The sequence below is a fragment of the Blautia massiliensis (ex Durand et al. 2017) genome, assembly GCF_001487165.1.
Taxonomy (GTDB): domain Bacteria; phylum Bacillota; class Clostridia; order Lachnospirales; family Lachnospiraceae; genus Blautia_A; species Blautia_A fusiformis.
The window spans coordinates 2,736,624-2,851,966 of record NZ_LN913006.1 but is presented as its reverse complement, the minus strand read 5'-3'; the positions used below and the strand labels follow the sequence as shown (position 1 = coordinate 2,851,966).

Sequence of the window (115,343 nt, the reverse complement as noted above, 5' to 3'; positions counted from 1 at the left end):
TCACAGAAACCATATCCATTCCTGTGGTAGGCTCATCCAGGATCAGGATCTTCGGTTTTCCTGCCAGTGCACGTGCCAGCATGACCCTCTGCTGCTGTCCTCCGGAAAGATCTCCGATCCTTCTTTTCCAGAACTCTTCCATTTCCATCTCCGCAAGTGCGGCTTTCAAACGCGGGATCTCTTTTTTTGCCCGGAAACGTGCCTTCCAGGAAGAGGAATACACACCTGTCATCATGATTTCTTCCACAGTCGCCGGAAAATTCTGGTTTCTGCTGATACTGTTCTGTGGAACATATCCCAGATCTCCTTTTCCGAATGTGGCAGAAATATCTTTTCCATTTACGGTGATACTTCCCTCCTGCGCCTTCAGTTCGCCCAGAAGAAGCTTCAGAAATGTACTTTTTCCACTTCCGTTTTCACCGGTAAGGATGGCATAATCGCCATCCTTCACCTCCAGATTCACCTGATCCAGCACAGGTGTCCCTGTATAGTGAAACGAAAGATTTTCTATCAAAATTCCCATAATTTCTCCTTTTTTGTTACAGCTGCTGTCCTGCACCTTCAGTTCAATGCCTTCCTGAGCGCCTCCAGATTCTTCCTCATCACAGAAAAATAATCCTCTCCGGCCTCGATATCCTCCTCACTTAATCCCTCGATCGGATTCAGCACAGCCGTCACCGCATCCACTTCCTTCGCCACTGTCTTCGCCACCTTGGGACTTGCCAGCTCCTCAAAAAATATGGTATGGATGTCGTATTTTTTCGCATACTCGATCACTTCCTGCATCTTGGCAGGATCAGGCTCTGAATCCGGTGTCAGCCCTTCGATAGCCAGCTGCTTCAGATCATAGGCATTGCACAGATATCCAAAAGCCTCATGCGCCACTATGATATCCCGGCTCTTCGTACCTTTCAGACCATCTCTGAACTCCTGATCCAGCTCATCGAATTCACCGGCATATTTCTCATAATTTGCTTCATAATAATCACCGTTCCCAGGATCAGCCTTCACAAAAGCATCTCTGATATTTTTCATTTCCTGCTTTGCACGCATAGGATCAAGCCAGACATGCGGATCTTTTCCTTCATCACCATGAGCATGATCATGTCCTCCATCCAGAAGCTCCACACCATCCGATGCCTCAGACACAACCAGATCCTGATTCTCCAGAGTATCCAGTACATCCTCCGCCCAGTGCTCCAGATCCGCACCATTATAGACAAACACATCTGCATCCTCAAGATTCCGGATATCCGTTGCCGCCGGCTCCCAGTCATGAGGCTCCGTTCCCGCCGGAACCATATCCTTCACCTGAATCCTGTCGCCCCCTACCTTCCGGGCAAAATCATACATTGGATAAAAGCTGGCCATCACCTTCAGTCGGCCATCCTCCACAAATGGCTGTCCCACCGTTCCGGCCCTGTGCAAACCATATCCGGTCACACCGCCCACAACAAGAAGCGTCACTGCCAGAACTGCTACCGCTGTCATCTTCCCTCTGTTAACATTCATTTTTTAAGCCTCCTGCAGCTGTCACAATATCCATAAAAGATCGTCCGGCTCTGATCAATCTCAAATCCGTGTTCATCCAGCACATGTCCCACAAAATGATCGATACATCCACACTGCAGAGGAATCGTATGCCCACATTCCAGACACACAAGCTTACCGTAATTCTTCCGCTCCTCATCACGTATAAAACGATACTGGGCAGGCGCTCCCTCCACAGACGGAACCTTCAGCACCGCTCCCTCCTTCTGCAGCCGCTCCAGTCCTCTGTATACCGTTGTCCTTCCGATCCGGATCTCTTTTCCACGAAGGAGCTCCATAAACTGATCTATGGTATAAAATGTATCTCCATATTCCTGCAGGCATTCCAGAATTATTTTCTGCTGCCTGGTGCTGTATTTCATTTTTTCTTCCATTATATTTCCTACTCTCTTCTATCAACTGCACCTTACATGGCAGATTTGAATTTGAAAACCGTTTTCATATTACATTCAAATAAGAATTTCGTCAAGATATTTTTGAAGGGAAATAATTTTTGGTATGTTCTTATAAAAGCACTTTATCTCTACCTTCTTTTATGATAAAATATAACCAAGACTTAACCAATAGAAAGAAGGTAGACCTCTATGAAATCACAGCGACTGGACATGATCGAAGAATATGTGCTGGAGCATAAGAACGCTTCTCTCGATACATTATGTGAGAAATTCAACGTATCCAAAAACACCATCAGAAGAGATGTCGATATCCTTCTGAAACGTGGCAGTATCATGAAAGTATATGGCGGTGTCGCAGCACTCGAAACTCCACAGACTCTTCCCCTTCTGTCTTACGAAGAGCGTGGCGGACGTTTTCCTGACGAAAAGAAAGAAATCTGCCGCCGTGCCGCAGAGCTTGTGGCAGAAGACGATACCATCTATATCGATACAGGTACAACCTGCCTGAACCTGGTTGATTTTATTGCAGATAAGCACTGTACGATCCTGACCAACAGCCTGCTTATCTTCAACAAGGCAGCATCCTATCCGAACCTGGATATCATTTCCGTTCCCGGAAAGCTGAACCGCAAGACCCTGTCCTTCACAGGACCGGATATCAATGATTATCTGCAGACCTACAACATTTCCATGGCTTTTATGGCCTGCACAGGTGTAACCATGAAGAGCGGACTTACCAATGCCAGCGCCGAGGAATACATCACCAAAAAAGCCATCGCAGAGAATGCCAACAGCATAATCCTTCTTGCAGACCATTCCAAATTCGGCCGGATCTCTCTTATGACCTATTCTTCCATGGAAAAGCTTGACGCCATCGTAACCGACCAGCCACTTCCTGAAGAATACGACAGCTTCTGCCAGGAGCACGGCATCCGTGTTATGACGATCGATTAAATCGGATATTGTCCCTAAAAAACGGTGCATCTGCCGGAAATCCAGCAGATGCACCGTTTTTGAATATGCTCATTTCATTAGAGGATTTTATCTGAAAAGCAGATCTTACCCGATCTACCTTACAGTGTCATAAATTTATTTATGAAGCTTTCTTAAGCCTCAGTACTTCCTTCCCATGTGCCGACCTTTCTCTTTCCGGCAGCTTCATCGAACCAGTGTGTTGTAACTGTTTTTGCTCTTGTGAAGAAACGATAGCCGTCTTTTCCGAGAACGTGCAGATCGCCGAAGAAGGAATCCTTGTTTCCGGAGAATGGGAAGTATGCTGTCGGAACCGGGATACCAACGTTGATTCCTACCATACCGCCATCTGTCTCCATAGCGAATTTACGGCTGTAATATCCGCTCTGTGTAAAGATACAGGAACCATTTGCAAATGGATTGGCATTCATGACTGCGATGCCTTCCTCGTAATCCTTTACTCGTTTGATACAGGTTACCGGTCCGAAGATCTCACGGTTTCCAACTGTCATCTCCGGTGTTACATGATCAAGAATTGTCGGTCCTACGAAGAATCCGTTCTCATATCCCGGAACTACTACATTACGTCCGTCAAGTACAAGCTCCGCACCCTCATCGATACCCTTCTGGATCCAGTTGCAGATCTTCTCCTTATGGCCTGCATTTACAACCGGGCCGAGATCGGTATCTTCATCATATGCACAGCCAAGCTTCATAGCCTCTGCTTTTTTCTTAAGAAGTGAAACAAATTCGTCTGCGATACTATCCTGTACGCATACAACCGGAAGAGCCATACATCTCATACCTGCGCATCCGTATGTAGAGTTGATGATCGCATTAACAGTAGCCTCAAGGTTGCAGTCCTCAAGTACAAGTGCATGGTTCTTTGCCTCACACTGTGCCTGAACTCGTTTGCCATGAGCTGCTGCCTTGGAATATACCTGTTTACCAACACCTGTTGTTCCTACGAATGTAACAGCCTTTACTCTCTCATCTGTAAGAAGGATATCAGCCTCTACACGGCTGCAGGTCACAAGGTTTACAACACCCTTCGGGAATCCGCCCTCTGTATAGAAGAGCTCCATGATCCTCATAGCTGTAAGTGGTGTCTGGGAGCTTGCTTTCAGTACTACTGTATTTCCACATGCAATAGAAAGTGGAACCATCCAGCCCCATGGGATCATTGCCGGGAAGTTCATCGGAACAATACCAGCAGTTACTCCAAGTGGTTTGCGATATGTAGCTGTATCATATCCTGTAGTTACCTGCATTGCAGCATCGCCCTGGATCATTGTCGGAAGTGCACATGCCTCTTCTGTAGGCTCAATTGCTTTCTGAACATCTCCTCTTGCCTCTTTGATGTTCTTTCCGAGCTCTTTTGCACAAAGTACGGAAAGCTCTTCCTTATGAGCATAAAGAACATCTCTCCATCTGAACATATACTGCTGTCTCTTTGCAAGAGAAAGTGAGGACCATTCCGGGAATGCAGCCTGTGCGGAAGCGATCGCCTCTTCTACCTCATCCGGTGTACAGCAGGGAACCTGCGCGATCACCTCACCTGTACTGGAATCTGTAACATCCATGTATTTCTCTGCCTTTGACTCTTTCCACTCACCGTTTACACAGTAACCCATTTTTTTGATCTCGGCCATTTTAAGATACTCCTTTCGTGCTTACCTTTTTATTCTTAACTTCATAAAAATTTTAGTCATTCTCGTTTTGTTCTGGTCACAGATTATCATTTATTTTTAATTTTGTCAATATAGTATGGTTATATTTTGAGTATATTTTTTCAAAATTATGTGTTAATTTATTCACATTTCATGGTATTCCATGTTCCCTGTATAAACTCTTGAAACGCATGCATTTACAGCCATAAAGCCGCATAGTGTCTTGTCGTTTTTTATTCCATTGCGAGAACAAAAGTTACTCATTTTTGTTATTTTCATAACACACCATTCCACACACACTATTTATTGCTTCCAGCTACGCTGAGACTTTTAGAACTGTGCAATCGGATTCACAGACAAGTAAGGGGTATCGTTGTTCTGTTACAATTACAGATTCCTCTGATCCCGGCATATTTCCTCTGTATTTTCCAGGAACAAGTAAATACATCTGTGCGTCCCTTGCGGACGCGCTCATTTTCGCGACCGCTCGCTTCTTTTCACGGCTTATTGCACCTTTACATACAATCCTGTGCCTGCTTGTCTGATCTACAGCATTTTCATAAATTACTGCAGCAATCAAAAAACAGGATACGGTTATCGTATCCTGCCTTAACTTTTCATTTTCTGTTTTTCGCATATTTCTGACTAACCAAATATGGTCTGCACCAGCACCATATAAAACACCGTTCCCCCTCCTATGCTGAGCAATGTACTCTTCTTCCATTTATGTAATACCACAATGAACAGTATTGCGATCAGCTCCGGCAGTCCGTAATGCGTACTTTCCGGCACATCCTTCAGGCAAAATACCACCAGCAATCCGATCACTGCACAGGGCAGCACTTTTCCCAGATAGGTGATCACAGCCGGCGGTTCCTTTCCTTCCGGGAATATGATAAACGGCAAAAATCGCGTTGTCATAGTCCCCAGGACCACTACCACAACCGTTATGATCTGCTGTGTTATTGTCATAGTCATTCCTTATCCCTCCTGTCCGGCTATATCCCAACTGTCATGCCTGATATTCTCCTGACTTCTGTATACGTTCTTTTTTTCTCTTCTCCTCATGCTTCTTCATTCCCAGGAAGCATAAAACGATCGATGCCATTGACGGAAGGATAAACTTCCCGCTTCCAAAGATCACCAGGCAGATCACAGAGCATACAATTCCGACCAGCGCCGGCTTATGATCTTGTGCATCTTCCCACTGATCAACAAACATAACCACAAACAGTGCGGTCATGACAAAATCAATCCCCTTTGTATTAAAATGGATCACATACCCCAAAAGTGCACCTGAGGTAGCACCTGCCACCCAGTAAAACTGATTCAGCGCATTGACAAAAAACATAAACCATCCACGATCCACGCCTTCCGGTGGCTCTACCGTGCAGTTCACGGTAAATGACTCATCACACATTCCAAAAATAAGATAAAACTTTTTCCATCCGGTATTTTTATATTTCTCCAGCATGGAAAGCCCATAGAATAAATGTCTCGCATTTACCATCAGTGTCAGGAAAAATGCATACACCGGATCAAAGGCTGACAGCAGCAGATTCGCTGTAACAAACTCCATAGAGCCCGCATAAATGAAAAAGCTCATACATAACGGATATACAAAAGAAAATCCTTTACTGCGCATCATAAATCCATAGGACATCCCCAGAAAAAGAAATCCTACACAGATAGGCAAGGTATACGGAAACGCTGCTTTAAATGCTTTTTTCTTCAATGATGTACGTCCCTTCTGTTTTACAATTTCCACAGCTGATGCTGCCCGTCCATGGTAACAAGATCTCCCTCATTGATATCTCTTTCGTACAGGAGACCGTCATCATGTCGCAGACTTGTTTCATTTCCATTTTCATCTTCCATCAGCACTACTGACATAAGTGCTTCACCCGGCTGCCGCTCTTCACAGCCGAAATCCATGTCTTCTTCTATCTTCAGAACCTTATACTGCATGATCAGATTTCCTCAAGCAGCACATCGTTAACAGCCTCATAAGCGTCCTCAAGCGCATCCAGTGCCTCTGTCAGCGTGTCCATCTTCCGGCTGTCCGCATTTTCTTCCTCATAGGCCTCTATCACTTCAGCCATTACATCCTTCAGCTCTTCCAGTGAATTTGCAATGTCCTGCAGCTTCTGATCTTTATCCTCTTTTGATGTGATATTTACGATCTTACTCATGATCCTTCCTCCTGTCGCTTTACTCTCATTCTTTATTCTGATCCTTTATCCTGCATATATCATGCTTTACATGTCATACTCCACATTTACCCATTGTACCATATCCTGCGCGCAGATGCATCGGATATGTTTTCTATCCGCTTTATATAATACCACCGAATTCATAAAAAATTTGGTAAAATCTTACCAAATTACCCGTCTTAGTCTGTTTATACTGATTTTTCCACTCCGGTCTGGTATAATCGATCTAAAGGAGTTTTTCAATTTACAAACCACTCCTTTCCCATTACAAGGAGGCATATTGCCATGAAAGAAAAAACCGAAACCTTTAACCAGGGAAAAAGATATTTCTTTTATATTCTGATGTTCGCCATCCTTGGCTGGTTCATTTTTATGCAGATCTTTGGTGCGGATGAACGTTCTTCCGACACCTCAGCAGCCTCTGTGATCTATTCCGGTACCGTTACCTGGCAGAAACCGGATGGAACCACCCAGGAAATCTCCGTTCCGGGCACCTACAAGGTTCCCGTCGGTGACACGATGGTCCTCACCATCCAGCTTCCCGATGATCTTACAGATACCTGCTTTGCCATCCGTTCTTCCCTGCAGGATGTGGATTTTTATGTAGGGGACAACCTCAGGACCAGCTACTCCACGCATAAAACAAGGCTTGTGGGCAAAAACTCCGCCAGCCGTTATGTTTTCTGCCCGGTTTATGCTTCCGATGCCGGCAAAGAGCTCCGTATTGAACTGACCACCTACACCTCCAATTACACCGGAGTTGTCAATCCTGTTTACTGCGGAAACAAGGCAGATATCTGGATATATATTTTCAGCAGATACGGACTGGAAACCTACATTGCTTTTTTTATCCTGTTTGCCGGAATCGTCACGATCCTGTTCAGTTTCGCTCTGGGATTGGTCTATCATACACGATTTGACACGGAATATCTTGGATGGTGCATGGTTATGGGCGCCGTCTGGATGCTGGGTGAATCCAAGCTCCGTCAGTTCCTAGTCCCCAACGCTTCCGCTCTCGGATCTCTGTGCTTCGTTATGATCCTTTTGTGTCCGCTCCCGATCCTGTTTTTTGCGGACAGTCTCCAGAAAGGGCTGCATCACAGATTTTATGTCTGTCTTGGAAGCATCGCAATGATAAACTTTGCAGTCTGTACGATCCTCACTGCTGCAGGTATCGCAGATTATATCGAAACCATGCCTGTAAGTCACGGAATCCTGGCGATCACCGTTGCCACAATATTTGTACACCTTTTCCAATATATACGCACCGAAAAAAACAAGGCCGACCGGCTTTTGCTCATTGGTCTGCTGGCAGCGATCCTGTGTATTGCCGTTGAAGCAACCTCCGTATACTTTGTCACATTGATGTCCGGACTGTTTGTGGGCGCCGGCATGCTGATCCTGCTCTTTGTCAATATTGTAAGAGCCATCAAAAATGTCCAGGATATAGAACTGAAACGCCAGCAAAGCGAAATCCGCAAAAACCAGGAACAGAATGAAAAAATGTCTCTGCAGATGATACAGACCCTTTCCACCACCATTGAGGCAAAGGATGCGTACACCCGCGGTCATTCCTACCGGGTTGCACAATATGCGGCCCTGATCGCAGAGGAGCTGGGCTGGACACAGGAGGACATCCTGAATCTGAAACGGGCTACTCACCTTCACGACATCGGAAAGATCGGTATCCCGGATCCGTTCCTGAACAAACCGGCACAGCTGACCGATGATGAATACAACCTTATAAAAAAACACACCGTCATCGGTGCCGAGATCCTAAAGGATATAACCCTGATCCCGCATGCGGCAGAAATCGCAAGAAGTCACCATGAGCGTTATGACGGAAAAGGCTATCCGGATGGGCTGGCCGGAACAGAAATCCCCATCCATGCCCGGATCGTGGCTGTTGCCGACTGCTACGATGCCATGAACTCCCGCCGAATATACCGTAATGCGCTTCCACCGGAGGTTGTTTACGAAGAATTCCGCAAAAACCGTGGTACACAGTTCGATCCGGAGATCACAGACATTTTTCTGAAACTGTTAAAGGAAAAGCGGCTGCCTCAGTGGGATCCTTCCCAGGAAGAACCGGACACCTATAACCTTCCGGATATGCAGCTTACCGTCAGCAAATTCATCTCGGACATAATGGCCACCATAAAAAGTCAGGAAGACGCAAAAAGCTATGATTTCCTTACCGGTCTTCCCATGCGTAACCTGGGCGAACGTCTTACCGCGGAATTTATGCAGACACATGATGGATGTCTGGTATTCCTTGATATGGACAACCTGAAAAAGATCAACGACATCTATGGCCACAAAGCCGGCGACCGTGCACTGAAATGTCTTGGAAAGCTGCTTCAGAAACGGGCAGATCAGGGAATTTCCTGCAGACTTGGCGGAGATGAATTCCTGATGTTCCTTCCGGACACAGATCCTGATTCCCTGTCTCTGCAGATGGACGATCTGTTCCAGAAATTTCACAACATCACTACCGATGATCCGGAACTCCGGTTTGCCACACTGTCCGCAGGCCTGTGTCTGTGCAGCACCGATGATTCCTTTGAGGACTGCTATTCCAAAGCAGATAAAGCTCTGTATTACGTAAAACAAAACGGCAAAAACCAGTTCTTTTTCTACCAGCAGATCGACCGCAGCACTCTTGCAGCATCCGGTTCCGGAAAGGATTTGGAGCTTGTGGCAGAGTCCCTTCAGAAAAGCGGCATCTATGTAGGTGCTCTTGATCTGAATTACCGGGATTTCGCACGCCAGTATGAATACATGAGTCAGCTTGTCACACGCAGCCAGTGCAGATGTTATCTGGCGATGATCACCATCGAGACACTTGTGGATACAGTTCCTGATATCGAATCCATTGAGCAGGCTCTGAAATATATGGAACAGGCCATCCGGCAGAATATCCGCCGTGTGGATATCTGTACACGCTACAGTTCCCTGCAGTATCTCATCATACTGTTTGAGCCTGATGAAACGCATATTCCTGATATCATAGAACGTATTTTTACCCAATATTACCGTCAATGTGACAGCCATGATTTCCAGCCATCCTATGAATACCTGGAAATATCTCCACAGAAGTTATAAATACTCCCATGACATGATAAAGCCATAACAAAAAAGAGGTCGTACTTGACGGCCTCTTTTTTGTTAAAGTTTTGCAAAATATCATTAAGACGTGGCTCTGGAATTTTCCTGCATGAAACTTTTTCCGTATGTTCGATACAGATAAACCGCCATGAAAATAGTCACGGCTTCTGCCAGCGGCATCGTCATCCAGATGCCTGCAACCCCTATAAGCTTTGGCAGGATCAATATGAACACAGCCACCAGGATCAAAGAACGCATTGATGAGATCAATGCCGAAATAAAACCTTTTCCCAGGGCAGTAAAATATCCGGAAAGAAATACATTTAAACCAATAAACAGGAAAACCGGACTAAACAGCTTCAGGCCATCCCATGTCAATGTAAATACATTTCCCTCCCCAACGAATAAATGGATGATCTGTTTTCCAAATACAAGTGATACCGTGAGGATCAATACTGAACTGATGGCAATCGTAATAAAACTATATCGTGTTATTTCTCTGATCTTGTCATGATTTTCAGAGCCGTAATTATAGCTTATGATCGGAGCCGCTGCAACGGCAATTCCCATATAAAAAGCGATGAAAAAATAGTAAATATACATAATGATCGTCACAGCCGCAACTCCATCTTCACCAAAATATTGCATGATAATAAGATTAAATAAAAATGTAGTGATCCCGGTAGACATCTCCGTCAGCATTTCACTGCTTCCATTGGTGCAGGATTTCAGAAGAACACTCATGTCGGTCTTCGGTCTGCAAAACCTTATATGGCTGTATTTCAGAAAATAGATAAAGCCGATCAACATGCTTACTGTAATGGAGAGAAATGTTCCCCATGCAGCTCCAAGCGTTCCCAGTCTGAATACAGCCACAAAAATATAGTCGAAAACAATATTAAAAGCCAGACCTGTCAGAGACATGATCATTCCGATGTACGATCTCCCATCCGTCCTCACAAGATATTCAAAAAATAGCTTGAATGACATCGAAACCGATCCTAAAAATATGACAAATGCGTATGGCACCACATGCTCCATCAGGCGCTCACTGCTTCCTAAAAAAATACAGATCGGTTTCAGAAAAAGGATTCCCACAGCTGTAAAAGCAACTGAAAGTACGAACAGCACGATCGTGATAAAAGTAAATATCTCATTTGCTTCCTGTTCTCTTTTTTGTCCCATCCTCTCTCCTATGATGGCACCTGATCCCGTTGCAAGCATGACAGATGTTCCGAAAATAACACAGGTGATCGGAATAACAATATTAATTCCTGCAAGCGCGTCAGAGCCTGCATACCGTGATACAAAAAATCCATCTATCGTTGTATAAAATGATAAAAAGATCATGGTCAGCACTGATGGAACCAGATATTTTAAAAATTGAGGATAAGACATTTTTGCCTCAAAGTATTTCATTTCTATAAAAGCCTCCTGCTTAGTTACATAATCAGTCAAAATCTCTGGTAATGTTCGTAAGCCATTTATTTCTGAAATAATGGATGAACACCACAGGCATTTTTTCGAACTCATCCAGGGTCATTATAAAATATACCCAGACAGGCGGCAGTTTTAAAACATATGCTGCAAGGAAGGTGAGAGGAACTGCAACAAGCCACATAAATATGGAATCTACGATCATTCCGAACCTGGAATCGCCACCTCCTCTGAAGCATCCGCATATAAGACAGGTATTGATACCCTCTCCTACAAGACGCCAGGTTGTCATGATTATAAAAATACCAAGATAATAAATGGCTGTCTCTGTCAGTTTATCCCGGTAGAAGTCCAGTATCATAGGGCGGACTGCCAGAATAATGGCACATCCGATGAGACTTACGATAATTGTTATTCTCAGCATACGTTTTCCATATTCTCTGGCTGTATCCTTGTGATCTTTACCAAGCTCCTGGCTGATAATGATGGTAGTAGCGTTGGCAAAACCGCGACAGGCGATGGCACCAATATTTACCACCATAACAGCAACGGCATTTGCGGCAACCATATCATCGCCAATGTGGCCAAGGATCGCTGCGAACGCTGAACTGGCAAAGCTCCAGACAACATCATTTATCACAGCCGGAGAAGCAATTTTCATAAAGTCCCTGAACAGAATACCGGATTTCGCACAGAAATATTTTATCCGAAATCTGACATCGGAGCTGTTTAATGAATAGATGAGACAGATCAATACCTCTGCGATCCTGGCAATAACAGTACCAAGGGCAACACCGGTAACACCAAGCTTTGGAAGTCCAAACAGGCCAAAGATAAAGGTGGCATTACAAAATACATTGACACAAAGCGATACAATGTATGTAACAGAAGGCAGCATTATTTTTCCGACACTTCGAAGGGCACTCATGAAAACCTGAGAGAATCCCATAAACATAAAGGAAAACGAGATCACCTTCAAATACTCGCTGCCGGCAGCAATCGTATCCGGACTGTTTGTAAAAATCTTCATGATCGTAGTCGGCATGGAAAAGGAGATAACGAAAAATACAAGAGAAACGATCAGTGAGATCCGCTCCGCCAGGCCGAGAATCTTTTCTACTGTCTTTTTATCACCCTTTCCCCAGTACTGGGCACATAAAACCGAAGTACCTGTAGCCATGCCATAATACAAACAGAAAAGAATAAATGTGTACTGGTTGGCAAGAGATGAAGCTGACATGGCAGTCTGGCTTACATATCCCAGCATTACAGTATCCGCAACATTTACTAATGTTCCGATCAGATTTTGGATCATGATCGGAAATGCTAATTTTGATGCATATTTTAAAAAATCTTTTTTATTCAGCATCGGTCAGATCCTCCGTGAATTCCGATAAGATATTTACTTATGAAGAATAGTATATCATATACCCTACAAAACCGCGAGGTTTTTTCAGTACTCTTTCCAATATAATCCTCAATTGTATACTATATTTCACCCTCTGGTCATATTTCCATTGTACATAAAAAAAACAATATCACTTTAACGCAAAAAATCATTCTATTTTTTCACTTCTATGATATAATATTTTATTGTGAAACTAATAAAACGAGGTGAACCAGGTGAAGAAAAAAACAATTGTACCTCTTATCGTTTTTTTACTGGGCATATGCCTTGTTGGTTTAATTGTATACAAAATAGACTCACATGAAACTGAACAACAACACATAAAAGCACAATTAAATGCAACAACCTACGGCGAACGTATAAAAAATGAGATTACAAATGGAATTGCGATCACAGATACGCTAAAGCAGGTCCTGATCAGTGAAAACGGAAAGATCAGTCAGTTTGACACAATTGCGGAAAATATTATGTCTGACGTTATTGAAAGCATACAGCTTGCTCCGGATGGTAATGTAACAGATATTTATCCTTCTGAGGGAACGGAAGCGAGTAAGATCGATCTGCTCCAGGATAAAGATTGCAGCAAAATTTCCTGTTACGCAAGAGACAATCACGTGATCATTACACAAGGTCCTTTCGATTTAAAACGGGGCGGCTGTGGAATTGCTGTCCGCAATCCAGTCTACCTGAAAGATGAAAACAACCAGGAATATTTCTGGGGATTTACCATTGTTATCCTGCGTGTTCCTGACATTTTTTCAGATGCGATCAGTGCACTTTCGGATTTCGGATATGAATACAGACTCTCAAAAACCGACGTTCCCTGGAGCGATACTTATAAAGTTGTTTATCAGTCAGACGACCAATTAACTCATACTGTTTCTTATGGTTTTACGATAGGGGAAGAGAACTGGAAATTAGAAGTAGCTCCTGAAAGCGGATGGAGAGACCTTAGATTACTGATAATCGTCGGCGGAATGTTTACTACTGTCGTTTTACTTTTCTCAGGTCTTACCCGGGTATGGTTAGTATCGAAAGAAAATAAAAACAAATTTCAAATACTGGCACACACAGATTCTCTCACCGATATTTACAACCGCTATGGATTTGATGAATTAGCCGAAAGGATGATCACTAAAAATCCAAAAACGCATTTTGTGGCCGCACTCCTTGATATTGATGACTTTAAGTTTATTAATGATATTTACGGACATGTCTATGGAGACAGGGCACTAAAGAGTCTTACAGATAGCATGAAGGCTTTTTTCCCAAAAAACACATTACTGGGAAGAAACGGTGGCGATGAGTTCTGCATTCTTCTGCCGGATCATACCTATAAAGAAGCGGGAGAACTGCTGCTGCAATTTACCAAGCTTCCAAAGACATTTTCATGTAAGGGAAAAGAATATCCGTTTTTTATTTCTCTCGGATATGCAGAATATCCAACCTTTGCATCCAGCCGTTCACAGCTTATGCGCTGTGCAGATGCAGCACTTTATGAAATAAAGCTTCACGGAAAAAACGGATGTATGGCTTACAGGGAGGGGCTCCGGTCAGGAGTCCGCAAACAGCTCGGATTTGCATTCAAGGATATCTCTGAACACCTTCCGGGTGCATTTATCATATACAGAGCGGACAAAGATGATGATGAACTCCTGTATGCAAACCATGAGTTCCTTCAAATGACCGGATATAAAAATATAGATGAACTCTTCAGCCTTACAAGGAAAAGCTTCCACAACCTGATCAGGGAAGATGAACAACAGCAGATAGAAACAAGCATCTGGAAACAGATCGATGCCGGCAATAACAATGACTATATCCACTTTCATCTTCGAAAAGCAGACGGCACTTACCTTTCTGTTCTTGATCACGGAAGGATTGTGGACAGCCAGCAATACGGAAGAGTATTTTATGTATTGTTTATGGACTGGGAAGCTATGCATGTTCATTACAGTGATAAATTTTCCGGCTAAGGTACAGACATCTCAGTCTGTATCTTAGCCGGCTGTTTTTTTTCCTGAACAATTCAACATCTTATAATATGTATTCCATCTGCCTTTCTTTTGTCCGCATTCCCATTTTTTCATAAAATTTTTCTGCTGAAGTATTTCCTGCCCACACATTCAATGTCACTTCATAGCATCCCAGCTGCTTTGCTTCTTTTTTTACATATTCAAACAGACTTTCCCCAATATGCTGTCCTCGTGTCTCCTGATCGACACACAGGTCATCTATAAAAAGAGATTTAAACGGTACCATATTGTTTGAAAAAGGCTGCTCCTTTAATTGACAAAATGCATACCCCACACAAACATCAGCCTCATCCGCTGCAACATATACTGGCTTTTCTTCATTTTTCAAAAGCTCTGTCAATTCGTCTGTCGTATATTTTGTTGTGCCCGGAATAAAAATATCAGGCCTTATATCTGCATGGATCTGCAGCACCTGTCCTAACAATTCCAGAATCCTCGGAATATCTTTTTCTTCTGCTTTTCTGATGAGCATTTTTTTCCTCCTGTTTTTCAATAACTGGTTTCACAGATTCTTTATACATACACCATAATACCATCGTGTGAACGCTTATAACAATAAAATCTCTTTAAGCAGTCTCACTTTCCTTTTGCATTATAATGAAAAAGTTTATCGTTTTCCGTGATGTATATCACATTTTTATTCCTGAATCCGTATCATTACAGACAGTCAGCTCAAAATGGTTTCTGTTTGTTTTTATAAGCCCTTCTTTTTGCAGCTTTGATATCTCCGAAGACATTGCCGCACGGTCAATGCAAAGATAATCTGCCAGCTGCTGCCGGTCAAAAGGAATATCAAAGGATAACGATGCCTGTCTGATAGATACCGACGACAGATAGGACAACAGCTTATCCCTTGTCGTTCGCTTGCCCACATGTGTGATCTTATCGTTGAGGATCAGGATCTTATTTGCCAAGACACCGACCAGGTTACGGATCAGCTTCTGATGATGCTCACATACTATTGGGCAGGAAACCAGAAGCCTTTGAACATTTAATAAAATAATCTCACAATCTTCGTCTGCTACCACACTGACATTCAGAACAGCTCCCGGACTTGCTGCATATGGTTCACCAAAAAAATCTCCCGCATGACATTTTGACAGAATATTCCGATGTCCCCACAGGTCTTCCTGAATAACAAGAACACAGCCTGCCACCACAAGTCCCATTACTTCGGTAGAGTCTCCGGCTCTGAAAATATAAGAATCCCGTTTTCTGGAGATCGTTGCTGCATTTACACAATGCAGTATGGATAATATCTCATTATCAGTAAGACCTTTAAAGAAAGGGCTCGTTCTTAGAATGGGTAAATATTTTTTCAAAATTAATCCTCCTGTTGGAAATCAAACATACACGTTGTAATTATTATACTATACTCCTAACAGAAACCAAGGATAAATACTACTAGTCGAGGATAAAATAATAAGAAAGATCCTTCGAAAAAATCACAGGATAAAAGGAGAATACAATAATGGATAAAAAAATGTTTTGTTTTCAGTGTGAACAGACAGTCGGATGTACCGGCTGTACCGGAAATGCCGGTGTCTGTGGAAAAAAAGCAGATACAGCGAAATTACAGGACGAACTGACAGGTGCGTTGATCAGTCTGGCTAAAGCTGCCGACAGCACGGAAACTATTTCAAAAAGAACCGGACAGATCATAATCGAAGGACTGTTTACTACAGTTACAAATGTAAGTTTTGACAATGCAGCAATCGAAAATATGATACAAAAAGTCAGAGCTGAAAAAGAAAGACTGGCTCCTGACTGCAGAACAAAGGAATATGATCTTCAGCAGCTGTGGAATGCCAATGAAGATATCCGCTCCTTGAAATCTCTTATTCTCTTTGGTATCCGCGGAATGGCTGCCTATGCCTATCATGCAAATGTTCTGAATTATGAAGATGCCGAAGTGAATCAGTTCTTCTGCGAGGCATTATCTAAGATCGGTTATGAAGAAAGCACAGAAGCACTGCTTTCCACAGTACTCAAAACAGGAGAGATCAATCTGAAGTGCATGGCACTTCTTGATAAGGCAAATACAGAAACCTATGGAACACCAGAGCCAACTGATGTTACACTTACGGTAGAAAAAGGGCCTTTTATTGTCGTGACCGGACATGATCTGAAAGATCTGCAGCTTTTGCTTGAACAGACTGAGGGAAAAGGAATCAATATCTATACACATGGTGAAATGCTCCCTGCCCATGCCTATCCATTCTTAAAGAAATACTCTCACCTGAAAGGCAATTTCGGAACTGCATGGCAGAATCAGCAGAAAGAATTTGACCATCTTCCGGCCCCTATCCTCTACACTACCAACTGTCTGATGCCTCCAAAAAGCAGCTACGCTGACAGAGTATTTACAACAGAAGTGGTTGCCTTCCCGGGAGCTGTTCATATTGACGAGAAGAAAGACTTCACACCAGTTATTGAAAAAGCACTGGAGCTGGGCGGTTACAAAGAAGATCAGATGTTCTCCGGTATCAACGGCGGAAAAAAAGTGACAACCGGTTTTGGTCATGCAGCCATCCTGTCCCATGCAGGTACTGTAGTAGAAGCCGTAAAATCAGGCGCGATCCGCCATTTCTTCCTGGTTGCCGGCTGTGATGGTGCCAAGCCAGGTCGAAACTATTATACGGAATTTGTGAAGCAGACACCTTCTGACAGTATTGTCCTCACCCTGGCATGTGGAAAATTCCGTTTCAATGATCTCGATCTGGGAGAGATCGGTGGTCTGCCACGACTGATGGATATGGGACAGTGTAATGATGCTTATGGTGCAATCCAGGTTGCTGTGGCACTTGCAGATGCATTTGGATGTTCTGTAAATGAGCTTCCGCTTTCCTTCGTTCTCTCCTGGTATGAACAGAAAGCAGTCTGCATCCTGTTAACCCTCCTGCACCTGGGTATCAAAAATATCCGTCTTGGTCCTTCTCTTCCGGCATTCCTTTCTCCTAATATTCTGAACTTTCTGGTTGAAAATTATGGTATTGCACCTATTACCACACCGGAAGAAGATATCAAAGCACTGATGAACCAGTAAAAGTAAATTTTTCAAAGCCTTTACAAAATCAACAAAGCCGATACAGGATTCCAAAAGTCCTGCATCGGCTTTATTTACAGGTCTAAAGACTCGGATCAGCCGACAACACTTTTAAACATGTGCAGCGATATTCTGATGGAGTTAAATGATAACGTTTTTTAAACAATCTGCAAAAATAATCAACGTTATGAAATCCGCTTTCATAGGCGATCGTTTTTACTTTTTTATTTGTATTTTTCAATAACCAGGAAGCTGCCTGAAGTCGATATCCTATCAGATAATTAACCGGTGTAGTATGTAAAAAACGGTGGAACAAATTAAGTGCAGTACTTTTGCTGATTCCTATATGCGAAGCAATTTCATCCAGAGACAAATTGCGATTATAGTTTTCATGTATATATTGCATGATCAACTGCACTCTTTTCTGTGCAACTTCATCCACTGTCTGTACATCTCCTTTATCAGATAACTTTACATTTTCATAAAAAGTCAGCCATAAATCCTGCAGCAATGCCAAAGTAGCAAGTTCTTTTATTTTGTCATTCCTCTGTATTTCCATTATTTTTATCATAGTTTGTATGATCTTTGTTTGCCATAATTCATCAGTCTGAAAACGCTGGAAATATATATTCGATGAAATGATTGGCAAGATATATTTCTTATAGATCAGGCTGTTCTCCGGCGCAATAAATTCCGGCATACATACAAAGTTAGGAATGATACCACCTGATGATGCGTAAAAGCGGTGCAATATTTTAGAATTAATAAAAATTGCTTCTCCTTCTGACAATATAATCTGTTTTTCTCCTATTCCGCATGTAACTTGTCCGGACTCGACATATAAAAACTCAAATTCTCTGTGCCAGTGCCACTCAATACAATGAAAATCAAACAATTCCAGATTATCATAATAATACTGGAACGGATAATCACTGCTTCCATGCTGTTTAATTTCCATGAACTCCTCGTCTGTAAGTATTTTATTATAATCCATCCCATATCACGTTCTTTCTTTTTTACGATATTATACAGTATTTCTATAATTTAATTCAATGTATATATCTGATATTTGCTATATAATCAAGTAAAAAAAGAAAAGAGGTATTCTTATGATTTTTAAATGGATGAATGAAAGTGAGATCAACATTGAGGGCGACAAAATTGAAATAACCGCACCACCCAGAACAGACTTTTTTGTAGAAGTATTGATGAATGTGAAGATTGAACATAAGACTGTTAAAAACATTCGGAGAGGAAAATAAAAAATGAATGCTGTAAAAAAAAACTAACTACCATAAGACAAAAATAGCCTGTTATATGGGATTTATCACACAGGCTATTGCGGCAAACTTCGCACCGCTTCTTTTTTTGAAATTTCACAGTGACTACCATATTTCTCTCGGTAACATTGCTCTGATATCCACTTTCTTCTTTTTCACACAGCTTCTGGTTGATCTGTTCTGTGCCAAATTCGTAGATCATATCGGATATCGTGTGTGCATTGTTGCATCAGAAATATTTGCTGCATTGGGTCTGCTTGGACTGGCATTTTTACCTGATTTTTTACCTGATCCTTTTATTGGAATTATATGTAGTGTTATTGTTTATGCCATCGGAAGCGGTTTAATAGAAGTACTTTGCAGTCCTATTATCGAGGCCTGTCCGTTTGAAAACAAAGAAGCAACTATGAGTCTGCTCCATTCATTTTACTGTTGGGGAGCTGTTGGGACAATTTTGATTTCCAGCTTATTTTTCCTGATATTTGGAATAGACAGTTGGAAGTGGCTCGCCGTAATATGGGCAATCATTCCTGCAATTAATACTTATAACTTCATGACCTGTCCCATCGAATCTCTGGTTGACAATGGTTCTGGAATGGAAATTAAGGATCTGTTTTCCAAGCCATTTTTCTGGGTTGCAATATGTCTGATGATCTGTTCCGGAGCTTCTGAACTTGCAATGGCTCAATGGGCATCTGCTTATGCAGAATCAGCACTGGGATTATCAAAAGCTCTGGGAGATCTAACAGGTCCATGTATGTTTGCAGTAACAATGGGAATCAGCCGTATAATTTTTGGTAAATATGGAGAACAGTTAGATTTAATGAAGTTTATGAGTGGTTCAGGCATATTATGCGTTGTCTGTTATCTGCTTACTGCTTTGTCATCCAACCCGATCATCGGACTGATCGGTTGTATTGCATGTGGATTTTCAGTTGGAATCATGTGGCCTGGAACCATCAGTATTTCCTCAAAAACTTTTCCAACAGGTGGAACGGCTATGTTCTCTCTTCTTGCCATGGCAGGAGATTTAGGTGGCAGCATTGGACCTGGAATTGTTGGTCGTATCACCCAGAATGCTGGAAATAATATTAAGATCGGCATGGGATTCGGACTTATTTTTCCAGTAATTCTATTGTTTATGTTATTCCTGCTGTATCGGAAGAAGATATCAAAGCACTGACTTATTGATTGTAATTATATTTTTTCACTCTGCAAACCCGGAAGCTGTATCATCACTTTGTTGCCAGATACTATAGACCTGATACAACATTGATCGGATCCTCTTCCATAAACTTCTTTATATTATCCGCCAGAATAGAAACCAGCCGCTGTCTTGTTTCAAGTCCTTTCCATCCCATATGCGGCGTCAAAAGGACATGATCCATAGTATAAAGAGGGTTGGTTTCTTCAGGTGGTTCGGTTTCCTGAACATCAAGTCCGGCTCCTGCAATCGTACCATTTTCCAATGCTTCTATAAGAGCAGCCTCATCAATAAGTGCACCTCTTGAGGTATTAATGATAAACGCTGAGGGCTTCATAAGTGATAAAGTCTCTTTGTTGATCATATGTTTTGTACTTTCCGTCAATGGACAGTGCATGGAAACATAATCACTATTCCTGAGTAATTCCTCAAGCGATACATAGCGGATACCTTTCTCATCCTCTCTCGGTGTCCTGGTATATACAAGTATGTTCATATCCAACGCCTGTGCGATCTGGATAACTTTCCTGCCAATATGTCCTGCACCTATAACACCAAGTGTTTTACCATTTACCTCAACATGCGGAACCTGAAGATTTCTGGTAAAATTGTCATGATTTCCGCATGCCAGCATCTTCATCTGTACCTGCATTGCAGAACTCAGATTTAATATCATCATAATCGCAGTATGTGCCACACGTTCTGTGCTGTATGCCGGGATATTGCAGACTGTAATCCCCTTCTTCCGTGCTGCTTCAAGATCAATATTATTATATCCTGTACCTGCCTCGCAGATCAGTTTAACAGATTCCGGGAATTTCTGTATCATTTCTGCACTCACAGACATCTCCTTTGTTACAATGATATCTGCACCCTGAATACGCTCTGACAGCTGCTGTTCTGTTGTATCATCATATACTGTAACATCAGAAGATAAAACGGAAAAATCCAGCTTCCCATCAAAATTCATCTTCTTTGCATTCAATACCACACATTTATCGTTCATACTATAAATTCCTCCTTAAATTACTTTAGGCTATCGGGATTATACCGCTTTATCAGTCGGCCATGATCTCCGAAGAGCCACATAGGATATTAAAAAGTTTGCAAACCAACCGGCTGGTACAGCAAGCCAGACAAATACAATGCCAAAACGCGGTGCACAGATCAAAGCAACAGACAGGCGGATCGCCAGGTTTACCATATTTGCAATGAGGAACGGGCGCATGATCCCAAGACCACGAAGAACCCCATCGGTTGCCATTTTGATTCCCATAAAGATGAAGAAGTAACTAAGCCATCTCATATAGCCCTCGGATACCTGATAGGCCAGGGCAGTTCCATCTTTACCAAGGAATAGCGAGGAAATCTGCGTGTGCAGTGTTTCAATGACTATAAAAGCAAGAACTGCAAAACATACATCTAACACCAGTGCAGCGTGATATCCTTTTTTGATCCGTTCAATTTTCTTTGCGCCAAGATTCTGGGAAACATATGGGGAAACCGCATTGCCAATAGAAACAAAAATCAATGAAAAAACATTCTCTACCCGCATCGTCGCCGCATACCCCGCAAGTGCCTGTGTACCGAAGGGATTTACAACAGCCTGTACGATCATCATACCGATGGACACTGTAGACTGCTGAAGAACCGAAGGTACAGCAATTTGAAGCATGGAATGTAACTCCTGCCTGTCAAACCAGTCAAAGCGACTTTTATATCGACGCATCCGGCTAAGGAAAAGCAAAAGTGAAAACACCGCAGAAATTCCCTGTGCTATAAGAGTCGCAAGGGCTGCACCAAACACACCGAGACCAAGTCCGGCCACCATCCAGAGATCCATAAAAATATTTAAGATTGACGAAAATATCAGGAGCCCCAGCGGGATTTTTGATTCGCCTATGGAAGTAAACATATTGGAAAGAATGTTATACATAAACAGAAACGGAAATCCCACGAAATAGACCCTCAGATATAACACTGCATCATCCAGTATATCGCCAGGGGTTTGTAACACACTCATCATCCAGTGGGAAAAGCAAAATCCAAAAACCCCAAGGACTATACTTAGAATTAAAAAGCTAAACAAGGATGTTGACACGATGGTCTTCATTTTTCCATACTCCCTGGCACCGAAATAGCGGCTCACCAGCACACCGGCACCGACACCTGCCCCCAGTGCCACACAAATAAAAACATTGGTCAGCGCTGCACAGGCCCCGACAGCTGCAAGTGCGGAGGAACCAACAAATTGGCCGACGATGATAGAGTCAGCCATATTGTATATTTGCTGAAAAAAGCTGCCCAAAATCATTGGCATTGCAAAAACCGTCAGCGCTTTAAGAGGCGCATCTGTGATCAAATATTCATCTTTTGACATTATCATATTCCTCCACAGGTTTCATAATTTCACTTATTGCTACACTGCCCGGCGTTATCAGCTGCAGCTGCAATACGATCTTATCACGTAGTGACATGCTCCCACCACTTAAATCTTACGATTTTGAAGTGGGGGCTTCCTGCTCGATTACCCTTTAGGGCAAAGCTAAAACAGGCTATCCCCGCGTGTCCCGCGGTTTTGTTTTTTATGTTTATCCGGTTACGGATTTTTTTCTTGTGCCGTCAGGCACATTCTTTATAGATTCTTTTTCCTTCTTCACGGATGTTGACTGCTGCATTCACATCCCGGTCCATCCTGTTTCCACATTCACAAACATACATTCTATCCGACAATGCCAGTTCCTTTTTCTTATGTCCGCATACACTGCAGATCTTGCTGGATGCAAAATAACGGTCTACTTTTATAAGATGTTTTCCACATTCTTCCAGCTTGTATCCCAGCATGAACAGAAACTGCCCGTACCCGTTATCCTGCACACCTTTCCCAAGGTGCAGCCCTCCGGACATTCCCTTCAGATTCAGATCTTCCACACATACTGCATCATATCTTTCCGCAAGCTCCCTACTGAGCTTATGCTGGAAATCTTTTCTCTGGTTCTTTATCTTTTCATGACATAAAGCTACCCTTTTTTTCTGTTTCTGATAGTTCCGGCTTTCTTTTTCACAGTGGGAGAGCTTTCTCTGTTCTCTTGCAAGTTTTTTCTCTGCTTTTCTGTAAAACATAGGGTACCCGGCTCTTTCTCCTGTAGAAAATACACACATTCCCTGCATGGCAAAATCGATCCCAAGAAATCTCTCTGCCGGTCTTTTTTCCACTGTTTGGTTCTCACAGCAGAACAAAAGGCTGGCAAAATATTTCCCGGATGGCTCACGGCTCACAGTTACAGACTTCAGTTTCCAGTCTGATGGAATCTGACGGTGAAGTTTTATCTTTATGACGGACATCTTTGGAAGCTTCAGATGGGTATCCTGCAAAAGGATATTTCCGTTTAGTGCATTGGTCGTATATGAATTTCTTGCATGCTTCTTTGATTTATAACGTGGAAATCCGCAGGCTGGTTCCCGAAAAAACTTCCGGAACGCACTTTCCAGATGCAGCTGCGCATTCGCCAGGGCAAGGGAATCCACCTCCTTCAGCCATGGATATTCCTTTTTATATCCGGCCGGTGTGTTCCGGAGCATCTTTTTTTCTTTCTGGTAATAGCTGATCTTATCTGCAAGCATCTGGTTATAGATAAAGCGGCTGCAGCCGATTGTTTGCTCTATCTGAACTCTCTGCTCTTTATTTGGATAAATCCTTATTTTTACGGCGCGGTTCATTCTTCTCACCCTGGCTTTCTATATACTGCCGTATCGTTTCAATCGTTGCTCCGCCTGCACTGAGCAGACAGAATATCTGACCCCAGAATGCATCTTTCATGGTCTAACTCCATTATATTTATCATCCTTTTTCTTATATCGACGGATATGTATTTATGAACTAATTGTTCTTTTTCAGTATACTACATCAGGGAAGGGAGAACAAGTGTTTCTTTTATACTATAGAGATTTTTTTGAGCAGATATGCTCAGATGTGCAATTCATCTCCCCACCTGAAGAGGTGGGAGAATTCTTGCTACATTTGTTAAAGATATTAAAGGGTTGTGGCTATAGAAATCAGACCCCAAAGCCGAGACGTTCTCTCAATGAATTTCCCGACCGATCCATTCCATAATCACATTTACAATATATTCCTGCTCCGCTTCTGTCAATTCCCGTCCTTTCGGAATACGATGCCATTTTTCCAGACATCCCCTGCAACAGGTAGCTGTGGCATGCTGGGCTACAAAAACCGGATGCCCTCTCATCGGTGTCTGTTTTCCATCATTTGGTATTTCTGCCGGTGCAAGACGCTTTCTGATAAAATCACAGGCATGCTCACGTACTTTCTCCATTCCCTTTTCTGATACATAACTCCGATCGTTTGCCTTCAGGGAAAAACTGCTTCTGAACTTTGACTGCGACAGGCGTTTCCAGAGATTTCCCTCATAAACCGCCGGTGTCTCACATGCCATAGAAGGCTGGATGCTGCCCTTATAGACGATCATCTTCTTACTGTCGCTTCCGTTCTCATTTGCGGTCTCGTCTACTGCTTCTTTCAAAAGCTGTGCCTTCACTTCCTGTGCTTCTTTGCTGTTCGGCTGCAGACGTCTTGCCAGACATGTATTTCTGCCAGTTGTCGTTTCATTTTTTATCGCATAATACACAGCTTTCTTCTCTCCGACAAGTACCAGGATCTTTTTCGCCCTGGTCACACCTGTATAAAGGAGATTTCTCTGCAGCATGACAAAATGACTCATAGTAAATGGCATGACAACGATTGGATATTCGCTTCCCTGGGATTTGTGGATCGTCACTGCATAGGCAAGCGCCAGTTCGTCCAGCTCTGTCACATCATAAATTACTTCCCGTTCATCAAACAGAACTGTCAGTTCCCGTTCTTCCACGTCAACTTTTGTGATAGTCCCAATATCTCCGTTAAATACTTCCTTATCGTAATCATTCCGGATCTGCATCACCTTATCCTTCAGCCGGTACTGTGTGCCGCCTCTCCGCAGAAAGATCTTTGACGGATTCATGGCTTCCTGCAGCACCTGGTTCAGATTTACTGCCCCACATTCGCCTCTCTGCATCGGAGTCAGCACCTGAATATCCTGCAGTGGATCTACATGATAGTATCTCGGCAGGTTCGTCTTACAATATTGGACGATAGTATCCACCACTTCCTGATTACTCTCTTTGGTGGCAAAGAAAAAGTCGGCATCTTTCCCACCTCTCATATCAATGCCTTCCCCTCTATTGATCCGGTGTGCATTCATGATAATCCGACTTCCCTGTGCCTGACGGAAAATCCGTGTCAGACGAACTACCGGAACACATCCGGAATCAATAATATCTCTGAGAACATTGCCCGCTCCGACACTTGGCAGCTGATCAATGTCGCCTACCAGAATCAGAGACATCTGCTGCGGCAATGCTTTTAAAAGATTATACATCAGCATAATATCGATCATGGAACATTCATCCAGTATCAGCACATCTCCTTCCAGCGGATGTTCTTCATTTTTCTGATAGCCTTCCGGAGGTTTATATTCCAATAACCGGTGAATCGTTTTTGCTTCCATTCCAGTTGCTTCTGACATTCTCTTTGCTGCTCTTCCAGTCGGTGCAGCAAGAATGATCTGACATCCAGCCTGCTTATATGCAGAAATAATTCCCAGAGTTGTTGTAGTCTTTCCGGTTCCAGGTCCACCGGTCAGCACCATGACCTTAGAAGAAACTGCTGTCTTTACCGCCTGCCACTGAATCTCGTCATAAGTAATTTCTGATGAAGCTGCTACTTTCTTCAATATTTCTTCCGTATCCTCAGATTTCTTCTTTCCACAGGACATCAACCGAAGCAGCCGTTTTGCACAGCCACTTTCTGAAAAATAATATGGGGGCAGATAGATTGCTTCCCGATCTTCTGCTTCATCTCTGATCACATCATTCGTGCGGATCATCTCATCCAAGGTGATCTCCAGCTCCGGTTCTTCCACTTCCAGAAGTTCCTTTGCCCTTCCAGTCAGCTGTTCTCTTGTTGTATAACAATGACCTGCTTCTGCCAGCTTATTCAATGTATAAAAAATACCACTGCGCAGACGGACAAATTTACCTTTGTCAATCCCCATCTTCTGTGCAATGGAATCCGCTGTCTTAAATCCAATTCCCCAGATGTCATCTGCAAGCCGGTATGGGTTCTCCTTTACGATCGCAATGCTCTCACTTCCATACGTCTTGAAAATCTTTGTCGCATGAGAGGTGCTGACCTCATGACTCTGCAGAAAAAGCATGATATTCTTGATCTCTTTCTGCTCCTGCCAGCTTGTTTTGATCCGGTCTACACGTACTTTTCCTATACCTGATACTTTGAGCAGTTCATCTGGTGTCTCTTCAATAACATCCAGTGTATCCTTCCCGAATTTTTCCACAATTCTTTTTGCAAACTTTGGACCAACGCCCTTCACCAGACCGGAACCAAGATATTTTTCGATTCCATATACTGTAGCAGGAAGTGTCTCCTCAAATTTCTCCACCAAAAACTGCCGCCCATATTTGGCATCCATCTTCCACATACCTTCCAGAGACAGCACAGAACCAACATGGGTATCCGGCATCGTGCCAACTACTGTGACAAGATCACTGTAATTCTTCACCGCACATTTCAGAACCGTGTAGCCATTGTCGGCATTCTGATATGTAATTCTTTCAACTACACAACGTAAGTGCTCCATGCCCGTCTCCTTCTCTCATGAAATTTCTTCTCCTTTTGTACATTCTGTGTTTCTAATGCGTGACTTATATTGCGGATATTCAGTAATAAACCGCTTAATTACATTGGCATCATTCCAGTAATGCATTGGAAAAATGACATTGCAATCTACATTTTTAAGGAAATACAGGATCCCGTCAGCATAGTGATCTCCCTGTCTCGGATCCAAGGGAACAAATGCAGCGTCAAAATGCATACCCTTGATTTTCCTGATCGCCGCGCGATATGCTGAAGTAAGTCTCTGGTTATCAGCTTTCGCCCCACCATCCCAATACCAGTCGTTTAAATCACCGGCATGATAAATGGTACCTTCCTTTGTTTTGACAATAAATGCGACACCACTATCGTTAGATAGCAATGTATCAACTTTGGTTTCATTATCCAAACTATAAGCTTGATCATGATAAACATATGTGATCTTCATATCCGACAAATGATTCCTTTTTCGTATATCATTCGCCAGGATTGCCTGATAAGTCATTCCCATATCATCAAGGATCCCAAAAATTTGTGGGTTAAAATGATCTTTATGGAAGTGACTGCAAAAAACGATCACTTCTTTCTCCTTGTCAAGATTCGGTAATTCACCCTTGTAATAATCAAAAATATAGTAGCAGTCTCTGGTCTCAACCAAAAATCCACTATGGTTAATGTAAGTAATTTTCATAATATCACCTGTATAAATTAACGCCGGTACCGGATAGCAAATCTTTCTTTGCCATGTTTATTTTTCCTTTTTCGAGCGTTTGTAAATTTCACGACAACAGCATTTCTAATACAGATTTTATCGTATTTTTTAGATTCCGTCCATCCTTTATCCACAGCTGGTAGAAAAATGTGAAATGATACTTTTACAAATTCTATTACTTGTTGTTAGTTCATAATTTATGTATAATCCTGTCTTTGACAGTCCTCTTTCACAGTGTTAATATCCTGCACCAGTGTCCGTATTTTTCAGGATCTTAATAAGACGGCTTGTTCCAAGACGCTCTGCGCCAAGACTGATAAATTTTTCTGCATCATCGAAGGATGAAATTCCACCTGCTGCCTTAACTTTTACATCTTTTCCAATATATTTCTTCATCAGCTCTACATCTGCAAAAGTTGCTCCCGCTGTAGAAAATCCGGTAGAAGTTTTGATATCATCCAGGATTCCTCGAATATCATCCCATGTTGCAGTCTGTCCAAGTAATGTGTGATCCACCTTTTTTAATATATCTTTTTTATCCATTTTACGTTCCTTTTACTTCAGCTCATCCAGAAGAGAACTTCCAATTGTTCCCTCCGGCATCTTAACTTCAAAATTATCTGCGATCGTTGCACCGATTACTGCAAAAGTATTCTGATCTTCCAGTTTTCCGTATCCCTCCATAGATGGGGAATAAGCAAAAAATGGTACTTTTTCTCTTGTGTGATCAGTTCCTGTATGCGTCGGATCATTTCCGTGGTCAGCTGTAATGATCAGAAGGTCATCCTCACGAAGCTCATCAAGAAGTTCACCAAGTTTTACATCAAATCTTTCAAGTTCCTCTGCATATCCCTTTACATTGCGTCGATGTCCCCAAAGAGCATCGAAATCTACAAGATTTACAAAACAAAGCCCCTCAAACTCTCTTTTCGCAATGTCAATTGTCTGCTCCATTCCATGAACAGAGCTTTTTGACTTATTAGACTCTGTCAGTCCCTCGCCGTCAAAAATATCAAAAATCTTTCCAACGGAGATCACATCATAACCTGCATCCTTCAATGCATTAAGCGCAGTTTTTCCGTAAGGCTTCAGTGCATAATCATGGCGGTTGCTGGTACGTTTGAACTCACCTTTTTTCTTGCCAAGGTAAGGTCTTGCAATAACACGTCCGACTTTCCACTCATCCCTCATGGTGATATCACGAGCGATCTCACAGCAGCGATACAATTCATCCAGTCCGAAAGTCTCCTCATTTCCGCAGATCTGCAATACAGAATCAGCAGATGTGTAAACGATCATATGACCGGTAGCGATTTCTTCCTCAGCCAGTTCATCCAGGATCTCTGTTCCGCTGGAGCTCTTGTTTCCAATTACTTTATGTCCCGTTCTCTTCTCAAGCTCATCAATCAGCTCTTTTGGAAATCCGGTCTCTGTAAAAGTCTTAAACGGTTTTGTGATGTGAAGCCCCATCATTTCCCAGTGTCCTGTCATAGTATCTTTTCCGGTACTGGCTTCTTTTAAAAATGTATAATAACCCATTGGTCGCTCCACTGCTGCAACCTGTTTCAACGGATGAAGATTTGCAATTCCAAGCTTCTGAAGGTTTGGAATCGTAAATTCATCTACATTCTGGGAAATATGTCCCATAGTATCTGTTCCTTCATCCCCGTACTGGGCTGCGTCCGGCATTTCTCCTGCCCCAAAGGAGTCTATTACAATAGTAAATATTCTCTTATATTTCTTCATAATTTTTGTCTCCTTTCTGATGTCTTACTTATGGATCTTACATATTTACAACAACTTTTGTTACTAATTCCTTAAAGGATTTCGCTACGCGGTCTGCTGTTTCCTGCACTTCTTTATGGTTAAGCTCTTTTTGGGAAATTCCTGCTGCCATATTTGTGATGCAGGAAATTCCACAAATTTCCATTCCCATGTGTCGGGCAGCCATAGCTTCGCATGCGGTGCTCATTCCAACTGCATCTCCACCCCATCTCTGTGCAAGTCTTACTTCTGCAGGAGTCTCATAATTTGGTCCTGTAAACTGTACATAAACACCTTCCTGAAGTTTGATGTCACATTCTTTTGCACATTTGCGGATCACATCCTGAAGACGGCGGCTGTATACCTCACTCATATCCGGAAATCTGGTTCCCAGCTCATCCATGTTCGGTCCTATCAGAGGGCTTGGAACTCCCGTTGTAATGTGATCTGTGATCATCATGAAATCTCCCGGTTTATAGGAAGGATTAGCTCCTCCTGCTGCATTAGTGAGAAGGATTTTTTTCGCACCGAGCATTCCCATAAGACGCGTTGGAAGAACAACATCTGACATTGCGTATCCTTCATAATAATGAACACGTCCCTGCATGATTACAACCGGTGTTTTCTCCACATACCCAAACACAAAACGTCCCTTATGTCCTTTTACAGTAGAAACCGGAAATCCCTCGATGTCCGTATAGTCGATGGTCTGTTCAATCTGAATTCCATCTGCAAAATCTCCAAGTCCGGATCCAAGGATCAGTGCAACTTCTGGTTTGAAATCAATTTTCTTTCTTACGCTTTCCAGGCATGTCATTAATTTTTTATACATGATTACTTCTTCCTTTCTTTTGGGTGTTGTCATTATATTTATGCTTTTTTCATAAAGGCAATTCCTCTGCAATGGTCTTTCCAATGCCCTGCGCGCCTCCCGTCACAATCACTACCTTATTGTTAAACTCCATATAAAATCCTCCCCAAAAATCCGCTTTCTATTTCTGTTGCCACAACATTGTGTATTCTTTTTCACCAGTAGCATCATCGAATCCTTCACATTGAATATCGAACCCTTCTCTTTGATAAAAAGAGAGGGCTCTGGCATTCTTCTGGTATACGTTTAATCGCAATCTAACTTTTTTATTCTTGATATAGTCTAATAAAAGCTTACCTATACCACATGACTGCATTTCATCAGAAACAAAAATACCTTCCATGTATTCGTTACTTAATCCGACAAAACCTTGAATCATTTTATCATCTTCATACACATAGACTTCCGCTTGTAACATCATTTCTTTCACTAATTCATAATTACTTGTCCAATATTGCTCAGGAATAAAATAATGTGCTTTTAAATTGGTCTTTAACCATATGTCAGCAACTCTATCAATATCTATGTTCTGCATCTTTCTGATCATAACAAATATTCTCCACCAACTTTGATTTCTCTGTAACAACCAATCAGCTATATCGTGAATCTCAACCAGAACCACAACCAAAATCTAATATCCTTGAACCTACCGGAAGCATTTTAGTGAACCGCTCCTGTATAACCGTAAAATCTACCAAACGAGTCCCCTAGACAAACATATCCGCATTTTTATTATAATATTCTATTGTTTTGTCCAGGAAGTTTCTCCTCGATCTTAGCTTATTTCATGTACCTTCGGATTTTATCTATCAAAGTGACGTCTGCCGGTAACCAGGCAACACTATCTAACTGATCCCTTGTAAGCCATTTTGCCGCTTCTGCTTCCTTTAATTCAATTCATTGATCACATTCGCATCCATTAATGTAGATCTCCCTCTCGTTTCGTGGTGAGCAAAACAAAATACTCTACTTTATTATACCTTATGGGAGAGGGTTTGTCATTGAAATCTCCAGGAAGCAAGCGCGGCAAAGGCAGCCGAAAGTAACGATAGCAACAAAAAAACAGTTCCAGACATACTGAGGTTAATCAGTGTATCTGAACCTGTCTTTTCTATGGTCTTTCCAATGAATAGCTGGGCTGGCTTTTCCTTGAAATGGATTATTTAATTGTAAAAAATTCCCGTGAAATGATTTATAAAATAGGTAATTTTACAAAGTCTATTACTTGTTGTTAATTCATAATTTATGTATAATAAAATTAATATAAGAAATACACGCTCAGCATGCGGCCTGGAACATAAATAATCCGCAAGTTTAGCGATATACGAGGAGGAAATTCTCATGGGTAAACAATCCACCAGGGAAAACAAAACAATTTACCAGCTTTGCCGAGAAGCGGCAGGACTTACAAGAGCAGAAGCCAGTGAAAAAATGGATGCTGTCTCTGATTCAAAAATTGAAAAATTTGAATATGAAACACAAGAACCTACGCCTTATGATATCCTCCAGATGGCAGATGCCTATAAAAGACCAGATCTTTGCAATTATTATTGCTCTCACAAATGCGAAATCGGCTATCGTTATGTTCCAGAAATAGAAATGACCGATCTGTCAAATATCATTTTGGAGACAATTGCCAGTTTAAATGAAATCAATCCTCTTACCGGTCGTCTGATCCAGATTGCCCGTGACGGTAAGATCAGTGATGATGAAATGAAAGATTTTGCTTATATCAGTAAAAAACTTGATGAAATTTCTTTAGCCATAGACTCTTTGAATCTTTGGGTAGATAAAACAGCTGGAGAACAAGGGCTCAATCTTGAACTCTTAAATGCCGAAAAAGAAAAATTAAAATAATCCATAACGCCACGAAAGGATTACGACTATAGAATAACACCAACCGCAGTCAGTGTCTTTAAAGTTGAATTAATCTATAGAAACTGCTATCATATTTTTATCAGAATTTTCCAAGTAAAGGAGGACATGAGTGGATCATGAACGTAATGCCCATTTCCGAAATCATCGAAAAAGTAACCATGATTTGCAAAAAAAATAACGTAAAGCGCCTTGATTTATTCGGTTCCTTCGCCACAGGCACTGCGACCCCCACCAGTGATATTGATTTTGTAGTATACGGCTGTAATAATCTAATACAGTTAGAAGATGATCTTCAGCAGATTGAAACGCTAAGGAAAATTGATATTTTTGACTTTGACAGTATAAAAAATGAGTATTTATTGGAGGATATAAAAAAATATGGAAAACAAATTTATTGAGCCATCGTGGTCACCTCCACTTTCTGTCTCAACTTTTTCTAGTGAAACATTCTATATTCTCTGTATCTATTTTCACATTTACCACTCTTCACATTTAATATCACTTATCTGCTCGATTGGAATAACCGTTTGATCCGTCATAATGATGGTATGCTCGTATTCGTCTATCTTTTTTACAATACCAGAGCACGTAACATAGGAGCCGCCTGCTTTTTTTGCATCGGGAATAAAATAAGTTATCGATACTTTCTGTTCTATACCGATATTATTTCTGATTATATTGATTCTTTCATTCAGCTGAGCAATCGCTTCCTCGCTCAGTTCCAATCTTTCATCGGTTAATCTTGCCGTTTCCTTTATCGCAGCATCATGTCCGGTCAGGGCTGCAAAAGGAGCAAATTGCGCTGCCCGATCCCGAAGTGGCATTTGCGGATGATTCTTAGAGACCGGATGCGGTAAATTAATGATATCGTCATAAGAATTATTTTTCATCCTCTTTCAACTCCTTTACGCCTTATGACCGCCAATCTGTTCATTTCTGTCCCTGGCGGTTGCACCTTCCTGAAGATTCATCCCCTTCAGTACAGCGTTTTTTCCAAATTTCTTTTTGATACTGAGCATTGCTTCCTGCATACGTTTTTCGCGATCCAGCGCAGCCTCTTCCTCTTCCTGCTTTTTCCTTTGCTCCTCATAATCCGTAAAAAGATCCAGCTGCTCATATACTTCTTCTTTCTTGACAGAACTTTCATCCACAAGCCTGTTCGCTGTGATATTGATTCTTCTGACAAGCAGGTTTCTGTCAACGATCCTGTCATATAACTCTATTACTGCATCCGTTATCATCTTGGTTGAGGAAGTCTGCCGTTTCAGATTGGTCGTTCCATGTGCATGTTTCGGAATTCTTCTTCCATAACGGTCGATCGTAACCTCTCCATGATACTGCTTTCTCCTGTCGGCATTGTTCAGATTCTCAATATCATAACCAACCGTCAACACGATCTGATCCGTTACAAGCTTCTTATCCACCAAATCCAAAACCATCTGGTCCGTCATCTCTTTAACGACTAATTTTGCTTTTTCAAAATCATAAGGGCAATGAAGTACCTGCCCGGAACAAACACTGTTCGTTTCCGGCTTATAAGCCTTGACCATTTCCATGGTACAGGGCTCATATCCCCAGGCATGGTCGATCAGCAACTCTGCATTAACACCAAACAACCTATATAACAGGTCTTCATTATATAACTCATTTTCTTTTCCGATGGAACATCTGGCAATATCTCCCATTGTATAAAGCCCGTATTCTTCCAGCTTCTTTGCATATCCTTTTCCTACTCTCCAAAAATCAGTAAGTGGTCTGTGACCCCAGAGTTTCCTTCGGTATGACATTTCATCCAGTTCTGCAATTCGTACACCATCTTTATCTGCTTTAATGTGCTTCGCCACGATATCCATCGCAATCTTACACAGATACATATTCGTTCCGATTCCAGCAGTTGCCGTTATACCTGTCGTTTTCAGCACATCCTGTATCATGGTCATTGCAAGTTCTCTTGCTGTCATATTATAAGTATGCAGATAATCCGTTACATCCATAAATACTTCGTCGATCGAATACGGAAAAATATCTTCCGGCGCAATATATTTCAGATAAATACTATAAATTCTGGTGCTGTATTCCAGATAGAGAGCCATCCGGGGAGGAGCGACAATATAATCAATCTCCAGTTCCGGATTGGTATCTAATTCTGTGCTGTCATCAGAGGCTCCGATAAAAGTTCTGTTCGGCACTTTCCACCTGCGAGCGCTGTTGGCTTCTTTTACTTTTTGAACAACCTCAAATAAACGAGCCCTTCCTGGTATCCCATAACACTTTAAAGCTGGAGATACCGCAAGACAGATCGTTTTTTCTGTTCTACTTTTATCCGCAACCACAAGATTGGTCGTCAAAGGATCCCGATTTCGTTCTTTACATTCCACAGACGCATAGAATGACTTAAGATCGATTGCAATATAGGTTCTTTCCTTTTCCATCATTCTACACCTCCCGATTCTCCTGTGTTCTGTTTCTAATTCTTATTTATCCTGCCCAGAAAACTTTCTCATCATAACAATCCGCTCAAGGATTTCCTGCCTGAATTTTTCAACATCATTCGTCCGTTTGCGCACACCAGCTGCTGCAGCATGTCCACCTCCGCCAAACGTCTGCAGAAGTTCGTTTACATTGATCCATTTTCCATCAGACCAGAAGGAACAACGCCAGCGATTTTCTTCTTCCTCATACATGGTAAAATATCCTGTTTCTTACTTCCACGCCTTCCAGATATCCGGCTGATATCCAAGAGTGGATTGTTTTCCATTACGGACAACCGGTGTCTTAATCACCTGCGGGTTTTCCAGCACCTTCTCAAGTTTATCTTCCTCTGCAATATACTTAATGAGCGCAAGCAGATCCTTATCCTTGCCCTCCCAGTTGATCATATTTTCCAGTCCACCATTTGCCTGGGCAACCGAATTAAATTCACCCTTGCTCATGCCCTTTTCTTTCATATCAATAAACTGAAACTTAATCCCACGTTCTTTAAAGAAACGTTCTGCTTTCTTTGTATCATTACACTTCTTTGTTCCAAAAATCTGTACGTTCAAATCAATTCTCCTTATCCATTGCCATATGTATCATTTTCTCAAAGGATTCTCTAAAATGCTCATCATCCTCCGATGTTCGTTTTCGTGGTCCTTTTAAATGATTCTTTCCGGATGCCCTTCGTGCTTTCTTATTCAGATGCCGTTCCATAAGCATCTGGTCAATATTCTCATTCGTATACCATTTCCCAGATTGATGAATCGCATACGCATTTTTTCCTAATGCCATTGCAGCCACACCGTAGTCCTGTGATACAACAATATCACCTTTATGGCAAATGCTGATCAGTTTATAATCCACGGCATCTGCTCCGGCTCCAACTACGATCACTTCACTGTAATCAGAAGATAACACATGATTGGTATCACACAACAACGTTACCGGAATACTGTGCTCTTTTGCAACTTTTTCAACAATACCGACTACCGGACAGGCATCTGCATCAACAAAAATCTGCATATCTTCTCCTTTAATTACACATAAATGGCGTACGAACCTCGATGAGATTACCACTCGGATCATACAGCCTTACAAGCTTCTGCCCACCTGCAAGTTCTGTTAGTTCAGTGGCATATCGGACGAAATACTTACCGGATTCATATTTTGCAAGCAATCCATCTATGTCAAAATCCTCGAAATACAGTTCCATCCTGTTATTGAATGGAGTGGAAATCTCATCTAGTGTTTTCCCCCATACGTCGGCGTCCTGCAAAACGAGTCCCTCCGATAAGATTACATTACCTTCATTCTTAAGAATCACTTGCAGTCCAAATAAGTCCTTATAAAACTCTATGGATTTTTCTATATCATCTACCACAATCAGTACGTTTTTCAGCATATCCGTCACCTCACAATCCGCTTTGAGTCAAGCGAATATTCGCAATCCGCATGCGGTTAAATAATCTTTCCAGACAAATGATCAATTTCATGCTGGCAGATCTGTGCTGTCCATCCTGACAATTTCTGGCGCTGTTTTTTCCATTTGAAGTCATAATACTCTACTTCTATTTCCTGGTACCTGGTCGTCTTACGAACACCATCCAGCGACAGACAGCCTTCTTCTGTCTCATACATGTCACGTTTTGAAACAATCACCGGATTGAACATCACAACATTTATGAATCCCATATTCACAATGATGATATTCTTCTTTACACCAATCATGTTCGCCGCCATACCAACACAACGTTCTCTGTTCGCCTGCAGCGTATCCTGCAGATCCTTTCCAACCTGGATATCTGCTTTCGTGGCTGGTTCGGATGGCTGACCTAAAAAGAAAACATCTCTTACTATTTGTTTTACCATTTACTTTCTCCTGTACTCTAATTCTTATCTATCTTGACCAGAAATCTTTCTCGTCATAACAATTCGCTCAAATATTTCCTGTTCCTCTTTCATTGTTCCAATATTTTATTATCTAACACCACTTTACAACTTTTTCATAAAAAAATATCGTACAGGACTTTCTGATGTATAATGAATTTGACCCAAAACATTACAAAGGAAAGTGACCTTGTACGACAAAAACATTATACAACGAAAAAACACTGATTGGTAGACTTCATCAATATTTTTTGATTTATTTTGAAACTTTTTCTGTTCCGACAGCAGATACCTTATTTCTGCTGATATTATCCATACTGACCTTGTGTTATAACCTTTCATCTGCCAGTCCTCCTTGGATTTTTCTTCTTTTTTGATGTTATCATCTTACAATAAATGGCTGTGCGAAAATCCCGACAACCAACTGGTTCTATGGCGGAGATAATTGGGCCCTATGGCAGATTAAACGCTGATTAAAGGCCTTTAATTGCCAACTAAACTACGAAGAATTCAAAAATCATGTTGCAGATTTGGAGGCTTCCATTCATGCCACCGATAATAAGATTCAGCAAACGAGACTGGCAATTCAAAATCAACAAGTAATTCAGAAACACTGTGAAGTCTATCGAGCCTGTCGTGACATCATACGTGCTCAGAATTTGGTATTCACAAACTTCCGTCGGCTGAAAAACTGCAGCGACAACAGATGGAACTAGAAGAAGAACTGTCCTCAGCAAAAAAAGAAAAGCAGGATCTCCAGAAGCAACAGAATACCCTGCATATAATTGAAAAAAATTTTGATGCTATGATCCGCAAAGCTGGTATCAAGGTTCCGGAGAAAGCGCCTTCACCAAGAATCTTGAGCTCTTAAATGCCAAAAAAGAAAAATTAAAATAAGCCATAACGCAACGAAAGGCAATGAACCATTTCTGACTCATTGCCTTTTCCTTTACATACGCTGTAATTGATTGACGATACTTTCTGTTCTTCGAATAGCTTCTTCTACCTGTCTTTTTGCATTATTGATTCGATCCTGGACCACCCAGTCCACAACAAATCCATCAAAAAAATAATCCGCAAAAGAAAGAAAATCTCCAGTATCGATATTCAAGTTACATACCATATTTACATCATTTAATTCTCTACTGAAATTACGAAGATCATACTTTGCCTGTTCCATATTCCGTTTGGCCTGATCAATTCTAGAATGTTTTAGCATCGTAGTGAAAAAACCACCGCCAAACATATCTACCAGTCCCCAGTTCTTTGCACTGTTTAAATTTTCTTTTGCTGCCTGAAGACTGTTCAAAGCTCTATGTCCAGCTTCAATTGCTTCTCTTTTTTCTTTTTCAATATCATATCCCATTCGTTTTCTCCTCCTGATCGATTATGAATGTGACGTCACCAATGCTATAATGCCACCGACAATCAACAATGGAAAAGCAATGTACATCAGTCCACCTACAACCATACCAATCAATATCACCGGGAAGAAAATAACTGTGCAAAGTAATTTCATAATTCCCCAGGATGCTCTTAACCCAAAAACAAAAAATTTTCCAACAAACCAAATCATACAAATTGCAAATAATAACGATAACATTTTTTTACTCCTTCTGAAACTCATTCTAATATGTGTCTTTCATTTTTTCTGTTCTTTTTCTGCTAAATATTCAGATGTGTTCTTTATGCCAAGCTTATTACTGAATACCGGATTTTTCTCCATCTTTTCTATTATCCGGATTAATCGAATTCTCTGTGCCGCTTCCATCTGATCACCCCATTTATATTCTGTTTTTTTGTTGATATTGTCACTATAACAAATTTATTTTTCATAATACACATCCACCATGAGGAATTGCATCTTTATATTTCTCGAATTTTGAGAATTCTGTCTTTATATTTCTCTGCACGAATTGTTTCCTATCTATGCTGCCTCTTTTATAATAAGCATATCCGAGCAACATCATAAATTATTATTAAAAGGGAGATTATGCTATGCGAATTGAAAACTTGCAAAATGAAAACAGAAAATATGCGAAAAGTATCGAAAACTTCCATGTGCTTGAATATGTGCAGGATGCCAGCGTTTCACCTATGAATGCAATGAATGAGTATTTCATGAGTAAAATGAATGTCAGAAGAAGACAGGTTGTTATTGATATTGATAAAGACCATTCAGCTGTTATCCAGGCTGGTGCCATGCAATGGATGGGTGGTAATGTACAAGCCACATCTGGTGTAAAAGGTATCGGAGATTTCCTTGGAAAGGCACTCAAGGGTGCGGTTACAAAAGAAACCGCAGTTAAACCGGAATATGTTGGTGAAGGCTGTCTGGTATTAGAACCGACATACAAATATATTATCCTTGCAGACATTGGCAAATGGGGACCAGCCGGAATGACAATTGAAGATGGCATGTTCCTGGCTTGTGATGCAAATGTAAAAAGTAAAGTTGTAGCCAGAAAGAACCTTTCATCAGCAGTATTAGGTAGCGAAGGTCTGTTTAATCTGAGTTTGCAGGGAAATGGTGTAGCTGCACTGGAGTCTAATGTTCCCGAAGATGAATTGATTGAAGTCATATTGGAAAATGATGAACTGAAAATTGATGGAAACCTTGCTGTATGCTGGTCATCAAATCTTGAATTTACCGTAGAAAGATCTACAAAAACACTTGTCGGATCTGCAGTTAGCGGAGAGGGTCTGGTAAATGTTTATCGTGGAACAGGACGGGTACTGATGTGTCCGGTCGCACCGACAACTTCCTTGTTTGAGTCCACTAACACCATGGCAGCTAAAGCTGCTGCTAAATCCAGCAATACATTTGGAAAATAAGTGTAAAATACATTCTCTTGTAACCAACAAACGCCGATATAGGATTATAAAAATCCTGCATCGGCGTTATTAATTGTGATCATTTTATTTTCTTTATTCAGATGAACTGCTTATCATCAATGCAAATTTTTAATTCTTTTCAATTCCATCCGGCATATGATCTTTCTCAGTTATTTTTCGAATGACCCGGCATGGATTTCCAACTGCCAAACTATACGGCGGAATATCTTTTGTTACAACACTCCCTGCACCAATTACACACCCTTCTCCTATGGTGACACCACCACAAACAACCACATTGGATGCCAGCCAGCAATTATCCTCTATAGTTATTGGCTTCGCATATTCAAGATTGTAAAAACTTCCATCTTCTCTTTTCCTAATATTGCGTTCTTCAGGTAATAATGGATGCATAGGAGTTGCCAATGTAACATTTGGACCAATCATCACATTATCGCCTATATGTATTTCACATACATCTAAACATGTAAAGTTAAAATTAGCAGAGCTGAATCTTCCAAAGAACGTATTACATCCGTAATCAAAATAAACAGGCGCCTGTAAATAGGGGAGTTCCTCTGTTGCTGGCAATAATTCCCTCAATATCTGTGCTTGTTCTTCTTGATCATCTTCATCTGTCGAATTGTATTTTCTTGCTAATTTACGTGCATTCACGCGTAATTGCTCCAATTCTTTATCCGTTGGATCGTACAACTCTCCACTTAGCATTTTTTCTCTTTCAGTCATTTCCGATAACCTCTAAATTCAAAGTTATAAATATCAGTTTCCCCACTCTCTCATGGTCTGCAATATTTTATCTAATGCTTTTGCACTTTCCGTCATCAAATACGGACATAGCCATAACCATATTATCTACTTTTAGATCACTGGAAAAAATATCCATCGCAGAAGGTATCTGTTTAAAATTAATTTCAATAATTTCTTCATAGTTCTCTTCTGCAAATCTTTCAACTATATATGTTTTTCCTGTTTGTCTGGCTCCCTGAATTACAAGACATTTTTTGTTTTTTGAATCTACCCATTTTTTATGTAATGCGTCACTTTTCTTTTTAACATAAAACATCTCCTGTTACCAAATAATATTTTTATCAAGAACAACTTTGTAACATTTTTAATTACTATATTTCTTTTATCATCAACATTTTAGAATATTATATCATTGATCAATATATATTAAATGACTTTTTCCATTTCATACAATCTCTTCTGAAGCTCCGGTTCAAAGAAATTCTACATTCCTTCATCAAAGCTTATGAAAGGCTTCTCCATATCTTCAGTTGTGAAAATCAGGGCATTTTCGTTACTTTTCTTAACCGCACAGTCTGTGAAATTTTTAAATTCCTTATCAGTGACCGGCTGCTGCATATGCTTAACATCAAACAATACTTCTGTGTCAACCAGACTGTTTCCTGTTCAGGGTTTATTTGAACTCCAATATTAATATTACCATCTGTGAATAATATTATTTCATTTTTCATCAATAAGACCTTACACATTCTACCCTATCACACTCGCACCAAATGGCATGAAAGAGAGTCTTGCCATCTTGAAGAACTGCTTTCCAAATGGAATTCCAACTATCGTAATGCACCAAATACAACCCACTATCAGGTTTCCAAGTGCCATTTCCCATCCAAAAAATATAATCCATATAAGATTTACCAGAAATGAAAACATGCCATTTCCATACACGATTTCTTTTCCAAACGGCCAAAATGCCAAGGTTGCAAATTTAAAACATTGCAGACCTACCGGAATTCCAATAATTGTAATACACCATATGCAACCTGCAAAAATCCATGCCAGTCCGCCCAGTAATCCTCCAAATATAAACCAAAGGATATTACCTATAGTTCTCATGACAACATCTCCTCATCCAATGTCTAATATTCTTTTGCAATTTCCTCTGTTATCTCATATATCTCTTTGAATTTTTCTAAGTCCTCTGGAGATCTGATCAGCATGATTTCTTCGATTTTTCCGGTCCGTATGTCTTTGAACCCTGCTACTTCTTCTCCAGTACAAATGCTTGCACGAATAACTGGTTTCATATGTTCTCGGTCATATGTTTTTTTCACGATTTTCTTTTTAAATAATCCCATGCTACCTCCCCATCTCCGAATATCTTCGGTAACAAGATCAACTATCTAATTCCTGGAACATTTTTCTGCATCAATCGCAAGTACGAACATCAACGCATCCAATGCATTTCCTGGATCCTGCACATCAATAACATATGTATCAGTCATATGAAACAGTTCTTTACTAACCCGTGCAATTGAATAACCGCTTTGATTAAGAATGCTATAGTCCCATTCCATAATGGTTCCATCAATATGCCATCCATTGTAATCAATATTATAATGTGGCGTCAGGAATGAGAATTCTTTGCTCAGGCATCCGATATAACTGCCGTTTTTATAAATTTCAAATTTAGGAAGAAAAGTAAGTACTTTCTGAACAACCATTCCTACTTCATTTCCATAGGCATCATAAATTACAAGTTTATGTCCCCAGGACAACTGGCATTTTACTACATAAACAGTGTTGCCTGCTTCATCATAGATATCATAGCTGTCAAACCATGAAAACAGCCTTTGTTTAAACAATAACTTCATAACTTTTCACCGCTCTCTCCAACAGATATAATTGGTTCTTTATAAGTATCATAATACCATGCCGGAACACCTTAAAAAATATGTAAATCGAAGAATTAACTCATCTTATTTCACGGATTATGATAAAACACATATTACCAGCTATAAATCTCTACTTGTTCACAAAAAGATATAAAAAAGACCATCTACTGCTTGTTTACGGTAAATGATCTTTTCATTGCAATATTTAATTAAATATCATACTGAGCCGATTGTTCACGTATCAATTTACATGTTTCTCATTGTATTGCTCGCCCTATTATAAATACAATTTATTTTCCTTCCTACCGGAACAAACCTTTTTCATTTTCAGTCCAGCGATAAAACTGACAAGCTTACTGTAATTTCTTGCTTTCTTCGGACAGACTGCTACACAGTGCATACAAGAAATACACTTATCCTTATCGGTCATCTTCGGATTGTCCAACGGAATGGCACCTGCCGGGCATTCTTTTGCGCACAGACCGCAGGAAGTGCATTTTCCATTTGCAACAGGTTTGAGTGGAACACCACCATATTCTCGATATGGTCTGTTTCCCGGAAATGCAGGTGTCCTTTGTGCTTCGCTGTTTTGCATAATCTTTGCGGCAAATTCCAGCAATTCCTTTTCATCATGCTGATCCGGGCGTCCGGTTCCAAATTGGTGCATCAGGGAATGCTCTGCGACTGCCTCCATTCCTGCGATACATACAAAGCCTGATGCCTCCAGAACATCCTGTAGTTCCAATAGAGTATCATCAATCATACGGTTTCCAAATACTGCCACAAGAATTGCTTTCGTACCATCTGCCTTTACTTTGCGGAACATATCCGTTACAACTGATGGAATGCGTCCACCGTAAGACGGTACAGCAACCAAACATAGGTCCTTTTTTTCAAATTTCACCTTCATGAGTTTATCTGGTTCTTTAATTAGGTCGATTTCTTCAGCATCCAGCTTCGTCCCTTTCGCAACAATATCTGCTACTTTCTCTGTACCCCCTGTCGGGCTGAAAAATATGTTATAAAATCTCATAATGATCCTCCTACTGATTCCGATTTGTTTATTGTCCTTTTATAACGGTTGACCAATTGTTTTCAATAGTCTTTATATGTTTGAAAGGAATTCTTCTATCAAACTATTTATCATCTCCGGTTTATCTGTATTAGAATTATGACCGGCCCCTTCAATCCACTTTAAAGGAATTTTCGTTTTTCGATGCCATTCTCTGTTATACCTTATGCATGAACCGGCATGATCCTTTGTACCACATATCAACAGGGAAGGACATTTGATTTCATATGGCAGATTCTTTTCCATTGCCTCTGCCAGAATACGAAATCCATGCCCGGCAATTTGGGCATAACGATGCTGATCACCATCATAGACCAGCATCATTTCCTTCATCAGATTTCTGCCATAATCAGAAGTTGCAACTCCCTCAGTTCCGGATTTCAAAAGCAACTTCCATGGGTAATGTGCATATACTGGTTCCATTCTTTTCAGAAGCCAGATCTCCACTGCTGTCACATAGTTCCTCTGCAGCGGTGCTGAATCAATGGAAATAAAACCTGCCAGCCGGTCAGGATACAATTGTGCATAAGCCTGTCCCACATATCCTCCCATTGATTGACCTATTATAATTGGTTTTATGATTTCTTCTTTTTCAAGAATCCCATTCAGCCATTTTGCCCTATCAAACAGATCAAAGTCAAAGCGGAACGGCCAGGAAGAGGCATGAGCCGGTGCATCCCATACAATAATATTATATTTTCCATCGAAGTACTCAACCTGTTTATCAAATAATCTATGGTCAGCAGTCAGCCCTGGTAAAAATACAAGCGTCGTTGTATCCAAACTCAGATTATTTGACCAATAGTGAATTGTTCCGCAAGGAGTTTGATATGTACTTTCCTTCAACAAATCCACCTCCGCAATTTTCATTTTTCTCAGTTACACAACCTGAAAAACTTTAACTATTTTCATATTGGTTTTTTATATCAAATACAGTCTGCTACATCTCATCCGGCTTTTGACCATCGTGGGCTTTCCATTGACACTCCGTCAATTTCATATCTGTAAATACCGCTTTAAACGATGAATCTTCCGGACTGCATGCATAAATTCCAAATTTGATTTTTCCTGCACCAGCCCACATATGACAAATCCTCATTTGCTTAAACCGTATTCCATCCTCAGAACATTCAATGCAATAATCATCTTCACGTCTACTGAGACGATACCACATAGATTTAATCTCTGCATCAATTTCCGTAGTTGCCCAATCTGAATATCCATTGTTTGTCACAACACTTCCCAGGTGCTGAAAATTGTCATTCTCATATTCTATAGAACCTTTCAACCAATTCTCACTGTCAAGATACATAACCACACCGCACTGATCAAAGCGATGATGGCTTTCCTTAAAATCTGTTTTCACCATAAATGAAAAAAACTTTTCCTCTGTTTCTATCTGCAAAACCGGAGCATTATCATTGCGGAAATGATAGTAAGTTCTTTGCCACAAATCAGTTCCAGGCTGTGTGATAATCTCAATTTTGTCATCTGTCAGCGTGTAATCATCAGGTTCTCTCGTCCACTTAAAATCTTTTATATTCATCTCATTATCCCTCCAAATTCCGATTTCACGACATCATTTCTAATACAGATTTTACCGTACTTTTTAATCTCAGTCCATCCTTTATACCCAGGCGATAAAAAAACTCTTCTGTCTCTGCTCCGCTGGCAAATATTTCATCACAATACTTCGTAAGCACTTCCTCTTGTTCCGGAGACAGTGTTTCCAAAAGCTTCTGGTATTCCTTCTCTATATTTTCATTAAATGGCTGTGTATCTTGATTTGATTTACATTCAGAATATGCTTTGCTCATACGATTGGAGAACATCTTATCAACAGACTCCTCTACGTCTTTTGACATCTTTGAGGGAGACTCTTGCTTTTGAACTTTTTCGTTCTTCGCTTTTTCAAGTGTTGACTCGTCAATATAGTGAATAATTTCTCTCAGATTTGCCTTCATAGATTGCAGGTATTGGTGCTAGAATATAAATAGTACAAACCAAAATGAGAAATTCCAAATACACATAAGCATGATACAATAGAGGCATGCTGAAGGAAGATCTCATATGGCAAAGCAACATGACAAACAATTTAAACTTGATGCAGTCCAGTACTATCAGGATCACAAAGATCTCGGAGTACGTGGATGTGCAGAAAATCTTGGCATCGGATACAGCACATTAACAAAATGGCTAAAAGACTTCCGGGAATCAGGTGATATTCCTGTTCGTGGTTCTGGTAATTATGCATCTGATGAGCAGAAGGAAATTGCCCGTCTCAGACGTGAATTACGTGATGCCCAAGATGCACTTGATGTGTTAGAAAAAGCAATCAACATTCTGGGAAAATGACGGAAGCCATTTATCTTGAAGTGTCTGAGAAGACGGAAGCTGCCAAAAAGGCTGGACGTCGGGTTTCCGTCTTCGGAATGTTGAAATTTTTAGGTGTCTCTCGCTCAGGATATCTTGCATGGCTCCACCACGTACCTTCTGATACAGAAAAACGTCGTAAAGCTGTAAAAGCAAAAATACAGGATATTTATGATGATTCCAAGGCTCCTTCTTAAAATATATAGATTTCACAAATCCCTATCGATATATATTCTTCTGTCATAGATGTATAAAGATTTTGCACAGTTCGTTTTTTTCATAAAACTTATTCTGTTTTTCAACTTCTGTGATATAATGCTTTATTATAATAATTCCCATGAACAGAATAAGGTGAACCAAGTGAAAAAGAAAACACTTGTGCCTCTTATCACTTTTTTACTGGGCATATGCCTTATTAGTTTGATTGTATACAAAACAGACACCCACGAAAAAGAGCAGAGACACATAACAGCACAATTAAACGTAGCCACCTATGGCGAACAAATAAAGAATGAAATTACAAATGGAATTGAGATCACAGATACCTTGAAGCAAATCTTAATAAGTGAAGATGGCGAAATCCGTCAGTTTGAAACAATTGCAGGAAATCTTATGTCTGATTCTATTGAAAGTGTACAGCTCGCTCCTAATGGTGTTGTTACAGATATTTATCCAGCTAATGAAAATGAGGCAGGTAAGATTGATTTGATCCATGATAAAGACCGCGGAAAAATTTCCTGTTACGCAAGAGACAACCATACAATCATTACGCAGGGCCCCTTCAAATTAAAACAGGGAGGATATGGAATTGCAGTCCGCAATCCCATATACCTGAAAGATAAAAACGGACATGAGTATTTCTGGGGATTTACTATTGTTATCCTGCGTGTTCCGGATATTTTTTCAGATTCAATCAGTGCACTTTCAAATTTTGGATACGAATACAAAATTTCAAAAACAGACGCTCCATGGAGTGATACTTATAAAGTGGTTTATCAATCAGATGGGCAAATAAATCGTCCTGTTTCTTATACATTTACAATAGGAGACGAAAACTGGAAATTTGAAGTAACTCCTAAAAGTGGATGGAGAAATGCCACATTACTGATAATCATCATCGGAATTTTTCTTACAATAAGCCTTCTCCTGTCAGTTCTTACCAGAGTATGGTTAGTAGCAAAAGAACATAAGAAAAAGTTTCAGATACTGGCACGCACAGATTCTCTTACAAATATTTATAACCGCTATGGATTTGATGAATTTGCAGAAAAAATGATTCAAAAAAATCCAAAAACACATTTTGTGGCTGCGCTCCTTGATATCGATGATTTCAAGTTTATTAATGATATCTATGGACATAATTACGGAGACAGGGCACTAAAGAATCTTGCAGACAGCATGAAGACTTTTTTCCCATCCGATGCATTACTTGGAAAAAATGGTGGTGACGAATTCTGCATTCTTTTACCAAATTGTACCTTTGCAGAAGCAGATATACAGCTGCAGAAATTCACCAAACTTCCTAAATCATTCTCATACCATGGTAAGGAACATGCATTTTATGTTTCTCTAGGATATGCAGAATATCCAACATTTGCATCCAATCGTTCACAACTCATGCGCTGCGCAGATGCCGCTCTTTATGAAATAAAGCTTCATGGAAAAAATGGATGTATGGTCTACAGAGAAGGACTTCAGTCAGGTGCCCGCAAACAACTTGGATTCGCATTCAAGGATATCTCTGAACATCTTCCAGGTGCATTCATCATATACAGAGCTGACAAAGAAGATGATGAACTAATTTTTGCAAATGATGAATTTCTTCATATGTCCGGATATAAAGATATAGATGAACTGTTCAGACTTACTGAGAAAAGTTTTCGCAACTTGATTCGTGAAGATGAACAGCAACAGATAGAATCAAGTATCTGGGAACAGATTGACAACGGCAATGAAAATGACTATATTCACTTTCATCTTCGAAAAGCTGACGGAACTTATTTTTCTGTTCTTGATCATGGAAGAATTGTAGAGAGCCCGCAATACGGGAAAGTATTTTATGTATTGTTCATGGATTGGGAAGATATGCATATTCGTTACAATGATAAATTCGCAAGATAAAATATTGCAAAAAACAGAGCGTATGATCTATTTTCATATAATGTTTATGTCGGCAAGCTCTATCAAAAAGAAATCGACTTTGTTGCTCAGAGAAGCAACGAGAAGTTTTATATTCAGATCAGCGACAACATTTCCGGGCAGGAAACATTTGAGAGAGAATGCTTTCCTCGGCTTCAGATTCGAGATGCTTATCCGAAAATGATTATTGCTAGAACCAAACATCCCCCATATAACTATGAAGGAATCGTAATTCACGATATAGCCGATTGGTTACTACAAGAATAAGCAAGGCGAAATATCTCCAGCATTCTCTTTTGAAATGATGGAGATATTTTTATTATGACGGAGATTGCAGATGAATTCAGACAAAGCATCCTACGAAAAGAGTTTTATATGGATGTACTGAACTGTGATCCGATGTCTTTTGACAAGAAATGCGAACTGACTATTTGGTGGCTACACCCCCAAGCCCCTGTAGAATAAATAACGCCAGTACTGGATATCAAAAATCCCGCACCGGCGTTATTTATTAAAATATTTTGTTTTTTAATCTTCAACACTCTCTACTGAAACTTCTTTTTTCTTCCTACTTTTACCAGAAATCATCTTGTGTCCTGTATAAATAGCCATAATCATGCAAAGCAAAGAACTTGCTGCAAAGTACTTATGGCCTTCTTTTGATCCCTTATAACCTGTATAAAAAGTTCCAAGCATTGTAATCAGTGCACCGATAGACCAATATTTATGTGATTTCATTCAGATACCTCCTGCCGTTTTTCTTAATCATATACCTTTTAAAAGATATATACAAACTGGAAGTTAGCGATTTCTTTTTCCGGTATTCTCTGTCCCACGGATTTCCTCATGATAGAAATAATCTACGATCACCGGATGTCCCTGCGGGACTCTGCCATAAGGCATTTCATTATCCACAAAGGCACAATCATACTTCTTAGCCATTTTCTCAGCTTTTACTTCAAGTGCTTCAAAGTAGCTGCGGTTATGCTTGTTATAGATCTCGTCGTAAAGTGGTACAAGATCAGGATATTTTCCGGCGATATAATTCATAATTGTCTTTTTGAAACCGCCTCGAAGATTGAGATTTTCGAGCCAGAACAGATCGCACTGATCCTTTACCCGCTCAAAGATTGCTTCAAAATCCGTGATACCGGGAAATACCGGGGATACGAAACAGACTGTACGGATACCTGCCTCATATACCTGCTTCATAGCAGCGATACGGTGCTCAATGCTCGAAGCAGAGTCCATATCGTTCTTGAAATTTTCATCTAGTGTGTTGATCGACCATGAAACGGTTACACGTCCAAGCTTCTTCAGTAAATCAATATCTCGTACCACAAGATCCGACTTTGTGCAGATCAGAATATCTGCGTCACTGCCGATCAGCTGCTCCAGAAGTTTTCTGGTATTCCCGAATTGCTCCTCCTGTGGATTGTAGCCATCTGTCACAGAACCGATGACCACCCGCTGTCCGGCATATTTCTTCGGATTTTTAATTTCCGTCCAATGCTTCACATCAAGGAAAGTGCCCCATTCCTCCTTGTGCCCGGTAAAGCGCTTCATAAAAGAAGCATAGCAATACTTGCAGGCATGTGTACAGCCCACATAGGGATTGACCGAGTAACCGCCTACCGGCAGACTAGACTTAGTCATGATGTTCTTTGTTTCCACCTCACGAATGAGGATTCCATTTATTACTTCTTCCATGATTTCTGTACCTCTAACACTTTATTAAATTCTTCCGGCATTTCCTGAATCATATTTTCATCCCCTATGATAGGGACAAGGTCTTCCTTCATAAACACCGGAATGCCGAGCTTATGTGCCTGGTCCGCCAGAGACCATGCCCATTCCGGCTCCGTATGAATCTTCCTGCTCTGAGCTCCGGTCATGGTGCCCACAACGATCCAATTGATTCCGGAAAGGTCAACTGTGCCGGGATCGTCGAATAACGGCTCAAAGGTAACATGGTAATGTTTTGCTCTGACGTTTTTCCGAAGGGCGTCGATACGCCACAGTTCTGCTTTCCTCGTCACCGTAACGCCAAACCATGCGTTTTCCAAATCGGTATCAAAATCCAGCAAATCAGGTCGCTTGGTAAGGAACAGGAACTGATGCTGTGGATTTTCACGGATCTTTGCAAATACCTCGTCTCTCCATTCCGGCTTCCATCCGGAGAGATCGCTCATCCCGGTAAGAAGAAAGTTCTGCGGACGTTTCTTTTCCATCATCTTGAGCTTACCCGGAAAGAATTCAGGGTCAGCGAAGTCATCAATCATATGCCAGCGTTTCACGTTGTTGCGGGCATAGCAATATGTACACCCCACTGTGCAGCCAATGACGATATTCATGTTCTGAATCTGATCTTTGATACAAATACTCATGACTTCTGCCACTCCTCAAGATTCTTTCTGATGCGGTCGAGACATTTCTCAAACCGGGTAATTTCTTCCTCTGAAAAACCTTTGTAGTAAATACTGCCCATCTCATCAGATACAGAATCGTACTCGCCCTTTAATGCATGTGCTTTCTCAGTCAGAAACAGGAGTGTTTTCCTTTTGTCCGTTTCAGACTGAATACGGCTTATCAGCCCTTGATTTTCCATTCTTTCCAGCATCGTAGTAAGAGATGTTATCGCTAATCCGCATTTAGTCGAGAGTGACCTGATTGAGATACCATCCTCCTGCCACAGCACATAAAGAATACGTCCCTGGGCTCCATTAAACGCATCAATATTCTTTTCACTGAGAATCTTCTCAAAAATCCGGTCTCCAAGCTGTTTTATTTTTGTGACAAGAAATCCTCCATTCATTTCCATGCAAAAGCTCCTATATAGTAGTTTATTAAAAACATACTATATAGGAGCTTTATTGTCAAGAGTTTATATGTCTTAATAGGTAAATTCCATTTTTTCAATTCTCCAAACTGGAATTTGACTTGCCTATTTTCTTAAAATCTCATGTGGAGCTTCTATTTCATTTGCCAAGGTATGCTCTGTTAACTCTGACATTCCATTGTGCATTGTTGATTTCAAAACATTGGAAATTTACTCACTACAAGATTACTGGAGATCATATTTTGTCCGAGATTATTATGTAGAAATGGATTTTGATGATAATATAGTAAGAACAGAAGTATTTTATTTGCCAGAACGTCAATAACAAATATGGGAAAGAGATGGTACTACATGGGAATAATTAAATATTTTAGAAAAAAGTACTGGGAAGCAGCCATTTTCAGAGGTGGGCGACGTATACCATTTACCTGTGATGGATTAACAACTGTTCCTGATAGCGCCTATGCATTGTTTACTGAAAAAGAGTTAGAAAAAAGTTTACGAAGAAAGAGATATTTTTCATGAGCGGCTAATGCATATGATTGATTCTTTTTAATCACATGTACATCAGAGTTTTATATATTACTTATGATATTGTGCCGGCTTTGTCGCTTTGTATCAGCCGAATGAATACAAGAAAAGGAGCTGTCGGGAAATAGACAGCTCCTTCAAAGAAAATCTGCAGGATACCTTTCTTCTTTCCTTCTGTAAGTTCATTCCACCCACACTTTTCTCTGGATCTTTTCACCTGTTCACTTGTAAGCCCAGATTTCTTGCCATTCACCCTTTCAAGAACCTCTTCTACCGTCTGCTGATAAATTTCCTTCATCACTTCCGCCTCATCGTTTCTAAGTATTTACTACCTGAATTTCTTATGCAATGAAAGACCTCTTTGAAAAAAATATAAAAAAAAGACCTTCATTGCATAATAAAAAATGCAATAAAAGTCTCACCATTTCCTTATGATACCGGATGCTTCCACCGTACTGACAACATCACAAACGCAATTTGTTAAGCGCAGGTTACTCCCCTTTATTGGATCAAATCATATACCCAAAGTAACATGATTGTCAAGATACTTTATCATTACTTTTTCATTTTATGTTATACTTTTTACATCGTTAACACTATTAAAATAAATTCTCCGGAGGTGAATCAAATGGATCATACGAATAATTCCTGTTGTTGTGGTGAAGCGGAACATTTTTCCGGATGTCTGATTTGTGGTGCTCCTATTACGTATCGTGCTGAAAGCTCTATTCAGACGTGTAGTATCTGCCATAAAGAGCAATTAACCAATGCGGTCTGTGAAAATAGTCACTTTATCTGTGATGCCTGTCACAGCTATGGCACATATGCTCCGGTAATCGCAGCGCTCAGAGACAGTACCGAAAAAGATGCTTTGCTTCTTCTGGAAAAAATTATGGATCTTCCATCTGTACATATGCATGGACCGGAGCATCATGCAATTGTTCCATGTGTTCTTCTGACAGCGTTTCGCAATAATGGAGAACATATGGATTACGATGCTGCACTATCTGAAATCTGTAAAAGAGCGAAGCAGGTTCCGGGCGGTACCTGTGGTTACTGGGGTGTCTGTGGAGCTGCTGCCGGAGCCGGTATTTTCATGTCCGTTATGACTGGATCCAGTCCACTTCACAAAGATGCATGGCCGTTTCCTCAAAAACTTGTTTCCATTATTTTATCCAGACTGGCAGATGTTGGTGGACCTCGCTGCTGCAAACGTACCAGCAGAATTGCCATCGAAGAAGCCGTTCATTTTTACAGTCAGTTTTGTTCTGTAAACATTCCGTTGTCTTCTATAACGTGTAAATACTGCGAAGATAATCGCGAATGCATCCAGGAAGATTGTCCATACTATCCTGAATAACAGGCAAGGCAGTGATTCCATGATACCACGAAATCACTGCCTTGTAACTCGTTTGCCAGGATACAGCGCCCCATCTTCCCACTTTGCTTTTTTGCAGTTCCATGAACGAATATCCTTCTCTTCCAAAACACTCCTGATTCGTTCTTCTCCATTGTCCGATGTAAAAAGCGCTGTAATTTCCTTTTTTCCATCTACAATTTTCACACAATAATCTACCAGTTCCGGAATCTCAAACAGTAATTCATCCATCTCTCTGATACTTCCCAATGGATCCATCCGCTTTACAAAGTCCAGGCGTTTTATTTCACTTCCACAGAGGCATCTTCCTGGAATGATCCTTGACCAGTCACCGGTTCGATATCGAATCAACGGCTGTGCTTCCATTCCAATGGTTGTAATCACCAGTTCTCCCCATTTACCGTCCGGCAGCACATTTCCGTTCTCATCTATAATCTCTGTAATACAATGGTTTTCCCGCATATGCATGCCCTCATGCGCCGTGCAGCAAATGGCACCTCCAAGCCCCATCTCTCTGGAACCATAGTGCGGCCAAAGTCGTGTTTGCAGAATTTCTTCGATTGCTTTCATGACAGTTTTCGGACAGGCATCTCCGGATACCAGTGCTCTTTTTATACTGCCTTTTCCGCACATTCGAAGCATGGACAGCAATGCCGTCGGCATTCCCACATACGTATCCGGCTGCTCCTCTTCCAGAATCCTGTTCAGTTCGCCATAAGTTCTTCCTGTCCCGGTTGAAAGAGGTTTTGCTCCCAGACGTCTGATTGCCTCCGCGATCAGTTCTCCTAATCCAAAAGGACCTGAAAATGGCATAGCCACCATCGTTATACTTCCAGGATAAATAAATTCACCCAGACCTGCCATAAAAAGTTCTATGGTGTGTTCACAGTCTCCCTCTGTATAGAATACACGTTTACCGGCACCGGTAGTTCCGCTTGTCTGTTCTGATATCACTTTCTGTACTTCCCCCTGGGAGCAAAGCAGCATCCTGCCTCCATCTCGTGCCAGATCTGTTTCTGTCGTAAAAGGAAGGCTTCTCAAATCTATCAGGCTTTCCAGTCTTTCCGGCAAATCTCGGTAAAAACCCTCTCGTTCTTTCTCTCTCTTCAGTACAATATTTAATTTCTCCAGCTGTATTCTGTGTATTTCATCTCTTGTAATCTCTGTAATACCTTCCTGCTTACAGATCATTGCATCTATATTCGATCGTTTCACTTTCTGTATAAATATATTCCTTTCGAATTCGTCAGATTATATGCACAAAACGGCACCATTCCATAATCAGAATCCACCTCGCAGATATAACATCTTTTCAGACGTTCAAGATCCAGATTCCATGCATCCTGAAAAATCATCCCTGATACTGCAAAAGTTTCATTATGAACCCGGATCAGGAATTCATCCAGCGCATCTGTCTGTGTCATTTCTCCATCATCAAATTTTTTTGTGCTATAGCTCCACTGATTTTCCACATACTGTCTGGAATTATCGCTGGTAGTACAACAACATCCTCTGCCTGATTTCTTTTCCAAAAGTTTCAGTTCCCCCTCACCTTTTTTCAGATAACTTGCATGAAAAGAACAGTATGGATTCTCTGCTCCACCACCGGCGAAATCCTTGCTTTTCATAAGCCCGTCAGTCTGTTCCTCGATCAGCTTCAACATCTTTGGTATGGTAATCGGAGCTTGTGGACGCTGCTGAGAACATCTGCCAAAATAGCTGATCGGCTGGAAATGTACTCCTCTTACAAATGGCATATGATCCATCGCAAACTTCAGAATATCTCCAACCTGCATGTCATTTACTCCTGGCGCAATGACAGGTACCAGGGCAATTCCCAGTTCCGCTTCCGAACAGTTTAACACAGCCTTTTCTTTCAGTTCTATCATAGAGCGTCCGCGCAATGTCTGATACACATCATCTGTGACACCGTCAAACTGAAGAAATACTGTATTCAGTCCTGCTTTTTTTAGTTTTCTGGCATATCCTGCTTCCTGCGCAAGACGGATTCCATTGGTATTCAATTGAAAAAATGTAAACCCTTTTTCTCTTCCCATACGTATGATCTCCGGAAGATCCTCCCGCATGGTTGGTTCTCCACCTGAGAGCTGAATATTGAATGGTCCTCCATGATCCATCAGAAAATCATATTGCTTTTCTATTTCATCAATTGAAAGATCACCGTTTTCCAGACATTCTCCTGCCGAAGCAAAGCAGACCGGGCAGTGCATATTGCAGCGCTTTGTCACTTCCAGTATCATACAACAGCCTTTTCGTTCGTGCTCCTCACAGAGTCCACAATTATCCGGGCAGGATTTCTCTTTGATTTTGGGATTTACCGGAGTCTCCGCAGACAGGTTTTCTCTTCCCCAGGAAAGATACTCTGCTGCCGTTCCTTCCCAGATCAGTGTCTGAAACTTTCCGTGGATATCACATTCTTTCACCAGATAAATGCCATCTTCACCAATACATTTTTTTGCCGTAAGTACTTTCATACATATCGGGCATACACTTTTTGTTTTACCCAGCGTAATCATAGTTCCAATATTCCCCGTTCTGTCAGTATTTCTATCACTTTCGTATAAGTATCTGCAATCAGCGCAGGACATTGCTCCATAATCACTCCCCAATCCAAATTAGAAGTGATATCCTTACAATAAAAAGCACCAAATTCTTCTTCGGTCTTCTTATGGAACCACTGATATAATTCCTGCACAGCCGGTTTCATCTGTATATCTTCTTTCTCCTGCGGAGCCAGATTGCCAAGGAACAAACCTATCGCACAGGCTCCTCCTGTCAAGCAGCCACAGGTATCTCCACAGTAACCAATGCCACCGCCAAGACCTCCCAAAGCCTTTACAAGCTGTGGATTTTCCTCACCTATGGCTTCCAGTGTCATAATCATAACCATTTGTGAGCAATGATAACCCATACTGCTAAGTTCTATGATTCTTTCATAAAGATCCATGTGCTACTCCTTTCTGCCAACCAACATGGTATAGCGCAGCTTCTTTCCTTTATATTCTTTCTGCAGAATCTTATACTCTTCGCAGCAGAACGAATCATTCCAGATTGCTTCCAGATAATATTCCCGCCAAAGTAACGTCTGATCCTCCTGCCGGAGAATGGTAAATCCTGTCTGTTCTGCCATTTCTGAAAGATTTCCAGTATCCAGATCTGACAATAATAGAAAACCTCCCTTTTTCAAAACACGCCAACATTCAGATAGTGCATTTTTCTGATCTCTGCTGACAAAAAATGCACACTGGCTGATGCAAAGATCTATACTGTCTGATGAATACTGCAAATGCAGAAAATCGCCTATTTCCACATCACTGCCCCGTGGGAAAAGATCCACGCCATGTGCTTCCAGCCCAAATGATTTCAGGATTCGTACCGTGTCTCCTTCTCCTGCTCCAAGATCCAGTGCTTTCATTTCTTTTTTCCATTCTATGTTCTCCAGAAGATGAAGCGTCTGCGCTTCCCCTCCCGGATGCCTGTTCATCTATTTATCCTCCAGTGCACGCTCCACCGCGAGCACTTTTCCAAGTGCGAGTTCTTCCGGAACATACACAAACCCACACTTTGGGCAGACAGGCATTTCCACAGGAAATCCATTTTCCAGATACATAAATTTTGCTTTTCCTTTTACAAGAGGAACCTTACATTTCATGCAGGTCAGCTTTCCTTCCGGATCAATCGTATAATATGTTCTCTCTACTGCCATTACTGTCCCACCCTTTTCATAATATTCATTCGATGACTGTATGCTCTGTGTACCAGATATCCGTCTTCTGTTTCCACAAACCGCACCCAGAATGTGACATTTCCCAGTCTGCTTCTTGTCACCAGTTCTTTTGTTTCTTCATCCAGGATTGCTTCCTGATTTTCTCTGTAATCTGATAACACACGTTCCACATCACTTTTCAGTATCATGCGCTCATCCATCATATGGATTGCCTCTTCTGTATAGGCAACAGTATAGTCTTTTTTCTCCATGATCGGTTCCTCATTCCAGATGTTTTTTAAAAGTGTCTGTTTCAATATGAGCCTGTTGTAGCGTTTCTCACTGATATCAGGCATGTTGCTGGCATTTGCACCATACAGAAGTTCCATGATATGTCTGGATTCTCTTCCCTCTCTGGCAAATCGGTCTCTGCATGCCATGCAGTATGTAATATATGGTGCATCGGAACGTTCCAGACACTTTTCTGTCATTTTCGCTGCCATATCTTTATTGGCATATGCCGTCAGACCTCCATATCCACAACATGGAGACAAATCTCTGGAATATTCTGTATCTTCAACGGTACATCCCATATCCAACAAAAGTTCTCTTATAATATCCTGTGTCTGTGCATCCCCTCTGGCACCACAGGCATCATGTATGGCAACCGGTATCTCCAGTCCTTTCGCCTGCTGTGGAAGTCCGATTTTTCTCAAAATTTCCCAGATTCCTATAACATGCGCTCCAATACTTTCTTTTAGCTGCTTCATACAGGTTGGACAACCTGCTATGATGATCGGATCACCAAGCTTGGCTAGTTCCTGTTTCAGCTGCTCATTTACTTTTTCTGTCATTTCATAGCGGCCCGCCCATTCGCTGATTGCACCACAGCATCCCAGCATCAGAGCAACGCCTCCAGCTACCCGATTACTTAAATCTTCGTATGCCTGTATAACCACATCCGGCGCTATCGCACCTGCCTGACAGCCCGGGAAAAATACATATCTGCAAGTTTCATATCCCGGCTGGAGTCTGCTCAAAAAAGCCTCTGAATTTGAAAATAACATGTCCATCAGTGCAAATTCATGTGGCGCCAGCGGCATCTTATCTGTGGATACCATATTTTCTCTTGCTGACTTACACACCTGACTCATATCAAATCCATTCGGACAGATCACCGTACACTGTCCACAGAGGGCACAGGCATTCATCGGTTTGTTCATCGGATGATCTCCCATGATAATCTGCGTATTATTATAGATCTCACGGGCTAATAAACCCGGATGTTTTTGATATTCACTTAAATACACACAGCCTTTCATGCATTCGTCACAATGACACTGAATACATCGTTTTGCTTCTTCTACAGCTTCTTCTTTTGAATACCCATCCTGACCACAGAAAATCTTATTCGATCCATGGATTCCTTCCATGTTCGTATAAAGCTTGGTAGTCACTGCTCCTTCACTGCCTCTGTTGCTGTGCGGCGATAAATTCTGTACCAGAAGATCCACTGTCAAAGCTGCCCGCTTTGCGGCAAAAGCCGCATCCATCACAGATTCCGCAGGTCCGCTGACAATCTTTGCCTGTTCTCTTAACATAATCTCGACATCTGCTGCTTCTTCCGGAGCTAACATTTTTGCCACTTCTTCTGATGCGCATACCACATCTGCCAGTTCCATTTTTTCTCTGATAAACGAAAGATTCAAACTGCATCCAAATTCAAAAGAAAGATCCATAGATTTCAGACGTTTCGCTTCATTGCTGCGGTCTGATTCCAAAAGATGTCCGGCTGCCGCTGCAATATAGCTTTCATAATCTTCTTCCTTACAATAAATTGTCGTAGGATACATTTTCTTTTCCAGTTCCCCTGCAAGAAACAGTGGAAATAATCCAGAACCAAAGATTGCTGCCCTTTTCTTCTTTCTCATGCGAAATACACTGCTTCGTCTTCCCGGTTCTCCATACCGGACAATCGCACGTTCTACTTCTCGTATGGAGACACCATCACCAAGTTCACAAAGCTTGCAATTATCTTCGCAAGGTGCCGTACATCCATCACAGAGAATCATTGGAAATGGTGTAATTTTCTCATAAATTGCCAACGCTTTCTTAAAATTTCCTTTTGCAGCATAATACAGCATCTCTTTTGTATCCATTTTGAAAGGACAGGCTGCAACACAGTAGGCCGGCTGTTCATGGACGCAGAGACTGATCATATGATCCATCTCTTCTTTTGACATTCGATTTACATGATAAACGTGAGTAGAACCCCTCTCCTGTATGTATGTCATAACCTGATACTCCTTTCGTCTGTAAAGGGGAGGCAGTTTCCCGTCTCCCCTGATTATATCGCAGTTGGCAGCTTTTACTCCAACCACATTATGAATTAAGCTTATTTCTCAAGTTCTTTTAATGCTGCAAGAACCCTTTCCGGACGGGCAGGGATACGTGTAATACGTGCACCTGTCGCATTAAAGATTGCATTCAGGATTGCAGGATGTGGAGCATCCAGTGGAGCCTCACCACAACCAGCCGCACCGTAAGGACCACTTGGACGATATGTTTCATTGAAGTGAAGTTCAATATCATCCGGAGCATCCTTTGGATATGGAATACCACAATTCTTCAAAGTGGTGTCATGGTTCAAATCTTCAAAATCTTCCGAAAGAGCAAGACCGATACCCTGTACAAGACCACCATAGAAATTACCTTCTACAAGAAGTCTGTTCATGATCGTACCTACGTCAGCTACGCAAGTAAATTTCTCAACGGTAACTTTACCTGTTTCTGTATTAACAGCAACTTCCGGCAGGAAGATAGTATACATATAAGTTGCAAATGGATCGCCCTGTGCGGTATCCTGATCGATCGGATGATCTGCACAGAATGTAGTTACCCAGTTACCTTCATATTTTGTTGCAAGCCCTTCTGCTACCATCTCATCATAAGTACGGAATGTTCCGTCTTCTTTCTTCATTGCTGCTACAAGATTTTCTGCAGCCAGACGACATGCATTACCTGACATAACCTGTGAGCGTGATCCTCCTGCAGGTCCTGCATTCGGACATGTCTTCGTATCATTCATAACCAGTTTAATCTGTTCCGGTCTGATTCCTGCCTGACGCAGTGTTTCATGAGATGATACAAGAACACCCATATCAGCCCCCTGTCCATGATCTTCCCATGCAGCATACATCGTAACGGTTCCATCCGGATTTAATTCTGCAAATGCATTTGATGTATCAACACCATCAAGACCACAACCGTATACTCCAAGAGATACACCGATACCATATTTCATCTTTCCGTCAGAAGCTGCATTCTTTTCGGCAACACGTTTTTTCGCCGCTTCATACAATGGACGTGCTTTCTTAAACAAATCTTCCTCACAATATACCTCCGGTGGATAACCTGTCGGGATGGTAGTGCCCTCTGATTCTTTATAGCAGTTCATTTCACGGATATCAAACGGATCGATTCCCATCTTAGCTGCCAGCACGTCAATCGCAATCTCAGATCCCATATAAGACTGTGGTGAACCATAAGCACGGAATGCGGAGCCCCATGCATGGTTTGTAAATACGGTTGTTGATTTATTACAAATAGAATTAATTCCATAACCTGCGCCTGTAAACTGAGAAAGTCTCATGGTAAGCAGATCGCCAAATTCTGAATATGGACCGTGATCTACATAGTTGTTACCCCAAAGTGCTAAGAGTTTACCATTTTCATCTGCTGCAAGCTTAATATTCATAAATGCAGGAGATCTCTTTCCTGTATAAGTAATGTTCTGGAACTGATTAAATACCAGCGATACCGGACGTTCCAGAATCTTAACAGCTGCACCAATCAGAGCCTCATTTGTCGGTGAGAACTTGTAACCAAATGTTCCGCCTGCATGGTTCTGAACAAGTCTTAAGTTTTCCATTGGTACACCGATACCATCTGCGATCATAGGCATATGAAGATGTATACCGATAGATTTGGAATGCACTGTTATCATACCGTCTTCATCAATATATCCATAACCACAGTCCGGCTCAAGGTGAAGATGAGGCTGGCGTGAACAGTAGGACTCGATCTCAACCTGCTGTGAATCCGGAATGCTGTCCCAGTCAAAGTCCGGTCCCTTGATACAGTTTGTCTCAAAAAATGCGTTTGGAGTACCAGGATGGATCTCTGCTGCATCCGGTGCGATTGCATCCATTGCGTTCATATATGCAGGAAGTTCTTCGATCTCCACCTTAACTGCATCTGCTGCTGCACGTGCATGTTCTTCTGTATCCGCAGCTACGATCGCAATCGCATCACCAAACTGAAAGATCTTTTCGTCGCAGAGTACAGGACGCTCAAATCCGTCTGTCTTATTGTGTTTCGGAAGCATTACAAGACCATTGATCTTGTTGGTTCCGCCTGCTGCCTTAATGTCCTTCGCTGTAATAACACGAACAACTCCCGGCATACTCTCTGCTTCTGTTGTATCGATACTGAGAATATTTGCGTGAGAAACCTTGGCCTGTGTAAGTGCAAGACGAAGAGTTCCCTCCGGCATCTTTAATGCATCATCTGCACCGAAATCCCAGGTACCTGTTACCTTCTGTGCTGCTGATGGACGGATATAGTTTGTACCGACGATAGAATCACCTGTCTGCTTGAATACGAGGTCTTCTTTAGTCATCTCGCCACGCATAACTGCTGCTGCCGCCATGGTCGCATCGATAAGCGGCTTGTAACCTGTACAACGACAGAGATTACGCTGCTTGTTAAACCAGTCCCTCACTTCTTCACGGGTAGGGCTCGGATTATTATCGAGAAGAACCTTTGCTGAAATAATAAAACCTGGTGAACAGAAACCACACTGTGCACATCCATATGCCATCCATGCAACCTGTATCGGATGCATATCAGAAATTGTTCCCACACCCTCGATTGTTGTGATCTCTGCATTGTCCGGAACACGGCTCATCTTGTAAATACAGGATCTTGTAACTTTTCCGTTCATAATAACATTACATGCTCCGCAATGACCTTCTCCACAACCGATCTTACATCCTGTAAGAAGAAGATGCTCACGAAGTACCTGAGCCAGTGTCTCATCCTTATCAAGAATAAGGATTCGCTCCACACCATTGATCTTCAATGTCTTTTTAATCATGTTTCATTCCTCCTTTAAAAAATACACGTTCCGATGTTACAAATCTTCTGACTTATGTGTTCCACATGGATCATGATCGGCTCCCTTACCCGTCAGATCTTTAAGTCTTTCCATTCCTCTGACAGAATAGAAAACAATGGAAGAACTGCTTCCGTCCAGATTCTCACCGCTGAGTTTTAAAACATTCGCATTCTCATAATAATCAATCGGAAGTGTCCGACTGTATTGCTCTCCTGTGCGCTCATCTTTTACCTGTATCGTAACTTCTTTTGCGGTAATTTCAAAAATCTTATCCATGGAAACGTTCTCCTGTTTACATTATTTTGTATAATTTCATGTTATCATAATTTTGTACAGTTTTACAAATTGTAAATAATTATTAGTTGGCTATTTTCGCCCTTTTTTATATTGTTTTTATTACTTTATTTAAAAATTTTACTATTTATCCTCACTTTTCATGCTATAATAATATCAAATTTGTACAATGTTATTTTTAGGAGGTATCTATGATGCAGACAGGTGCTCTCATCGTAGCTGCAGGGAAATCGTCACGAATGGGAGACTTCAAGCCCATGCTTCAGCTTGGATCCATTTCCATCGCGCAGCGTGTGATTAATAACTTCCGGCAGGCCGGAATCTCTAAAATAGTGGTGGTAACCGGATACAATGCGGATGCTCTGGAACGCCACCTTGCTTCCAATCATGTTATTTTTCTTCGAAATGAGGACTATGAAACTACTCATATGTTTGATTCTGTCAGGATTGGACTGGAATATTTAAAAGACAAAGTGGATACGGTACTCTTTACACCTGTAGATGTTCCACTATTCACAGCACATACCGTTACACAAATGCTTTCTCTTGGACAGCCTCTTGTCACTCCGGTCTGTAACGGAACTCCAGGTCATCCGATCCTGATTCGTTCCTCATTAATTGAGTCCATTTTAAGCAATGATGGAAACACTGGTCTGAAGGGTGCTGTAGAACATTGTGGAACTCCCATGTATTGTTTAAATGTAGAAGATCCTGGAATCATTCATGATGCGGATACACCAGAGGATTATGTAGAACTTCTTCGTGCACACAATCAAAGTCTGATCCGTTCAGAGATTCAGATTCAGCTGGCACGGGAAAAGGTCTTCTTTGATGAACAGCTTTATTCGCTGCTTACACTGATTCATGAAACAGGATCTGTTCGTGATGCCTGCGAACGCATGCACATTTCCTACTCCACCAGCTGGAATCTGATCCATACATTAGAATCTCAGCTTCATGAACCGCTGATTATTCGAAGTCAGGGCGGTGTAAAGGGCAGTCACAGTGAGCTGACACCATACGGAGAAGAATTTTTGAAGCGATATGCCCGTTTTTCAGAGGAAACACGTACCTGTTCCGAAGCAATATTTGAAAAGTGTTTCAGAGGATTTTTCAATGCGTAATCTTTATCTTATTCGACACGGAAAACCACAATATCCAGATGAACATTCTTACTGTATCGGTCAGACTGATTTTTCTTTATCTATGCTTGGACATCTGCAGTCAGTCCTTCTTCACGGAGAACTGGATGATAAAATAACTGCTGTTTACTGCAGTCCTTTATCAAGAGCTATGGAAACGGCTGCACATATCACACCTGATCTTCCACATATCACTATCTCAGATTTAACAGAACGAAATCTGGGAGAATGGGATGGTCTTTCATTTGATGAGATACGCAAAAGATGGCCGGACATATATGAAGCACGTGGAATGAATCCTGATTACCCGATTCCAGGAGCAGAAACTCCTTTCGCATCTGGCATGCGTTTTTCGCAAGCAATTTATGAGATTCTTCGTTCTTCTGAGGGTGATATTGCGATTGTTTCTCATACAGATGTAATTTCTTCTTATCTGTATTTGCTTGATTCAAAACAGCATGCCAGACAGTATTTTCGTCTTCCATGTGGTTCCTATTATCATCTGAACGCAGACGATAACGATCATGTTGCCTTATCTGATTCGACTTACCTGCTGCCTCATCCTGACTTGCATGACGAACTATGCCGGATGCTTCGCGATTCGGTGTCTCTTCCTCATCATGTACAAGCGCACAGTGATGCAGTGACTGAATTGGCTTGCCATTTCTGCGATCTGCTGGAATCTCATGGTTACTTTTTTAATAAAAAACTGATTCGCTCCGGAGCACTCCTTCACGATATTGCCAGACTTCAAAAACATCACACCAAAACAGGTGGTGATCTTTTCTTACAATTAGGCTATACTGAAATCAGTCAGATTATTTCACAACATCATGGTTTACAGAAGACACTTCTGAATGAAGCGGCTATCGTCTTTTTATCAGATAAACTGATTCAGGAAACCGAACGTGTAACCATCGAAAAACGATTTGCGGACAGTCTGTGTAAGTGTAACAGTCCCGAAGCTTTGAAATCTCATGAACGACAGCTTAAACAGGCTCTTGATCTGCAAAATATGATACAGACCATCTGTCACATGACGATATGACTTATAGAAAATTACAGGAGGTGTTTTATATATGAGAACTTTATTTCAGATCATACAACAAGAATTTCAAAAAGAAAACGACCTTGTGCTTGCATCCATCGTTGCTTCCTCAGGATCAACGCCAAGAGGTGCCGGTTCCCGTATGTTGGTTGGAAAAAAAGGCCGAGTTGCCGGAACCATAGGCGGAGGTTCTGTCGAACATCGTGCAGAGCTTATGGCACTTGATATTCTTGAAAAGAAAGAATCCTGTGAACATGAATTCCGGTTGAATCGCAAAGATGTTGAGAATATCGGTATGATTTGTGGTGGTGATGTTACCGTATTTTTCCAGTATCTGGACCATAATGACCCTATTATTATGGAACTTGCAGTAACTGCTGAAACATTATATAAAGAACGAAAAGATTTCTGGCTGATCTGTGATCTTCATGCTACATCCGGTATGAGTCTGTACAGTGCATCCTATGGATTGACTGGAAATGCTGATGTTCCTTCTTCCATCTTATCTTCCTTATCTGCAAGACCATGCCGTCATCGCAATGAAACCTGTGACCTGTTTACAGAACAAATCGGTACATCCGGAACTGTCTATGTATTTGGAGGCGGGCATGTTTCACAAAAGCTGGTACCAATACTTGCAAGTGTTGACTTTCACTGCATCGTTCTGGATGACCGTCCGGAATTTACAGATCCTGCTCTTTTCCCGGATGCAGCGGAGACAATCCTTTGCGATTTTGATCATCTGGATCAGAGCATTTCTATCACAGATGCTGATTATTGCTGTGTCATGACACGAGGTCATGCCTATGATACGATTGTGCAGGCACAACTTCTTGCCACACCTGCATGCTATATCGGCGTCATTGGAAGTCTCGCCAAAAGAGCTGGTGTATTTCATCGTCTCGTAGAAGAGTATGGAATCGATGAGCGAGAATTAGACCGTATTATCACGCCTGTGGGACTTAATATTAAAGCAGAAACACCTGCTGAAATCGCAATATCTATCACAGGACAAATGATTCAGGTTCGAGCTGAAAGAAAGGCTGCTATGAAATGATGACAAAACATATCTACAAAACTATTATATTCGGTGCCGGACAGATTGGGCAGATGACTGCCCGACTTCTTGGAAATTCCTATCAGATCATGTGCTTTGCCGATAATGATCCGCGCAAACATGGACAATTTATTGGTAATATCCCAATCTGTTCTCCATCAAAGGCCGCTGCTCTTCTTCCTGATCTGATTATTCTTGGTGTATTGGATGAAGAGCGGCGTGGTTCTATGATGCAGCAGATGGAGCACTTGGGCTATCACGGTTCATTTTGTGATCCTTCTGCACTTCGCATGTTTGATGCACGGGTTGCGGTTATGCGCCTTTTAGCCGAACAAATACATCAACAAAATATCCCTGGAGATGTGGCAGAACTTGGTGTTTTCCAGGGTGATTTTTCTTGCCTGATCAGTACGGCCTTTCCGGATCGAAAAATACATCTTTTTGATACTTTTGAAGGCTTTTCAGAAAAAGATATTGCCGTAGAAACCTCCAGGCATCTGTCTCGCGCTAAAACAGGTGACTTTTCTTCTACAGATGTAGACTCTGTTCTTCGCATCATGCCTGATCCATCACATGTGATCATCCATAAAGGATGGTTTCCGGATACTTTTTCCGATATTACCGATGAAACTTTCTGTTTCGTATCATTAGATGCAGATCTCTATGCTCCAACTGCTGCTGCATTACCTCTATTTTATGAACGTCTGTCTATCGGCGGAGTTCTCCTGATCCATGACGTATACAGTACCCAGTTTTCCGGATGTAACAAAGCTGTAGACGAATTCTGCCTGAAACACCACCTGTTTGCAGATCCTGTATGCGATCTGCATGGAAGTGCTATTATCCGAAAAATCATTTAAAACCTAATTGGAAGCCTTTCATAATCCTATACGCCTTCTGTATTATACTATTTTACGAGATACCCTTCAGTCTTTAAATATGTATCAGAATCGTTAATATTCTGAAAATATCCCTCATTGGATTCCGTATAACAAACAAAAATTCCTACAGTATTTAAAAATCTATAGTTTAACGGATTCCTTTATGAAAATATCAGCAATTTCGCATTCCGTGCAGACTTTCTTATAGATTTCCGGATCATTGATATTCTGAAAATAGTTTTCCGGTGCACTGGTATGGTATAGGGAATATCCCACTGTATTTAAAAAACGATACACCGATGATCTTCCTGATTCCAGAAAATCTGTGATCTCTTTATAAAGTCTGGCATCATATACCGCTATCAGCGATTCTTCTTTTCCATTATGACACAGCATAGTCACCGGTTGGTCGGCTTTTTCCATTGCGAACTTCAACAGATTTTGAAGTTCTTCCACAGGTACCAGCGGCGTATCTACCCCCAGCACCAGGCATTTTTCTGTCTTTGCCCTTCGAAAACAGCTCTCCAGACCGCCAAGTGGACCCTGACCGGAAATTCGATCCGGCACAATCTCTTCCCCACACTGTGTTCCACGATATCCAGAAATTAAGATCTGTTTTGCTCCCAACTGACATCCTTTTCCGATCTGTATCTCCAAAAATGTCTGTCCATCTAAAAGCAGATCTGACTTCTCCCTTCCCATATGGCTGCTGGCACCACCTGCCAGGACTACCAGCGTAAAATCTGATGGCAATTGCTGTTCTGCCAACTGACCGTTTTCTAATTCAGATATATCAGTCTGCATTTTCCGATTATTTTCTGGCACAGTTCGTTGCCTCCCCGGTCAGGATCTGTAATCCATGTTCCAGCGCTGGAATAATATATTCCAGACTTTCTCTGACTGCTTTCGGGCTTCCCGGCAGATTCACGATCAGTGTTCCTTTTCGAATACCTGCTGCTGCACGACTGAGCATAGCTCTTGGTGTAATCGTCATACTATATGCTCTCATTGCTTCCGGAATCCCCGGCACTTCACGTTCTATAATATCCTTTGTTGCCTCCGGCATACAGTCTCTCGGCGAAAATCCGGTTCCACCCGTAGTTACAATCATCTCTGCTATTCCCTCATCTGCTATACGAGCCATCTCATCTGCCAGCATCTTTCTGTCATCCGGCAAAAGAATGGTATGCACCACTTCGTAATCGTTCGCTTCCAAAATTTCCTGGATTACCGAACCACTTTTATCTTCTCTCTCTCCTGCATATCCGGAATCACTGGATGTGATAATCGCAGCTTTCATAATTCCTTATCCTCCTATCTGGGACATTAATTTACATTCATCTGTCTCAATCTCTTCCGATGTAAAATGATGACTGACCGGTTTTTCCCATATTACTTTCTGTATTGCCTCTGTCAGTTCATCATCTGTGCATCCTGAACGCATCAAATTCTTCAAATCCGTTCCAGTCTGATATTGCAGACAGGCTTTTAAAAATCCTTCTGCTGTCATACGCACACGATTACACTGGTCGCAAAACTTATGCGTCATCGCACTGATAAATCCTATTTTACCCTGAAATTCTTCTATTTTATAATAATGACACGGTCCATTCCCATATCGTTCTTTTATTGGAGTCATTCTTCCATATGCTTTCTCTAATATTTCGCATATTTCACTTTCTCCCCGAAACTGAAAATCCTTTCCATATCCAATCGGCATCATTTCAATGAAACGAACATGAATCGGATATTGCTTTGCAAGTCTCGCTATCGATACCAGATTTTCCTGCTCTTCCACTACCGGCACACAATTAATCTTCAATCCAATCTGCGGATACTGTAATGCCGCCTGGATTCCCTCCAGCACCCGATCCAGACTTTCTCTCCTGGTTACCTTTGCAAACTCTGCTGCATTTAAAGTATCCAGACTGATATTTATATCATCAAGCCCCGCTTCTGCCAGATCTGCTATCTGTTCTTCGAGCAATACACCATTGGTCGTTAATGTCACTTTTTCGATGCCAGGAAGTTCTTTTAACATTCGAACCAGTGTGGCACAATTCTTTCTAATTAACGGTTCTCCTCCGGTCAGTTTGATCTTACGTATACCTAAACCAGTCATACATCTGCTGATTCTGGTAATCTCATCATAAGTCAGAATTTCTTCATGCGGGATCTGCACAACTCCATTTTCCGGCATACAATAGACGCACCTGAGATTACATCGATCTGTAATGGATATCCGCAGATAGTCAATCTCTCTTCCAAATCTATCCTTCATACTATTCTTTCGGGTTTCGATATAACCCGCTTTTTCCTCCGCTTTTTTCTACCAGATGAATGTCCGTCAGCTCCATGGACTTGTCAATTGCCTTACACATGTCATAAATTGTCAAAAGTGCCACATTCACACCAGTAAGCGCTTCCATCTCCACACCGGTCTGACCTTCCGTTTTGGCTGTACAGATTGCCGTAATTTCAAGATTTTCTTCATCCAGTTCAAAATCTACCGAACACTTCTAAATCATCAGCGGATGACACATCGGAATCAGATGAGATGTCTGTTTTACCGCCATAATGCCAGCCACTCTTGCTATTCCAAGTACATCTCCTTTTTTCACAGTCCCCTGTTTCACTGCATCCATCACAGCCTGACAGACACAAATCTTGCCTTTTGCTACTGCTGTTCTGGATGTCGGTATCTTTCCGGACACATCCACCATAACAGCGTTACCCTTCTGATCAAAATGATTCAGCTTATTCTCCATCTGCCTCACCTGCTGCCTTCTCTATCACAATTTCATCGCCTTCTGTCAATACGCCACCATGAAGTACTCTGGTAAAGATACCTTCTCTTGGCATAATACAGTCACCCATAATTTTATAAATCTCACATCCACTATGACATTTTTTCCCGATCTGTGTCACTTCTAATAATACCTCTCCGCTGCGAAGTCTGGTGCCAACCGGCAATGCCTTCAGATCGTATCCACTTACAATCAGGTTTTCTCCAAATGCTCCGTCTTCGATCGGTGCTCCCTTTGCCTTGAATTCTTCTATTTTTTCATAAGAAAGAAGACTCACCTGGCGATGCCACTTGCCGGCATGGGCGTCCTTCTCGATTCCAAATTCTTCCATCAGTCTGGCACTATGTACATTCTTTTTCTGTGTACCTTTCTTCTCACTGATATTTACCGCCATAATCTTTCCCATTTTATTTCCTCCTTCATCCCTCAATTCACTCTTTCGAAATAAAGAGATGTCTGTTATACTAAATCTAGTATAACACATAGTAAACATGATAAAAGAATTGTTTTTTCAATTGGAGAAATTATGTATATTAACGAACAATAACAAAATCTGTCTCTGCTAGAGACAAAAACATATCAATATATCGGAAGAAATGGAGAATCCCGTACGGAACAAGAAGAAGTATTGAACGAACATATGATGGATGTCTATATAAATGATCATCTGACTATGAAACTTGTTTGCCTGCCCCAGCATCTGACTGAACTGGTTCTTGGAAGATTGCTGACAGAACAAATCATCACGTTTTCCATATTCACAGATGTAGATCATATCTATATCTGTGAATATGGAAAACGTGCAAAAGTCTATTTAAAAAATTCGGCACGCAGCACACAATCCTCATCGGATGCCTTTGTAGAAGTAACTCCTACCTGCTGTACCGGCAATCATATTTTAAATGATTACTTTGTTACATCCAAAGAGCCGCAGTCACTTACACCGATTTTCTGGAAACCAGAATGGATCTTTCATATGGCGGATGCCTTTGCGGATGGTTCTCCTCTCCATGGCATTACCTTTGCCACACATAGCTGCATTCTCGCTCAAAAAGATCACATTCTGTTTTCCTGCGAAGATATCGGACGGCACAATGCTTTGGATAAAGTGATCGGCTACGCTCTGCGGCACAATATTGACCTGCATCAATGTATGGTATATTCCAGCGGCAGAATACCAACTGATATGACTTTAAAGGTCATCCATGCAGGGATTCCAATTCTCTCCAGCAAGGCTTCTCCTACTTCTGAAGCAATTGATCTTGCAAAAAAATATCACCTGACCCTGATCTGTGCAGCCAGAAGGGATCGAATGAAAGTATTTACGAAATAATGTTTGACAACCGCATATTAAACCACCGGAACTGGATATTGAAAGCTTTTTCGCATTTTTCACGAAAGAATCACCGTATCATAGATTACCTCAACCTTGATACGGTGATTCTTTCATTTATTTTAATAACATCACATCTTTTTCATCTATCCCAATCCATATCTTATTTCCAGAAATATGCTTTTGGTACTGCTGCCATTGTTCTTTCGTCACATCTACGCGAATCCTGGCTTCTTCTTTCGTAGATACGATCAAGATATACGAAAACACGTCCTCAATCACTCTTTCCACTTTACATGGAAATACGTTTTTCGTTGTGCCATCTGCTTCCGGTAGTACCGGATATATAAAGTGACTTCGCACTCCTACACTGCTGGCGTCTTCTTTTCCTGTGGTATCACACTGCAATGTAATTCCCCAGTCCAGAGCCATGACTTCGCCTGCTGCTGTCATAGCCTGCGGGCGATCCTCTATGGCTGCCACTTCCACCAGTTCTGCACCAAATTCTTTCATGCGAACCGCCAGAAGTCCCTGATTACAATCATAAATCTTCCCCGGAATCAATCTTTTTCCGGGTGCCATTACTTCATCTCCGATAGTCAGAACAGCTGCTCTTACCCGACGATAAACCTTCACTTTTATGACTCCCATACTGGCCAGTATACCTGCTTCAATAAATCCGATTTTGTCACCCTTTTTCAAAAGAACCGTTCCATTTTTAAAATTCTCTCCCTGATAACAGTAATTCTGCCACTGTCCGGTCGGACGGAAGATTCTGACAGTCTCTTCTCCATAATCTGTATCCTCCTGACGGACACAGCAGTCACAGCCTTTCGGAATAGCTGCGCCTGTCATAATCCGAACCGCCTGCCCCCTTTTCCACTGTGACTCTGGAATACTGCCCCGCATCAATCTCTTCCAATACCGTCAACTGTACCGGATGACTTTCTGATGCATCCGTTATATCCTCCGCTTTGCAGGCATAACCATCCACAGGTGATCTGTCAAACGGCGGGTTATCAAATCCTGCAATCATATCCTTTGCCAACACTCTTCCACATGCCTGCAAAAGTGGTACAGTCTCCGTTTCCTCTATTACTTTTGTATGTTCCAGCAGTGCTTCCAGTGCCTACTCTACCGTAAGCTTTTCCATGCTTATTCCTCCTGTCCTGCTCTTATACGCCCTTTCCAAAGCTGCAGTTCGGATAATGACATTCTTTGCAGCCAAGACAGAATCCGCCATTTCCCATATGTGCCAGATCTTTTTTTGTCACTTCTATACCTGCGATAATACGTGGCAGAACAAGATCAAATACGGTGGCTTTTGCATACATCACACATCCCGGCAGTCCCATTACCGGTGTGCCATCTTCCAGATAGGATAACAGGAACATCGCTCCCGGAAGTACCGGAGCACCATAAGATACGATTCTCGCTCCTGTATTTTTGATCGCGCCCGGTGTCTTATCATCTGGATCCACGCTCATACCACCGGTACAGACAATCAGATCTGCCCCTTCTTCTTTTAATTTCATAATAGCGGCAGTGATTTTTTCCATATCATCATTGCACAGAATATGTCCGTGAATTTCAGCACCGTAAGATTTCATTTTTTCGATGATTACCGGTGTGAAAGTATCCTTAATTCTTCCATAAAATACTTCATTTCCGGTGGTTACAATTCCTACCTTCCGTTTCTTATAAGGTGCCAGCGATACCAGCGGTTTTTCTCCTGCTGTTTTCTTCACCAAATCCATTTTTTCTTTTGCAATCACCAGCGGAATCACACGGGTTCCTAAAAGACGGTCACCTTTTTTTACCGGGAAATTTGTATGACGGGTGGCAATCATAATCTCATCGATCTCATTAATAGCATCCAGCCTCGGCACATCCACCTGAAATACTCCGTCACAATCTGCAATCAACTCAATTTTTCCTTCTTTTACATCCGTTGGATGCATATTCTCATTGATGCACACATCACACAGAATCTGCGCTGCTTCATTTTCATGCAAAGTATTTTCATCCTTCTCCCACACATAAAGATGGTCTTTTCCCAGAGATAGCAAAACCGGAATATCTTCTTCCTGTACAATATGTCCTTTACGAAAGGCTGTATCTTTTACCACATCCTTCACAATTCTGGTAATATCATGGCACAGTACATGTCCTACCGCGTCCGTTGTTTTAATACACTTCATGACGTTCCCCTTTTACTTTCTGTCTAGAAAAGTTATAAATTTATATGGAGTAATTGTAACATATTGCCAAGAAAAACACAACTTTCATAAACACGGGAGTTTGACACATTGAAATCCGAAAAAATACCGCAAAGCCTTGAACACGGGATGTAATTATTCTTCTACAGCGAATAAATATGGTTGCTCCTACGGACAAGTTTATGCATAGGTTAGAAAATATAAAGATAAAGGAATCGAAGGATTATATGATCGACGAGGTAAGAACAAAGCGATTTCTCAATTATCAGATATTGAGAAGTTGAAAGCTGAAAACCGACTACTAAAAGCTCAAACACAGCAGCAACAAATGGAGATTGATTTCTTAAAAAACTCGACGAAATAGAGAGGAGGTGAACCTGACCAAGACACGCAATACAACAAAATACCTTGCAATCAAAGAATTATAGATTATTTCTGGCTTTCCATACTGGCAGTCATAATTGTTATCTCCATAATCATCGCATATATCATAGTATGAACAGGATCTTTTTATAATGATTTATTTTCTATGTGAACTACTCGGCAACTGAGTTACCAGAGCATCTGAATTAAGGCGGGATACCGCCTTTTCAGGGTGCGTCCATGACACCACTACTGTTTGCTCTTTAGAGCTATACAGCTACTTTTATTATTTCTGGCGTTTTTAGTCCGGTTACGGACAGTTCCTTTTTCTCTCCGGATACGGAGAGATATTTTCTCAGGATGTTATATGCACCTACAGCATCTGCGTTATACTTCCGGTTTCTGTCCCTGTACAGTCCCCTTTGTTTTCGGTTGCATGGCTGTGCATATCTTTTTTCCACCTCTGGTGACAGCGGACTGCACTGGCTGGTATAGCTTTCTTCCTGTCTTACAAAACGGATCCCGTACATCTTAAGCTTATATTCCATCATGCTATAGAGCCTGTTATACGGCAGATTGTGGAACTTCTGGTTTGTTCTGTGTCCCAGGTCTTTTCCTTTCCGGATATTCCGGATATCCCCTGCCACAACACAGTTCATGGCTAATTAAAGGTAACAAAAAGAAAGGAAAAGCACAATCCAGACGGTATCAGCGGCAGGTTACAAGAATAAATTGTGATTTCACAAGATTGGTGTTATAATAAGAGAAAAGTTCCTGCCGGGGCAGCCGCCCCGGTGGTATGGGTAGAAAGGCAGGAAAACAATATGCACATCAGCTATAAACCACTCTGGCACACACTGTTAGAGCGTGATATGAGAAAAGAAGATTTAAGGCTTGCCGCTGGTATGACAACGAATATGATTGCCAACATGAGCAAAGAGGGAAAGCACATCAGCATGGACACATTAGCCCGTATCTGTGAAACGCTGAATTGTGAGATTACCGATGTGATTGAGTTAGTACCAGACGAGCCTGCTTCCACAGGAGGTAAGGAACATGAGCGAATTGAAACCAAGAATAACGGAAAACGGAATTGATTATATCCTTGTCGGAGATTACTACATCCCGGACTTGAAACTGTCGGAAGAACGCCGCCCCATCGGAAAGTATGGACGGATGCACCGGGAATATTTAAGAGAAGTCCACCCAGCCAGATTGAACACATTGATACTGACCGGAGAATTGTGGACATATCTTGCAGACCTGAACGAACAGGCACAGGAACGGTTAGACACTATCATGGAGCAGATGAAAGCTGCCGAGGGCGTGACCGAGGACTTGAAGCGTACCCGTCAAATGGAATGGGTGCAGCGGTGCAATAATATCCACAACCGGGCAGAAGAAATTGTTTTGCATGAGATGATTTATTCATAACGGTATGATAGAATGATTATGACAAATCGAAATTTGTAGGAATAGGTATTCAGGAAAATATACAGAAAATCACGCATTTGTGGGGATGATACGAATCGTGTCATACATGTGAAAGAGCGATTCTTGCGTCATTTTACGCTTTTTGATAAGGTGAAATCGTCGAAAAGACAAACCAATATAGAAAGGACGTATAATGATGAAAAAGAATGGAAAACAAGTTTTATTTTTAGGAGGTATATTTATTATAGCGTTTGCAATATGGACAGCTTTGATCCAGATGGTAGACGTGCAGCCACTGGGGCAGAATGCAACGAATATTGGATTTGCAACATTTAATTGCTGGTTTCATCGTTTAACAAATGTTAATATGACAATTTATACGATTACCGATTGGATGGGTCTGATTCCTTTAGTTGTATGCCTGATTTTTGCAGGTATTGGACTGGTTCAGTTAATAAAGAGAAGAAGTCTCTTCAAAGTGGATCCCGATATCATTATCCTGGGAGTTTATTATGTTATAGTGATACTGGCATACTTCATTTTTGAGATCATCCCAATCAATTACAGACCAATTTTAATCAATGGAATTATGGAGGCTTCTTATCCTTCTTCAACGACTCTACTGGTATTGTGCGTGATGCCGACTTTGGTTGAACAGATCCAGCGAAGAATGTCATGTTCTACATTGAAAAGAATCATAACGATTCTAGCAATCGCTTTTTCTGCATTCATGGTTATCGGCAGATTGATTTCCGGAGTACATTGGTTTACGGATATTGTGGGTGGTGTATTGTTAAGTGCCGGATTATTTACTGTTTATAAGGCAGTAGTTATGCTAACAATAAAAAAGTGAAATAAAAAAGGAGGTGAAGGAGGTGGAATTCCATGAAAAGCTTCAGGAATTAAGAAAGAGCCGAGGTTTGACACAAGAAGAACTAGCCGAGGCATTATTTGTTTCAAGAACTGCAATTTCAAAATGGGAATCCGGAAGAGGATATCCGAGCATAGATTCATTAAAGGAAATATCCAGATATTTCTCTGTGTCCATTGATGAGCTGTTATCCGGAGATCAGTTGGTTTTGATTGCTGAAAAAGAAAACAAGTCAAATCTCAATGGTCTATGTGACTTGTTATTTGGATTTACCGATTTGCTCTCTTTGATGCTTATTTTTCTTCCATTGTATTCCAAACCGGTTGATGGATATATCTATTCAGTAAGTCTTATTGAGTATGTAGATAATGAAATTTGGATTCGTATGACATACTGGGGTCTTTTTATCGCATTAACGATTATTGGAATTGTGAATATTTTAATGGTCAATTTCAAATTTGAAAAGGGAAAAAAGGTGATTACTTTTTTGTCTGTAGGGCTTAGTATTATTACTGTTTTGTATCTGGCGATTGCGAGAGAACCATATGCAGTAACAGTGGCTTTTCTGTTGTTACTTATAAAAGGAGGTCTACTTTATAAACGAGCTATGGCCGGTCGATAAGGAGTTGAGCCATACAAATTCAAGTTTGTCGTTCTGAAAATTTAACTGAATAACCACAGTAAAAACCGCTGCTACATGGAAGCTAACAAACCATGCAACAGCGGTTTTTCTTTACCGTTTTTTCCTTTGGCTGATAGGCGTGCTCATTTTCTTTGACTTTTTGAGAATCCGAATGAGCCAGCGAAATTCTTCATCTGACAGATTTTTATAGTTGATACCGAGCTGCTTGCAGTAAAGGACAACGAGCTTTTCATCCCGGCTGCCCTTGAAGTTTTTGACCGCTTCCAGATTTTCTTTCAGTTCATTGGCAACAGTGGTCTGGGGTGCACTCTCACTGTCCTTTTTATGGGCTTCCCGAATATCCCGGATAATGAGGTTGAGGTCATCCAAAACCATGTGGCTGAAATATTCATCATCGCTGATATGGGCGGCTTGCAACACTTTCAAATGGGGGTCATCTTCGCCGGGGCGATACCGTTCAATGATTTCATGCCGGACGGTATCGACAAGGGCGTTGAGGTTCTGAATCTGCATGGTGGCAATCCCATCCACATAAATCTCAATGTCCGCAAGAAACTTGATAAAGTCCTTATGGGTGGCAAGTTCGCAGAGCAGACGGTTGTTAATCCGACCGCTTTTCAGAAGTGCAACCATCTCATCATTCAAATGCAGCTCCGTCAATGGTGTGTTGATCTGCTCCCGGTTTTCTGTCCGGCACAGCAGATAATCAACGGAAACCCCATAGAAGTCTGCCAGCGTGATAAGGTTGCCATGATTGATTTCCTTAAAATCTTCTTTTTCATAACTTCCAAGAGCTGATTTGGAAATGCCCGTCAGCTTTGATAGTTCTTCCAGATTTAAGCCTTTGTCCTTGCGGAGTTCCCAAAGGCGTTCCTGTATGCTTGTTGCTCCTTTCATGGGTGCACGCTCCCTTCCAACGGTTTCATTGCTGCCGCTTATCTGGATTATATCACACTTTCCGTAATCGTGGAAAGTTCTGATTTTTACCCTTAATTCCTACTTTGTGGACATACGGCACAGGGCACAAAAATGTTCTATGATACAGGTAGTTCATCGATGGATTATTCCAATCGAATGACCAGCCTGTGTGGGATATGCTTCCCCGGCGATGTAGCGCCATGACTTTTAGCAGGGATGTGGAGGAACCCTGACCGAAACGAGCGTACCAAAGGGAGCGATACGCCGCTGTGAGATTCAGGGGAGGAACGACACCGGGGAGAACTGGCGAACTGACACCGAAATGATACCGAAACACGACAATCTGATAGGGGGACAGTCTACCCTATCGCTGATACTTCGGGAGATTTTAAGCGGCTCTATGGCTGTAATTTTGCCGAAAATCGCCCCGAAACCATACACTAAAACGGGAGGAAGCGCAATATGCCGAGAATGAGCAAAAAGAGGAAGCATGAGCTTTCCTTTTACCTCAATGACCGGGGGCGTGTCACTTACAACGAATTATGCCGGAAATGCCAGCATGGGTGCAAGCAGAGCTTCCGGGCGGTTGTGGTTGACTGCCCCCGTTATTTATCCAAACGAGCAAAGAAAAAGGAGGAACACACCGAATGAATTTTGAATTTATGACGATAGACACACCACTGCCGCCCTGTATGCCCTTTCCCAGAGCGTTGACGGGATTTCCAGTCAGCAGCACCGCAAAGATCATGTACTGCCGGATGCTGGATGCTATGCTCTCCAACGGGCAGGAGGACGAGAACGGAATCTTGTTTGTCTGCTTCCCTGTCACAGCTATTGCCGCTGTCCTGTCCCGCAGCCCCATGACGGTCAAGCGTTCTCTGAATGAACTGGAAACTGTCGGACTTATCATGCGGGTGCGTCAGGGCGTTGGAGAACCCAACAGAATTTATGTGCTGATACCGGGAAAGGAGGACGCTGCCCTTGCCTGATACCTCAAAGCTGGAAAAGCTCAACCGGGAGCTGGAAAAAAGTGAAAAGAAACTGCGGAAAGCCATCAATGATGAAAAGGCATTACAGCACCAGTTGAAGCAGCTTACCCGAAAGGAACGGACGCACCGGCTCTGTACTCGTGGCGGTATGCTGGAAAGTTTTCTGCAAGAGCCGGAACGCCTGACAGATGATGATGTCATGCTGTTATTGAACCTCATTTTTCACAGACAGGACACGCAGGAACTATTGAAAAAACTGCTGGAACGGAAGAAGCCGGAAACCCCTTAGTTTACTAAGGGCGCAATTATACACCACCCAGAGGTTGGTGCATTGCGTTCTCCGAAGGCTCCTCGCCGGAGGGCTGTGATTTTCCGCAGTCAAGGTCTGCTCCAAATCATACAGGGGACGCTACGCTTCCCCTGCGCTGGCTGCCGCCAGCTACCCTTTTGTGGACTTGCCATCTGGGGACATCTTGCGTTGCAAGCTGTTCCCAGCCGACAAGTTTCATAAAATATGCTATCTTTTTGATAGGCAGTGAAGTATAATGAAGATGACAACAAATCGGAGTTTGACGAGGTAAAAGAATATGAATGGAAAACATCTATTTCTTACATCTGCAGGGTTGACCGATAAGATGAAAGAGAAATTCTTTGATATTATTGGAAAGTGTCCGAAGGATGTGAAAGTGCTTTATATTCCAACAGCTGGCATTGAAACAGATGGTGCAAGAGAGTCGCTTGCAATATGTTTTCATGAACTCTTTCTAATGGGAATTCAGTACGAAAATATATTAGTGTACAATCTGGAATTAATTCTTTCAAAAGACTATCAAAGAACCTATTCTTCGTATGTTACAACCCCGTTTATGCTTACAAGGCTATTAACTTTTGAAGAATTAAACCAATTTGATGCTGTTTTTGTCAGTGGTGGTGATGTATCTGTGCTTTGTCGTGAAATGTCTAGAACTGGTTTTGATAGAATACTTAATAATGCAATTAAAAACGGACTTATATATGTCGGAATCAGTGCAGGAAGTATGTATGCGGCGGGAAATTTAACAGATGGATTACATATTATTGACAATCCTATTATCCCCCATTGGAATGGTTCTGAAACAACAGTATTACCGAACGGCAAAGATGAGATTAAGCTTGCTGATGGAAAAGCTGTTTATGTAGAGGATAATTACATGAGTGTAATATGATGCACATGTAGGATTAGTCAAATTCCAGTTTGTCAGCTTCACATCGGGTCAACTTGTCCCGAACTTTTACAACTAAATACCCGCCGCCCACACAGCGGCACACCGAGCAGGAAATCTGAAAAAAGATCTCCTGCTTTTTTTCTGCCCAAAATGAGGTGGTAAAACGCCACCCCATCCACCAATTACCGAAAGGAGGGACACGAAATGCCCTGTCCACACAACGAAATCACGATTGTTCAGCGCAGCCAGCGGCAGTCTGCGGTTGCCGCCGCTGCTTACCAAAGCGGCGAAAAGCTGTTCTGTGAATACGACCAGCAAGTGAAGCACTACCCGGAAAAGCGTGGTATTGTCCACAATGAAATTCTGCTCCCGGCAAACGCCCCACGGTCGTATGCAGACCGCAATATCTTATGGAACGCCGCCGAAGCGGTGGAAAAGCAATGGAACTCCCAGCTTGCAAGGCGGTGGGTGCTTACCATCCCAAGAGAGATACCGCCCGACCAATATGCTGTCCTTGTCCGGGAGTTTTGTGAACAGCAGTTTGTTTCCAAAGGGATGATTGTTGACTTTGCCATCCATGACCCCCACCCGCCGGGACACAATCCCCACGCCCATGTCCTGCTGACTATGCGGGCAATGGACGAGCATGGGAAATGGCTTCCCAAGAGCCGCAAGGTTTATGACCTTGACGAGAATGGGGAACGGATAAAGCTGCCATCCGGCAGGTGGAAAAGCCACAAGGAGGATACGGTTGACTGGAACGACCAGAAGTATTGTGAAATCTGGCGGCATGAATGGGAGGTCATCCAGAACCGCTATCTGGAAGCCAATGACCGCCCGGAGCGTGTGGACTTGCGTTCCTATGCCAGACAGGGGCTTGATATAGTCCCTACTGTTCATGAGGGAGCTGCTGTCCGGCAGATGGAAAAGCGGGGTATCCAGACGAATATCGGAAACCTGAACCGGGAAATCAGAGCCGCCAACAGCCTGATGAAGTCCATCCGGCAGCTCATCCACAACCTCAAGGGCTGGATTGCCGAGCTGGGCGAAAAACGGAAAGAGCTGCTTGCACAAAAAGCGGCGGAGGAAGCAACGCTTCTCCCCAACCTGCTGATGAAATATATGGAGATACGAAAGGAAGAACGAAAAAGCTGGACGAGGGCTGGACAGAACCGGGGGACTTCACAGGACTTAAAGGCAGTCAGCGAAGCCTTGTCCTATCTCCGGCAAAAGGAGCTTTCCACTGTGGAGGACTTAGAAGCATTTCTGGAATCCTCCGGGAAATCAGCCGCAGATTACCGCAATCAGATGAAGCCAAAGGAAGCCCGAAGCAAAGTGATTGACGGGATTCTTGCCAGCCGGACAGACTGCAAAGAATGTAAGGCTGTCTATGAGAAGTACCAGAAGATATTTTTTAAGAAAACAAAGGAAAAATTCAAACAGGAACACCCGGAGGTTGCCCGGTATGCGAAAGCCGCTGCCTACCTTGCCAAGCACCCGGACGATAAGGACAGCACCCAAAAGAAGCTGCAAGAGGAGCAGGAAACGCTTCTGGAAGAAATTGCAGCCCTGAAAACACCTCTGACCGAGGTACAGGCTGATTTGAAGAAACTGCGGGACATCCGCTACTGGGTACGGAAAGCCACCCCCGGCACAGAGGAAAGTAAAGAGCCGCCCAAGAAACAGCCTATCAAAGAAATCTTGCAGGATAAGACTGACGAGAAAAAAGCACAAAGAACCGCCCAAGAACAGACAAAACACAAACAACAGGATATGGAACTTTAACAGGCACTTGCCATTTTCAATCAGAGAATGTCAGGTGCTTTTCTTTTTTTCAAGGAGGGATAGATTTGAATGTATTTGAAGCTGTGAAGCAGTCCGTCACAACAAGACAGGCTGCGGAGCATTATGGAATCCATGTAGGTCGGAACGGGATGGCTTGCTGCCCGTTCCATCACGATAAAACCCCAAGCATGAAGCTGGATCGGCGTTACCACTGCTTCGGCTGCGGTGCGGATGGAGATGTGATTGATTTTGCCGCCGCCCTGTATGGGCTGGGAAAGAAAGAAGCCGCCGTACAACTGGCACAGGACTTCGGGCTTTCCTATGAGGACTGGAAGCCGCCGGGAAAGGCGAAAAAGCCCAAGCCCCGGCAGAAATCCCCGGAGGAACAGTTTCAGGAAGCAAAAAACCGCTGCTTCCGTATTCTTGCCGACTATCGCCACCTGCTCCGGGCATGGAGAAAGGATTATGCCCCGCACTCCCCGGAGGAAGCCTTTCATCCCCGGTTTATAGAAGCCTTACAGAAGCAAGATCAAGTGGAATATCTGCTGGATGTGCTGCTGTTCGGGGAAACAGAGGAAAAAGCGGCTTTGATTACGGACTACGGAAAGGATGTGATACAGCTTGAACAGCGAATGGCAGAGCTTGCAGCCACAGACGCAGCAAGAACTAAAAAGCACCATGAACGCCATGCAGCCACCCCAGAGCATTGAGGAAATCAAGGCGGGGCTGGAAACTACCGAGAAAGGCGGTGTCCGTCAGAGCATACGGAACTGTCTGACCGTATTCCAGCGTGACCCGCTGCTTTCCGGGGCTATCGCATACAACATCCTGACCGACCGCAAGGACATCATAAAGCCCATCGGCTTCCACAGGGAAAGCACCGCCTTAAACGATACGGATATGAAGTATCTGCTTCTCTATCTGGAAGAAACCTACGGGCTTACCAATGAGAAAAAGATTGATAACGCCATCGGGATTGTGGCGAATGAAAACAAGTACCATCCCATCCGGGACTACCTAAGTGCCCTTGTGTGGGACGGGACAGAGCGAATCCGTTTCTGTCTGCGGCACTTTCTGGGGGCTGACGCAGACGATTACACCTATGAAGCGTTGAAGCTGTTCCTGCTGGGCGCTATCACACGAGCCTTTCAGCCGGGATGCAAGTTTGAAATCATGCTCTGTCTGGTAGGCGGTCAGGGGGCTGGCAAGTCCACATTCTTCCGTCTGCTGGCAGTCCGGGACGAGTGGTTCTCCGATGATTTGCGGAAGCTGGACGATGACAATGTGTACCGCAAGCTGCAAGGTCACTGGATTATCGAAATGTCGGAAATGATGGCAACCGCCAACGCCAAGAGCATTGAGGAAATCAAGTCGTTTTTAAGCCGGCAGAAAGAGGTTTACAAGATACCTTATGAAACCCACCCGGCAGACCGCCCCCGTCAGTGCGTGTTTGGCGGCACTTCCAATGCCCTTGACTTCCTGCCCCTTGACCGTTCCGGCAACCGCCGCTTTATCCCGGTCATGGTGTACCCGGAGCAAGCCGAGGTTCACATTTTGGAGGACGAAGCTGCTTCCAGAGCCTATATCGAGCAGATGTGGGCAGAAGCGATGGAGATTTACCGAAGCGGCAGGTTCAAGCTGGCTTTCAGCCCCGCCATGCAGCGGTATCTCAAAGAACACCAGCGGGATTTTATGCCAGAGGACACCAAAGCCGGGATGATACAGGCGTATCTTGATAAGTACACAGGGAACATGGTCTGCTCCAAGCAGCTCTATAAGGAAGCCTTGAACCATGCTTTTGACGAGCCGAAGCAATGGGAAATCCGGGAAATCAACGAGATTATGAACCAGTGCATTGACCGCTGGCGGTACTTCCCGAATCCAAGAATGTTTTCCGAATACGGCAGACAAAAGGGCTGGGAGCGTGAAAACCCGGCAACGGACTTATGCAACCCGTCTGAAAAAACGATGGACGGTTTTGTGGAGGTCACAGAACAGATGGAGCTTCCATTCTGAAAATGACAGCCCGTTGCACCCCCTGTTGCTATCCCGTTGCCGAGCCGGTTGCCGGGGAAAACCCCTTATTTCCGGGCTTTTCTCCCTTATAACAACCAAAACAACAGAAAAATAAAAGAAAAGTATAAATAGTAACCATCGCCAGATTGAGATTGTTTGCAAGGTCTTTTGAAGCCCGTTGCCGGACTTCGTTGCCGACACCCTCTGTCTGGCTATTTTCATGTATGGAGGATCACTGCCTATGGCAAAAAACAAAACAGAGATTCATGTGACTACTGTGTTTGACGGGGAGCTTGACGCAACCGATGTGTTCGTCAGCCTGATTTCCCAGAAATATGGAAAGACAAATACAAAAGAATATCTTGTCAAAAAGAAAGATATGGAGTATAATGCAGATGAGGTTCAAAAGAGCCAGATACCGTCTGGATTGTGTGGGTAAATGGCTATGATGAACGAAATGGAATACAGAACAATCGGTTCGGCACTTGCCGGGGGCTATCGTGCAGCGGTCTATTGCAGACTGTCAAAGGACGATGACCTGCAAGGCGAAAGTGCCAGTATCGCAAACCAGCGTGATATGCTGGAAAAATACTGCGAAAAGCAGGGATGGGAGGTTGTGGCAGTCTATCAGGACGATGGCTTCACAGGTCTTAATATGGAGCGTCCTGATTTACAGAGAATGTTGAGAGCCATTGAGCGCAGGCAAATCAACCTTGTCATCACGAAAGACCTCAGCCGACTGGGGCGGAACTATCTGCAAACCGGGCATTTGATTGAGGACTTTTTCCCAAGAAACGGTGTCCGCTATATCGCCATGAATGACGGTATCGACACCCTGCGGGATAACAACGATATTGCCCCGTTCAAGAATATCCTGAACGAGATGTACAGCAAGGATATTTCCAAGAAAGTCCATTCCTCTTATCTTCTGAAAGCGCAGAAAGGACAGTTTACCGGGTGTCTTGCCCCGTTTGGGTATCGGAAAGACCCGGAGGACAAAAACCATCTGCTCATTGACGAGGAAACCGCCCCGATTGTGCGACTGATTTTCGGATATGCCCTGAACGGTCATGGTCCGAACTATATCCGCAGACGGCTGGAGGAAGAAAAAATCCCCTGCCCCACATGGTGGAACCGGGAACGGGGGCTTCGCAATACCCGCACCAAATGGGAAAAGAAAGACCCGGAAAACGGGCGGTATATGTGGGACTTCTCCGTTATCAAAGACCTTTTGATGAATCCCGTCTACACCGGGGCGATTGCTTCCCAGAAAAAAGACTACCGTTTCAAAATCGGCACGATTGGGGAAAAGAAGCCGGAGGACTGGATTGTGGTGGAGGGGCAGCATGAACCGCTGATTGACAGCATGAGCTTTGACATTGTGCAGAATAAGCTGAAATCCCGCCAGCGTCCGGGGCAGACCAATGAAATCAGCCTGTTTGCCGGACTGGTAAAATGCGGCGAGTGTGGGAAGTCGCTGACGATACGCTACACAAACGCAAAACATCCCCAGCGGATTTATTCCTGCAAGACCTACAACGCCTTTGGAAAGAACCACTGCACCCAGCACCGGATTGATTATGACACCCTTTACAGCCATGTGCTGCGGAAAATCCGGGAATGTGCCAGAGCTGCCCTGATGGATGGGGAAGCGGTTGCCGACCGCCTGACCAATACCTGTGAAGCCGAGCAGCGGGAACAGCGGGAAGCAATGGAACGCTCCCTTACAAGGGACGAGGAACGGATTGAGGTTCTGGACAAAATGGTCATGCGGCTTTATGAGGATATGATTGCAGGGCGTATCAGTGAGCAGAATTTCAACACCATGCTGGAAAAGACACAGACCGAGCAGACGGAGCTTAAAGCAAAAGTGTCCGAGGGCAGAAAGCGGCTGTCTGATGAAGTCCAGCTTGCCAATGACGCAAAACAATGGGTGGAAGCCATTCAGGAATACGCCAACATCACAGAGCTGGACGCAGCCACCCTTAACCGCTTAATCAAAGAAATCGTCGTGCATGAGCGCATTGACGAAGATAAAACAAGACACATTTCTATCGAAATTCATTTTAATCTCAAACCCATCCCGGAGGTGGAACAGGTCACTGCCTGACCTGTCCCGCCGGGACGGTTCTCTTAAAAACACCATATAGATTTTTTGTACGCCGCCGCCCGCCATCGAGCAGAGTTTTACACCTAATTGGGGATAAAACAGGTAATTCCCTGTTCACGGCAGTATTTTGCAAAGTATCTTGTGATCTTGTGCAGATAATCCGTTACCGAGTTCTGCTTTTTCTGATATAATCTGCGAATATGTTTTGATGTGACTGGATGTTTTATTTCCTTCACAGACTGCTGTCCATACCATTGTGCCTGCACCCTTGCAATCTCTTTATGAAAATATCTTTCCAATGCAAGATATCTTCTGCCCAGGATAAATGTATTCCCATTCCCGGAATCATAGCATGTCATAAGATTATGAAGTCCCAGATCAACTGACAGATAGTGTCCATTCTGCGAAAGTTCTTCCCTCTCTGAAATCTCATAAACAACAATAACTTTACATTCACCTTTTTCCGGTGGGTAGATCCGCAACTGTTTGATCTGATCCATGCCCCTGAAAATCTTATTTTCAAGATAAAGAAAGTTCTCATGGATCTGATACGTTTCTTCCATATATCTTTTTAATGCTTTTGGAAGGGACAGACGGACTTTTTCTGTGTCCCATTCATGTACAATTCCCATCTGCATATAGGTAATGGGGATACTTTCCTGTTTAAACCGCGGTGGTCTGGGATTCTCAATCCCTCCGGATCTTTTCAAGGCGTAAAAAGATTTCCATGCTTTATCCAGCAGCTTGCAGACTTCCTGGGCTGTCTGAGATGGAAGCTGTTTATACCACAGATCCTCTCTATGGGATTTTTTCTGATAATACCAGTCCGGGTATTTCTCCATTCCCATTTCTTTGTAATGCTGACGTTCGTAATTACAGACATTCCAGAGCTTGGATGCCGCATAACACATATGTCCGATGACGTTTGCATATTCCTGACTGACCTTTATGGATGTTTTCTTTGACAGCAGCATTTCCCACCTCTATGATCTCAATAAACTTTACTCTGATGCTCAATATATCTGCGGATGTTTTCTTCCGACACAGACCCGACCGTTTCCACATAATAGGAATGGTTCCACAGCTCTCCTTTCCAAAGCTGTTCTCTTATTTCCGGAAAACGTTCGAATAATTTCCTGCCGGTGATCCCTTTCAGATATTTCACGATCGCAGTTATGGATAATTTGGGAGGAGCAGACACAAAACAGTGCACATGGTCTCCTTCCCCGCATTCAAACAAATGGACGGTAAAACCTTTATCCGCTGCGATCTCCTGCACCAGCTCCTGAAGATATGCTTCAATCTCCGCATTCAATATCTTCCGCCAGTATTTCACTGACCATACCATATGGTAATTAATATTGCACACACAAGTGCGGTAATGTATAAGATTCTCCTTCATACATATAGTATAGCATAGTATTAAGAATATCACAATAAAATGCCGAACATATTTTCTTTTTTAATAAAGCTGGATACAGCATTTTTTAGTAAAAAAATAAATATATTTTACTTATAATGTGCAGATATGCACAGTTTACGCTTTCATCTCGGCAATTGAATTACCGAGGATTCCCGCTTATCTTCCTAAATATTTTTCTAGTCATTGTAATATAAAATTGCTTATACAGTCTCTTCCTTAAGAGTCCTGGTATTCTGGATAATATACAGAGCGACCGATATGACCATCATTATAGCGCACAAACCAATCAACAGATCTGATACCATCGGTGTAATGTGGAACCATATAATATGCACCGCTGCAGTTCCATATAATAAAAAGGTTACTATCTTTCCATGCCAGTCTGCACCATGTACTTTTCCTGTCTTTCGTATCACAAGACATCCACTGACTACCATATACAGCTCCTTACCTGCCATTATTACGATTAAAAGAAGCACATGCGGAAAACGAGTAAACAGACAGATTAACATCGCTGCCTGTGTCAGCTTATCAGCCACCGGATCAAGTATTTTTCCTAAATTACTAATCCTATGGAATCTTCTTGCGATATATCCATCAGCAAGATCCGTAAGACCAGACAGCAATAAGATTTCACCAGCTAACAGAGGATTTTTCTTTACACAATAACTCCATATAATTACCGGAATCAGACAAAGCCGAAAAAAAGAAAGAAGATTAGGAACCGTAATAATTCTATTCAAATTTTCTTCCTGATTCACTTCACTCTGCATGTACGGTCATCTCACTTTCCTTTTTTTTAGACATAAACCAATAAAATATAACACAAAATGCTAAAGCAAACACAACACCAAAAACATTTTGAATCACTCTAAGACTAACCGCTCCTTGTAGTCCATAAGTCTCTGCAGCAATGGCTAAAGCACCAAATGTGTTAAATACTGCCTGCCAGCCATATTGTGCTGAAAATCCTACACCGATTCCACCAAGAATTCCTATATATGCATAGATTGACGAAGGAAGCAGAAAATATAATACTGTAAAACATATAACACCTGCAATATTTCCGACAATCCTTTTACGGACTCTGTAGTGCATATCTTCCATAAACGGCAAAATCGCGGACATGGCCGCAATACCAGCCCACATTGCACGTGGCATATTACAAAGTTCTGCAATGCAAAGGACAATCGGTACGCATAAAATCTGACATATCTGCCATTTTGTTCTGGAAGAAGTGATATCAAATTCTTGTATCAGATCTTTCAGATTTCTTTTATAAGTTCTGTTTTTATGATTTCGATAAAATACGAAGCAGGTAAGTGCTGCACCTAAAGCCATTCCGACTAATCGCATCTGATAGCTTTTTCCCGTAACATCATAACCATATAGCAGCAGATACCCAAGAACCAATGTAGATTGATTAAACATAAATGGATTATGGCATCCGAACAGAATCAACACAGCCAGTGCCGCAATATTTAACAGCATTCCCAATACCGGTGAAAGCTGGTTTGCTAAATGCGGACATACAGTCATAATTACAAAGAACAAAGCCAAAAGCATCGTAGATTGTCCGGTGTGGATCCCCAGATCCGCATTTCTAAACACCATGAGACATAATAAGACTACTACACCTACAATGCTGTTCTCATTTCCAAATAGGATGCTGAAAATACTAACAAAGAAAAAACAAAATGCCATTGTAACAGCTATCTTCACTAGATATACCCACATATGATATAATTTTTCTTTTAGTGTTTCACTCTTTTTCAACAGGTTTTTAGAACCTGCCTGATTTAACTGCAACTCCTGATAAAATGTCATATAAATCCTCCCATCTTCTAATTTATCTTAAAACTATATAATCTCATCTTTCTGCTTTGGCAGCTCTATAACAAATCTGCATCCACCATATTCACGGTTTTCTGCTTTGATTGTTCCTCCGGCACTATCTACAATCCGTTTTACAAGTGCAAGACCTAGGCCATTTCCTTCTGCTTTATGAGATCCATCTACCTGATAGAACTTGTCAAATATTCTGGATTTTACATCATCCTCTATTCCGGGTCCTTCATCTTCCAGAATGAACTTAACAGAATCCTGTTCTTGTTTCAGAAACATCGTAATTGTCCCCTTTGAAGGGCTGAACTTAATCGCATTATCCAAAAGATTTATCCAGATATGCATAAAAAGTCCTTCATTCCCAGTATATTTAACTTCCTCCAATTCTACCTGAAAACCAATTTCTTTTTCTGTCCATTTTGTTTCCAGGGAAAGAAATGCCTGACGGATCTGTTCATCCAAACGATATTCTGTTTTTTTCATTGGTATGTTCTGATTCTCTAACTTGGATAACAGCAAAATATTTCCAACCAATCCGGAAAGCCTTTGGGTATTAAACAGGATTTTTTCTACATATTCCTCTTGCTCCTGAGACAATTCTTCTCCCTGAAGAAGCATTGTATATCCTTCAATGGCATTAATCGGGGTCTTAAACTCATGAGAAACATTAGATACAAAATCCATCTGCAGCACCTCTGTTGCACGAAGTTCTTTTGTCATAACGTTAAAACTTTGATAAGATTCTCCAACTTCTGCTATACGGCTGTTCGTTTCCAAATGCTGTTCAAAATCTCCCTGAGAAACTTCCTTCATTGCTTTACTAAGTCTGGTAATTGGTTCCAGTAACTTTGCATTGATAAAGGAAGTGATCAGCCCGGCAATCAATGTATTGAAAATCAAAAGCCAGCCAAGCACAGGTATGCTGCCCGGCAGATTAAAAAAATGATTCAAAAAAGCAAATAATAACGCAGATATGACTGTTGAAAATACAAGTGCCAGCCAGATTGCACCAGTCAGACAGGATCGGATCCGCAATCCTTTTTCTTTCTTTTGTTCCATTATTTTTTCACCACCTTGTATCCAATTCCACGCATTGTTACGATTTCAAAATCAGGGTTATCTTTAAAACGCTCTCTGATTCTTCCTATATGTACCTCTATCGTATGTGGGTCTGCCTCCGTCTCGTATCCCCATACTTCATCCATCAACTGTTGTTTTGTAAATGTTCTGCCTGGCGAAGCTGCAAGCTTATATAAAAGCAGGAATTCTTTTTTAGGCAAAACAAAACTTTCCTTATCAGTTGTAACCGTCATTGCATCATAATCAAACTCTGTTGAACCGATCACAATTTTGTGTTCATTCAGTATCTGTGCACGGCGAAGCAGTGCTACGACTCTTAAAACCATTTCATTCACATTTACCGGTTTTACCATATAATCGTCACTTCCCGAAAGAAATCCCTGGCGCATATCATCAAAGGAACCTTTCGCAGTGATCATAAGCACTGGTATCTGATATCCTGCTGAACGAAGTTCTGACACCAGTTCATAGCCATCCATAACCGGCATCATAATATCAGAAATGATCAGATCAATATATTCCTTATCCAATACTTCTAATGCCTGTGCTCCATCCGATGCACTTTTGACTTGATATCCATTCTTCTCAAGCACTTTTTGGAATAGCTGGCTTAATTCTTTATCATCTTCTACAATCAATATTTGAAACACGTTTTCCTTCCTCCTTATTAAAACAGATACCTTGCCCATCCAAGCAGATGCTGTACCAAAAATATTTTTCTCTGACGTTTCTTTGTTAATTCGATTGGCTCTACATGATATGGATCATTATAAGTTCCGCCTTCTAATATCTGGCGGGACACTTTTTCATATTCCATCATGCCCTCTTCCAACTGTTTATTAATATCTTTACTGCGAATTACAAGCATCAGTTCCGTATCCAGATATGTACTTCTCATGTCCATATTAAAGGAACCGATTACAGACAGATCATCGTCAATCAGAATACTTTTTCCGTGGTATGAATAACCGCCTTCATATTCCCAGATATTAATTCCTGTACTTAAGATTCTATTTCTGTTTTTCGCATAATCGGCAGCCCCAAATGGATTCCCATTATTCGCAACTGAATTTGTCATGATAGAAAAATCTGAAACGTTCTCTGCAATCTCCTCCCATGTATTATACATCATATCATTACAGATAATATATGGCGTGTGGATCTTCACACGATTTTTTGCATTTTTCATCAATTCTCCCAACTGATACCACACTACTGGTTCTTTGGAACCTGTGTGAATAGGATTTGACACTAATGTAATCTTTTCTGTCTCAAAAGTTTCGTCCGTATAATTGGTCTCGCAGATTCTTTCCTTATTCTCTTCAAAATATTTCTGATAGCTGTTCTGCAGCTCTAAAACTGCGTTCTTTACAGATTTTCTATTTGCCAGTTTTTTATTGTTATGAAAATAACCACTGTCTTCCTGATTCCATATGGTTTCAAAATACTCTGACAACTGGTTAACTGAATTTTCTTTCTCAGGTTCATCGCAAACCACTAACACGTCTCTGTCATAGTTCTTATGTCCCGGAAAATCACCCAGGAAATAATTGTATGTATTTCTTCCCCCAAGAATATATCTCTTTCCATCTGCAATCAAATATTTATCATGCATTCTACCCATCATTTTCCACGGTTTCAACGGATTGGCCTTATTATACAGTTTAATTTCAACATTCTCATGGGAAGATAATCCATAGAAATACGGATTTCCTTCCATATCAATCCAGCTCTCCATTCCATCTACTAACAGACGAATATGTACACCTCTGTCTGCCGCATCATGCAGTGCTCCTAAAATCAATTTTCCACTTTCATCGGATTGAAATGCAAAAGTAGAAAGAATAATTTCCTTTTTTGCATTCTTGATCAAACGCACTCTTTGTAAAAGCGCTTCTGGATTCTTTTCTATGATTACTGCCCGTTCTGGATTTTCACTGCATTCGTTCCATGACCCATTTTTTGTTTCTTTTTTGGTTGTATTGGACACTTCCGGCTGTTTTTTATATGCAACGCAGATTCCGAGCAATTCATAAAAAGCCACACATAAAAAAATTGCCAGTATAACAAGAAGGATTTTACATATTTTATGCTTTTTCATTGTACATCACCTGATTCCTTTTTATTTCATACTTATACAATACAAAGTCAATCTCAATTTAACCTCAACAAAATTTATTTTTCATAAAAAAATATGACCGGCTTCTTTTTAAAGAAACAGTCATATTTTTATTCTAATATATGAAGGAGCTTTTCTTACTCCGTTGTATTAATCACTATCCATGCAAAATCTTCTTTGTACAACAGACTGTTAGATATAGCAAAAACGGCCTTTCAAAAACAGTTAACTTCTAAATCAACTGTTTTTTGAAAGGTCGTTTCATCAGATTCTTATAGCAATCCAGCAAATAATCTCATAAATAATTGTCCCAGTCGCAAATATGCACTTCGTCCGGTTTGATATTGGTCTGTCACATCACGACATTCTCCCATCGTTCTTATCAGATCATTTTTTATTTCCACAACTGCCTGACAATCTGCCATAAAACAGCCGTTTTCAAAATGGTGATATAAACTTCGATAATCCAGATTAATTGTTCCACAAGTTGCCATACAGTCATCTGCCACACTCATTTTTGCATGACAGAAACCAGGAGTCCACTCATAAACACGAACACCATGTTTAACTAATCCATGATAAAAAGAACGAGTTATATTATAAATGAATTTTTTATCAGGGATACCAGGTGTGATAATTCTTACGTCTACCCCTCGCTTAGCAGCCAGACATAACGCATACATGGCAGATGCACCAAGTGCCCTGACCTTTCCTGCTTTTACCAGATCGTGCAGTGCCTCCATAGTTTCTTCAATTGGTGTATCATAGTCAAATCTATGGATGATATATAAATCAAGATAGTCGGTTCCAAGACGTGACAGAGTTCCATCTATTTCCCTCATGATTGCCTGTCTTGATAAACGACCTTCATTAAAATATACCTTGGATGCAATCACAACCTGATTTCTCGCTACATTTTTCTTCAATGCTTTACCTAAATATTCCTCACTTGTTCCTGCTGAATATCCATTTGCTGTATCAAAAAAGTTATATCCCAAATCAAGTGCATGCTTGATAACATTCTCACTTTCAGCTTCATCCAACGTCCAGTCATGCATGGTTCCAGCTTTCCCAAAACTCATACAGCCCACACATAATTTCGACACTTCTATATCTGTATTTCCGAGTTTACCGTATTCCATAGTGCTCTCCTTATCTTAATCCAGCGTACTCTTTCTCCGATACCGCCTCACACCACTCATTGGAACAATCCACTCCCGGCACCTCAATTGCCAGATGGGAAAACCATTCATCCGGAGCGGCCCCATGCCAGTGCTTTACATCTACCGGAATGTTAATACAGTCACCCGGTTTCATTTCTACCGCATCCCTGCCTTCTTCCTGATAAAACCCTCGGCCGGCTACACATACTAAGATCTGCCCGCCACCGCTTTTTGCATGATGAATATGCCAATTATTCCTGCATCCGGGTTCAAATGTCACGTTGAAAATGCCAACCTGAGAAGTGGAAATCGGTGCAAGAAAACTTCTGCCAGAAAAATACTGTGCAAAGCCATCATTTGGTGCACCAATTGGAAATACCATCTCTTTTGCATGCGCGCGCATCGCTTCCTCTTCGTATGGCAAATCTCCTTCACCTGCCTCCCACACTTCCTTTGCAAGATTGAAAACAGCCCATGCTTTTGGCCATCCTGCATAAAATGCGACATGTGTGATTACTGCGGCAATCTCTTTTTGTGTTACACCATGATTTTTTGCATTTTGAAGATGATATTTTAAAGAAGCATCTGTAATTCCGGAAGCCATCAGAGCAACCACCGTGATGATACTTCTTGTTTTTACGTCGATGTCCTGGTTATTCCAGTTTTCGCCGAAAAGTACATCATCGTTAAAATGTGCAAATTCCGGTGCGAATTCACCAAGTGTATTTCTTCCTGCTGTCTGTACTATTTTTCCCATTTTCTGTATACCTCCATAGCACTGTTATTTATAAAGATTTTACCCACTCACTGATTTCCTGTTTTGTTCCACGGTTTAACAGGCTGCCTTCTGTGATAACCGCATCCGGTGCAGATGGCTGTAATTCCTTTACAGTATTACCGAATCCACTTCCACCGGATGTTGCAAAGAGCACAATCTTTTTGCCACTGAAATCATAGGCTTCCAAAAATGTATTGACAATTGTCGGAGCTACATACCACCAGATTGGGAATCCCAGAAGGATCTCGTCATAAGAACTCATATCCATCTTTTTCTTCATAATCTCCGGTCTGTATTTCTTATCACTCATTTCCACACTGCTGCGGGATTTTTTATTCATCCAGTCAAGATCAGCCTTTGTATATGGAACTTTTGGCTCAATCTCAAATAAATCCGCTTTTGCTTCCTCTGCAATCATTTCTGCTACTTTTTTTGTTGTCCCGCTTGCACTGAAAAATGCGACTAAATTTTTACTCATAATAAAAATCCCCTTTCTTTGCGAATTTTTCGTATAAAAATAGATGTATAAGATTTGAATTTCTCTTATACATCTATTTTATACCTGATATTTTTATTATGTCTAATGCTTATATTGAATTCCATTCTATGCCTGAAAAGCATTTATTTCTTCTATCATTTTACTGACCGCCAGAGAATATGGAATGTTTCGTCTCCAGGCAATCACAGTACTTGTTGTGATTTCAGGAGAAATTCTTCGCTGTACAAGAATATCCTCCCGCCAATACTTTGCAGCACCTTCGATGGATACCGGATAGCCCAGTCCATTTGCTGCCATAACTCCGGCATTCGTTCCAAGATTACTTGTAAAAGCAATCTGCAGTTTCGAAAAGTCTTTTCCAAACCAATTGGCAAGTTCACTTTGAACATTTACTCTTTCCGGCAGGATCAATGGTTTTCCAATAAGATCTTCTTTTCTTATAAACTCTTTTTCTGCCAGCGGATCATCCGGCCGCATTCCAACACACCAGTGATCGCAATCTGTGATCCGGATATAATCCAGCCCTTCGGTGTCCACCGGCTCCATGAATAATGCAATATCTACAAGTCCTTTGTTCATCATCTCATACACTGCATCTGCTGTTGCAGTATGCAATACAATCTGAACCAGCGGGTATTTTTCTTTATATGTTTTACATATCTCCGCCAATGTCTCCACCGCTGCAAATTCACCGCATCCAATGGTTATATTTCCCTCTACAACATCTTCTTTTCCTTTCAGTTCCTCAAGTGTTTTTTCCTCAAGATTAAGGATCTCCAGGGCACGCCTTTTTAATAAAATCCCCTCTTCAGTAAGCGAAATTTTCTTCCCGCTTCGAATAAATAATGTTACTCCAAGCTCCTCTTCAAATGCCGCCATTTGTCTGGATAGCGTTGGCTGAGTAATATGCAATTGTTCTGCTGCTTTTGTAAAGCTCTGTTCTTTTGCCACCGTCAGAAAATAGCGCAATAGTCTTAATTCCATATTTTTTATTCCCACAACTTCCGATTTCTATTTTTGTTTCCATAGCATAGTGTACTCTTTTTCACCAGTATCTTCATCTAAACCTTCACATTGAATAATGAACCCTTCTCTTTGGTAAAAAGAATTTGCTCTGGCATTCTTCTGATATACATTTAATCGTAAGCTGACTTTTTTATCCTTAATATAATCCAATAAAAGCTTACCTATGCCACATGACTGCATTTCATCAGAGACAAAAATACCTTCGATATATTCATCATTTAGTCCTACAAATCCTTGTATCATTTTATCTGCTTCAAACACATAAACTTCGGATTGTGACAGCATTTCTTTCACTAATTCATAATTACTTTTCCAGTATTGATTGGAAATAAAATAATGTGCTTTCAGATTTGTCTTTAACCATATGTCAGCGACTCTATCGATATCTCTGTTCAGCAACTTTCTAATCATAACAAATATTCTCCACAACAACATCCTTTATGCTTTTCTCTTTTATCTATTCTATCACAAGCTCACCATTAATCATCATTTTTTGATATTTTTTCTTTTCCCCTACTGCAAAACAGCATCTGAGCGTTTCGTTATATAGAGGGGTACACATACAGAGCAAAACTAAAATGTTAGCTGGAAATTGATCCTTTTGAATGGAATTTTGTGTCACGAACGTGTTTAGAAAATAACAAAAGCGTTCGTTGTCAGCTAATCCAGCTAACATTTTCGAACGCTTTGAAGCCCGTCCATAAGAGGATTTGAACCTCCGACCCCTCGCTTAGGAGGCGAGTGCTCTATCCAGCTGAGCTATATGGACATATATGGTTGTGAAACATTTCGAACACTTCCAAAAGTTTCACAACCATTATTTTACTATATTTATTTTGAAATTACAAGAATTAATTCTAAATTCGAAAACTTAATAGTGCAGCTGACCCTGCAGCCAGATTGTTCCTTTGAAGCGGCGTCCAACTGCCGGTTCACCGAGAAGATCTTTGCTGTTGATGCAGATATCAAACTGTATATCATTGCTCTCTATAGTCATCTGGCAGATTTCTTCACCTGTCAGGATATTCTTAAATTTCATGATATCCAGAATCTCACCAAGAACATTATACTGATCACATTCGATTCCATAAGGCATGAAATAAGAGTCCACGATCGTGAGAACATCATCTGTAACAATTCTCTGTGAAATCATGGAGTAAGTATCCATATCCTCCATTGTAAGGCTCTCCATAGCTTCCTCATCACCATTACGCGCTGCTGCGATCAGATTAGTCCTGTTTTTGGAAAGTTCTCTCTCCACCTTTACCGCTTCCTTATCCTTCTGCAGCGGAAACAGGATCTTTCCCTCAGAAGCCAGACCGGAAACCGTCACCGGACGGTCCCCCGGGTCTTTCAGGCCTTTGTATTTCTCCTGCATATATTCTGCCAGATTCTGCAGATAAAAGATCATAGTCACGCCAATACGCAGATCATCACATGCTCCTGCATAAGATTCCTTATCTGTATGACGTTCAACAGTCACTTTTTCCCTGGATGTGATTCCTGTTCCCCTGAAAAATGGGAAATAATATTCCACGTGAAACTCACCGTTCTCATCGTACTGACCACAAACGCTGATTCCACAGTCACAGCCATAATTCTTAGAAAACTGTACAAATACGCCTTCCGGATGATTTTCCACGCAAACCTTTTCATCGTAGCTTGCGATCACATCACGGATGATCTCTTTTATTTCACTTCTTCTGGTAATCTGTGAAAAACCAACGGTCTTTAAATAACTGTGCACAAGAACACCTCCCTGAAAAAGCCTGCGTTTCTCTTACGCGCGTGTCTTTTTCTCAATCTTTGTCATACCGCCCATATATGGCTGCAGAGCTTTTGGAATGTTTACAGATCCATCTGCATTCAGGTTATTCTCCAGGAAAGCAATGAGCATTCTCGGAGGTGCTACTACTGTATTGTTTAATGTATGAGCAAGATATTTCTTGCCATCTTTGCCGTTTACACGGATTTTCAGACGACGTGCCTGTGCATCTCCAAGGTTGGAGCAGCTTCCTACCTCAAAGTATTTCTTCTGACGTGGAGACCATGCCTCAACATCGAGGGATTTTACCTTAAGATCAGCAAGGTCACCGGAGCAGCACTCAAGCGTACGAACCGGAATATCAAGAGAACGGAACAGATCTACTGTATTCTGCCACAGCTTGTCGAACCACATCTTACTCTCCTCTGGCTTGCAGACAACGATCATCTCCTGTTTCTCGAACTGATGGATACGGTAAACACCTCTCTCCTCAAGTCCATGAGCACCTTTCTCTTTACGGAAGCACGGAGAATAGCTTGTAAGTGTCTTCGGAAGCTCTTCCTCCGGAATGATCTGGTCAATGAATTTACCGATCATGGAATGCTCACTTGTTCCGATCAGGTAAAGATCCTCACCTTCGATCTTGTACATCATAGCATCCATCTCCGCAAAGCTCATAACGCCTGTAACAACGTTGCTTCTGATCATGAAAGGCGGTACGCAGTAAGTAAATCCCCGGTTGATCATGAAATCTCTTGCATAGGAAATTACTGCGGAATGAAGGCGTGCGATATCACCCATCAGATAATAGAATCCGTTACCGGCAACACGTCTTGCGCTGTCAAGATCGATTCCATCAAAATTCTCCATGATATCTGTATGATACGGAACTTCAAAATCCGGAACAACCGGCTCACCAAATTTCTCAATCTCTACGTTCTGGCTGTCGTCTTTACCAATCGGTACAGAAGGATCGATGATGTTCGGGATTACCATCATATCTTTCAGAAGCTCTTCCTCAACCTCTTTCTCTCTCTGAGAAAGTTCCTCAATACGAGTTCCGGATGCAGCAACCTGTTTTTTAACCTCTTCTGCCTCTTCTCTTTTTCCCTGGCCCATAAGAGCACCGATCTGTTTGGAGATCTTGTTTCTCTCAGCACGGAGAGCCTCAACCTCCTGCTTAATCTCTCTGTTTTCTTTATCAAGTTCGAGAACCTTGTCAACCAGCTCCAGTTTGCTGTCCTGGAACTTATTGCGGATATTCTGCTTTACAACCTCCGGATTCTCTCTCACAAACTTAATGTCTAACATGATATTCCTCCTGTATTAAAAATATTCTTACTCTTTGCAGTTTTTTATTCCTTCTCAATCTCACCAAGGCCAAAGTTTACTGCTTTTCTCAAAGCTTCCACTTCTTCCTGACTAAGTACAACATAGGACTCACCTTTTACGATCTCCTTTAAATAAAGGAAACAGTTATCGCGGCTGTGAACCGCATTCAAGATCAGACCCGTATTGTTTTTATCAAGAAGCGCCAATGCAAAGCTGAGTTTTCCACCTACATCATCAAATGCATCATACTTTTCAACGCCATATTTGCTGAACATTACATTCATATTTTTTTTGATAAAGCTGATGTCATGATCATGATCTTCCTTTGCTTCATACAGCCGGTCGATCTGTGCAAATTTTCTTACAAAAACTTTTTCCAGTGACTGTGCATCTCCGCCTCTCATAAACATCTTGTACTTCCGTTCCAAACGGCTGAGACGCATATTGCTACTCACCACATTGATCAGAAGAATGATGGTAAGGATCAGCAAAACAATGATCACAATCCCGGAATCAATTCCCATGCTTTCAAAAATCCCGCTCATTCTGCCTCCTATCTGATAGATTCGAACAGATCAATGATCCTCTCCAGTTCATCTCTGGAATAATATTCAATTTCAATTTTACCTTTGTTGTTCTTCTTTCGCTGAATGGATACCTTTGTTCCCATGATACCTTTCATTTTTTCTTCCAGGCTCTCATAAATGGCATCTTCTGCTGTGTTTTTCTCTGTTTTTACTTTTTTCGCAGGAGAAACCAGATTCTTTACAAGTTTTTCCGTCTCACGAACACTGAGTTTTTCATCAAAAACCTTCATGGCTGTTGTTTCCTGAAGAACTTCATCAGAAATTCCCAGAAGTGCTCTCGCATGACCAGCTGAGATCATATCTGCAATTACCATTTCCTGAACTTTTGAAGAAAGCTTCAGAAGACGCATGGAATTAGTTACTGCAGTTCTGCTTTTGGCAACTCTGTCTGCGATTTCATCCTGTTTCAGGTGAAACTCTTCCATCAGACGTTTGTATGCCATCGCTTCCTCTATAGGATTCAGGTCTTCCCGCTGAATGTTCTCGATCAAGGAAATTTCTACGATTTCTTGGTCTGTAAACTCTTTTACAACAACAGGAACTTCCTTGAGCCCTGCCATCTTGGCAGCTCTCCAGCGACGTTCGCCTGCAATGATCTCAAAATAATCCTTCTTATCGGATACCAACAACGGCTGAAGAACACCGTACTGTTTAATGGATTCCGAAAGTTCCAGCAGCGCATCCTCATCAAAATGTCTTCTGGGCTGATTCAGATTTGGTTCTACGCTGGAAATTTTCACAAGTCGTTCTGCGGCCGGATTATCTTTTTCAGTTGGTTTGTCTTTTTTTACAACTGCAGATCTTGTCTTTTTTGCAGGTTCCTTTGACGGACCGCCTGCTTTGTTCGGGATCAGTGCGTCAAGACCCTTTCCAAGGCCTCCTGTTCTTCTTCCAGCCATCACTCGTCCTCCCTGCCTATAACTTCTTCTGCCAGGAGGCGATAACTCTCTGCTCCTGTAGATCGTGAATCGTACAGATTGATCGGTTTTCCATAGCTTGGTGCCTCTGCAAGTCGTACATTTCTCGGTATGATCGTTTTGTATATATTCTGGTCCAGGTTTTCTTTTACATTTTCTACAACCTGAAGTGACAGATTTGTTCTGGCATCATACATAGTAAAGACCACGCCTTCGATCTTCAGTCTCTTATTCAATCGGTCTCTTACCAGTTCGATGGTATGTATCAACTGTGACAAACCTTCCAATGCATAATACTCACACTGAATCGGCACCAGAACGGAGGTTGCGGCTGTCAAAGCATTAATTGTAAGCATGCTCAGTGACGGCGGACAATCCATGATTATGTAATCATATTTCCGGCGAAGTTTATCCGTGATCTTTTTCAGAATAAATTCTTTATCCTCAAGATCAACCAGTTCAATTTCTGCACCGGAAAGATTCATATTCGATGGTATCAGGTCAACATTATCTACAACGTTCTTTATAATGGTATCCTTGGTCTCTGCTTCTCCAAGCAGCAGCTCATAAAGGGTGTTTTCTACTGCATTCTTGTCTGCGCCAAGTCCACTGGTCGTATTTCCCTGCGGATCAATGTCGATGGCAAGAACCTTTTTCCCTTTTTCAGCAAGGCAGGCCGATAGATTGATGGCTGTCGTTGATTTTCCAACCCCGCCTTTCTGATTGGCAACTGCAATGATTCGTCCCATTGTACCCCTCCTTTTTATTTTTTTAAGGGATTTTTACTCATTGGATATCATTATAACACTTTTATTTTTAAACTGCCACATAATGTTTCACGTGAAACAATAGAAAATAGGTTTTGAATTATTTTATTTATTGTGTAGTATACCCAAACTCATTCCGGACTAAACAAAAGTTTGACAGTAACAGTACATCGATTATAAAGTCCATCAACTCCGCATAAACTTCCAGTTTTATTTGCTGTCAATCAGACTATATATTTTACGCCATTACGCCATAAAAACGTACCGAGAAATGAAGTTCCCATTTATAGATATTTTGCTGAAATTGTTCTGATTTATCGTAATCTCGAAAATAATTCGATTTTCTCGGTATAGATATTATCTTTTATGGAACCTTGCACACTGCTACATAGGCATCGAAATCCCTTTCTTTTACAGCATTTATAGCATTTTCAAATTTTATCTGAGCACTAAAAACATTACTATTATTATCAAGCGAATAAAAGCATCTGTAAACACATTCGCAGTTCTACACTGAATAACTGCTTCGCGATTTACCAAAAGGACTACAAGCTACTCTTCCCTGATAAGAAGCAGTTCTTCAACCACTGCTTATCGTTTCTTGCAATTGAAATCAAAAACAGTGGGACCTCCTGATTCGAGTCATACAAACAAAAGCATCCGCAGTTGCTACGCAGCTTTACACCGAATAACTGCTCCGCAGTTTATCAAAACTTGCTTGTACTCTTCCTGATATAAGCAAGTCACCAACCGCTGCTTATTGCTTCTTACACTTGAAGCAGGGGACCTCCTGACTCGATTAAAAACTATATCACGCTACCGTAAAGCGCATATGAGTTGTCGTTGTTGCGAAACATTTTTTAAGTCAAGCGGATAAAAACATCCTCTTCACTACTGCTCATAGCTTAATAAATGCTTCGCAGTTTATCAGAAGGAGACTGTACTTCTCCTGATACAAGCAAGTCCCCAACCACTGCTTATTGTAGTTCACAATTGAAGCAGGTGAATTACTTGATTCGATTAAAATCTATATTAAACCTACCATAAAACACATAAGCGCGAACTACAGCTGTTTTTTATTTCTGCAATTGTCAAAGATGGGGGTATGACTCTTTATTCTTAATCTGTCTTCGGATGTTTCACGTGAAACATCCGAAGACAGATTATCAAACCAATATTCATAATTGAAGCAAGTGACTTCCTCGATCCGATTAAAAATGCCATCAACAAAATCGATCAAGGACACGGTTTGACTTGTAACTGCAAGGGTACTGAACAGTTACGAACACATTATAAAATCAATGAGAAATATCAAAAAAATACTCCGTCTCTGGCATTATCTGTATCACGAAAGCATGTAAAAAATACAAGAAACTCCATCCACAAAATAATGTGGCTGTTATCTTTATATTCTCCAAAAGCATCTATATATAGTAAATGGAAACTTCTTTTCCCGGAGTGTTTTTATAGCGTGAAATACATGTATCTCTCGTGAAAAAAATATAATATTATGAAACTGGAATTTTCGATTTTTGTTTATTTTATTATGTTTACGAAAGATTTGCGTATTTATTTCATTTTTCTTTCAGTCCTGTTATATATTCGTTATGTACATGTTAACTAAAGACTTTTTCAAGCATAGTTTCATTTTGTAATATCCAATATAAAATGTATCCGAATAAGGTTCCGGCATAGAACTAGCATAAAATAAATTTCACTTAATAGGCTTTTTCTTCTAAATCAAGCCGTAAAACACTTCCCTGCCTTCCCTTTATCCCAGTCATGCGGACAAAAATTTTTGCATTCGATCATAGTTTTACACAAAATAGCTGTTTTACAGTTTATCAGGAAGAGTACAAGTATTTTCCCACCCACAGCTTATTGTTTTTTTGTAATCGAAGCAGCTACTTTCTTTTATTCGATCAATCAAAATTTCACATGTTTAAAGCAGGAACGGATCTATATTTTATCTTTTTGCCGTATGTGTGCAGGTGCACATTTTATATTTTAAGGCTTTTTTATATGTACATGCGCGTAAAGTACGTTTTATCGTACTTTTTTATTTAAAGTACTATAATTTGTACTTTAATACTTTTTTATTCGTAAATATCCTATTATTTCTCTTTATTTGCCAGTATTTTCTTTTATAAAGTCCTTTTTATCGTACTTAACGTTTGTGTTATTATCATTATCATAGCGTTCTCTTCGCAGAAATAATCTCTTATTTCTCTTTATTTCATCCTTACTCTTATATCGTTTTTCTATAAAATCCCCCATATTTTCCGCCTTACCCTCCATTTTTTCATATAAATACACATTTTTACTACATTCACTTAACTTGTTAATTCCCCATCCAGTTCACAAAAGCATCTGACCGAAATCATGGGGAATACTGATGACAGTATCTGGCAACTCACCTTCAAGTGTGCAAACATATCTATCCAATTTGGGATCAAACGAATAAAAATACCCGTATTCGCTACGCAGTTCTACACCCAATAGCTACTTTGCAATTTATCAGGACCTGCTTACAATGTACCCATAACAGTGGCCACATGAATTAGTGCAGTACCTTGTTTTCAGACATGCCCACTATTCCTTTCCCCGTTTCTAAACGCCGTCGCATTCTTCCTAATACACGCCACCCACTGCTTATTACTTATTACTTTTTACTTTTTCGTAATTGAAGCAGGAGACTTACTGTTAACTGGTAATATTATCCTCCGAGTTTTTTTGTGAGCAAAGACCACTGAAAGCCCTGGACATACCATGCAAATTTATGTGATTAGCATAATTTCTGTGCATCGCGAAGTGTATTACCAAGAACGAAGTGATCAGTAATCAGGAAACTTTTTGATTTAATTCAAGCAGATAAAAGCATCCGCTTCACTACTTGCTCATAACCGAATAAGTGCTTCGCAGTTTATCAGAAGGAGCCTGCACTTCTCCTGATGCAAGCAAGTTCCCCCGATTATTGCTTTTCGCAATCGAACCAGGGGACTTATTTGATTCAGTTAAAAACACTTCTTCTCTTGCCTCATTTTCCCCTGAAATGCTATAATCCATAAAGAAAGCATTCGCAAACGCCTTGCAGTTTGCGGCTAATACATTGTTTCGTAAATAACTATACCAATCGCGTGGGATGTGGATTCGAGTGTGCAGGTATAAAAATGCAGGCGTAGCTGGCTATGCTGAGGCTTTTAGATCTGTGCAGTCGGATTCACCAATAAGTAATTGGTATAGTTATTTCGAAAACAATGTACTAGTACAGCGAAAATTAAGTTTCTGCTATATTGACGTAGGATGATTTTCTCATATGCAAGGCGAAGGAATGAGGCGTAGCGGTGGCTACGGCGATTGACGACAACGCAGCATATGAAAAATCAGGCAAGTCAATATGGCGGTTACTTAATATTCGCTGTACTAGTCATTTATCATCTGGTTGAAAGGAATATTTTATACATGAACACCACAAATAATCGCAACGATTTCTATAAAGAACAATTAGACAAGACTTTAAATGGCAATGAAAAGATCGAAACTGCCATTGCAGCACTCCAAAAAGAAGCAACCGAAGAAATGCTTGCTCATACTCTCACCGTGATCCGTCACAGAATGCAGGAGCAGGCACAGCTAATCATTGCTGTAGAACCTCCAAAAGGTGATGGGAAAATTTCTCTTCATGCGATCAAAACCAACGATGGAAAGCAATGGTGGGCTGCATTTACCAGCTTTGACGAAGAGTTAAAAGGCAGTGATAAGATCATGTCCACATTTACCGCAGATATTGATAAAATTTTTGCTTCTGCATTGCAAGAACCGTCTGTTGAGGGAGTAATTCTCAATCCATGGAACCGCACACTGATGCTGAACAAAACTCTTATCAACATCATCCTCGGCAATCCTGTATAGCATCAGCTCTGTCGGATAACAAGTCCAATGTTTCACGTGAAACACTTGGTATTCTACTGAAGTATAAAAGCATTCCAGCGGATAACAGCATCCTCTTCGCTACTTGCTCATAACCAAATAACTGCTTCGCAGTTTATCAGAAGGAGCTTTTCCTTCTCCTGATACAAGCAAGTCCACGCCCTCTGCTTATTGCTCTTCGCAATTAAAGCAGGGGACTTACTTGATTCGGTTCCAAATCTGATTTTTATGTATCATAAAGCGTATTGGCGATGCTACTGTTCGCTGATAATATTCCGTAATTTTTTTATAAACGAAGGTCGCAGAAAGCCCGAGACCATACCGCACCAATTTATGCGATCAACATAAATTCTTTGCATTGCGAAGCGCGTTACTGAAAGCAGAACGAACAGCAACTTAGCGATCATCGCCAAGAACAGAATGGACAGTAGCGTCAGCATACAATAACAAGGTTAGGGTTCCTACAAAAACATTGTAAATTTTTCGTTCCTGTCGTATAATAAAGCAAAGAAATATTCAGAAAAAATCAGATCAGATATCTGAATTACGTTACATCTGTCCTGATTATTTTTACGAATTCCAGGAGGCTTTTTAATGAAGAAAAATGGACACAGACTACTTACTCTTGCAGCTTTAGTCGGAACTGCCGCAGGTGTTATTCATATTGCTAACCGTTTCATAGATGCCACATCTCAGCTTAAAGATATGCTGGAACAGCCACACAGCAAAACCTATGACTGGCGTTTTGGAAAGATTTTTTATACAAAGCAGGGACATGGCACCCCTATTCTTCTTATTCATGATATCATGCCAGGTGCTTCCGGTTATGAATGGAATGCCATAGAGAAGCAGCTCGCAACCGAACATACAGTTTACACCATTGATCTTCTTGGATGTGGACGTTCCGAAAAACCGGATATTACTTATACCAATTTTGTATTTGCTCAGTTACTCTGTGATTTTGCCAAGAATGTGATTCGTGAGGAAACCGATGTTATTGCCAGTGGTTTCTCAGGTTCTTTTGCGATCATGGCTTACCGTAACAATTCCGACCATTTCCGCAAAATCATGCTGGTCAATCCACCAAGCTTCAGTTCCCTGAAGCAGGCACCTTGTAAAGACAACAAGCTCTTTAAGTATTTTATCGAGCTTCCGATTTTCGGAACTCTGATCTATCATATGGTAGCTTCCCGCGAATCCATCAGCAGTCTGTTTATGGAAAAGCTGTTCTACAATCCCTTCCATGTAACAAATACACTGGTAGACACCTATTATGAATCCGCTCACAAGGGTGGTTCCAACGCCAAATATCTGTATTCCAGCTACATTGGCAAATACCTGAATATCAGCATTAATAATGCCGTAGAATCTTCCGATGCATGCATCTATATTATTTCCGGAGAAAAAGAAGCTTCCGCTTCTCTTATCGCAGAGGAATACCAGAAGCTGAATTCTTCCATTGAAACCGCTGTGATCCCGGAAACCAGACATCTTCCTCATCTGGAAGATCCGGAACATTTCCTGGAACAGGTAGCTATTTTCCTGTAAAAACAACTTATGATCCGGCATCAAAAACAAAATTTATCTATAGTAATTTTGGAAATCAACGTATCAAAAGAACATTGTTTATGTTCGGAGACGTTGAGCTTCATGCAGTAATTTGTGGAAATGCTATAAACCAACAAAAAGCCAATAAAAAAAGAGTACTGTTTCACGTGAAACATGAGGTTTCCCTCAAACAAACGTGAAACAATACTCTTTATTTTTTACCAGACTCACAGCATGCATCCGGACATTTCTCTTATCTAAGTGCCTGCTCCAGATACATGTGTGTTGTATTATCGATCAGCTTATGTGTCAGCTCTGCCATATGCTGTGTACTCTCCTGATTCTCAGAAGACAGCCATGTCTTGATCATTCCCACGCATCCATTCAGACAAAACGCATACGCATACTCAATATCACGGTTGTCTTTCGGAAGACGAATTGACAAGCGATGCAGCACTGTATCTGCGATCAGTTTTTCTATACGATTCACAAAAGCCATATCTCCATTCTTTCCAAGAAGTGCGATACAAATATCCTTATTATGATCCAGGATCGTAAATATCTGCTCAATAAAAGGATACGAGCTCTCCTTATTATTAAGAGGATCCAGCGGATAGTCTGCCACCAGATGCATGATTTCCTCCATCAATTCAGCCTCTATGGATTCCAGCATCTGATAGATATCTGTATAGTGAAGATAAAATGTGGAGCGGTTGATATCAACTTCTTCCACCAGTTCCTTTACCGTAATTTCCTTAATGCTCTTCTTCTGCATAAGACGGGCAAGCCCCGCTCGCAACTGTGCCTTGGTCTTACGTACTCTTCTGTCAACTTTTTCCGCCATCTTAATTCCCCCTGCAATTCAAAAAAGCAAGCACGTTTCCTCCACCTCAATCACCTGTTACTTACGATACTCTGCAACTGTCATACAATGCATAATGCATCCTTCAAACGAATAAAAGCATTCGCTTTCTCTACGCCGATCTGTATGATACCAGATATCTGCTGTTGTTAAGAATTGACAAGATCAAAATTGTTAACGACGCCGACCTACACGATACCAGATATCTGCTGCATATTTGTGTTGAAACATAGGAATCCTGTCTGCATTTAATATTACCAACTGCACATAAATTCAAAGTAAATAACGTACTTTTTGTCTATTATGCAGTTTTTTATTTGTAATAGACACTTCCATTATTTCCGTCTATTAATATACATTCAGTAAAGATTTAATGGTTGTATCTGTGGTATGTGTTTAGTATAATACATCACGTAAAGAAAATCAACACTTTGTTTGATAATGGAATATAAAGCTATTAATAGATTTTAATATGATTAATAGATCTCGTTGCCATTACTGGAATAAAGTTTGATTAATCAACTATGTTTGATAATACAATTTAATAAGAAAGGGATAGGTAATATGATCAAAAACGAATGGAAAAGCTTACTTCGTAACAAGCTCATGCTTATCGTCGTAATCGCCATTATCGTAATCCCGATCATCTATGCAGGTCTGTTTCTGAAATCCATGTGGGATCCTTACGGAAACGTAGACAGCCTGCCAGTGGCCGTGGTAAACGAAGACAAACCTGTCGAGTATAATGGCAAGACCTTAAGCATAGGTAAGGACATGACGGATGAGCTGAAAGACAACGACTCAATGGCATTTAACATTGTAGACAGCAAGACAGCAGAGGACGGTCTGGCCAATGGAACCTATTACATGGTTATCAAAATTCCGGAAAATTTCTCCGCAAACGCAGCCACTGTAATGGACAACGATCCAAAGCAAATGGAGCTATCCTATGAGACAAACCCTGGAACCAACTATATCGCCTCCAAGCTCAGTGAAACAGCAATGCTGAAGCTTCGTGATAACATTGCTTCCAAGGTTACGGAAACCTATACAGAAACCGTTTTTGATTCTATCTCAGAAGCAGGTGACGGAATGCAGGAAGCTGCAGACGGATCCGGAAAGATCGAAGACGGACTGAATACAGCAGCTGATGGTAACAAAACAATTACCAAAAACCTTAAGAAGCTTTCCACCAGTACTCTTACTTTCGTAAGCGGTGCTGACAGTCTCACCGAAGGTCTTAAGACCTACACCGATGGTGTTGCAAAGGTTAACGATGGCGCAAAGAGCCTGGACAATGGTGCAGATCAGCTGAACAGCGGCGTTGCAACCCTCACAGAAAAGGTTCCTGAGCTGACAACCGGTGTGGATACTCTGGATAAAGGTGTTCAGCAATACACCGCTGGTGTGGATGAGCTTAATAAAAATTCTGATGCACTGAAATCCGGTGCAAGCAGTCTGGAATCCGGTGCAAACCAGCTGAACAGCGGCGTTGCAGCTCTGACAGAAAAGGTTCCTGAGCTGACAACCGGTGTAGATACTCTGGATGGAGGTGTTCAGCAGTACACCGCTGGTGTGGATGAGCTTAATAAAAATTCTGATACACTGAAATCCGGTGCAAGCAGCCTGGAATCCGGTGCAAATGCATTAAGTGCAGGTATTGATACTCTTTCCGACGGAGCAACACAGTATGTAGCTGGTGCTGACACTCTTGCAGATGGAACTACCACCTATGTGGCTGGTGCTGGAAAACTCGCAGCCGGTGCCAAAGAGCTTGCAAAACTTGAAGACGGACTCACAACAGTTTCCAATGGTATCTCTCAGCTGAATACCGGTGTTACCAAAGGAACCGATGACTCACAGTCACTGATATCCGGAACACAGCAGCTGGAAAACGGACTGAAAGCCCTGAACGATAAGGTTTCTGCTCTGAAAGAGGGAACAACACAGGAATCCATCAACAAGCTTGCAGCCGGCCTTACTTCCGCAAAGGATGGTATGGACACAGCCGCAGCTGGTATGAACAGTGCTGCAGCTGGTATGAACAATGCCGCAGACGGAATCAACAACGCAGCCGGATATATCACTCAGGCCGCAGGCATCACAAGTCAGACCAGCAGCAGTATCACAGACAGTCTGATCCCTGCTCTCCAGAATGCAGGCACACAGTTCTCACAGGTAGGTGATCAGGTCAGCAGCATCCTTACAGGATACGGACAGCAGACAACGGAAGCACTTACTGATGCAAATACCAAGATCGGTACTGCCGGACAGACAATGACCGATTTAGCAGCACAGCTTCAGGCGATTCAGGCAACCGCTTCTGAGGACGGAACCATTTCCGCAGCAGCTCTGAATGATGTGATCAACGCTTTAAACAGCGTAGCCGGTGGAATGACTGGCGTGGACGGTTCTTACATGAGCAGCTATTCTGATCAGGTTTCACAGCTTGCAGCTGGTGTATCCGGTCAGCTCTCTTCTACTCAGGAAAACCTGAATGCTGTTGCTTCCAAGCTTAACGAAGCAGCTTCCGGACTGAGTCAGATCTCCGGAGGACTGACTCAGGGTGCCGGCACACTTTCTGAGGGTGCAACAACCATGACAGATGGTGCAAACCAGATGAGTGCAGGTGCAACAACCATGAGCGCAGGTTCAGAGCAGTTATCTGCAGCTACAAGTCAGCTTCCTACAGATCTGATCGCTCAGCTTTCTGCAGGTGTTACCCAGCTGTATCAGGGTGCACAGGCTGTAAACACAGGAACTAAGAATGTTTCCGCAGGACTTCAGTCTCTGGAAGACGGCACAGTCGAAGCCTTCCCGGCTGCAGCAGCAGGAATCAAAGCTCTGAACGATGGATTTGACCAACTGACATCTTATGATAAGCAGCTCAACGACGGTGCAAAGAATCTGAAAACAGCCGGCAAACAGATCACTGACGCACTTCCGGATATCAAATCCGGTGCAGGTCAGCTGGCAGATGGTTCTAAGGCACTGACAGATGGAATCACAACTTACACCGATGGTATTGCAAAGCTTTCCGAAAACAGTGCTGCTCTTACAGACGGCACCAAGAAACTGGCAACAGGAGCCAAGGCTCTTTCCAGCGGTGCTGCTACTCTTGCAGATGGAACAAAAGCATTAGCCGATGGTTCCGGAACACTGACAACCGGAATCACAACCTACACCGATGGTGTTGCTAAGCTTTCCGAAAACAGCTCCGCTCTTACAGACGGTACCAAAAAGCTCTCAACAGGAGCCAAAACCCTTTCCAGCGGTGCTACTACTCTTGCAAACGGTACTAAGACATTAGCAAACGGTACCTCAACACTTCTCAGCGGTACCGAGAAGCTTGTAAGCAACAACAGCACACTTAACAATGGTGCAAAACAGCTTGCAGATGGCGCTGCCCAGATCCAGAGCGGTTCCTCTCAGCTGTATGATGGCTCCAAGAAGCTTGGAAGCGGTATGAAAGAACTGAAAGACGGTTCCAAGACACTGACCACAAGCCTCAGTGATGGAGCTACCACTGTAAAAGACAATTCAGCAAGTGATGAAACGATCAAAATGTTCGCAACTCCTGTTGTAAACGATGAAACAAAACTTACCGATGTCCCGAATAACGGACACGCAATGGCACCTTACATGATGTCTGTAGGCCTCTGGGTCGGCGCACTGGCATTCTGCCTGATGTATCCTCTGGCTCAGTATAAGGGCAAACTGAAATCCGGTTTCGCATGGTGGGCAAGCAAGGCTTCCGTCCTTTATCCGGTAGCGATCCTTCAGGGAATCTGCCTGATCCTGCTGTTACGTGCATTTAACGGATTCACACCTGCAGAGATGGGCAAAACCGTACTCTTCGCCTGCCTGACATCAATGACCTTTACCTCTATCATGTACTTCTTCAACATTACTCTTGGTAAAGTAGGAAGCTTCCTGATGCTGGTATTCATGGTCGTTCAGCTTGCAGGATCTGCCGGAACTTATCCGGTTGAGGTTTCACCTTCATTCGTTGCAAAGATCCATGCATACGTTCCGTTTACTTACACGGTCAATGCATTCCGTGCAACGATCAGCGGTGGCCGGAGCATTACCACTTCCATTATTGTAATGGTTGCACTGTTAGTGATCTTCACGATCCTGACGATCCTTCAGTTCAATCACATGACCAAGAGAAAGAAAGCAGAAAAAGTTGTTCTCTTCGACTGGCTGGAAGAAAGAGGTCTTGCATAATACTTAGTTACTGACAGAAGCTCCCCCGAACCTTCTGTTAGATATAGAAAAATTAAAACTGTACAGTTGCTCAGATGAGCTACTGTACAGTTTTTTTATGTTGTCCTCGTCAATTCTCCACGCTATAATTATAGCAGTTATAGAAAATCAAGCTTGCCAGTACACCGTGCCTGACCTATGCAGCAGATTTCAGTTCAGAAACACTCCTGTCAGATTCAGAAGAAGCGGCAATATGACTTCTCAGATCTACTCACAAACCGGAGCTCTTTCTGACTGCAAGCCTGCGGTTTTCAATGGAAAAGCAACCTGGTATGCATCTAATCCACTGACCGCAAAAACAGACGGAATCATCACCTATGCTACACCATTTACCGTCTTCAGGGTAAAACCTGGAAAGCTATCGGCAATACAAAAAATACAACCTACACCGATAAAAAACCAGGCACCGCAACCAAATACCGTATCCGTGCATACCACATCACAAACGGTAAAAAAATATACGGACCTTATTCATCTGTAAGGACCGTAAAATAATAGCAACATAAAAACACCCCGGAAAATCCTGATCTGTGTGGTGTCTCCGAATATCTGATCATCAAACGGATATTCGGAGATCACCTTATTGTTTGCGGATCTCCGAGGTGTTTTTATTTATTTTCTTAATATTTTATTTTTTTTTATTTTTCCGCCTCAGCTGTTGGTGTTGCTGTGGCTTCTGTCTCTGTTTCACCGTTTACCATGGTTTCATATGCATTGAACATTTCTTTTACTGTCATTTTGTTTACAAGAAATACCTTGTCTCCAACGACAGCTGCATAATAGTTTGTGTCATATGTGTAGAAGGTAACGGTTGTCTGGTTCTTGTCAGAGTCTGTGAATACAGCGGTCATCTCCGGGTCTGCAGCCGGTGTATAAGCGTCTGTCAGTCTCTTCTGTCCTGCCATGTTTATCAGCTTGTTGTAGAAGGTAGTAAAGGTTGTACTTTCTATTTCCTTACCATTCAGCTGATAAGTTGTTGTTTCTTTCTCGTTTCCGTCATCATCTGTGGATGTTTCACGTGAAACATTTACAGTACTTGTTGTTTCACCGTAAGTAACCTGGAGCTGATCCAGATTTTTTACAGACACATAATTGACGATCAGTGACCAGAGATCTGACGGCGTCTTGTCAATAACTGCACTCAGTGTATCCGTTGACATTGTATAGATCTGTTTGTTATCTACCGTTACATATCTGCTGCCATCTCCTGCCTCATCGCCAACGTAAATGACAAGCTGTTTATCCACTGTGGTTGTCTTGCTGTCTGCATCTTCTGAGCTGCTGTCCGTGTCAGCGCTGGCGCCGCTCTCAGAATCGCTCTCAGAGGCCGTAGAATCGTTTTCTCCGGATTCTGTACTGTCTGTGCTGTTATTCTTCACCTTTTCCTGATAATCCACTGTAATCGTCGCATAGGGCTTATCAAGGCCATACTGGGAAAGATCCTCTGCATTGTAGTTTACAAACTGGTCAAATGCAAAGTTTCCAAGTCCGGAGGTTACATTTCCTGCTGCCGTTGTATCGGCAGACTCTTTATCGCTGTTTCCGTCACCGGAAACATCCCAGGTAGCTCCGTCGGAATTTTCTTCCAGGACATAGGAATCTTTATTCTCACTGACCTGGACCTTTTTCACTGTGGAAGAATCAATTGTCGGGAAATCTTCTCCCTGTGCATAATCGTAAAGGGAATTCATAAACGGAGACACTGTATCCGCTGCCACTACATATACCGTGCTGTCATCATCATCCTTGGAAATGTAATACTGATTCGTAGACGTATTCTCATCTCCGATGTTGAGCTTCGTTGTCCCATCAGCGGTATCAACGGTTACTGTGTTAGATGGAGAATCCAGTCCGTATTCCGTAAGATCCTCCACATCCTCCAGGACTCTGTCCGCTTCCACCTTTTTGATGGCGGAAGCTGCGGAATCCAGAGTTGTCTGATTTACAGGAAAAGCAGTCTCATCCTTTTTCACCCAGGAATCATCTTTTTTCTCAAAGGTCACTTCCTTCTTGTCTACGATAAATTCCAGGGATTTAATGTCATCCGTTTTCACGGAAAACACTTCTGTTTTGCTTTCCTCTTCGCTGCTCTCTGTCTTTTCTTCTTTGGATACGTAGGTGTTCAGTCCCACATAAACGCCGCCGAGAACTGCCAGAACAACAACTGCTGAAACAAGTTTGGTCGATTTTTTCATTATGCTTTTCTCCTCTTAAGCCAGATCAGGAATCCTGCAACAAGGAATACTCCCGGGATCAGACCAATGGTACAAATCTTCCAGAAGGCTGCATCATAATCGGTTACTGTCAGGCTTGTGGACTCAAGGCTCTTGGATGGAATAGAAACGGAATTACTGTCGTCTGTGCTGGTCATCCAGTTTAAGGACTCCAGAAGGAGCTTTTCATTTCCGCCGGATACCATCTGGTTTATCTGGCTCTCCATCAGATTTGCTGTGGAGTAGTAAACGATCTGTGTTTCCTTATCATCATCCAGTTTCTCAGTGATGGCAACACCAAGATCAAACGGTCCGTCTACATCTCCGTCTTCCTTTTCGATATTGCTGCTCTGCATATTTGTTTTGGAGTAAGCCTTGTCAGAGGTTGTCAGGATACTGTCGATGGTTACGGTATCTCTTACATCATCTGTTTTCTGAATGCCCTGCGCATACGGTGCCAGTACGTAGGAGCCTGCAGAAGCTGTCTCAGAGCTTGCATCTGTGCTGTTGACTGTTGGTACAAGATAATATGGCATCTGCATTCCATAATGCTGATTATCACCCTCAAATACGATTCCCTCGGCACACTTTACACCATAGTTTTCAAGAACCGCATCAAAGTTCGGCAGATCATCCTGTGTATAATCCGAGAAGATCATAGCTTTTCCGCCTGCCTCCAGATAATCCAGGAGTTCTGTTTTTTCTTCCTCGGAAATATCGCTGGTCGGAGATACGATCATCAGGCAGTCTGCATCATCCGGAACCTTTCCCTCTGTGAGAAGGTTCAGCTCCTTGATATCAATGTTTGCTTTCTGGATATCTTCTTTAAAGCTGGAATCCAGATCTTTTTCTCCGTGTCCGGATAAGGTGTACATGATCGGAAGATCCTTGGATGTTACATAACCGATCGCACTTGTGATCTGTCCTTCTCCATCAAATCCGGTAGTAGTCTGCTGCCAGGTATTATAGTCTACTGAAGAGGAATACATATCTTTGTAATTGATAACCTTGTTTCTGTCGCCGCAGACTACGATCAGGCTGTTTGACGCAAGATCATCGGTTGTATATTCCGATGCAAATTTCGGATTTACAACAGGGTCTTTCACCTCAACTTTAATATGCTTGGACTCATCTTTATAACGTGAAAGCAGATTGGAGATCGTGTCGTCCTCAGAACCGCTTGCCGCGATCTGATAAATGGTAACATCCTTATCCAGTGCCTTCAGTACCTTCTTTGTTTCATCACCGATGGTGTAAAGCTTGGATGAGCTTACATCCAGCTGTGAATATTTGGATGGGATCGCCCCGACGATCATATTGATCACAACCACAATCACGATAAAGACAGCTGCCATAGCCATGCTGTAGGAACCATTTTTGATATGTTTTTTGCTGATGGTGCCTACCAGCTTTTTCGGATCCGGTTTATGTTTCTTTTTGCCGGAGTCCTGTGCGGTCTCCGGTACGGCTGCCTCGCCTTTATTTTTCTTAAATTTCTCACTGAATTTCATTTCCATTCACCCCCTAGTTCCAGCGTCTCTTCTGAATGGACTGCATGGTAAGGAACAGGCAGATCGCAATAACAGAAATAAAATAAACGATTCCTGTCACGTCAAACACGCCTTTTGTAAAATTATCATAATGTCCACTCAGGTTAAATACATTCAGTACCTTCTGGATACCACCCTGGAAAATACTGGATTTTACAACGTATACGATCACAAGGGCAATCTCTCCCACAGCTCCGATCACTACAGAGATCAGGACATTTTTGATCATGGTATAAATGATGATAGCGATCGCCACGATCAGAAGTCCGAATGCCACTGCGGTTGACATGGAGGTCTGTGAAAAGAATGAGGAAATTCCGTTCATCATATAGAAGGCGAACAGGAATACAAAAGTAAGTACTGCTGCAATTACCTGGCTTTCTGTAAGTGCTGACATAAATACACCGATTGCCAGATTTGCGCATCCCAGAAGGAAAAATCCCAGGATCCCGGTGTATGCGGAAGCATAGGAAATCGTTCCGAACTTACTCATGATCAGCGGATAAACACACATGATCACAACCGGAATGGCAAACACAGCTACCAGTGCAAGATATTTTCCAAATACGATATCCCATACAGATACCGGTGCGGTCAAAAGAAGCTGATCCGTTTTCTGCTTGCGCTCTTCTGCAAGTACACGCATGGAAAGGATTGGCACACCGATCAGGAACACAAAGGTCAGTGCGCTTAAGGTAGTTTCAAATTTTGAATAGCCGCCTGAAAGCTGATATGCGGAAAAATAAATTCCGGTCAGCACCAGGACAAAAAATATGAAGAGATATCCAACCATGGAGGTCAGATAGCTTTTCAGTTCTCTTTTAAAAATCGCTGTCATGACTGATTCCCCTCTTTCTCATCAGAAGCCTTCTCTGGTTCCCCGTTTTTTTCTTCCTGAGTTTTTTCTTCTTCCGATGATCTGTCTTCTACCGGTTTCCACTGTGAGCTTTCCGGTTTTCCGGCGGATTTTTTCTCTCCTTCGGTAAGCTCAAGGAATACATCCTCAAGGGAAACTCTCTTAACCTGCATCTCGTAGATTGGACAGTTCGCTTTTGCCATAGCGTAGAAGACTTTTTCACGGATATCCACATTTTCCTGAATGGAAAGTTTTGTTTTCCACAATTTCTCATCGCTGTCATAGGACATTTCCACCCCGGTTACGCCTTCGATCGTTTCCAGAGCTTT

Annotated in this window: 120 protein-coding genes, 1 tRNA gene and 6 pseudogenes (2 of these 127 cut by a window edge); 36 read left to right on the top strand and 91 right to left on the bottom strand. The window is 41.8% G+C overall.

Going from position 1 to position 115,343, the window contains the following annotated elements; all coding sequences use genetic code 11:
- The 3 genes in view from BN3261_RS14120 to BN3261_RS14110 are tightly spaced (at most 38 nt apart) and all read right to left on the bottom strand, a layout consistent with a single transcriptional unit that may run on beyond the window.
- Positions 1 to 523, bottom strand: the 5' portion of a protein-coding gene (locus tag BN3261_RS14120; RefSeq protein ID WP_015526432.1) for a metal ABC transporter ATP-binding protein. 140 nt of this gene lie to the left of the window's left edge; only the first 523 of its 663 coding nucleotides appear in the window; the start codon lies at positions 521 to 523; the stop codon falls past the left edge of the window.
- Between the two features lie 38 nt (positions 524 to 561).
- The gene (locus BN3261_RS14115; RefSeq protein ID WP_408611437.1) at positions 562 to 1,491 is read right to left on the bottom strand and encodes a metal ABC transporter substrate-binding protein; all 930 of its coding nucleotides are present in this window, start codon (positions 1,489 to 1,491) and stop codon (positions 562 to 564) included.
- A gap of 17 nt (positions 1,492 to 1,508) precedes the next feature.
- Positions 1,509 to 1,925 carry a Fur family transcriptional regulator gene (locus BN3261_RS14110; protein WP_059086580.1) on the bottom strand — a complete coding sequence of 139 codons (417 nt, stop codon included), beginning with the start codon at positions 1,923 to 1,925 and terminating at the stop codon, positions 1,509 to 1,511.
- A 210-nt stretch (positions 1,926 to 2,135) separates the two neighbouring features.
- Between BN3261_RS14110 and BN3261_RS14105 the strand changes: the two genes are divergently transcribed.
- Positions 2,136 to 2,900, top strand: coding sequence for a DeoR/GlpR family DNA-binding transcription regulator (locus BN3261_RS14105; RefSeq protein WP_059086579.1), 765 nt, complete (start codon positions 2,136 to 2,138; stop codon positions 2,898 to 2,900).
- Positions 2,901 to 3,052: 152 nt separating this feature from the next.
- Here the strand turns inward: BN3261_RS14105 and BN3261_RS14100 are convergent, their stop codons facing one another.
- The 6 genes from BN3261_RS14100 to BN3261_RS14080 form a co-directional block, all read right to left on the bottom strand.
- Positions 3,053 to 4,570, bottom strand: a complete 1,518-nt coding sequence (locus BN3261_RS14100; RefSeq protein WP_021651218.1) for a CoA-acylating methylmalonate-semialdehyde dehydrogenase — start codon at positions 4,568 to 4,570, stop codon at positions 3,053 to 3,055.
- Positions 4,571 to 4,904: 334 nt separating this feature from the next.
- Positions 4,905 to 5,312 (bottom strand): hypothetical protein, encoded by a 408-nt coding sequence (locus BN3261_RS17790; protein ID WP_199874127.1) that lies wholly within the window; start codon positions 5,310 to 5,312, stop codon positions 4,905 to 4,907.
- Positions 5,234 to 5,560, bottom strand: a complete 327-nt coding sequence (locus BN3261_RS14095; protein ID WP_059086958.1) for a branched-chain amino acid transporter permease — start codon at positions 5,558 to 5,560, stop codon at positions 5,234 to 5,236. Before BN3261_RS14095 ends, BN3261_RS17790 begins: the two co-directional genes overlap by 79 nt.
- 40 nt (positions 5,561 to 5,600) lie before the next feature.
- The gene (locus BN3261_RS14090) at positions 5,601 to 6,323 is read right to left on the bottom strand and encodes an AzlC family ABC transporter permease (protein ID WP_059086957.1); all 723 of its coding nucleotides are present in this window, start codon (positions 6,321 to 6,323) and stop codon (positions 5,601 to 5,603) included.
- A gap of 20 nt (positions 6,324 to 6,343) precedes the next feature.
- Positions 6,344 to 6,556: a hypothetical protein gene (locus BN3261_RS14085; RefSeq protein ID WP_015526438.1), complete on the bottom strand. Its 213-nt coding sequence runs from the start codon at positions 6,554 to 6,556 to the stop codon at positions 6,344 to 6,346.
- Between the two features lie 2 nt (positions 6,557 to 6,558).
- Positions 6,559 to 6,780: a hypothetical protein gene (locus tag BN3261_RS14080; RefSeq protein ID WP_015526439.1), complete on the bottom strand. Its 222-nt coding sequence runs from the start codon at positions 6,778 to 6,780 to the stop codon at positions 6,559 to 6,561.
- A 306-nt stretch (positions 6,781 to 7,086) separates the two neighbouring features.
- Here BN3261_RS14080 and BN3261_RS14075 point away from each other — a divergent pair, with 306 nt between their 5' ends.
- Positions 7,087 to 9,906, top strand: a complete 2,820-nt coding sequence (locus BN3261_RS14075; RefSeq protein ID WP_110925823.1) for a bifunctional diguanylate cyclase/phosphohydrolase — start codon at positions 7,087 to 7,089, stop codon at positions 9,904 to 9,906.
- A gap of 84 nt (positions 9,907 to 9,990) precedes the next feature.
- On the opposite strand, the gene BN3261_RS14070 is transcribed toward BN3261_RS14075, so the two are convergent.
- Positions 9,991 to 11,328: an MATE family efflux transporter gene (locus BN3261_RS14070; RefSeq protein WP_059086578.1), complete on the bottom strand. Its 1,338-nt coding sequence runs from the start codon at positions 11,326 to 11,328 to the stop codon at positions 9,991 to 9,993.
- Positions 11,329 to 11,359: 31 nt separating this feature from the next.
- Entirely contained in the window at positions 11,360 to 12,715 is a 1,356-nt protein-coding gene (locus tag BN3261_RS14065) for an MATE family efflux transporter (RefSeq protein WP_059086577.1), read from the bottom strand.
- A gap of 254 nt (positions 12,716 to 12,969) precedes the next feature.
- On the opposite strand from BN3261_RS14065, the gene BN3261_RS14060 reads away from it, so the two are divergent.
- Positions 12,970 to 14,730 carry a diguanylate cyclase domain-containing protein gene (locus BN3261_RS14060; RefSeq protein ID WP_110925821.1) on the top strand — a complete coding sequence of 587 codons (1,761 nt, stop codon included), beginning with the start codon at positions 12,970 to 12,972 and terminating at the stop codon, positions 14,728 to 14,730.
- A gap of 61 nt (positions 14,731 to 14,791) precedes the next feature.
- Here the strand turns inward: BN3261_RS14060 and BN3261_RS14055 are convergent, their stop codons facing one another.
- Positions 14,792 to 15,262, bottom strand: a complete 471-nt coding sequence (locus BN3261_RS14055) for a GNAT family N-acetyltransferase (RefSeq protein WP_021651228.1) — start codon at positions 15,260 to 15,262, stop codon at positions 14,792 to 14,794.
- Positions 15,263 to 15,419: 157 nt separating this feature from the next.
- Complete coding sequence (locus tag BN3261_RS14050; RefSeq protein ID WP_022427006.1) at positions 15,420 to 16,112, bottom strand: Crp/Fnr family transcriptional regulator; 693 nt, start codon at positions 16,110 to 16,112, stop codon at positions 15,420 to 15,422.
- A 149-nt stretch (positions 16,113 to 16,261) separates the two neighbouring features.
- Between BN3261_RS14050 and hcp the strand changes: the two genes are divergently transcribed.
- Entirely contained in the window at positions 16,262 to 17,836 is a 1,575-nt protein-coding gene (hcp, locus tag BN3261_RS14045) for a hydroxylamine reductase (RefSeq protein ID WP_059086575.1), read from the top strand.
- A gap of 82 nt (positions 17,837 to 17,918) precedes the next feature.
- Here the strand turns inward: hcp and BN3261_RS14040 are convergent, their stop codons facing one another.
- Positions 17,919 to 18,794, bottom strand: coding sequence for an AraC family transcriptional regulator (locus BN3261_RS14040; protein WP_235812391.1), 876 nt, complete (start codon positions 18,792 to 18,794; stop codon positions 17,919 to 17,921).
- Between the two features lie 151 nt (positions 18,795 to 18,945).
- On the opposite strand from BN3261_RS14040, the gene BN3261_RS17785 reads away from it, so the two are divergent.
- Positions 18,946 to 19,098 (top strand): hypothetical protein, encoded by a 153-nt coding sequence (locus BN3261_RS17785; RefSeq protein ID WP_015526448.1) that lies wholly within the window; start codon positions 18,946 to 18,948, stop codon positions 19,096 to 19,098.
- Positions 19,099 to 19,153: 55 nt separating this feature from the next.
- Positions 19,154 to 20,299: an MFS transporter gene (locus BN3261_RS14035; protein WP_059086573.1), complete on the top strand. Its 1,146-nt coding sequence runs from the start codon at positions 19,154 to 19,156 to the stop codon at positions 20,297 to 20,299.
- Positions 20,300 to 20,369: 70 nt separating this feature from the next.
- Here BN3261_RS14035 and BN3261_RS14030 read toward each other — a convergent pair whose 3' ends face one another.
- The 11 genes and pseudogenes from BN3261_RS14030 to BN3261_RS18315 all read right to left on the bottom strand — a co-directional run.
- Positions 20,370 to 21,326, bottom strand: a complete 957-nt coding sequence (locus tag BN3261_RS14030) for a 2-hydroxyacid dehydrogenase (RefSeq protein WP_059086572.1) — start codon at positions 21,324 to 21,326, stop codon at positions 20,370 to 20,372.
- Positions 21,327 to 21,365: 39 nt separating this feature from the next.
- Positions 21,366 to 22,700, bottom strand: coding sequence for an MATE family efflux transporter (locus tag BN3261_RS14025; protein ID WP_059086571.1), 1,335 nt, complete (start codon positions 22,698 to 22,700; stop codon positions 21,366 to 21,368).
- A 242-nt stretch (positions 22,701 to 22,942) separates the two neighbouring features.
- Positions 22,943 to 24,040, bottom strand: a complete 1,098-nt coding sequence (locus BN3261_RS14020) for an RNA-guided endonuclease TnpB family protein (RefSeq protein ID WP_059086570.1) — start codon at positions 24,038 to 24,040, stop codon at positions 22,943 to 22,945.
- Positions 24,003 to 24,137 (bottom strand): annotated as a pseudogene (locus BN3261_RS17460) (hypothetical protein); the annotation flags it as partial. The gene BN3261_RS14020 and the pseudogene BN3261_RS17460, both read right to left, overlap by 38 nt.
- 265 nt (positions 24,138 to 24,402) lie before the next feature.
- Positions 24,403 to 27,033 (bottom strand): SF1B family DNA helicase RecD2, encoded by a 2,631-nt coding sequence (locus tag BN3261_RS14015; RefSeq protein WP_059086569.1) that lies wholly within the window; start codon positions 27,031 to 27,033, stop codon positions 24,403 to 24,405.
- Positions 27,034 to 27,048: 15 nt separating this feature from the next.
- A complete protein-coding gene (locus BN3261_RS14010) occupies positions 27,049 to 27,738 on the bottom strand; it encodes an MBL fold metallo-hydrolase (RefSeq protein ID WP_059086568.1) in 690 nt (229 codons plus the stop codon).
- A 258-nt stretch (positions 27,739 to 27,996) separates the two neighbouring features.
- Positions 27,997 to 28,218: pseudogene (locus BN3261_RS14005) on the bottom strand (2-deoxyribose-5-phosphate aldolase); the annotation flags it as partial.
- 96 nt (positions 28,219 to 28,314) lie between these two features.
- Complete coding sequence (locus tag BN3261_RS14000; protein WP_015526454.1) at positions 28,315 to 29,505, bottom strand: phosphopentomutase; 1,191 nt, start codon at positions 29,503 to 29,505, stop codon at positions 28,315 to 28,317.
- Positions 29,506 to 29,542: 37 nt separating this feature from the next.
- Complete coding sequence (locus BN3261_RS13995; RefSeq protein WP_022427082.1) at positions 29,543 to 30,355, bottom strand: purine-nucleoside phosphorylase; 813 nt, start codon at positions 30,353 to 30,355, stop codon at positions 29,543 to 29,545.
- Positions 30,356 to 30,515: 160 nt separating this feature from the next.
- Entirely contained in the window at positions 30,516 to 30,941 is a 426-nt protein-coding gene (locus BN3261_RS13990; protein WP_059086566.1) for a GNAT family N-acetyltransferase, read from the bottom strand.
- A 233-nt stretch (positions 30,942 to 31,174) separates the two neighbouring features.
- Positions 31,175 to 31,285 (bottom strand): annotated as a pseudogene (locus BN3261_RS18315) (8-oxo-dGTP diphosphatase MutT); the annotation flags it as partial.
- Positions 31,286 to 31,735: 450 nt separating this feature from the next.
- Between BN3261_RS18315 and BN3261_RS13985 the strand changes: the two are divergent.
- Both BN3261_RS13985 and BN3261_RS13980 read left to right on the top strand, forming a co-directional pair.
- The gene (locus BN3261_RS13985; RefSeq protein ID WP_015526458.1) at positions 31,736 to 32,251 is read left to right on the top strand and encodes a helix-turn-helix domain-containing protein; all 516 of its coding nucleotides are present in this window, start codon (positions 31,736 to 31,738) and stop codon (positions 32,249 to 32,251) included.
- A gap of 137 nt (positions 32,252 to 32,388) precedes the next feature.
- Complete coding sequence (locus tag BN3261_RS13980) at positions 32,389 to 32,670, top strand: nucleotidyltransferase family protein (RefSeq protein WP_059086565.1); 282 nt, start codon at positions 32,389 to 32,391, stop codon at positions 32,668 to 32,670.
- 78 nt (positions 32,671 to 32,748) lie between these two features.
- Here the strand turns inward: BN3261_RS13980 and BN3261_RS13975 are convergent, their stop codons facing one another.
- The 9 genes from BN3261_RS13975 to BN3261_RS13930 form a co-directional block, all read right to left on the bottom strand.
- On the bottom strand, positions 32,749 to 33,162 hold the full coding sequence (locus tag BN3261_RS13975; RefSeq protein ID WP_059086564.1) for a hypothetical protein: 414 nt from the start codon (positions 33,160 to 33,162) through the stop codon (positions 32,749 to 32,751).
- 15 nt (positions 33,163 to 33,177) lie between these two features.
- Positions 33,178 to 34,704, bottom strand: coding sequence for a Y-family DNA polymerase (locus BN3261_RS13970; RefSeq protein WP_059086955.1), 1,527 nt, complete (start codon positions 34,702 to 34,704; stop codon positions 33,178 to 33,180).
- Positions 34,705 to 34,746: 42 nt separating this feature from the next.
- Complete coding sequence (locus BN3261_RS13965) at positions 34,747 to 34,956, bottom strand: DHHA1 domain-containing protein (RefSeq protein WP_059086563.1); 210 nt, start codon at positions 34,954 to 34,956, stop codon at positions 34,747 to 34,749.
- 18 nt (positions 34,957 to 34,974) lie between these two features.
- Complete coding sequence (locus tag BN3261_RS13960) at positions 34,975 to 35,316, bottom strand: arsenate reductase family protein (RefSeq protein WP_019163300.1); 342 nt, start codon at positions 35,314 to 35,316, stop codon at positions 34,975 to 34,977.
- Between the two features lies 1 nt (position 35,317).
- On the bottom strand, positions 35,318 to 35,773 hold the full coding sequence (locus tag BN3261_RS13955) for a YaiI/YqxD family protein (protein WP_059086562.1): 456 nt from the start codon (positions 35,771 to 35,773) through the stop codon (positions 35,318 to 35,320).
- Between the two features lie 10 nt (positions 35,774 to 35,783).
- The gene (locus BN3261_RS13950) at positions 35,784 to 36,152 is read right to left on the bottom strand and encodes a VOC family protein (RefSeq protein ID WP_059086561.1); all 369 of its coding nucleotides are present in this window, start codon (positions 36,150 to 36,152) and stop codon (positions 35,784 to 35,786) included.
- Positions 36,153 to 36,208: 56 nt separating this feature from the next.
- A complete protein-coding gene (locus tag BN3261_RS13945; RefSeq protein WP_015526465.1) occupies positions 36,209 to 36,619 on the bottom strand; it encodes a peptide deformylase in 411 nt (136 codons plus the stop codon).
- Positions 36,620 to 37,586: 967 nt separating this feature from the next.
- Positions 37,587 to 38,003 carry a hypothetical protein gene (locus tag BN3261_RS13935; protein ID WP_059086560.1) on the bottom strand — a complete coding sequence of 139 codons (417 nt, stop codon included), beginning with the start codon at positions 38,001 to 38,003 and terminating at the stop codon, positions 37,587 to 37,589.
- 21 nt (positions 38,004 to 38,024) lie between these two features.
- Positions 38,025 to 38,240, bottom strand: coding sequence for a hypothetical protein (locus tag BN3261_RS13930; RefSeq protein ID WP_015526469.1), 216 nt, complete (start codon positions 38,238 to 38,240; stop codon positions 38,025 to 38,027).
- Positions 38,241 to 38,635: 395 nt separating this feature from the next.
- Here BN3261_RS13930 and BN3261_RS13925 point away from each other — a divergent pair, with 395 nt between their 5' ends.
- Positions 38,636 to 39,472 carry an AIM24 family protein gene (locus tag BN3261_RS13925; RefSeq protein WP_059086559.1) on the top strand — a complete coding sequence of 279 codons (837 nt, stop codon included), beginning with the start codon at positions 38,636 to 38,638 and terminating at the stop codon, positions 39,470 to 39,472.
- Between the two features lie 129 nt (positions 39,473 to 39,601).
- Here BN3261_RS13925 and BN3261_RS13920 read toward each other — a convergent pair whose 3' ends face one another.
- The 9 genes from BN3261_RS13920 to BN3261_RS17990 form a co-directional block, all read right to left on the bottom strand.
- The gene (locus BN3261_RS13920) at positions 39,602 to 40,219 is read right to left on the bottom strand and encodes a sugar O-acetyltransferase (RefSeq protein ID WP_059086558.1); all 618 of its coding nucleotides are present in this window, start codon (positions 40,217 to 40,219) and stop codon (positions 39,602 to 39,604) included.
- Between the two features lie 67 nt (positions 40,220 to 40,286).
- Positions 40,287 to 40,556 carry an AAA family ATPase gene (locus tag BN3261_RS13915; protein WP_059086557.1) on the bottom strand — a complete coding sequence of 90 codons (270 nt, stop codon included), beginning with the start codon at positions 40,554 to 40,556 and terminating at the stop codon, positions 40,287 to 40,289.
- Between the two features lie 434 nt (positions 40,557 to 40,990).
- Positions 40,991 to 41,353, bottom strand: coding sequence for a YccF domain-containing protein (locus tag BN3261_RS13910; RefSeq protein ID WP_059086556.1), 363 nt, complete (start codon positions 41,351 to 41,353; stop codon positions 40,991 to 40,993).
- Between the two features lie 23 nt (positions 41,354 to 41,376).
- Entirely contained in the window at positions 41,377 to 41,595 is a 219-nt protein-coding gene (locus tag BN3261_RS13905) for a hypothetical protein (RefSeq protein ID WP_015526477.1), read from the bottom strand.
- Positions 41,596 to 41,640: 45 nt separating this feature from the next.
- Positions 41,641 to 42,111 carry an LURP-one-related/scramblase family protein gene (locus BN3261_RS13900; RefSeq protein WP_059086555.1) on the bottom strand — a complete coding sequence of 157 codons (471 nt, stop codon included), beginning with the start codon at positions 42,109 to 42,111 and terminating at the stop codon, positions 41,641 to 41,643.
- Positions 42,112 to 42,409: 298 nt separating this feature from the next.
- Complete coding sequence (locus tag BN3261_RS13895; protein ID WP_059086554.1) at positions 42,410 to 43,165, bottom strand: 4Fe-4S binding protein; 756 nt, start codon at positions 43,163 to 43,165, stop codon at positions 42,410 to 42,412.
- Positions 43,166 to 43,237: 72 nt separating this feature from the next.
- Positions 43,238 to 44,050, bottom strand: a complete 813-nt coding sequence (locus BN3261_RS13890) for an alpha/beta fold hydrolase (RefSeq protein ID WP_059086553.1) — start codon at positions 44,048 to 44,050, stop codon at positions 43,238 to 43,240.
- A 94-nt stretch (positions 44,051 to 44,144) separates the two neighbouring features.
- Positions 44,145 to 44,750, bottom strand: coding sequence for a DUF1349 domain-containing protein (locus BN3261_RS13885; protein ID WP_021650112.1), 606 nt, complete (start codon positions 44,748 to 44,750; stop codon positions 44,145 to 44,147).
- A gap of 25 nt (positions 44,751 to 44,775) precedes the next feature.
- Complete coding sequence (locus BN3261_RS17990; protein ID WP_021650113.1) at positions 44,776 to 45,168, bottom strand: hypothetical protein; 393 nt, start codon at positions 45,166 to 45,168, stop codon at positions 44,776 to 44,778.
- 106 nt (positions 45,169 to 45,274) lie between these two features.
- Here BN3261_RS17990 and BN3261_RS13875 point away from each other — a divergent pair, with 106 nt between their 5' ends.
- From BN3261_RS13875 to BN3261_RS13860, 4 genes and pseudogenes are all read left to right on the top strand, one after another.
- Positions 45,275 to 45,559: a transposase gene (locus BN3261_RS13875; RefSeq protein ID WP_021650114.1), complete on the top strand. Its 285-nt coding sequence runs from the start codon at positions 45,275 to 45,277 to the stop codon at positions 45,557 to 45,559.
- Positions 45,556 to 45,774, top strand: coding sequence for a hypothetical protein (locus BN3261_RS13870; protein WP_021650115.1), 219 nt, complete (start codon positions 45,556 to 45,558; stop codon positions 45,772 to 45,774). The genes BN3261_RS13875 and BN3261_RS13870 overlap by 4 nt, the downstream gene beginning before the upstream one ends.
- 163 nt (positions 45,775 to 45,937) lie before the next feature.
- Positions 45,938 to 47,698 (top strand): diguanylate cyclase domain-containing protein, encoded by a 1,761-nt coding sequence (locus BN3261_RS13865; RefSeq protein ID WP_110925892.1) that lies wholly within the window; start codon positions 45,938 to 45,940, stop codon positions 47,696 to 47,698.
- Positions 47,699 to 47,734: 36 nt separating this feature from the next.
- Positions 47,735 to 47,983, top strand: a pseudogene (locus BN3261_RS13860) (ATPase); the annotation flags it as partial.
- A 261-nt stretch (positions 47,984 to 48,244) separates the two neighbouring features.
- On the opposite strand, the gene BN3261_RS13855 reads toward BN3261_RS13860, so the two are convergent.
- The 5 genes and pseudogenes from BN3261_RS13855 to BN3261_RS18310 form a co-directional block, all read right to left on the bottom strand.
- A complete protein-coding gene (locus BN3261_RS13855) occupies positions 48,245 to 48,454 on the bottom strand; it encodes a DUF6219 family protein (RefSeq protein WP_008392833.1) in 210 nt (69 codons plus the stop codon).
- 63 nt (positions 48,455 to 48,517) lie between these two features.
- Entirely contained in the window at positions 48,518 to 49,426 is a 909-nt protein-coding gene (locus BN3261_RS13850; protein WP_059086551.1) for a radical SAM mobile pair protein B, read from the bottom strand.
- Positions 49,414 to 50,103 (bottom strand): radical SAM mobile pair protein A, encoded by a 690-nt coding sequence (locus BN3261_RS13845; protein ID WP_021650119.1) that lies wholly within the window; start codon positions 50,101 to 50,103, stop codon positions 49,414 to 49,416. Before BN3261_RS13845 ends, BN3261_RS13850 begins: the two co-directional genes overlap by 13 nt.
- A complete protein-coding gene (locus BN3261_RS13840; RefSeq protein WP_059086550.1) occupies positions 50,100 to 50,537 on the bottom strand; it encodes a radical SAM mobile pair system MarR family transcriptional regulator in 438 nt (145 codons plus the stop codon). Before BN3261_RS13840 ends, BN3261_RS13845 begins: the two co-directional genes overlap by 4 nt.
- 123 nt (positions 50,538 to 50,660) lie before the next feature.
- Positions 50,661 to 50,729: pseudogene (locus BN3261_RS18310) on the bottom strand (LPS biosynthesis protein); the annotation flags it as partial.
- Positions 50,730 to 50,906: 177 nt separating this feature from the next.
- On the opposite strand from BN3261_RS18310, the gene BN3261_RS17780 reads away from it, so the two are divergent.
- On the top strand, positions 50,907 to 51,080 hold the full coding sequence (locus tag BN3261_RS17780) for a hypothetical protein (RefSeq protein WP_015526488.1): 174 nt from the start codon (positions 50,907 to 50,909) through the stop codon (positions 51,078 to 51,080).
- A 61-nt stretch (positions 51,081 to 51,141) separates the two neighbouring features.
- Here BN3261_RS17780 and BN3261_RS13835 read toward each other — a convergent pair whose 3' ends face one another.
- On the bottom strand, positions 51,142 to 51,384 hold the full coding sequence (locus BN3261_RS13835) for a cation-transporting P-type ATPase (protein ID WP_015526489.1): 243 nt from the start codon (positions 51,382 to 51,384) through the stop codon (positions 51,142 to 51,144).
- A gap of 330 nt (positions 51,385 to 51,714) precedes the next feature.
- Here BN3261_RS13835 and BN3261_RS13830 point away from each other — a divergent pair, with 330 nt between their 5' ends.
- The gene (locus BN3261_RS13830; protein ID WP_059086549.1) at positions 51,715 to 52,446 is read left to right on the top strand and encodes a DUF5714 domain-containing protein; all 732 of its coding nucleotides are present in this window, start codon (positions 51,715 to 51,717) and stop codon (positions 52,444 to 52,446) included.
- Positions 52,447 to 52,479: 33 nt separating this feature from the next.
- Here BN3261_RS13830 and BN3261_RS13825 read toward each other — a convergent pair whose 3' ends face one another.
- The 8 genes from BN3261_RS13825 to BN3261_RS13790 all read right to left on the bottom strand — a co-directional run bounded on the left by BN3261_RS13825 (position 52,480) and on the right by BN3261_RS13790 (position 61,646).
- Complete coding sequence (locus tag BN3261_RS13825) at positions 52,480 to 53,655, bottom strand: DVU_1553 family AMP-dependent CoA ligase (RefSeq protein ID WP_015526491.1); 1,176 nt, start codon at positions 53,653 to 53,655, stop codon at positions 52,480 to 52,482.
- 20 nt (positions 53,656 to 53,675) lie between these two features.
- A complete protein-coding gene (trsS, locus tag BN3261_RS13820; protein ID WP_059086548.1) occupies positions 53,676 to 55,001 on the bottom strand; it encodes a radical SAM (seleno)protein TrsS in 1,326 nt (441 codons plus the stop codon).
- Positions 54,998 to 55,432 carry a DVU_1555 family C-GCAxxG-C-C protein gene (locus tag BN3261_RS13815; RefSeq protein ID WP_021650124.1) on the bottom strand — a complete coding sequence of 145 codons (435 nt, stop codon included), beginning with the start codon at positions 55,430 to 55,432 and terminating at the stop codon, positions 54,998 to 55,000. Before BN3261_RS13815 ends, trsS begins: the two co-directional genes overlap by 4 nt.
- A 3-nt stretch (positions 55,433 to 55,435) precedes the next feature.
- The gene (locus tag BN3261_RS13810) at positions 55,436 to 55,969 is read right to left on the bottom strand and encodes a class I SAM-dependent methyltransferase (RefSeq protein ID WP_059086547.1); all 534 of its coding nucleotides are present in this window, start codon (positions 55,967 to 55,969) and stop codon (positions 55,436 to 55,438) included.
- Positions 55,970 to 56,191, bottom strand: a complete 222-nt coding sequence (locus BN3261_RS13805) for a DVU_1557 family redox protein (protein ID WP_005427475.1) — start codon at positions 56,189 to 56,191, stop codon at positions 55,970 to 55,972.
- A complete protein-coding gene (locus BN3261_RS13800; protein ID WP_059086546.1) occupies positions 56,191 to 58,485 on the bottom strand; it encodes a pyridine nucleotide-disulfide oxidoreductase/dicluster-binding protein in 2,295 nt (764 codons plus the stop codon). The genes BN3261_RS13805 and BN3261_RS13800 overlap by 1 nt, the downstream gene beginning before the upstream one ends.
- A gap of 101 nt (positions 58,486 to 58,586) precedes the next feature.
- Positions 58,587 to 61,349 (bottom strand): molybdopterin-dependent aldehyde oxidoreductase, encoded by a 2,763-nt coding sequence (locus BN3261_RS13795; RefSeq protein WP_059086545.1) that lies wholly within the window; start codon positions 61,347 to 61,349, stop codon positions 58,587 to 58,589.
- Between the two features lie 36 nt (positions 61,350 to 61,385).
- The gene (locus BN3261_RS13790) at positions 61,386 to 61,646 is read right to left on the bottom strand and encodes a hypothetical protein (protein WP_015526497.1); all 261 of its coding nucleotides are present in this window, start codon (positions 61,644 to 61,646) and stop codon (positions 61,386 to 61,388) included.
- Positions 61,647 to 61,855: 209 nt separating this feature from the next.
- Here BN3261_RS13790 and BN3261_RS13785 point away from each other — a divergent pair, with 209 nt between their 5' ends.
- The 4 genes from BN3261_RS13785 to BN3261_RS13770 all read left to right on the top strand — a co-directional run bounded on the left by BN3261_RS13785 (position 61,856) and on the right by BN3261_RS13770 (position 65,771).
- The gene (locus BN3261_RS13785) at positions 61,856 to 62,788 is read left to right on the top strand and encodes an NTP transferase domain-containing protein (RefSeq protein WP_021650129.1); all 933 of its coding nucleotides are present in this window, start codon (positions 61,856 to 61,858) and stop codon (positions 62,786 to 62,788) included.
- A complete protein-coding gene (locus tag BN3261_RS13780; protein ID WP_021650130.1) occupies positions 62,781 to 63,854 on the top strand; it encodes a histidine phosphatase family protein in 1,074 nt (357 codons plus the stop codon). Before BN3261_RS13785 ends, BN3261_RS13780 begins: the two co-directional genes overlap by 8 nt.
- Positions 63,855 to 63,885: 31 nt before the next feature.
- Positions 63,886 to 64,911: an XdhC family protein gene (locus tag BN3261_RS13775; protein ID WP_021650131.1), complete on the top strand. Its 1,026-nt coding sequence runs from the start codon at positions 63,886 to 63,888 to the stop codon at positions 64,909 to 64,911.
- An 89-nt stretch (positions 64,912 to 65,000) separates the two neighbouring features.
- The gene (locus BN3261_RS13770) at positions 65,001 to 65,771 is read left to right on the top strand and encodes a TylF/MycF/NovP-related O-methyltransferase (protein WP_235812389.1); all 771 of its coding nucleotides are present in this window, start codon (positions 65,001 to 65,003) and stop codon (positions 65,769 to 65,771) included.
- A gap of 162 nt (positions 65,772 to 65,933) precedes the next feature.
- Here the strand turns inward: BN3261_RS13770 and mobA are convergent, their stop codons facing one another.
- From mobA to BN3261_RS13745, 5 genes and pseudogenes are all read right to left on the bottom strand, one after another.
- On the bottom strand, positions 65,934 to 66,617 hold the full coding sequence (mobA, locus tag BN3261_RS13765) for a molybdenum cofactor guanylyltransferase (protein WP_049946973.1): 684 nt from the start codon (positions 66,615 to 66,617) through the stop codon (positions 65,934 to 65,936).
- Entirely contained in the window at positions 66,604 to 67,092 is a 489-nt protein-coding gene (locus BN3261_RS13760; RefSeq protein ID WP_015526502.1) for a MogA/MoaB family molybdenum cofactor biosynthesis protein, read from the bottom strand. Before BN3261_RS13760 ends, mobA begins: the two co-directional genes overlap by 14 nt.
- Positions 67,093 to 67,098: 6 nt before the next feature.
- Positions 67,099 to 68,073: a GTP 3',8-cyclase MoaA gene (moaA, locus tag BN3261_RS13755; protein ID WP_044960389.1), complete on the bottom strand. Its 975-nt coding sequence runs from the start codon at positions 68,071 to 68,073 to the stop codon at positions 67,099 to 67,101.
- 1 nt (position 68,074) lies between these two features.
- Positions 68,075 to 68,560 (bottom strand): annotated as a pseudogene (gene moaC / locus BN3261_RS13750) (cyclic pyranopterin monophosphate synthase MoaC).
- Positions 68,550 to 69,005, bottom strand: a complete 456-nt coding sequence (locus tag BN3261_RS13745; RefSeq protein WP_015526506.1) for an MOSC domain-containing protein — start codon at positions 69,003 to 69,005, stop codon at positions 68,550 to 68,552. Before BN3261_RS13745 ends, moaC begins: the two are co-directional and overlap by 11 nt.
- A gap of 222 nt (positions 69,006 to 69,227) precedes the next feature.
- Between BN3261_RS13745 and BN3261_RS13740 the strand changes: the two genes are divergently transcribed.
- Positions 69,228 to 69,932, top strand: a complete 705-nt coding sequence (locus BN3261_RS13740; RefSeq protein ID WP_227945558.1) for a formate dehydrogenase accessory sulfurtransferase FdhD — start codon at positions 69,228 to 69,230, stop codon at positions 69,930 to 69,932.
- Positions 69,933 to 70,049: 117 nt separating this feature from the next.
- Here the strand turns inward: BN3261_RS13740 and BN3261_RS13735 are convergent, their stop codons facing one another.
- From BN3261_RS13735 to BN3261_RS13720, 4 genes are all read right to left on the bottom strand, one after another.
- Positions 70,050 to 70,787: a molybdopterin-binding protein gene (locus BN3261_RS13735; RefSeq protein ID WP_059086544.1), complete on the bottom strand. Its 738-nt coding sequence runs from the start codon at positions 70,785 to 70,787 to the stop codon at positions 70,050 to 70,052.
- Positions 70,756 to 71,049, bottom strand: coding sequence for a hypothetical protein (locus BN3261_RS18100; protein WP_287082736.1), 294 nt, complete (start codon positions 71,047 to 71,049; stop codon positions 70,756 to 70,758). The genes BN3261_RS13735 and BN3261_RS18100 overlap by 32 nt, the downstream gene beginning before the upstream one ends.
- Positions 71,050 to 71,107: 58 nt before the next feature.
- A complete protein-coding gene (locus tag BN3261_RS13725) occupies positions 71,108 to 72,133 on the bottom strand; it encodes a molybdopterin-binding protein (RefSeq protein WP_021650138.1) in 1,026 nt (341 codons plus the stop codon).
- 650 nt (positions 72,134 to 72,783) lie between these two features.
- Complete coding sequence (locus BN3261_RS13720) at positions 72,784 to 73,173, bottom strand: transposase (RefSeq protein WP_235812388.1); 390 nt, start codon at positions 73,171 to 73,173, stop codon at positions 72,784 to 72,786.
- A gap of 165 nt (positions 73,174 to 73,338) precedes the next feature.
- On the opposite strand from BN3261_RS13720, the gene BN3261_RS13715 reads away from it, so the two are divergent.
- The 4 genes from BN3261_RS13715 (at position 73,339) to BN3261_RS13700 (ending at position 75,441) form a co-directional block, all read left to right on the top strand.
- Positions 73,339 to 73,611 (top strand): helix-turn-helix domain-containing protein, encoded by a 273-nt coding sequence (locus tag BN3261_RS13715; RefSeq protein ID WP_002593556.1) that lies wholly within the window; start codon positions 73,339 to 73,341, stop codon positions 73,609 to 73,611.
- Positions 73,571 to 73,948: a TnpV protein gene (locus tag BN3261_RS13710; RefSeq protein WP_002595212.1), complete on the top strand. Its 378-nt coding sequence runs from the start codon at positions 73,571 to 73,573 to the stop codon at positions 73,946 to 73,948. Before BN3261_RS13715 ends, BN3261_RS13710 begins: the two co-directional genes overlap by 41 nt.
- A gap of 196 nt (positions 73,949 to 74,144) precedes the next feature.
- Complete coding sequence (locus BN3261_RS13705; RefSeq protein WP_015541261.1) at positions 74,145 to 74,801, top strand: phosphatase PAP2 family protein; 657 nt, start codon at positions 74,145 to 74,147, stop codon at positions 74,799 to 74,801.
- Positions 74,802 to 74,823: 22 nt separating this feature from the next.
- A complete protein-coding gene (locus tag BN3261_RS13700) occupies positions 74,824 to 75,441 on the top strand; it encodes a helix-turn-helix domain-containing protein (RefSeq protein ID WP_035393372.1) in 618 nt (205 codons plus the stop codon).
- Between the two features lie 111 nt (positions 75,442 to 75,552).
- Here the strand turns inward: BN3261_RS13700 and BN3261_RS13695 are convergent, their stop codons facing one another.
- Positions 75,553 to 76,359: a helix-turn-helix domain-containing protein gene (locus BN3261_RS13695; RefSeq protein ID WP_059086542.1), complete on the bottom strand. Its 807-nt coding sequence runs from the start codon at positions 76,357 to 76,359 to the stop codon at positions 75,553 to 75,555.
- A 483-nt stretch (positions 76,360 to 76,842) separates the two neighbouring features.
- Between BN3261_RS13695 and BN3261_RS13690 the strand changes: the two genes are divergently transcribed.
- The 7 genes from BN3261_RS13690 to BN3261_RS13660 all read left to right on the top strand — a co-directional run bounded on the left by BN3261_RS13690 (position 76,843) and on the right by BN3261_RS13660 (position 82,375).
- Positions 76,843 to 77,031 carry a hypothetical protein gene (locus BN3261_RS13690; RefSeq protein WP_025544156.1) on the top strand — a complete coding sequence of 63 codons (189 nt, stop codon included), beginning with the start codon at positions 76,843 to 76,845 and terminating at the stop codon, positions 77,029 to 77,031.
- Entirely contained in the window at positions 77,028 to 77,369 is a 342-nt protein-coding gene (locus BN3261_RS13685) for a DeoR family transcriptional regulator (protein ID WP_059086541.1), read from the top strand. Before BN3261_RS13690 ends, BN3261_RS13685 begins: the two co-directional genes overlap by 4 nt.
- Positions 77,362 to 77,658, top strand: a complete 297-nt coding sequence (locus BN3261_RS13680) for a DUF3847 domain-containing protein (RefSeq protein ID WP_059086540.1) — start codon at positions 77,362 to 77,364, stop codon at positions 77,656 to 77,658. The genes BN3261_RS13685 and BN3261_RS13680 overlap by 8 nt, the downstream gene beginning before the upstream one ends.
- 298 nt (positions 77,659 to 77,956) lie before the next feature.
- Positions 77,957 to 78,574: a Type 1 glutamine amidotransferase-like domain-containing protein gene (locus BN3261_RS13675; protein WP_005930833.1), complete on the top strand. Its 618-nt coding sequence runs from the start codon at positions 77,957 to 77,959 to the stop codon at positions 78,572 to 78,574.
- 204 nt (positions 78,575 to 78,778) lie between these two features.
- Positions 78,779 to 80,359: a MobQ family relaxase gene (mobQ, locus tag BN3261_RS13670; protein ID WP_059086539.1), complete on the top strand. Its 1,581-nt coding sequence runs from the start codon at positions 78,779 to 78,781 to the stop codon at positions 80,357 to 80,359.
- Between the two features lie 65 nt (positions 80,360 to 80,424).
- The gene (locus tag BN3261_RS13665) at positions 80,425 to 81,069 is read left to right on the top strand and encodes a CHC2 zinc finger domain-containing protein (protein WP_059086538.1); all 645 of its coding nucleotides are present in this window, start codon (positions 80,425 to 80,427) and stop codon (positions 81,067 to 81,069) included.
- Entirely contained in the window at positions 81,038 to 82,375 is a 1,338-nt protein-coding gene (locus BN3261_RS13660) for a virulence-associated E family protein (RefSeq protein ID WP_059086537.1), read from the top strand. The genes BN3261_RS13665 and BN3261_RS13660 overlap by 32 nt, the downstream gene beginning before the upstream one ends.
- Before the next feature lie 28 nt (positions 82,376 to 82,403).
- On the opposite strand, the gene BN3261_RS18195 is transcribed toward BN3261_RS13660, so the two are convergent.
- Positions 82,404 to 82,601: a tweety protein gene (locus tag BN3261_RS18195; protein ID WP_118688546.1), complete on the bottom strand. Its 198-nt coding sequence runs from the start codon at positions 82,599 to 82,601 to the stop codon at positions 82,404 to 82,406.
- A gap of 15 nt (positions 82,602 to 82,616) precedes the next feature.
- Here BN3261_RS18195 and BN3261_RS13655 point away from each other — a divergent pair, with 15 nt between their 5' ends.
- Positions 82,617 to 82,814, top strand: coding sequence for a hypothetical protein (locus tag BN3261_RS13655; protein ID WP_059086536.1), 198 nt, complete (start codon positions 82,617 to 82,619; stop codon positions 82,812 to 82,814).
- The gene (locus BN3261_RS13650) at positions 82,815 to 84,485 is read left to right on the top strand and encodes a recombinase family protein (protein ID WP_059086535.1); all 1,671 of its coding nucleotides are present in this window, start codon (positions 82,815 to 82,817) and stop codon (positions 84,483 to 84,485) included.
- Between the two features lie 83 nt (positions 84,486 to 84,568).
- Here the strand turns inward: BN3261_RS13650 and BN3261_RS13645 are convergent, their stop codons facing one another.
- The 18 genes from BN3261_RS13645 to BN3261_RS13560 form a co-directional block, all read right to left on the bottom strand.
- Positions 84,569 to 85,459, bottom strand: a complete 891-nt coding sequence (locus tag BN3261_RS13645) for an RNA-guided endonuclease InsQ/TnpB family protein (protein WP_235812387.1) — start codon at positions 85,457 to 85,459, stop codon at positions 84,569 to 84,571.
- A gap of 17 nt (positions 85,460 to 85,476) precedes the next feature.
- The gene (gene tnpA, locus BN3261_RS13640) at positions 85,477 to 85,887 is read right to left on the bottom strand and encodes an IS200/IS605 family transposase (RefSeq protein WP_180211310.1); all 411 of its coding nucleotides are present in this window, start codon (positions 85,885 to 85,887) and stop codon (positions 85,477 to 85,479) included.
- A 221-nt stretch (positions 85,888 to 86,108) separates the two neighbouring features.
- Positions 86,109 to 86,681 carry a CDP-alcohol phosphatidyltransferase family protein gene (locus BN3261_RS13635; protein ID WP_055057096.1) on the bottom strand — a complete coding sequence of 191 codons (573 nt, stop codon included), beginning with the start codon at positions 86,679 to 86,681 and terminating at the stop codon, positions 86,109 to 86,111.
- On the bottom strand, positions 86,671 to 87,735 hold the full coding sequence (locus BN3261_RS13630) for an FUSC family protein (RefSeq protein ID WP_021650142.1): 1,065 nt from the start codon (positions 87,733 to 87,735) through the stop codon (positions 86,671 to 86,673). Before BN3261_RS13630 ends, BN3261_RS13635 begins: the two co-directional genes overlap by 11 nt.
- A 33-nt stretch (positions 87,736 to 87,768) precedes the next feature.
- Positions 87,769 to 88,812, bottom strand: a complete 1,044-nt coding sequence (locus BN3261_RS13625; protein WP_059086534.1) for a HAMP domain-containing sensor histidine kinase — start codon at positions 88,810 to 88,812, stop codon at positions 87,769 to 87,771.
- Positions 88,812 to 89,522 (bottom strand): response regulator transcription factor, encoded by a 711-nt coding sequence (locus BN3261_RS13620; protein WP_059086533.1) that lies wholly within the window; start codon positions 89,520 to 89,522, stop codon positions 88,812 to 88,814. Before BN3261_RS13620 ends, BN3261_RS13625 begins: the two co-directional genes overlap by 1 nt.
- Entirely contained in the window at positions 89,501 to 90,934 is a 1,434-nt protein-coding gene (locus BN3261_RS13615; RefSeq protein ID WP_059086532.1) for a phospholipase D family protein, read from the bottom strand. Before BN3261_RS13615 ends, BN3261_RS13620 begins: the two co-directional genes overlap by 22 nt.
- A gap of 290 nt (positions 90,935 to 91,224) precedes the next feature.
- Positions 91,225 to 92,094 (bottom strand): aldo/keto reductase, encoded by an 870-nt coding sequence (locus BN3261_RS18305; protein WP_110925819.1) that lies wholly within the window; start codon positions 92,092 to 92,094, stop codon positions 91,225 to 91,227.
- A 10-nt stretch (positions 92,095 to 92,104) separates the two neighbouring features.
- Positions 92,105 to 92,872 (bottom strand): carboxymuconolactone decarboxylase family protein, encoded by a 768-nt coding sequence (locus tag BN3261_RS13605; RefSeq protein WP_059086531.1) that lies wholly within the window; start codon positions 92,870 to 92,872, stop codon positions 92,105 to 92,107.
- Between the two features lie 28 nt (positions 92,873 to 92,900).
- On the bottom strand, positions 92,901 to 93,371 hold the full coding sequence (locus tag BN3261_RS13600) for a flavodoxin (protein ID WP_005426704.1): 471 nt from the start codon (positions 93,369 to 93,371) through the stop codon (positions 92,901 to 92,903).
- A 126-nt stretch (positions 93,372 to 93,497) separates the two neighbouring features.
- Positions 93,498 to 94,376, bottom strand: a complete 879-nt coding sequence (locus tag BN3261_RS13595; protein ID WP_021650153.1) for a LysR family transcriptional regulator — start codon at positions 94,374 to 94,376, stop codon at positions 93,498 to 93,500.
- Positions 94,377 to 94,403: 27 nt separating this feature from the next.
- Complete coding sequence (locus BN3261_RS13590) at positions 94,404 to 94,829, bottom strand: GNAT family N-acetyltransferase (protein WP_059086530.1); 426 nt, start codon at positions 94,827 to 94,829, stop codon at positions 94,404 to 94,406.
- Between the two features lie 284 nt (positions 94,830 to 95,113).
- A tRNA-Arg gene (locus tag BN3261_RS13585) sits at positions 95,114 to 95,187 on the bottom strand.
- Between the two features lie 102 nt (positions 95,188 to 95,289).
- Positions 95,290 to 96,165 carry a DUF3881 family protein gene (locus BN3261_RS13580; RefSeq protein ID WP_059086529.1) on the bottom strand — a complete coding sequence of 292 codons (876 nt, stop codon included), beginning with the start codon at positions 96,163 to 96,165 and terminating at the stop codon, positions 95,290 to 95,292.
- A gap of 33 nt (positions 96,166 to 96,198) precedes the next feature.
- Positions 96,199 to 97,494, bottom strand: a complete 1,296-nt coding sequence (serS, locus tag BN3261_RS13575) for a serine--tRNA ligase (RefSeq protein ID WP_015526534.1) — start codon at positions 97,492 to 97,494, stop codon at positions 96,199 to 96,201.
- Positions 97,495 to 97,538: 44 nt separating this feature from the next.
- Positions 97,539 to 98,060 (bottom strand): DUF4446 family protein, encoded by a 522-nt coding sequence (locus tag BN3261_RS13570; protein WP_015526535.1) that lies wholly within the window; start codon positions 98,058 to 98,060, stop codon positions 97,539 to 97,541.
- Positions 98,061 to 98,068: 8 nt separating this feature from the next.
- Entirely contained in the window at positions 98,069 to 99,001 is a 933-nt protein-coding gene (locus BN3261_RS13565; protein WP_059086528.1) for a ParB/RepB/Spo0J family partition protein, read from the bottom strand.
- Positions 99,001 to 99,768 (bottom strand): ParA family protein, encoded by a 768-nt coding sequence (locus BN3261_RS13560; RefSeq protein ID WP_015526537.1) that lies wholly within the window; start codon positions 99,766 to 99,768, stop codon positions 99,001 to 99,003. The genes BN3261_RS13565 and BN3261_RS13560 overlap by 1 nt, the downstream gene beginning before the upstream one ends.
- 3,480 nt (positions 99,769 to 103,248) lie before the next feature.
- Between BN3261_RS13560 and BN3261_RS13555 the strand changes: the two genes are divergently transcribed.
- Positions 103,249 to 103,698 carry an SseB family protein gene (locus BN3261_RS13555; protein ID WP_044962418.1) on the top strand — a complete coding sequence of 150 codons (450 nt, stop codon included), beginning with the start codon at positions 103,249 to 103,251 and terminating at the stop codon, positions 103,696 to 103,698.
- Between the two features lie 612 nt (positions 103,699 to 104,310).
- Positions 104,311 to 105,264 carry an alpha/beta fold hydrolase gene (locus BN3261_RS13550; RefSeq protein WP_059086527.1) on the top strand — a complete coding sequence of 318 codons (954 nt, stop codon included), beginning with the start codon at positions 104,311 to 104,313 and terminating at the stop codon, positions 105,262 to 105,264.
- A 253-nt stretch (positions 105,265 to 105,517) separates the two neighbouring features.
- Here the strand turns inward: BN3261_RS13550 and BN3261_RS13545 are convergent, their stop codons facing one another.
- Positions 105,518 to 106,108 carry a TetR-like C-terminal domain-containing protein gene (locus tag BN3261_RS13545; protein WP_059086526.1) on the bottom strand — a complete coding sequence of 197 codons (591 nt, stop codon included), beginning with the start codon at positions 106,106 to 106,108 and terminating at the stop codon, positions 105,518 to 105,520.
- Positions 106,109 to 106,690: 582 nt separating this feature from the next.
- On the opposite strand from BN3261_RS13545, the gene BN3261_RS13540 reads away from it, so the two are divergent.
- On the top strand, positions 106,691 to 110,356 hold the full coding sequence (locus BN3261_RS13540) for a YhgE/Pip domain-containing protein (protein WP_059086525.1): 3,666 nt from the start codon (positions 106,691 to 106,693) through the stop codon (positions 110,354 to 110,356).
- 677 nt (positions 110,357 to 111,033) lie between these two features.
- Here the strand turns inward: BN3261_RS13540 and BN3261_RS13530 are convergent.
- The 4 genes in view from BN3261_RS13530 to BN3261_RS13515 are tightly spaced (at most 13 nt apart) and all read right to left on the bottom strand, a layout consistent with a single transcriptional unit that may run on beyond the window.
- Positions 111,034 to 112,590: a DUF4340 domain-containing protein gene (locus BN3261_RS13530; protein WP_059086523.1), complete on the bottom strand. Its 1,557-nt coding sequence runs from the start codon at positions 112,588 to 112,590 to the stop codon at positions 111,034 to 111,036.
- Positions 112,590 to 114,119, bottom strand: coding sequence for a GldG family protein (locus BN3261_RS13525; protein ID WP_059086522.1), 1,530 nt, complete (start codon positions 114,117 to 114,119; stop codon positions 112,590 to 112,592). Before BN3261_RS13525 ends, BN3261_RS13530 begins: the two co-directional genes overlap by 1 nt.
- A 13-nt stretch (positions 114,120 to 114,132) precedes the next feature.
- Positions 114,133 to 114,996 carry an ABC transporter permease gene (locus tag BN3261_RS13520; RefSeq protein ID WP_015526545.1) on the bottom strand — a complete coding sequence of 288 codons (864 nt, stop codon included), beginning with the start codon at positions 114,994 to 114,996 and terminating at the stop codon, positions 114,133 to 114,135.
- A protein-coding gene (locus BN3261_RS13515; protein WP_059086521.1) for an ABC transporter ATP-binding protein crosses the window boundary here: on the bottom strand, positions 114,993 to 115,343 show its end. 720 nt of this gene lie beyond the right edge of the window; only the last 351 of its 1,071 coding nucleotides appear in the window; its start codon lies off the right edge, out of view; it ends in the stop codon at positions 114,993 to 114,995. The genes BN3261_RS13520 and BN3261_RS13515 overlap by 4 nt, the downstream gene beginning before the upstream one ends.

Bases quoted from the DNA above. Each gene is read 5' to 3' on its own strand.
- BN3261_RS14115 (WP_408611437.1), bottom strand. From the start codon at position 1,491: ATGACAGCGGTAGCAGTTCTGGCAGTGACGCTTCTTGTTGTGGGCGGT.
- BN3261_RS14110 (WP_059086580.1), bottom strand. From the start codon at position 1,925: ATGGAAGAAAAAATGAAATACAGCACCAGGCAGCAGAAAATAATTCTG.
- BN3261_RS14105 (WP_059086579.1), top strand. From the start codon at position 2,136: ATGAAATCACAGCGACTGGACATGATCGAAGAATATGTGCTGGAGCAT.
- BN3261_RS14100 (WP_021651218.1), bottom strand. From the start codon at position 4,570: ATGGCCGAGATCAAAAAAATGGGTTACTGTGTAAACGGTGAGTGGAAA.
- BN3261_RS17790 (WP_199874127.1), bottom strand. From the start codon at position 5,312: ATGGAAGAAGAGTACATTGCTCAGCATAGGAGGGGGAACGGTGTTTTA.
- BN3261_RS14095 (WP_059086958.1), bottom strand. From the start codon at position 5,560: ATGACAATAACACAGCAGATCATAACGGTTGTGGTAGTGGTCCTGGGG.
- BN3261_RS14085 (WP_015526438.1), bottom strand. From the start codon at position 6,556: ATGCAGTATAAGGTTCTGAAGATAGAAGAAGACATGGATTTCGGCTGT.
- BN3261_RS14080 (WP_015526439.1), bottom strand. From the start codon at position 6,780: ATGAGTAAGATCGTAAATATCACATCAAAAGAGGATAAAGATCAGAAG.
- BN3261_RS14075 (WP_110925823.1), top strand. From the start codon at position 7,087: ATGAAAGAAAAAACCGAAACCTTTAACCAGGGAAAAAGATATTTCTTT.
- BN3261_RS14070 (WP_059086578.1), bottom strand. From the start codon at position 11,328: ATGAAATACTTTGAGGCAAAAATGTCTTATCCTCAATTTTTAAAATAT.
- BN3261_RS14065 (WP_059086577.1), bottom strand. From the start codon at position 12,715: ATGCTGAATAAAAAAGATTTTTTAAAATATGCATCAAAATTAGCATTT.
- BN3261_RS14055 (WP_021651228.1), bottom strand. From the start codon at position 15,262: ATGCTCATCAGAAAAGCAGAAGAAAAAGATATTCCGAGGATTCTGGAA.
- hcp (WP_059086575.1), top strand. From the start codon at position 16,262: ATGGATAAAAAAATGTTTTGTTTTCAGTGTGAACAGACAGTCGGATGT.
- BN3261_RS14040 (WP_235812391.1), bottom strand. From the start codon at position 18,794: ATGGAAATTAAACAGCATGGAAGCAGTGATTATCCGTTCCAGTATTAT.
- BN3261_RS17785 (WP_015526448.1), top strand. From the start codon at position 18,946: ATGATTTTTAAATGGATGAATGAAAGTGAGATCAACATTGAGGGCGAC.
- BN3261_RS14035 (WP_059086573.1), top strand. From the start codon at position 19,154: ATGGGATTTATCACACAGGCTATTGCGGCAAACTTCGCACCGCTTCTT.
- BN3261_RS14030 (WP_059086572.1), bottom strand. From the start codon at position 21,326: ATGAACGATAAATGTGTGGTATTGAATGCAAAGAAGATGAATTTTGAT.
- BN3261_RS14025 (WP_059086571.1), bottom strand. From the start codon at position 22,700: ATGTCAAAAGATGAATATTTGATCACAGATGCGCCTCTTAAAGCGCTG.
- BN3261_RS14020 (WP_059086570.1), bottom strand. From the start codon at position 24,040: ATGAACCGCGCCGTAAAAATAAGGATTTATCCAAATAAAGAGCAGAGA.
- BN3261_RS14015 (WP_059086569.1), bottom strand. From the start codon at position 27,033: ATGGAGCACTTACGTTGTGTAGTTGAAAGAATTACATATCAGAATGCC.
- BN3261_RS14010 (WP_059086568.1), bottom strand. From the start codon at position 27,738: ATGAAAATTACTTACATTAACCATAGTGGATTTTTGGTTGAGACCAGA.
- BN3261_RS14000 (WP_015526454.1), bottom strand. From the start codon at position 29,505: ATGAAGAAATATAAGAGAATATTTACTATTGTAATAGACTCCTTTGGG.
- BN3261_RS13995 (WP_022427082.1), bottom strand. From the start codon at position 30,355: ATGTATAAAAAATTAATGACATGCCTGGAAAGCGTAAGAAAGAAAATT.
- BN3261_RS13990 (WP_059086566.1), bottom strand. From the start codon at position 30,941: ATGATCAGAAAGATGCAGAACATAGATATTGATAGAGTTGCTGACATA.
- BN3261_RS13985 (WP_015526458.1), top strand. From the start codon at position 31,736: ATGGGTAAACAATCCACCAGGGAAAACAAAACAATTTACCAGCTTTGC.
- BN3261_RS13980 (WP_059086565.1), top strand. From the start codon at position 32,389: ATGAACGTAATGCCCATTTCCGAAATCATCGAAAAAGTAACCATGATT.
- BN3261_RS13975 (WP_059086564.1), bottom strand. From the start codon at position 33,162: ATGAAAAATAATTCTTATGACGATATCATTAATTTACCGCATCCGGTC.
- BN3261_RS13970 (WP_059086955.1), bottom strand. From the start codon at position 34,704: ATGGAAAAGGAAAGAACCTATATTGCAATCGATCTTAAGTCATTCTAT.
- BN3261_RS13965 (WP_059086563.1), bottom strand. From the start codon at position 34,956: ATGTATGAGGAAGAAGAAAATCGCTGGCGTTGTTCCTTCTGGTCTGAT.
- BN3261_RS13955 (WP_059086562.1), bottom strand. From the start codon at position 35,773: ATGCAGATTTTTGTTGATGCAGATGCCTGTCCGGTAGTCGGTATTGTT.
- BN3261_RS13950 (WP_059086561.1), bottom strand. From the start codon at position 36,152: ATGCTGAAAAACGTACTGATTGTGGTAGATGATATAGAAAAATCCATA.
- BN3261_RS13945 (WP_015526465.1), bottom strand. From the start codon at position 36,619: ATGGTAAAACAAATAGTAAGAGATGTTTTCTTTTTAGGTCAGCCATCC.
- BN3261_RS13935 (WP_059086560.1), bottom strand. From the start codon at position 38,003: ATGGGATATGATATTGAAAAAGAAAAAAGAGAAGCAATTGAAGCTGGA.
- BN3261_RS13930 (WP_015526469.1), bottom strand. From the start codon at position 38,240: ATGTTATCGTTATTATTTGCAATTTGTATGATTTGGTTTGTTGGAAAA.
- BN3261_RS13925 (WP_059086559.1), top strand. From the start codon at position 38,636: ATGCGAATTGAAAACTTGCAAAATGAAAACAGAAAATATGCGAAAAGT.
- BN3261_RS13920 (WP_059086558.1), bottom strand. From the start codon at position 40,219: ATGACTGAAAGAGAAAAAATGCTAAGTGGAGAGTTGTACGATCCAACG.
- BN3261_RS13915 (WP_059086557.1), bottom strand. From the start codon at position 40,556: ATGTTTTATGTTAAAAAGAAAAGTGACGCATTACATAAAAAATGGGTA.
- BN3261_RS13910 (WP_059086556.1), bottom strand. From the start codon at position 41,353: ATGAGAACTATAGGTAATATCCTTTGGTTTATATTTGGAGGATTACTG.
- BN3261_RS13905 (WP_015526477.1), bottom strand. From the start codon at position 41,595: ATGGGATTATTTAAAAAGAAAATCGTGAAAAAAACATATGACCGAGAA.
- BN3261_RS13900 (WP_059086555.1), bottom strand. From the start codon at position 42,111: ATGAAGTTATTGTTTAAACAAAGGCTGTTTTCATGGTTTGACAGCTAT.
- BN3261_RS13895 (WP_059086554.1), bottom strand. From the start codon at position 43,165: ATGAGATTTTATAACATATTTTTCAGCCCGACAGGGGGTACAGAGAAA.
- BN3261_RS13885 (WP_021650112.1), bottom strand. From the start codon at position 44,750: ATGAATATAAAAGATTTTAAGTGGACGAGAGAACCTGATGATTACACG.
- BN3261_RS17990 (WP_021650113.1), bottom strand. From the start codon at position 45,168: ATGAAGGCAAATCTGAGAGAAATTATTCACTATATTGACGAGTCAACA.
- BN3261_RS13875 (WP_021650114.1), top strand. From the start codon at position 45,275: ATGGCAAAGCAACATGACAAACAATTTAAACTTGATGCAGTCCAGTAC.
- BN3261_RS13870 (WP_021650115.1), top strand. From the start codon at position 45,556: ATGACGGAAGCCATTTATCTTGAAGTGTCTGAGAAGACGGAAGCTGCC.
- BN3261_RS13855 (WP_008392833.1), bottom strand. From the start codon at position 48,454: ATGAAATCACATAAATATTGGTCTATCGGTGCACTGATTACAATGCTT.
- BN3261_RS13850 (WP_059086551.1), bottom strand. From the start codon at position 49,426: ATGGAAGAAGTAATAAATGGAATCCTCATTCGTGAGGTGGAAACAAAG.
- BN3261_RS13845 (WP_021650119.1), bottom strand. From the start codon at position 50,103: ATGAGTATTTGTATCAAAGATCAGATTCAGAACATGAATATCGTCATT.
- BN3261_RS13840 (WP_059086550.1), bottom strand. From the start codon at position 50,537: ATGGAAATGAATGGAGGATTTCTTGTCACAAAAATAAAACAGCTTGGA.
- BN3261_RS17780 (WP_015526488.1), top strand. From the start codon at position 50,907: ATGGGAATAATTAAATATTTTAGAAAAAAGTACTGGGAAGCAGCCATT.
- BN3261_RS13835 (WP_015526489.1), bottom strand. From the start codon at position 51,384: ATGAAGGAAATTTATCAGCAGACGGTAGAAGAGGTTCTTGAAAGGGTG.
- BN3261_RS13830 (WP_059086549.1), top strand. From the start codon at position 51,715: ATGGATCATACGAATAATTCCTGTTGTTGTGGTGAAGCGGAACATTTT.
- BN3261_RS13825 (WP_015526491.1), bottom strand. From the start codon at position 53,655: ATGATCTGTAAGCAGGAAGGTATTACAGAGATTACAAGAGATGAAATA.
- trsS (WP_059086548.1), bottom strand. From the start codon at position 55,001: ATGATTACGCTGGGTAAAACAAAAAGTGTATGCCCGATATGTATGAAA.
- BN3261_RS13815 (WP_021650124.1), bottom strand. From the start codon at position 55,432: ATGGATCTTTATGAAAGAATCATAGAACTTAGCAGTATGGGTTATCAT.
- BN3261_RS13810 (WP_059086547.1), bottom strand. From the start codon at position 55,969: ATGAACAGGCATCCGGGAGGGGAAGCGCAGACGCTTCATCTTCTGGAG.
- BN3261_RS13805 (WP_005427475.1), bottom strand. From the start codon at position 56,191: ATGGCAGTAGAGAGAACATATTATACGATTGATCCGGAAGGAAAGCTG.
- BN3261_RS13800 (WP_059086546.1), bottom strand. From the start codon at position 58,485: ATGACATACATACAGGAGAGGGGTTCTACTCACGTTTATCATGTAAAT.
- BN3261_RS13795 (WP_059086545.1), bottom strand. From the start codon at position 61,349: ATGATTAAAAAGACATTGAAGATCAATGGTGTGGAGCGAATCCTTATT.
- BN3261_RS13790 (WP_015526497.1), bottom strand. From the start codon at position 61,646: ATGGATAAGATTTTTGAAATTACCGCAAAAGAAGTTACGATACAGGTA.
- BN3261_RS13785 (WP_021650129.1), top strand. From the start codon at position 61,856: ATGATGCAGACAGGTGCTCTCATCGTAGCTGCAGGGAAATCGTCACGA.
- BN3261_RS13780 (WP_021650130.1), top strand. From the start codon at position 62,781: ATGCGTAATCTTTATCTTATTCGACACGGAAAACCACAATATCCAGAT.
- BN3261_RS13775 (WP_021650131.1), top strand. From the start codon at position 63,886: ATGAGAACTTTATTTCAGATCATACAACAAGAATTTCAAAAAGAAAAC.
- BN3261_RS13770 (WP_235812389.1), top strand. From the start codon at position 65,001: ATGTGCTTTGCCGATAATGATCCGCGCAAACATGGACAATTTATTGGT.
- BN3261_RS13760 (WP_015526502.1), bottom strand. From the start codon at position 67,092: ATGAAAGCTGCGATTATCACATCCAGTGATTCCGGATATGCAGGAGAG.
- moaA (WP_044960389.1), bottom strand. From the start codon at position 68,073: ATGAAGGATAGATTTGGAAGAGAGATTGACTATCTGCGGATATCCATT.
- BN3261_RS13745 (WP_015526506.1), bottom strand. From the start codon at position 69,005: ATGGGAAAGATTATGGCGGTAAATATCAGTGAGAAGAAAGGTACACAG.
- BN3261_RS13735 (WP_059086544.1), bottom strand. From the start codon at position 70,787: ATGACAGGCGCAGCTATTCCGAAAGGCTGTGACTGCTGTGTCCGTCAG.
- BN3261_RS13725 (WP_021650138.1), bottom strand. From the start codon at position 72,133: ATGAAGTGTATTAAAACAACGGACGCGGTAGGACATGTACTGTGCCAT.
- BN3261_RS13720 (WP_235812388.1), bottom strand. From the start codon at position 73,173: ATGAACTGTGTTGTGGCAGGGGATATCCGGAATATCCGGAAAGGAAAA.
- BN3261_RS13715 (WP_002593556.1), top strand. From the start codon at position 73,339: ATGCACATCAGCTATAAACCACTCTGGCACACACTGTTAGAGCGTGAT.
- BN3261_RS13710 (WP_002595212.1), top strand. From the start codon at position 73,571: ATGAGCGAATTGAAACCAAGAATAACGGAAAACGGAATTGATTATATC.
- BN3261_RS13705 (WP_015541261.1), top strand. From the start codon at position 74,145: ATGAAAAAGAATGGAAAACAAGTTTTATTTTTAGGAGGTATATTTATT.
- BN3261_RS13695 (WP_059086542.1), bottom strand. From the start codon at position 76,359: ATGAAAGGAGCAACAAGCATACAGGAACGCCTTTGGGAACTCCGCAAG.
- BN3261_RS13690 (WP_025544156.1), top strand. From the start codon at position 76,843: ATGCCGAGAATGAGCAAAAAGAGGAAGCATGAGCTTTCCTTTTACCTC.
- BN3261_RS13685 (WP_059086541.1), top strand. From the start codon at position 77,028: ATGAATTTTGAATTTATGACGATAGACACACCACTGCCGCCCTGTATG.
- BN3261_RS13675 (WP_005930833.1), top strand. From the start codon at position 77,957: ATGAATGGAAAACATCTATTTCTTACATCTGCAGGGTTGACCGATAAG.
- mobQ (WP_059086539.1), top strand. From the start codon at position 78,779: ATGCCCTGTCCACACAACGAAATCACGATTGTTCAGCGCAGCCAGCGG.
- BN3261_RS13660 (WP_059086537.1), top strand. From the start codon at position 81,038: ATGAACGCCATGCAGCCACCCCAGAGCATTGAGGAAATCAAGGCGGGG.
- BN3261_RS13655 (WP_059086536.1), top strand. From the start codon at position 82,617: ATGGCAAAAAACAAAACAGAGATTCATGTGACTACTGTGTTTGACGGG.
- BN3261_RS13650 (WP_059086535.1), top strand. From the start codon at position 82,815: ATGGCTATGATGAACGAAATGGAATACAGAACAATCGGTTCGGCACTT.
- BN3261_RS13645 (WP_235812387.1), bottom strand. From the start codon at position 85,459: ATGCTGCTGTCAAAGAAAACATCCATAAAGGTCAGTCAGGAATATGCA.
- tnpA (WP_180211310.1), bottom strand. From the start codon at position 85,887: ATGAAGGAGAATCTTATACATTACCGCACTTGTGTGTGCAATATTAAT.
- BN3261_RS13635 (WP_055057096.1), bottom strand. From the start codon at position 86,681: ATGCAGAGTGAAGTGAATCAGGAAGAAAATTTGAATAGAATTATTACG.
- BN3261_RS13630 (WP_021650142.1), bottom strand. From the start codon at position 87,735: ATGACATTTTATCAGGAGTTGCAGTTAAATCAGGCAGGTTCTAAAAAC.
- BN3261_RS13625 (WP_059086534.1), bottom strand. From the start codon at position 88,812: ATGGAACAAAAGAAAGAAAAAGGATTGCGGATCCGATCCTGTCTGACT.
- BN3261_RS13620 (WP_059086533.1), bottom strand. From the start codon at position 89,522: ATGGGCAAGGTATCTGTTTTAATAAGGAGGAAGGAAAACGTGTTTCAA.
- BN3261_RS13615 (WP_059086532.1), bottom strand. From the start codon at position 90,934: ATGAAAAAGCATAAAATATGTAAAATCCTTCTTGTTATACTGGCAATT.
- BN3261_RS18305 (WP_110925819.1), bottom strand. From the start codon at position 92,094: ATGGAATACGGTAAACTCGGAAATACAGATATAGAAGTGTCGAAATTA.
- BN3261_RS13605 (WP_059086531.1), bottom strand. From the start codon at position 92,872: ATGGGAAAAATAGTACAGACAGCAGGAAGAAATACACTTGGTGAATTC.
- BN3261_RS13600 (WP_005426704.1), bottom strand. From the start codon at position 93,371: ATGAGTAAAAATTTAGTCGCATTTTTCAGTGCAAGCGGGACAACAAAA.
- BN3261_RS13595 (WP_021650153.1), bottom strand. From the start codon at position 94,376: ATGGAATTAAGACTATTGCGCTATTTTCTGACGGTGGCAAAAGAACAG.
- BN3261_RS13590 (WP_059086530.1), bottom strand. From the start codon at position 94,829: ATGATTAGAAAGTTGCTGAACAGAGATATCGATAGAGTCGCTGACATA.
- serS (WP_015526534.1), bottom strand. From the start codon at position 97,494: ATGTTAGACATTAAGTTTGTGAGAGAGAATCCGGAGGTTGTAAAGCAG.
- BN3261_RS13570 (WP_015526535.1), bottom strand. From the start codon at position 98,060: ATGAGCGGGATTTTTGAAAGCATGGGAATTGATTCCGGGATTGTGATC.
- BN3261_RS13565 (WP_059086528.1), bottom strand. From the start codon at position 99,001: ATGGCTGGAAGAAGAACAGGAGGCCTTGGAAAGGGTCTTGACGCACTG.
- BN3261_RS13560 (WP_015526537.1), bottom strand. From the start codon at position 99,768: ATGGGACGAATCATTGCAGTTGCCAATCAGAAAGGCGGGGTTGGAAAA.
- BN3261_RS13555 (WP_044962418.1), top strand. From the start codon at position 103,249: ATGAACACCACAAATAATCGCAACGATTTCTATAAAGAACAATTAGAC.
- BN3261_RS13550 (WP_059086527.1), top strand. From the start codon at position 104,311: ATGAAGAAAAATGGACACAGACTACTTACTCTTGCAGCTTTAGTCGGA.
- BN3261_RS13545 (WP_059086526.1), bottom strand. From the start codon at position 106,108: ATGGCGGAAAAAGTTGACAGAAGAGTACGTAAGACCAAGGCACAGTTG.
- BN3261_RS13540 (WP_059086525.1), top strand. From the start codon at position 106,691: ATGATCAAAAACGAATGGAAAAGCTTACTTCGTAACAAGCTCATGCTT.
- BN3261_RS13530 (WP_059086523.1), bottom strand. From the start codon at position 112,590: ATGAAAAAATCGACCAAACTTGTTTCAGCAGTTGTTGTTCTGGCAGTT.
- BN3261_RS13525 (WP_059086522.1), bottom strand. From the start codon at position 114,119: ATGAAATTCAGTGAGAAATTTAAGAAAAATAAAGGCGAGGCAGCCGTA.
- BN3261_RS13520 (WP_015526545.1), bottom strand. From the start codon at position 114,996: ATGACAGCGATTTTTAAAAGAGAACTGAAAAGCTATCTGACCTCCATG.